Here is a 115,343-nt window from a genome sequence, read left to right on the forward strand (position 1 = left end):
ATAAAAAACGTTTGCCAACATCAACTATAAAAATAGGGCGTGAAGTGGTTGCCGCTAGTTCATCATGGTTTGCAGTTTTCGGTTTCGGGCGAAAGGACGAAGGTGTTAAAACCCTATTTTCATAGTTGTAAAACGTTGGCGCTCATTGTGAAAAGACGACACAGAAATAAATCAAGATTCTAAAAATCAAGACGCACAATGTTTACATTAGAACAAATAGAATTGGCTCATAGCAAAGTAAAATCAGGAGCTGAGTTTCCAAAATATATAGAGGAAATTAAAAAAATTGGAGTTGCTGCTTTTGAAACTTGGGTTTTTGATAGCCACACAAATTATTTTGGGTTAAACGACTTTCAAACAAAATCTAAACCCAAATATGATAATCTGACAATCGCTTCAAATAGCGACAAAGACAAATTCAGCCAGTATTTAAAAATTCACCAAAGAGGAGAAACAGACTATTTTACTTTTTGTAATCATTGTGCCGAAACCGGTATTGAAAAATGGATTGTTGACCTTGATAAAATGACTTGTATCTATTATGACAAGGCTGAAAAAGAAATATTAATTGAAAAAGTTCCTTCTCTATAAAAGCAAATAGCCGCAAAAGGATAATATCCCAAGCCCCCCGCCCGCCCAAGTCTTCCGAAGGCGCTGCACTGAGCTTGTCGAAGCTGACGATTTGTGCGGAACGAAGTACGATCATCTTCTTTTATGCAAGCATTTTTGCAGCACCCACCCTCTAGCCCGCTGGCCCGCGTTCAATGTCATTAAGTTAAGCCGTTTGAGAGATTGCTCAACTTTTAGGTACTGACAAATTAAGACCTGTGTTCTTTTCGCAAACCCTCCAAGGTCTTAAGCATCCACAGTTGGTAGCGTTCCATTAATTCCTCGCCATCGGCACCGATCATCGGTTCGCCAAAAGCGATATGGGCCTTCGTGCTCCATCTACTGAAATTGCGGAAGAAATGAGCGCCCATGTTGTCATCGCCTACCCAAGCCAGTGCCGGATTTTCATAAAAGATGGCCACCGGAATGATGGGAAACCCTTCTTCAGATGCGTTGAAGAACATGCCGGGTTTCAAGGGCAAGAGTCCATTACCGTCTCCCGTGGTACCCTCAGGAAAAATGATGACCGATCGACCTTTCCTAATACGTTCTGAAATTTCATTCTTGGTCTTTTGTCGGCTTTCCTTGCTGCTTCGGTCCACGTAAACGGTATTCACTGCACTGGCACCCCACCCAACTAAAGGCATCTTTTTCACTTCGGCCTTGGCCACAAAAACAGTGATGGCATACTTGGGGATGAGCCAAATATCGATGTACGATTGATGGTTGCTCATCATCAAACCAACATCAGGTTTGTTTCCATGAAGCACCGTTTTTACACCGAACACACGAAGCATCGCTACCGACCAGAATCGTTGTGTGCCCAAAGCCCATTGGTGGCCGCCAAAAATGGAACCCACCAAGGCCACAACTGTACACAGCAGCGTAAACAAAACGAAAACCAAGGACCGGATTGCAATAAGTATCACCCCCATGAACAGTTGTTTAATTTCGCTACAAATAACTAAACCCTTTTCGACATGAAAAACTTGGCATTGGCAGTGGTTCTGATTCTAGGACTTTTTGGAATATCGGCCAACTTGGAAAACGACACAAAGATCGGTTATGTATACATGGACCTGGTACTTAGCAAAATGCCCGAAGCAGTGGAGATGAACAAGATCCTTGAAAAATACAGCGCTGAAAAAGCGGCCAAGTTGAGCAAAAGCAGCGCAATTGTAGAAGGCAAGATTGAGGAAATGAGCAAAAAAGAGAAGGCCGGAGAATTGACAGAAGCAGGACGCATCATTGCGGAAAACGAGATTGCAAATCTCAAGATGGGTCTTGAAAAACAGACCACAATCAACGAACAGGAACTTTACGAAAAGAGAGTCCAACTCTTGACTCCCATTGCCAAAAAATTGGAAGCATCGATGGATAAAGTGGCTGCAAAATTGGGTTACAAATACGTACTCAATTCATCAGATGGAACTGGGAATTCCATCGTAATTGTAGCACCAGAGGCAGATGACCTTACCCAAGAGGTGATGGAAGACCTTGAGATCAGATTAGATTGATTACTTGAACGGATTGCTTTGCCTAAAAAGGTTTGAAATCAATTGATCTCTGTTCGAACTCTGAACATACATTTCTCCGTTGACCATTGACGAAAAATACATGCTTCGTTGTATTGAACTGGCGCAGTTAGGCGCTGGTTCGGTAGCTCCCAATCCGATGGTTGGCTGCGTCATTGTACACAACGGAAGTATCATCGGTGAAGGTTACCACCGCAAAATAGGCGAAGCACATGCCGAAGTAAATGCCATCAATGCTGTGGCTGATGCTTCGCTATTACCTCAAGCCACGCTGTATGTGAGTTTGGAGCCATGCGCACATTTTGGAAAAACACCACCTTGCGCCAATCTGATCATAGAGAAAAAGATAAAACGTGTGGTCATTGCGTGCCTCGATCCATTTGCACAGGTAAATGGCGCGGGCATCAAACGATTGATGGATGCTGGTGTTGATGTTCGACTTGGAGTTTGTGAGCGAGAAGCCCTCGAATTGAACAGACGCTTCATCACATTTCATCGAAAAAAAAGACCTTACATCATTCTTAAATGGGCAGAAACCTCAAACGGATCTGTAGATGATCTGAGAACAGATTCAAGCGAAACTCCGTTGAAGATCACCTGCGAAGCGGCCAACATATTGGTTCACAAATGGCGATCGGAAGAAGCTGCCATCATGGTTGGAGCAAAAACTATCAAACAAGACAACCCCAGTTTGACCACCCGAAAATATGCAGGTAAGAATCCAATAAGAATCGTTTTAGATTCCAAATTTGGAATTCCCGAAAACGCCCAGGTTTTGGATGGCGTGGCGGAAACACTTGTTTTCACAGAAAGCCAAACAGGATTTGAAAGCAACAACCATGAGTTCGTTACAGTAGCTGACACACGAAATCTGGAATCGGTTTTGACTGAACTTCATAATCGCAACATTCAGTCTGTAATCGTAGAAGGTGGCCCAACCTTGCATCGTTCTTTCTACGAAGCTGGTCTTTGGGACGAAATAAGAAGGTTTGTTGCTCCCATTTCAGTTTCTCAAGGAGTAAAAGCACTGCAGGTGAGCGAATTCGCAGAAGAAGAATTGGTGGTTGGCGATGACCGACTTTTGATCTACCGAAACCGATGATTCCTTTAGCACTCAGTATTCTTTCCTCTTCGGTATTGTTGGTCATATTCAAGTATTTCCAAAAGTTCGGAGTCAACACCTTTCAGGCCATCACGGTCAATTATGTCGTTGCTGCCTCGCTTGGTTATATGATGACACCCGAGCATTTTTCGATGGCTGAACTGACGCACAAACCTTGGGCACTTAGCGCTGTACTTATCGGTTCAGTCTTCATAGGCATGTTCTACATCATGGCGCTTTCATCTCAGAAAGTTGGCATTGCAGTAAGTTCGGTGGCCAATAAGATGTCGTTAGTGATACCAGTAGTTGCTGGTTTCATTCTTTACAACGAAACAATGGGCGCGCTTAAAATTACTGGGATCGTGTTGGCAGTGATTGCAGTGGTGATGGTGACCTTTACCAAAACCAAACTGGAAGTTGAATCGAAATACCTCGTTTTACCGTTCATCATATTTCTTGGTAGCGGCTTTTTGGACACTATTTTCAAATATGTACAAACAACGCAGTTGGCAACTGGGGAAATTGAGATTTTCTCCGCCTCATTGTTTTTGATGTCGGCCATTGTTGGCAGCAGCATTCTCATCGCAAAGCGAGTATTCAAAGGCTCAGTGCTGGAAACAAAAAGCATTATCGCTGGCTTTGCTTTAGGCGTGCCTAATTATTTTTCCATTCACTTTCTACTGAACGCGCTCAATCTACCCAACCTCGAAAGCACGGTCGTTTTTCCCATTAACAATACGGGTATTGTACTTCTCAGTACCTTGCTTGCCATATTGCTTTTCCACGAAAAACTATCAAAACTGAATTGGGCCGGTGTAGCGCTTGCTGTAGCTTCCATTTCGCTAATTGCCATTGTATGAGAATTCTACTTGCCTTTTTCTGTTCGGTATTAACCATAACCACATCTGCTCAAAACAGATTGAAACTGGTAATGGACACCAAACCTGTAGGCAGCGTTATCCGCATTTCCAAGTATTTGGGCGATATGGAAATTCCGCTAGACAGCGTACGCTACCGCGGAGAAGGTGAGATTGATTTCATCTATGACAACCGCTACTCCGATGGCGTTTACGTGGTGGAGATCAGCAGCCTAGAATCGTTTCAATTTGTATTGGTGGCACACGAGAACATTGTGGCGCACATTTACGAAAGCGGTTCTGGCATGGCTTTCAAACCTGATGGCTCGAAAGAGAATGATGCATTCAACATCATGATGAATCTATCTGAAGTGTATTCAAAAAGCATGGATACGCTCTCGATGGCTACCAATTACCTATCCAATTTTGCACCACGACATCAAGCACTCAGCGATTCGTTGAATGATGTGTACCACAGGATTGCGGAAGCCTACAATAACTCGCTAGGACTTCTCAGTAATCTGTTTCCCAACAGCTATGCCGCGTCGGTTTTAGCTCCGCTGGATAAGATTCCATTGCGTAGTCAAAAGCGAGAATGGGAACAGAAATTCGACAACGATGCTGCCTTCGGTCATGTACATTATTTCAACCACATCGATTTTTCGGATGAGCGCATCATCACCAATCCATTTCTGCCGAATAAGGTGCTCGATTATCTCTACAATTACACAGAACGTTCTGAAACCGGATTGCAAGCAGCTATTGATAAACTCTTGTCTTTCCCAAACCTGCATCCGAAGGTTCAGGCTTTTATGATCGATCTTCTTATCGATTTCTTCACCGATAAGGAAGCGCTGGAATATGTCGACTATTTGAACCGAAATTATCTTGGTAGCTGCGATCTGCCTTTGTCTGCTCAAACGCTTGAGAAAATTGAAAAAGCAGTGAAGTTCAAACCTGGCGATCAATTGCCTGAACTTAAAATGCCTGACCAAACAGCTCATTTGGTTCCGCTTAGCGCCATGAACAGCAAACTGAACGTGGTGGTTTTCTGGGCTTCTTGGTGTCCGCATTGCGTGCGAGAAGTTCCCAAACTGAAAGCACTTTTCGAGCAAATGAAAGGCGAACTAGGAGTTTATTCCATTTCTCTTGACACGAACAAAACCGATTGGATAAATGCTATTGATGCGCTTGGCCTTGATTGGTACAATGTAAACGACCTAAAGGGATGGGAAAGCGAAAGCCTGCAACAGTTTGGAGTTACCTCCACCCCTTCCCTATTCCTATTGGATGAACGTTTGCGTTGGATAGGAAGAGCCAGTTCGTTTGATGGACTTTACGAACTGGTCAGAACGCAGCTGGAGGAATAAGCACTGATCGACAAACCGTGTTTTCGGCATTTTTACATTTCGTTACTTTGTCCTCGTTTTGACATTAATCGCATACCATGAGATCAACAGGATTATTTTTCGCCATCATCTGCTTTGTAGGAGTTCTGAGTGGATGTCAGGAAGAGTCTGTAATTCCTGACGGAAACAACCAACCTGACGCTTTGGACGTGGCGCTTGAAGAAGCCCTCTTGAACGCTTCGAACGGTGTTGGAAGCAGCTTTTACAAACTACCTAGCACGCTCAGCGATATTCCTCAGGACCCGAAAAATCCATTGACCGCTGCCAAAGTAGAACTAGGAAAACTGCTGTACCACGAAACTGGAATGGGCGTGCATCCGAAGAAGGAAGAAGGAAGATTTACCTACAGTTGTTCAAGCTGTCATCACGCTGATGGCGGTTTTCAGGCTTGTTTACCTCAAGGAATTTCTGAAGGTGGAATTGGATTTGGACTACATGGCGAAGGCCGCTATCCAAATTCAAATTACCCGATTGCAGAGTTGGATGTTCAACCGATCAGAACTCCTTCTGCGTTGAACATAGCCTATCAGACAAATGTGCTTTGGAACGGGCAGTTTGGAGGAACACATCTGAACGAAGGAACAGAGTCTCAGTGGCACGAGGGCTCGCCAAAGATCTGGAATCATTTAGGCTTTGAAGGGACCGAAACGCAGGCAATTGCCGGCATCAAGGTTCATCGTATGGATATGACGCCATCATTGTTCCAAAACTCAAATTACAAGCAACTTTATTACGCGGCTTTTGGTGAAATTGGCGATGACACGCTGATGAGCAATGTTTACACTGGTTTGGCCATTGCCGCCTATGAGCGAACTCTTTTACCGACCGAAGCTCCGTTTCAAAAGTGGTTGAATGGAAATTCGAATGCCTTGAGTTCGAAGGAAAAAGAAGGTGCAATCCTGTTTTTCGGCAAAGCAGAATGTGCTTCTTGCCACAATGGCCCAGCTCTTTCGTCCATGGATTTCTATGCTTTAGGAATGGATGACTTAAATGGTTCAGGCACGTATTTCACCAATTTTGTAGATGAGACCATCAATTTCGGTCGTGGCGGATTTACTGGAAATGCTGCCGATTACTACAAGTTCAAAGTGCCGCAATTGTACAACCTCGTTCAATCTAAATTCTACGGCCACGGGGCATCATTCCATTCTGTTCAAGAAGTGGTTGCTTACAAGAACAAAGCCGTTCAAGAAAACCATGAAGTTCCAATGGGACAATTGGCCTCGGAATTTCATCCTCTAAACCTGTCGACCAAGGAGATTGAAGCCATTTCAGCTTTTATCGAATATGGTCTGTACGACAGAAATCTGAAGCGCTACCAACCAACCAGCATTCCATCCGGATTTTGTTTCCCGAACAACGATTATCGTTCTGCTCAGGAAATGGGTTGTCAGTAAATCGAATCTGAACCTTAGCTTAGTTCAATTAGTTTGCCGCTAACTCTTTCGGTGCATCTGCAACTCCTTCAGGAAGTTCGCCTGAAAGTGCTTGGAGAAACGTGACAATGCTATTCACTTCCTGATCGGTAAGTTTCTTGTTCAGGTTGATTTCGGCCATAATACTTACAGCTTCCGCAAGGTCTTTTACACTTCCATCATGAAAGTAAGGACTCGTTTCGTGTATGTTTCTTAAACTCGGAACCTTGAACATGTACTTGTCCGCTTCATTTTTAGTCAATGAGAACAGACCATCATCCACCGACTTACTTCCAGTGTAGGTCCAGTAATCTTTAAACTGACCGAATTTTTGGAATGAATTTCCGCCAACCATTTCACCATTATGGCACGTGATGCATCCTGCATCTACGAATGCCTTCAATCCTTCTTTCTCCGCAATGGTCAATGCTTTTGATTCACCGTTCAAAAAATGGTCGAATCGAGAAGGTGTGACCAATGTGCGTTCAAATGCTCCAATGGCATTTCTCAGATTGGTATAGGTGATCGGTGCAGATTGCCCAGGATAAGCCTCGGCAAATAGACCTTGATAGAGTTCAATTCCTTTGAGCCGGTCAATTAGAAAAGCTTCGTTCGGAATGGCCATTTCCACAGGATTCAGAATTGGCATGCCTGCTTGTTCTTCCACGTCTTTGGCACGACCATCCCAGAACTGAGTTGAATGGAAAGCTGCGTTCAGTACTGTTGGCGAATTTCTTCCGCCCAATCCGCCATCATCGCCAGGCGAAAAAGATAGATTATCAACTCCACCGGTTTTCAAATTATGGCAAGAGTTGCAGCTTATGTTTCCTTCTTTCGACAAGCGTTTATCGAAATATAAGACCTTGCCCAGCTTCACCTTTTCCGTGGTAATGGCATTATCAGGATTCTCAGCAACTGCCGCAATCGGCCTGAATATCTTCTTTGCCTTTTCAGCGATCTGCGCGTCCAAACGCATGTGTTCCGCAAAATCAACAGCGTTATTGTTCTGCGTTTGCGATTCTGCGTGGTCTGTTCCTCCGCAACCAGCAAAAAATAAAGTTGAAGCTAGACCAGCAATGATGTAATAGGTGGATGTGATTTTCATTCAATGATTTTTATCAGTTCAAATGTATAGCGCGCTCAAATCTAATCGTGTGACAGTTATCACTTGAGTGCTGCTAATTTGCACAACAATCCAAACCGAGCAATGTTTAGTTTTGGACTAAAGAGTTGATATGCGCAAGAAAGACAAGAGATTTGACCTGGAAGGTGAGATCATTACGCTGATTTTTGAAGACAACAAAAACACGGTTCACTTTGATTATCACGTGGACATTGATGATGTGGATTACAGCATTATGCTGGATCTGTACACACGAAATGCACGAAATGGAGCTGTATTTCTTTTGCATCAGACTCGCGGAACAAGTTCTGTTGACGTGCTGAGTAAAATGCTAGAGCATCTAAAGCATCAAAACCTCTCTGACGAGAAGTATTCGTACACGGTAAAATGGATTGACAGGAACGATTCTACGAAGGAAGAGCACGTTTCCTACTTTTATGAAACAAGCCAGCGCGATGTGCGGAAGAAGTTTTTCTACAATCGTAGAGAAGAAGATTTCATGATAACGATTGAGAAGAATCCGCTTTCTTGATCTGTGATCAGTAAACTTTTTCCCCGTTCTTCAAAAAACGACTCCAATCCTTATTGTAGGTGTGCACCTTTTCGGTTGTATCGTTTTTGGTATCGAGTACCACGCCATTGTGATTCTTCCAATTGAAAATGCCGCCATATAAGTTGAAAACGTGGGTGTATCCTGCTTTTTGCAGCTTTTCTCCTATCCGCTCGCTTCGGTAACCAACAGAGCAATACACGATAATGGTATCCTGCTTCGGAATTGATTTTACCGAAGCCAAATCAAAATCGTCATAACCAACCAGTTTCGCCTTCGGCAGATGGCTCACTTCAAACTCCTTGGGTTCTCGTGTATCCAAAATTTTTGCATTGGCCGATTTTTGAGCGTCTTCCATCGAAATAACTGGAACTGTGCGCTTATACAGCGTTTTCAACTCTTCATCCAACGAATCGTTTTTTTGACCGCAGGAAGTCAACGGTACCAGCATCAACAAGAAAACAATCCATCTATTCTCCATTCAAATTCCAATCATATGGTAAGTACTTGACCTTGGCCGAAGAGACAAAATCCTGTTGAGAAAACGGTCTGATGAACTCTTGAACCGTTCCGTTATTGGTAAAATCTCCGCTGAACCATTTGAAGATGGAGGAAATTCGAATCTCTTCCATTTCAATTTCATTCTTAGTGCTGTCGTTGATAAAATCAACAGCTTGCGCTTGCAACTGTTGCTCCAGTTTTTCTGCCGTAAAGGCTTCATTCCTCAATTTAGGACAGGACATTGAAGCGCAGACAATGGAAAAATGGATACGTGGTTCTTCAAATTCCTTTCTGAGAATGGAATGCTCAATTTCGTTTAGGCTCATTCTCATTCCGCCAATTTCGAAGAATTTGATGTCCCAAACAGAGTTGACAAATGGAATACCCTTTTTAATGTCTTTGATACTAGAAACAGGAAAAAGATTGATGATCAGCTTGACGGTAAAAGCATTGTAAGCATTGATCCAAAAGGCGAGTTTATCCGCTCGTGTCCATTCATCCGTAGGTGGAGTTGCTGAAAGCACATTCAGGTAATCGTTCAGTTTAAGACTGTCTTCCAAAAAGCCTTTGTAAGAAACAAAGCCTTTAGCATCTACATGCTTTTGCAATAAATCAGTCCAAGGCTGATGCACAACGCTAAATTGCTGTGCCCAACTTGGTAGCGTTGCGAGAAAGAAAAAAAGTAAACCTAGATGCTTCATACGAAGTTCAACTTCGCAACGAAGCTACTTGTTCAAAATAAGTGCAACGTGACGCTGGTCACGCAATGTTTGTATACACCGCCTGCACGTCATCGTCATCTTCTAGCCTATCAATAAGCTTTTCAATGTCAACCATCTGTTCGTCAGAAAACTCAACTGGCATGGTTGGAAAGCGCTCTAAACTTGCTTTTACCACTTCAATTCCCAATTGTTCAATGGCAGTTGCCAACTTCCCGAAAGAAGTGAAATCACCATGCAGATATATGGTGTCTCCATCATCAACGACCTCTTCCAATCCAGCATCAATCAACTCGAGCTCCAATTCCTCAATGTCCATTCCATCGGTCTTGTTGATTTCGAAAACCGCTTTGCGGTTGAACATGAATTCCAACGAACCAGTTGGAACAAGAGAACAATCGAATTTATTGAAATGCATACGAACATTTGCCACAGAACGAGTCGTGTTGTCTGTGGCACATTCTACAAATATCAACACTCCAGAAGGACCTTTACCTTCATAATTGATCTCCGTGTAGTCGCTCGCATCCTTTGCTGTTGCACGCTTAATGGCTGCGTCAATGTTGTCCTTAGGCATGTTCTGACCTTTGGCATTGGCAATGGCTGTACGCAACGAAGCGTTCATCGCGGGATCACCTCCACCTGCTTTGGCCGCCATCGTTATGGCCTTGCCTAACTTTGGAAATATCCTCGACATCTTGCCCCAACGTTTTTCCTTGGCGGCTTTACGGTATTCAAATGCTCTTCCCATTTCGGATTTTAGTCTATGCGGCAAATGTATCGTTGTCAAATTAATTCTCGCATTTCTGACATTCAAAAAATTGCCTTCGATGTGATGTTGAGTTTCAGACGTATGTCGAAAACTTAAACAGTTATTAACTTTTGTCATTCACTTATCCATTAAAAACAATTTTCCAAGATTTAAAAATCTAGTTTCGACCTACGTTTTTCACGTACTAATCAAATTACAACCAATGAAAAATAATCTCCTCTATTCAGCATTGTTTACTTGCCTGTTTGCATTTTCGGCATTTGCAGGCGATGTTAAGATCTTCAGTCATGGACCGGAAGGCAAGAACGAATTTGTCCAAGCCACTGATCGGATTCTTATTCGATTCAACGAAGGCATTTCGTTTGCAGATAAAGCAAAGATTCTATCTCAAGAAAAAGCTATAAATACGCTTTCTAAAGAGGATGTTCTTCCTGCGCCTGATGTGACGATGGCAAACGTTTCCGGTCTTAATTCAGATGAGCTGGAAGCGTTGCTTTCAAGGCTGAACAAAAACCCATTGGTTGTATACGCCAATGCGTTTCTTATTTATTCTGACGGAACATATCAAGGAATTCAAGATAGAGTGATCATTCGGCTAAAGAGCGACAAAGACTTCGTTAAGATGAACAGCTTCGCGAAGGAATTGAACCTGAATATTCTCGAACGGAACGAATTCGACCCGTTGATGTATGTTCTTCAAACCACCAAGCAATCGAAAGGAAATGCTGTGATGGTGGCCAATCGACTCCACGAAAGCAATGTTTTTGAATACGCTGAACCTGATTTTCTGCTTCTTCTAAAAAGACATAATACAAATGATGGATTGCTTGGGTATCAGTGGAGTTTGAACAACACAGGATCTTCAATTCAGTACAATGGAACTCCAGGTGCCGATATGAATGTGTTCGATGCGTGGGGAGTAACGCATGGTTCATCTAGCATTAAAGTGGCTATTGTAGACGAAGGAGTTGACCTGAATCATCCTGATCTGCAAGCGAATCTCTTGAGCGGATATGACGCTACAGGTCAAGGAAGTGGTGGTGGACCATCAGGCGATGATGCTCATGGAACGGCATGCGCTGGTATTGTAGCAGGTGTTGGAAACAATAGCATTGGTGTTGCTGGTGTTGCTTATGGTTGCAAGATCATTCCTGTACGAATTGCCTATGGACAAGGAACAAGTTGGGTGACTTCAAACACTTGGATCGGAAATGCTATCAATTGGGCTTGGCAAACTGGAGGCGCAGATATTCTTAGCAACTCCTGGGGAGGCGGTTCTTCTTCAGCTACTATCAATAATGCGATTACAGGTGCTGTGACAAACGGCCGTGGTGGTTTGGGCGCTCCTGTTCTGTTTGCTGCAGGAAACGACAATGGAGCCAACAGCTATCCTGCTACTCAAACCAACGTGATTTCGGTGATTGCTATGAGCATGTGCTATGAGCGCAAAAGCCCAACATCATGCGATGGGGAAAATTTCTGGGGTTCTAATTATGGTACTGGCGCGGACGTTTGTGCTCCAGGTGTAAAGATCACTACCTGCGATATTTCTGGTTCGGCCGGATATGTAGCAGGAGATTACACAGGAACTTTCAATGGAACCTCGTCTGCTACTCCAAATACTTCGGGCGTAATGGCGCTGATCCTTTCAGCCAATCCGAATTTGACAGCAACTCAAGCCCGTTATGCGCTTGAAAGCAGCTGCCGTAAGGTTGGTTCTTACACCTACAATTCAGGTGTTTCCGGTCAACCGAACGGAACTTGGAGCAATGACCTTGGCTACGGATTGGTTGATGCTTACTCAGCTGTACTCTCAGTTTCTCCACAAGTTTCTGATGATGCTGGAATTTCCAGTATTTCATCTCCTTCTGGAACAATTTGCGCTACTTCTGCAACACCTTCTGTTACGTTGAACAACTTCGGTTCTAATACCTTGAACTCGGTAACCATTAGCTATCAGGTTGATGCTGGATCAATTGGAACGTACAACTGGAGCGGCTCGCTATCAAGTGCTTCTTCCACCACGGTCAACCTGCCTTCGGTTACTTTCTCTGGCGGTTCGCACACCTTCAATGTTTGGACTTCGAACCCGAACGGAAACAGCGACAACGGACCATCTAATGACGATGCTTCTTCAAGCTTTTCTTCCGCCTCGAATGGCGTTACACTTTCCATCACCTTCGATAATTATCCAGAAGAAACAAGCTGGCAGATATTGAGTGGTTCTACAGTTGTTGCGGCTGGTGGCACATATGCAAGCCAAGCTGACGGATCAACTTTAGTGACCAACATCTGTTTACCAGATGGATGTTTCGACTTCGTCATCAACGATGCTTACGGAGATGGTATGTGCTGCGCTTATGGCAGCGGTTCTTACACCTTGACAGCTGACGTTGGTGGTGCTGTTCTTGCTTCAGGAGGAACGTTCACTTCTTCTCAATCAACAAATTTCTGTCTACAGTCCGCCCCATCATTGGCGGCTTTGGTTGCTTCCAGCACGAACGTTTCGTGTAATGGCGGTAGCGATGGTTCTGCCACCGCAAGTGCGTCTGGCGGTGCAACTCCATACTCCTATTCCTGGAGCAATGGATTCATTGGCTCCACAACTTCAGGGCTTGCTGCCGGGACTTATATGGTAACGGTAACAGACGGAAATAACGATCAGGCAACAACCACCGTTACCATCTCGGAGCCTGCGGTTTTGACTTATTTCTCAGATCAGACCAACGTGACCTGCAACGGTGCCAATAATGGTTCTGCCTACATTCTAGTGAATGGTGGAACTTTTCCATATACATATGACTGGAGTAACGGAGAGACACAGTTTGCTGCAGCCTTGCTATCCGCAGGAACCACAACAGTAACGGTAACGGACGCCAACGGATGTACAATTGGTAATTCATTCAACATAACAGAACCAGCCTTATTGACTGTATCTACCAGTACATCCAATGCTTCTTGCAACGGTGGTGCTGATGGAAGTGTCGGAGCTTCCGTTTCCGGTGGAACATCCCCGTATTCTTATTTATGGAGCAATGGAGCAGCAGATGCTTCCGTTTCTGGATTATCGGCTGGAAATTACAGTGTCACGGTAACCGATGCCAACGGATGCGCAGCATCTGGCTCAGCCTCAGTTGGCCAGCCTTCAGCCATTTCTTTGAGCATATCCAATTTTGATGCAAGTTGTGGTTCTGCAAATGACGGTTCAGTTGATCTGAGCGTTTCTGGTGGAAATGCACCGTATTCTTATTCTTGGAGCAATGGAGCAACTACTGAAGACCTTGGAACGGTTGCAGCAGGCAATTACAGTGTTGTTGTAACAGACGCAAGCGGATGTTCGGCCAATGCAAATGCAACGGTTGGAGAAAATTCTACGCTCTCAGCTTCTGCTTCAAGTTCATCTGTAAGCTGCAATGGTGGTTCGGATGGTTCAGCCACGGTTTCGGCTAACGGTGGAACAGCACCATACTCGTATGCTTGGAGCAATGGAGCTTCTACAAGTTCAGTTACCGGATTGGTGGCCGGAACGTACAGTGTGACGGTCACGGACGCAGCCGGATGTACCGCAAATGCGAATGCAACGGTCGGACAACCAACTGCGCTTTCGGTGAACACATCTTCAACAGACGCTACATGCGAAACAGCAGATGGTTCTGCCACGGCAAGTGTTTCTGGCGGAACGGCTCCGTACTCCTATTCTTGGAGCAATGGATCAACGTCAAGTTCAGCATCGGGCCTTGCCGTTGGTTCGTACTCGGTGACGGTAACGGATGCGAATGGCTGTGTATCCAATGCTTCAATTGATGTGACCGAAGATTGCAGCGAGTGCATCTACTCTACCATCAACTCAAACACTTTTGAAGGCGGTTTGGGAATTTGGACAGATGGCGGTACAGATTGTGTCCGAATTTCAGATGCGAATAATGCCAATAGCGGTTCGTATTCGGTTCGCTTGCGCGACAACACCTCCACTTCGGTCACCAGCACTGGCAACTTAGACCTTTCGGGATATGATGAGGTAACAGTCAGTCTATCGTTCATCACCGCTGGTTTAAGCAACGGAGAAGATTTCTGGCTACAACTTTCATCAAACGGAGGTACTACTTACACAACGGTAAAGGCCTGGGTGATGAACACCGATTTCATTAACGGTCAGCGGCAGAATGTCCAAGTTGTGCTCGCTGGGCCATTTGCAACCAACTCCAGATTGAGATTCCGAGCCGATGCATCCACTGATGCCGATCTGGTTTACATTGACGATGTTGTGATCTCTGGTTGCAAGCCTCCGTTGAACTGTAGCTATCAGGGCGTTGACAGTAACGGTTTCGATAGCAGTTTAGGCATTTGGGCAGATGGAGGAACGGATTGTGCCCGTATATCCAACGCAAGTTTTGCGAACAGTGGAACTTACTCTGTTCGGTTGCGTGACAATACCTCCACATCCTTAATGAGCACCGGCAACCTTGATCTTAGCAATTATTTGGAGCTGACCGTAAGCCTGTCATTCGTAACTGGCGGCTTCAGCAATGGTGAAGACTTCTGGTTGCAGCTTTCGAACGATGGAGGTGTTACTTACACTACCGTGAAAGCTTGGGTGATGAACACCGATTTCACCAATGGTGTTCGAAACAATCCGGTGGTGGTCATTCCAGGCCCGTTCGCTTCCAATTCACGCCTCCGATTCCGTTGCGATGCATCGACCGATGCTGATGTGGTTTACATTGACGATGTGGTCATAAGCGGATGTCAGGGTGCTTCTGCTCGATTGGCTGATCCAGAAGCAGAGCAAGAGCTGCCGGTATCAAACAGCGTTTCGGAAAATATTTCGGCCGTTTCCATTTATCCTAATCCTACTAGCGATGAATTGAACGTTCAGTATGAATTGGGTCAAAGTGCTGATATTGAATTACGAGTAATGGACATGACGGGCAAGATGGTTCGTCTGATTTCACTTAGCAACTCAGAAGGAATCAATAAGACATTCATCTCCACCTCAGACCTTCCATCTGGTATTTATTTCATGACGCTTATCGCGAATGAACAGATCGTAACAAAACGATTTGTGGTTCAACGATAACGACCAATGAACTTAAAAAAAGCCTGCCAGAGCAATCTGGCAGGCTTTTTTGTTCTTTAGCGTTCCATAAATTAGCAGCACCTAATAATTGAACCAATGAGCGAATTACAAGAAGCTGCCGAGCGCCTTAAAACTCTTACAACCCGACCTTCAAACGATGAACTTCTGAACCTGTATGGTCTTTACAAACAAGCAACCGAAGGCGACAACAAAACCTCAAAGCCCGGCATGTTCGATATGAAAGGCCAGTTTAAATGGAAAGCTTGGACCGACAAAAGCGGTATGAGCCAAGAAGTTGCAGCGGACGAATATGTAACGTTGGTCAATCGATTGCTAGAATCGAACTAGTCTTAAGCCGCTTGCGCAGCAGGAATCCTCAGGTCGTCTGGGTATTTTTCCTGTAATGCTTCAACACGAGGGTTCATAACTGCAAACCACAGCGGTGGAATAAGCGCCAACACGATCATGCCTGGGTAACCCGTTGGCATTTGTGGGGCATCATCAAAATGACGCAGAATCTGATACTTTCTGCTCGCTTTGTAGTGGTGGTCGCTATGGCGAGTCAACTCAAACAAAAGCAATCTTCCCATTGGGTGATTGCTATTCCAGCTATGTATTGGAAGCACTTTCTTAAAGCCTTTATCCGATTTATGGCGTGCTAATCCGTAATGCTCTACGTAGTTTACTACTTCCAGTAAAGAGAAGCCGATAACAGATGCAATGAATGATAGAACCATTGTTTGAATGCCGAAAACCGCTGCTACAGCTACAAGCAGTCCGATCTGGCAGAACGCAAAGAATATCATCTCATTACTCCAATGATACCAAGGAAGACCTTTGGATTTCAATCGTTCCAATTCGAGTTTCCAAGCGGAGGCATAACCAAGAAAAACCGATCGGAACCAAAAGGTGTAGAAAACCTCTCCATAACGCGAAGTTGCCGGATCTTCTTCGGTACTTACGTTCTTGTGATGTCCTCTGTTGTGCTCAATAAAAAAGTGCATGTACTGAGCTGTAAGAAGTAAGGCTTTTGCCATCCATTGTTCTGATTTCTTTTTTCGGTGTCCGAGTTCATGCGCCACATTAATTCCGAAAGCGGCACAACCAATTCCCATCGTAAACGTGAGTCCTGCAATTTCGTACAACTCCAAACCAGGCTGACTGACGGAGTACATGAAAAAAGCGAACAATCCCCATTGCGCTGGAACGATCGCATAAACAAGATAATCATATACACGGTCATTCTTTTCTACTTCCTCTTCAGCTTCAGAAAGATTCACCGTGGAACCTTTGCTCAACAGTTCAATCACCGGAATCATCACGTAGACAAAAACGGGCAGAAACCATGACCACAGCCCTTTTTCATGCAGTGCATAAAATCCAACGATCGGAATAAGAAAAATGAACAAATACTTGAGTGCTCTGAATTTTTTCATGGCAGAATGGTTTTTTGAACAGTACTAAAGTAATGACTTTTTTGAACGATGTAAACTATTATATCATTTTAGTTTACTTTTGAATGAATGGGAAGACAATCTGTAGATAAAGAACGTGTAAAAGACCCCAAGAAAAGGGACCTTTGGATCAATGAACTTCTCCCCCACTTTATTCAGCGCGGAATAAAAGAGGTTCCGATCGATGAAGTTGTTTCCATTCTCGGAAAATCGAAAGCCACGATCTATAAGCACTTCGAATCGCACCACGAAATCGTCTCGCTGGTCATTCAACGGAAACTTCAGCAACTGCAGCATTTTCAGCCCATGCTTGAAGATGAAAAACGATCATATCAAGAACGTTATGTGTTGGCCGTAGGGTATGTTTCTAAACATCTCGGAGATGTGAGCAACCTCTTTCTTTCCGATCTGAAAGAAGTTTATCCAGACCTGTGGGAGCTGATCAATGGATTCAAACAAATGGCACTTTCCATTCTCAAGAATTTCTATCAGGATGGAATCGCGGATGGAAAATTCCAAGACATCAATCCAGATCTGATGGTTCTGAGTGATGAACTTTTCTTCGATGCCTTGACAAATCCTGAATATCTTACTTCTAAAGGATTGAACCTACAAGCTGCGTTTGAGGGTTACTTCAAGATGCGGTTTTATGGCATCTTGACGCAAGCTTGAAGCGCTACCTTCGTACCACATGAGAATCGCAGTAATTGGTGGTGGCGCAGCAGGTTTTTTCTCGGCTATATCAGCTAAGGAAAATCATCCCAATTCACACATCACCATTTTTGAGAAATCTCAGAAAGTGCTTTCAAAAGTGAAAGTTTCTGGCGGTGGAAGATGCAACGTTACCAACGGAACCACTTCGATATCCGAATTAGCAAAAGGCTATCCGCGAGGCGAAAAGCAGCTCAAAAAAGCATTCTCCGTATTCAATACAAGTCATACTCGGGAATGGTTCGAATCTCGTGGAGTGGAACTCTACACGCAGGACGACAATCGTGTTTTTCCGAAATCGAATGATTCGCAAACCATAATCGATTGCCTTTTCCGCGAAACAAAACGACTTGGGATTGATGTGCAAATTGGAATTGGAATCAGCTCAATAGAATCCGTTGGTGATCAACTCGAACTGAAATTTCAAGGAGAGACGATGTCTAGAACCTTCGATAAAATAATTGTGGCAACAGGCGGTTCTCCAAACAGAAAAGGCTTCGAATGGCTGGAACAACTTGGACACAAAATTGAAGAACCCGTTCCTTCGCTCTTCACTTTCAACATGCCTTCGGAAAGCATCAAGGAATTGATGGGCGTTGTGGCCGAAAATGCCACGGTCGGGATTCAGGGAACGAAACTCAAATCGCAAGGACCATTGCTGATAACGCATTGGGGAATGAGCGGTCCGGCCATTCTGAAACTATCAGCTTTCGGTGCTCGGATACTGAGCGAAATGAACTACGATTTCAACATCCAAGTGAATTGGGCTGGAGAAGTGAACAACGAAGCTGTGATGGCTCAACTGGAAGAAATCGTTGACACAAACCCGAACAAACTGATGCAAAACGTCAAACCTTTCGGACTACCCGAACGATTGTGGTTGTTTCTGCTCGAAAGAAGTGATTTGCCTCCAACCAAAAAATGGAGTGAATTGGGTAAAAAAGGCATGAACAAATTGGTGAACACCATAACAAACGATGAATATAAGGTCAGCGGAAAAACCACATTCAAGGAGGAATTCGTGACCTGTGGTGGAATCAGCCTCGAAAGCGTGAATTTCAACACAATGGAAAGCCGAGTTTGCAAGAACCTCTACTTTGCTGGAGAAATACTGGACGTTGACGGCATTACTGGCGGATACAACTTCCAAGCAGCTTGGACGACAGGTTTCATTGCTGGAAAATTGAAATGACATGGGATTGAACATCGTTCTGATAGAACCTGAGATTCCGAACAACACGGGAAATATTGGCCGACTGAGTTTGGCCTCGGGTTCCACGCTTCATCTCGTCAAACCATTCGGTTTTGAGTTGTCGGATTCGCGTGTAAAACGTGCCGGATTGGATTATTGGCAGCACGTTGATCTGAAGATCTACGAAAACGTTGAAGAGTTCTTCTCCATCCATTCGGACAAGAAAATGGCGTTCTTCTCTAGTCATGGAACGAAGTCCGTTTGGGATATTGATTTTGAAGATGCGATGTTTTTGATCTTCGGAAAGGAATCGGTTGGATTATCTGAAGAAATCACGATTGCTCATTCTGATAAGCTTTACAAGATTCCTATTCATAGCAACCACATTCGCAGTCTGAATTTGGCCAATGCCGTAGCAATTGCCGTCTACGAGGGTTTGCGCCAATTGGGCACCAGATAGAACAACCGTTCTGTCTGATTGACAATCACATTTATTACTGAATCAGGACGCGAAACTGTCCTCCAGAAAACGTATGCATGCATAATAGTTTTCAACATTTGGTATGCATGCATACTATTTTATACATTCGCTGCTCATGGCTCAAAAACGACATCTGCGTCCTGAAGAAAGCGTGTGTTTCACTACAAAAACCACGTGGCATGCCATTTCCCGACTTTACAATACAACCGGTGCGCAGCACGATGTAAGCGCTGCTTCTGGCTTCGTTCTTCTGAACATTGACGCGGAAAAAGGAACTCCAGCAACTAAGATCGCACCTGCCTTGGGCATGGAACCTCGCAGCCTGACGCGCATGCTGAAAACCATGGAAGACAAAGGTTATCTATATCGTCAGTCCGATAGTTCGGATGGAAGGGTGATGCGGATTTTCCTGACGGAAGAGGGCAAGAAAAAACGTGAATTGGCGAAAATCGGTGTGGTTGCTTTCAACAAAGCCGTAAGAGAACTTGTTCCAGAGGAGAAGTTGAACATCTACTTTGAAGTGGCCAACACGATCAACGAGATCATCGACAAGAAATCGATCTACGATAAGGTAAACGTGAATCAATTAAAAATTGAGAATTAAAAATTAATAATGGGACGGCAAGCTCATGTCAAGTACTGGTCGCTTGTCGCTTTTCACTAATCACTATAAACAAATGAAGAGAAGTATTAAAAAGGTAGCAGTGCTTGGATCTGGCGTAATGGGCTCGCGCATTGCGTGTCATTTTGCGAATGTCGGTGTGGAAGTGCTTTTGCTGGACATTGTACCAAGAGAGCCAAATGCTGCTGAAGCGGCTAAAGGGTTGACCACTGATCATCCTGCAGTGAGAAACAGAATTGTGAACGAAGCCTTGGCTTTCGCCATCAAATCGAACCCGAATCCGCTTTACAAGAAGTCGTATGCGAACCGCATCAAGACTGGAAACTTTACCGATGACATGGCGAAAATTGCTGATTGCGATTGGACCATTGAAGTAGTTATCGAGCGTTTGGATATCAAAAAGCAAGTGTTTGAGAATGTGGAGAAATACCGCAAGCCTGGAACATTGATCACTTCTAATACATCTGGTATTCCAATTCATCAGATGTTGGAAGGTAGAAGCGAAGATTTCCAGAAGCATTTCTGCGGAACGCACTTCTTCAACCCACCACGTTACCTGAAATTGTTGGAGATCATTCCAACGGCAAAAACGGATCAAGCAGTCGTTGATTTCTTGATGGATTACGGTGACCGTTTCCTTGGAAAAACAATGGTACTTTGTAAGGATACGCCAGCGTTTATCGCCAACCGTGTTGGAGTTGCTAGCATCCAAGCATTGTTCCACTTGGTGGAAGAAATGGATCTTACAGTAACTGAAGTTGATAAGATGACAGGACCAATTTTAGGTCGCGCCAAGTCTGCCACATTCAGAACCTGTGATGTGGTTGGATTGGATACGCTTGTTCTTGTTGCTGGTGGTTTAAAAGCCAATTGCCCAGACGATGAAGCAAGAGCCACTTTCGACATGCCATCGTACATCTCTAAAATGACAGAGAATGGTTGGTTAGGTTCTAAATCAGGACAAGGTTTCTTCAAGAAAGTTGGAAGAGATATTCTTGAGTTGAACTTGAAAACAATGGAATATCAGCCAGCTGGAAAAGTTGACTTCCCAACGTTGAAAGCTGCGAAAGCAGAAGACAACTTGAAAGCTAGAATGAAAATTCTTGCTGGCGGAACCGACAAAGCAGGTGAATTCTACAGAAAAGCCTTCTACGGATTGTTCCAATATGTATCGAACAGAATTCCTGAGATCACCGAAGACCTTTACAAGATCGATGATGCTTTGGGTGCTGGTTTCGGCTGGCAGTTAGGACCATTCGCAACTTGGGACGCGCTGGGTGTTGCAGAAACTGCAAAACTTATGGAAGCAGCTGGAAAGAAACCTGCTCAGTGGGTTTACGACATGCTTGCTGCCGGTTGCAGCACCTTCTATTCTGTTAAGGATGGAAAGAAAATGTACTACGATATTCCATCCAAGTCATACAAAGTTGTTCCTGGAACGGAGGACCTGATCATATTGGATAACCTGCGCGAAACAAACGTTGTTTGGAGTAACAGCGGAGCTACCATCTTCGATATTGGTGATGGTGTTCTGAACTTGGAATTCCACACGAAGATGAACACCATCGGAAGTGAAATTCTTCAAGGAATAAACAAAGCCATTGACCTTGCCGAAGGCGATGCGAAATGGAAAGGAGTTGTGATTGCCAACAATGGCGAGAACTTCTCGGCAGGTGCCAACTTGGGAATGATCTTCATGCTTGCTGCTCAGCAGGAAGTAGAAGAATTGGATATGGCGGTGAAAGCCTTCCAAGATACGGTAATGAGAATCCGTTATTCTTCTATTCCAGTCGTTTCTGCTCCTCACGCCATGGCCTTGGGTGGTGGTTGCGAGATCTGTCTGCATTCAGATAAAGTGATTGCGGCAGCAGAAACCTACATCGGTCTGGTTGAATTCGGTGCAGGCGTTATTCCTGCCGGAGCTGGTTCTAAAGAAATGGCTTTGAGAGCTTCTGACGATTTCCAGAAAGACAACTTGGAGCTTCCAGCCTTGAGAGAGCGTTTCCTTACCGTTGGAATGGCAAAAGTGGCCACTTCAGCTGAGGAAGCTTTCGAATTGGGCATCTTCCGTAAAGGAATTGATGAAGTGTGCATTAATTCTGAAAGAAGAATTGCCCGAGCAAAACGTGCAGTGATTGAATTGCATGAGCAAGGTTATTCTCAGCCAGTGGAAAGAACAGACATCAAGGTACTGGGTCAGAAAGGCCTAGGGATTTTCTACGCAGGTGCAAGAAGCATGGAAAGCGCCAAGTACATTTCTGAACACGACAGAATAATTTCTGAAGAATTCGGTTATGTGTTGGCAGGAGGCGACCTTTCTGCAGCAACGGAAGTATCTGAACGATACCTACTTGGTTTGGAAAGAAAGGCGTTCCTCAAACTTGCCATGACCCAAAAGTCGATGGAAAGGATGCAGAGCCTGGTAACCACTGGAAGACCACTTAGAAACTGATCCTTTCCTTTGTACATAACAAGGGAAACCAATGCATAAGCTACGTGTCAACTTCATCCTCATATTCCTGCTCTTCTTTGGGCACTCTTTGGTCCTCGCACAAGATGGCGACCGACCTAAGTTTTCTCCGCGCAAGGACAAACACAGGAACGTTAGGGATGAATTTGACAGGAAGCAAGGTCTTTGGAAACTCTATTCAGCCTCTCGCCTACTCATTGCCGAGATCAATTACCAGAATGACAAGAAACACGGCATGTCTACCCGTTATTACCCACACAGTGGGGAACTTATGGAAGAAGCCGAATATTTTGATGGTAAGAAGCACGGAGTATATAAGAAGTACTACTACACAGGTGCTGCAAAAACAGAGGGCGAATACGACCTCAATAAGCGCACAGGTTACTGGGTGGATTATTACCTCAACACAGGTGAGATCCGATCAGAAGGTTCGTATGAGCGAGGCAAAAAGCATGGCGATTGGAAGTTTTACGATTCGCAAGGCGACCTCAAATACACCTATACTTATGTGAAAGGTGTGCTAAAGGCCATGAATGGAGTTCCGATAGAGGAATTGAAAAAACAAGAGAAAGAAAAGAATCAAACGATAAATATTAAGTAAAATGGATGCATACATAGTAGCAGGATTCAGGTCGGCCATAGGAAAGGCACCAAGGGGAGTTTTCAGATTCACCCGTCCTGACGATATTGCCGCAGACGTTATCAAGCATTTGGTAGCCTCTGTCCCAAGTTTGGATAAAGACACAATTGACGATGTAATGGCCGGTTGTGCCACGCCAGAAGCTGAACTTGGTCTGAACATCGGTAGAATGATCTCTTTGATGGGATTGGATACCGTGAAGGTTCCAGGAGTTACCGTGAACAGATACTGTTCATCAGGTTTGGAAACCATTGCCATGGCAGCAGCAAAGATCAATGCCGGAATGGCCGATTGCATTATTGCAGGCGGTGTGGAAAGCATGAGCCCAATGCCGTTTGGTGGTTGGACCGTTACTCCAAACTACAAAGTGGCCAAGTACCATTCAGACTGGTATTGGGGAATGGGATTGACTGCCGAAGAGGTTGCTGAGAAATACAACATCAGCCGCGAGGATCAGGATATTTTCTCTGTCCGTTCGCACGATAGAGCGTTGGCAGCTATTGCCAGCGGAAGATTCAAAGATGACATCGTTCCGATCACTGTGAACGAAGTTTATTTGGATGCCAGCGAAAAGCGTGCAGAGCGTTCGTATGTGGTTGATACAGATGAAGGCCCACGTAAAGGAACTTCGCTTCAGGCGTTGGCTGGTCTTCGCCCTGTGTTTAAAACAGGCGGATCTGTAACTGCTGGAAACTCTTCTCAAACTTCGGATGGTGCTGCCTTTGTAATGGTGGTTTCTGAGAAGAAATTGAAAGAGCTAGGTGTTCAGCCTATCGCTAGAGTTGTTTCTTATGCGGTGACTGGCTTGGAGCCACGCGAAATGGGTGCTGGTCCTATCACAGCCATTCCGGCCGCATTGAAACAAGCTGGATTGAAGCAAGATCAATTGGATATCATCGAGCTGAACGAAGCCTTCGCTTCTCAATCTCTTGCCGTGGTTCGCACGCTTGGGTTGGACGATACGAAAGTGAACGTGAACGGTGGTGCCATCGCTCTTGGCCATCCACTTGGTTGCACTGGCGGAAAACTTACTGTTCAGGTAATGAACGAATTGAAGAAAACAGGCGGTAAATACGGAATGGTGACCATGTGTGTGGGAACAGGCCAAGGCGCTGCTGGTATCTTCGAAATGATGTAAGACCTCCCCAACCCCTCCAAAGGAGGGGCTAATCCAATGAAGAGAAGTAACAGATAACGTTTAATCAAGGCACCAAAAGCCTCCCCTTCGGGGAGGTTGGAGGGGTCACTTATAATTTGAAAATGGAAACAGTAGACAAAAAGGCGCTCCAAGGTGGCGAGTGGCTGGTTAGAGAAACAGGATTTCAAGATGTTTTCACTCCAGAAGAGTGGACAGAAGAGCAATTGATGATTGCGCAGACCTGCAAAGATTTCATCGCGCAGGAAGTAGCTCCGAACTTAGATCGAATTGATTCGATGGAAGACGGACTGATGGAAGGTCTTATGGACAAAGCAGGTGAGCTTGGTCTGTTGGCCATCACCGTTCCAGAAGAATTCGGTGGTATGGGAGCTAGCTTTAACACCAGCTGTCTTGTTGCTGAAGCAACTGGTTCTGGTCATTCATTCTCGGTAGCTATTTCGGCTCACACCGGAATCGGAACATTGCCAATTCAGTATTACGGAAATGCCGATCAGCATGCCCGTTACCTGCCAGGTTTGGCCAGTGGCGAGTTGAAAGCTTCGTATGCATTGACCGAGCCTAGTGCTGGATCGGATGCCAACTCAGGAAAAACCAAAGCGGTGCTTTCTGAAGATGGAAAACACTACATCCTTAACGGACAGAAAATGTGGATCACCAATGCAGGTTTTGCAGATGTGTTCACCGTATTCGCCAAGATCGATGACGACAAGAATCTTTCGGCATTCATCGTAGATGGAGATTCGGAAGGTCTGACCCTGAACGCAGAGGAGAAAAAACTCGGCATCAAAGGTTCTTCTACCCGTCAGGTGTTCTTCAATAATGTGAAAGTTCCTGTAGAGAACCTGCTTTCTGATAGAGGAAACGGATTCAAGATCGCGGTGAACATCCTCAACATCGGTCGTATCAAGTTGGGTGCTGCTGCCATCGGTGGTGGAAAGCAAAGCATCACCCAATCTGTAAACTACGCCAACGAGCGCGAGCAATTCGGACGTCCTATTTCTAAATATGGCGCCATTCAGCACAAATTGGCGCAACAGGCCATTCTTGCATGGGTAAACGAATCTGCTACTTACCGTGCCGGACAGGACATCGAAAACTGCATCAACGATTTTATCGCTGGCGGAATGGCTCCTGAGAAAGCAAAACTCAAAGGTGTGGAGTCTTACGCTGTGGAGTGCGCCATTCTGAAAGTATTCGGTTCAGAAATGATCGATTACGTGGTGGATGAAGCGGTTCAGATCTACGGTGGAATGGGCTTCAGTGCCGAAGCACCTGTAGAGCGTGCTTACCGCGATGCCCGTATCAACCGCATCTTCGAAGGCACCAACGAGATAAACCGTATGCTTACCGTGAACATGATGCTGCAAAAAGCCATGAAAGGCGAAATGGACCTGATGGGACCAGCGCAGAAAGTGGCCGGTGAGTTGATGAGCATTCCACAGTTGGGCGATGCCGATGATTCGCTATTCGGAAAAGAAAAAGGCTATTTGAAGAACTTCAAGAAAGCAGCTTTGATGGTTGCAGGATCGGCAGTTCAGAAATTGGCCATGACCTTGGCCAAAGAGCAGGAAGTGTTGATGAACATTGCCGATATGCTTATTGCCATCTACACGGCCGAGTCTGCCCTACTTCGTGCCGAGAAAATGGTGAGTGTAAAAGGCGAAGCCGCTTGTTCTGCTCAGGTAGATATGGTAAAAGTTTACTTCAATGATGTTGCCGACAACATGGCAAAATGGGGTAAAGAAGCCATCAGTTCCTTTGCCGAAGGCGATGAGTTGAAAATGATGGTACTTGGATTGAAGCGATTCACCAAAACCGACATCTACAACACCAAAGATGCCCGCAGAAGAATTGCCAAAGTCATCATAGACGAGAACAAGTATCCTTTCTAAGGATCAGCATTCAGAAAGATCAAGCCCCGAGCAGCGAAAGCAGCTCGGGGCTTTGTTTTTCCCTTCATCATACGCCCACCAACCAAGGTTTTGCAAGCTCCCATCACATTAGGAGAGGCATATGCTGCTGTTTTACCACCTCCCAAGGTCTTCGGAAGGGCTTATGCTACGGTTTTGCACCCTCCCAAGGTCTTCGGGAGGGCTTATTCTATGGTTTTGCACCCTCCCAAGGTCTTCGGAAGGGCTTATGCTACAGTTTTACTCCTTCCCAAGGTCTTCGGAAGGGCTTATTCTATGGTTTTGCACCCTCCCAAGGTCTTCGGAAGGGCTTATGCTACAGTTTTACTCCTTCCCAAGGTCTTCGGAAGGGCTTATGCTACAGTTTTACTCCTTCCCAAGGTCTTCGGAAGGGCTTATTCTATGGTTTTACTCCCTCCAGACAGATCAGGAACCATCAAAACCCTTGTTCTGAAGGTAAAACGCCCAGCGACAATCTCGTTTGGGCTGGATTGTGCGGGGTCTGATACATCTTTTATGCGAGTGTATCCTTCCAAACAATTATCCACAACGCTCGGCATATATTTACGTTCTGTAATCATCCTAATCCAACTGATGAAAAACGTCTTCGCATTCCTTTTTGTCCTGCTTACCGTAACTGGCGCCATTGCGCAAGAAAAACCACAGGTGGTTCCCGGCAACATCATCGTTCAGGTTCCATCTGCGCGCATAGCCGATGTGATCCAATCAAATCAGTACTTCAATGGGCAAGCCACCCACTTGAAATTGAATCGATTGCTATCGGCACCAATGGCGGCCTATCTCTTAGAATTTGACCCAAGCATTCATCACCGACAGTTCCTACAGCAGCTTTGGAATCATCCATCGGTTACGCTCATTCAGCTGAACCATTACATCCAAGACCGCGCAATTACACCCAACGACCCACAGCTAAACCAGCAATGGTGGCACGTAAACAATGGTGGCGCTGGCGGCACGGCTGATGCGGACATCGATTCGGACGAGGCATGGGAAATAACCACAGGTGGCCTAACCGCCACGGGAGATACCATTGTGGTGTGTGTGGTAGATGATGGAGGCGACCTCAACCATCCCGACCTGATGGCCAACAATTGGGTCAATTACCACGAGATCCCGAACAACAACATAGATGATGATGGCAACGGATACATTGACGATTACCTAGGCTGGAATCCGGTGGATGATGACGATAACGTGGACAATGGAAGCCATGGTGTGAATGTGGCCGGAATGATAGGGGCCGTGGGCAATAACAGCACGGGTGTGGTCGGGGTGAATTGGAACGTGAAGATCATGAACACCACCTACGGCAACATTGGTGGTGTCAATAATCCGAACGAGGCCAATGTGATAGAGGCCTACTCCTACCCGCTTGCCATGCGCAGACTTTATGAGCAGACAAATGGTGCCAAAGGTGCCTTTGTGGTGGCCACCAATTCTTCTTGGGGAATAGACAATGCCGACCCCTTGGATGCACCCATCTGGTGTGCCTTTTACGACACACTTGGTGTTGCAGGAATTCTAAGTGCAGGCGCCACGGCCAACAATAATGTGAACATTGATAACGTGGGCGATCTTCCTTCGGCATGCTCTAGCGAATACATGATCTCGGTAACGGCAACCAACAACAATGATGTACGGACCTTTTCGGGCTACGGACAGACCACCGTTGACCTTGGCGCACCGGGAGAAGATGTGCGCACCACGGCTGCTGGCGGTGGCTACAGCACTACGAGCGGAACTTCCTTTGCCACACCGGCCACTGCGGGCGCCATTGCTTTGGTCTATTCTGCGCCTTGCGCTTCGTTGGCAGTCATCGCCCATTCCGATCCTGCCTTGGCTGCTCAAATGGTTCGCGATGCGATATTCAATGGCATTGACCCTATTCCGAACCTCACAACCGAATGCGTGACCGGGGGCCGATTGAACGTAAAAGGAGCCTTAGACCAGATACTCAATAACTGTTCGAGCGGAGGATGCATTCCTCCCTTTAGCATCACGGCTTCAGGCATTACGGATGTAGTAGCCACTATGGCGTGGAACAGTTTATCCGAAATCGACACCTTCAACATTAGCTACGGCATGGATGGCGGTGCTGCTTTTGCCGTTCCAAACCTAACGGCACATTCCTATGGCTTGAGCGGATTGACAGCATGTACTGATTATTGGTTCATTGCCCAATCGGTTTGCGATGGCGTTGGTAGCGATTGGTCTGACACGCTCTTCTTCCGAACCGATGGCTGCTGCGAAGCGCCATCTACCATTTCATACGGGAATCTCAGTGACATTTCGGTGGGTATTTCATGGCCGCCTGTGTTGGCAGCCGACAGTTATGTGCTGCGCTGGCGCGAAGTTGGCGTCCCAACTTGGAATGAGATTACTGGCATCACAACACTGATCTATTGGCTCACGGAGCTGGAAGCCTGCACCGAATACGAAATTCAAGTGGCAACCGTTTGCGATGGTACTGTCACCGAGTTTGGGCCATTGCTGACTATTAAGAGCACTGGTTGTGGCGCATGCACCGATCAAACATTCTGCGCTTCATCTGGCAATAACGAATTTGAATTCATTTCCAACGTAACGGTGGATGTGTTGAACAACAGTTCTGTTGGCGATGCCAGTGGATATGCTGACTTTACAGGAATGTCTGTCGACCTAAGAAGAAATGGAACCTACGATGTGTCTTTCTCACCAGGCTTCGCCAACCAATCGTATACAGAGCATTTCCGTGTTTGGATTGATCTGAATCAGAATGGTATCTTTTCCAACGCAGAATTGCTGTTCGATGATGTTCAGGGAAGCCAGAGCACCGTAACGGGAACGATCACCATTCCAATGAATGCTGACTTGGGTTCTGCCCGTATGCGCGTTTCCATGGCCTATGGCACTCAATTTTCTGGAGCATATCCGCAAACTTCCTGCGATGAAGGACAGGATGGCGAAGTGGAAGATTACTGCGTGAATATTCTGGAAGAAGACACCACTGGAATCGGAATTCAAGAAGCGAGCATATTTACCAATATGGATGTTTATCCTGTTCCGGCCACAGACATACTGAACGTTGAACTGAGAATTCCATTTTCAGGAATCATCACCTTTCAGATAATGGATGCTGCCGGAAGATCGGTGGAAAACATTAGTACCGCTTCAGAACGTACCACGCTCGACATTCATTCGTTGGCAAAAGGTGTTTACGTCCTTCGAGCAATGACCTCAACAAATGAGCTTGTGGGAATTGCCCGCATTGTGAAGGAATAGAACCTTACAGCATGCATCAAATAAGAAGGGCGATATCATCAGATATCGCCCTTTTCTTTTACCATTTTTCACTGTTGCCTAAAACAGGCCTAACTGCCCATCCGTCCAACCTGCTGAAGGTCCCTTAGGTTTTCCTTTAGGCGGTTCGGGCTCATCATCATCTTGATCGTCTTCATCTTCCTGATCATCATCTTCATCCTCCTCGTCCGATTCGTCTTGCTCATCTTCCTCGCCATCATCATCATCCGAATTTCCATCAACGTCCCACTCAACCGTTGTTGCTTCTTCGGAGTCAGCGGCCTCCTCATCTTCCTTTTCGTCATCGCCATCATCCGCTGTCGGTTCTTTCTCAGAAACGGGCGGTTCGTAGGGAATCGGATCCAATAGGTCGATGGTATTCACCGTTTCCTTGGTGAGCTGATTTCCTTTGGCCTTCAAGCCTTTGACGGCAATGAATTCCTCCACGTTGATCTCTTCAACCGTAGCTTCTTCCTCGCCCGGTTTCTTGCGGAAATTGATGCGGATCATCGGTTTCCAATCGGAAGTAACCAGTTCCAATTGATTCTCTTCTCCTTCAGGCAGCATGCTCACTCCTTTAGCTGATTTCTCAACCAAGAAACGTTTGATCATATATACCTTCTTAGCCGTATCGAGATAAACCACCGAAAGCGGTTTTTCAGGATTCCACTTTTCAATCAGGATCATGTCATCGTCAAACTGCGTGCTGATATCAAAGCCTAAAAGCTTGTAATCGCCACTTTGCATGATGGTCAGGATCTTGTCCTCTGGTGCAAACTCGCCCAGAAGTTCTCCTCTTCCATCTGCGTTCAATCGCTGAACAGTATCATCGAACCATATCTTTCTGGCACCAAGTGTAGAAAGTCCTTTTTCTTTGAATTCAATCCTGCGCAGTGGGTTTTTAGAGAAGGTATTTCCCTTTGCTGCGCGACCTTTTATGGCCAATTCAGCAAAATCGAAATCAAACTTCAGTTTCTTCAATTTCGGCTTCGGACGAACATGGACCATCACAACTTCAGCCTCGCCATTCGGGTTGGCAGTGAACCACTCCACTGTACTTCCCGGTGTTCCGCTCGTTAGGTCATAATCCTTGTCGCGCGTAACGGCCGTTACCGGAAAACGCTTCGAGAAATAATTCCCTCGCGGACCATCACGATAGACCATATTGTAGATGGTGCGCTTGTCGTTCTTACGGAAAACGGCCGCATGGATGATGTCTTTACCAACAAAAACCTTGGTATCCACCTTCACCACTTTCATATTACCGTTAGCGGTAAACACGATGATATCGTCAATGTCTGAACAGTCGGACACGAACTCATCTTTCTTCAATCCTGTTCCGATAAAACCTTCCTCGCGGTTGATGTAGAGCTTCTCGTTGGCAACCGCAACACGTGCTGCATTGATGTTCTCAAAATGGCGGATCTCCGTTTTACGTTCGCGGCCTTTGCCGTACTTGTCTTTTAGGTTCTTGTAATACCCTATAGCAAAATCGACCAAGTGTTCAAGGTCGTGCTTTACGTCTGCGATCTTGCCTTCCAAAGCCGCAATTTGATCATTGGCCTTGTCGCTATCAAACTTGGAAATACGCTTGATCCGAATCTCGGTCAATCGGACGATATCTTCCTCGGTTACTTCACGGATCAAGTGCTTGGTATGCGGTTTCAGCCCTTTATCAATGGCACTGATCACACCTTCCCACGTTTCTTCTTCTTCAATATCGCGGTAAATACGATTCTCGATGAAGATCTTTTCCAACGAAGCAAAATGCCATTGCTCGTTCAGTTCGTTTAGCTTGATCTCCAGCTCCCTTCGTAGCAGATCGAGCGTCTGTTGCGTGCATATCTGTAGAATCTCTGAAACCGACATGAACATCGGTTTCTCATTCACGATCACGCAAGCATTCGGAGAAATACTTGATTCACAATCTGTAAAACTGTAAAGCGCATCGATGGTCTTATCTGGCGAAATCCCAGCTGCTAGGTGGATAAGGATTTCCACGTCCTGAGCCGTGTTGTCCTCCACCTTTTTGATCTTGATCTTACCTTTTTCGTTCGCCTTTAGAATGCTATCGATAAGGTTGGAAGTGTTGGTTCCAAAAGGAATCTCGGTTATCACCAATGTCTTGGTGTCAATCTTCCCGATCTTGGCCCGAACACGCACTTTTCCGCCACGCTGACCATCGTTGTAATTGCTTACATCGATCATTCCGCCCGTCAGGAAATCTGGCAAAACTGTCGCTTTCTTTCCTTTCAGTATCTGAATAGAAGCATCTATCAGTTCGTTGAAATTGTGCGGGAGGATTTTGGTCGAAAGTCCAACCGCAATACCCTCTACACCTTGAGTAAGCAACAACGGAAACTTGACCGGAAGCGTGACCGGCTCCTTGTTCCTTCCATCATAACTGGTTTTCCAGTTGGTGGTTTTCGGATTGAAAACAACTTCCAATGCAAACTTAGAAAGGCGCGCTTCAATGTATCGACCTGCTGCAGCGCGGTCGCCAGTGAGCGTATTTCCCCAGTTTCCCTGTGTGTCTATCAGCAATTCTTTCTGCCCAAGACCAACAATGGCATCACCAATGGCCATGTCGCCATGCGGGTGATACTTCATGCAGTGCCCGATGATGTTCGCCACCTTATTATAACGACCATCCTCCAACTCAAACATGGAGTGCATGATACGCGTCTGAACGGGCTTCAGACCATCTTCTATATTTGGAACAGCACGTTCGAGAATAACGTAGCTGGCATAGTCCAAGAACCAATCTTGGTACATACCACTAACGGCAATGGCATTCTCTACTTCGCCTGTTCCGTCTTCTTGCTTCTCTTCGTTTTCGTTTTCTTCAGACATTTTTCAACTCGTCTCCAACCTTTTACCCTTCAATCTCTTCTTCTACCAGATCCTTTTCAATGCGTAGCCTATCAATGATGAAATCCTGTCGGTCTGGTGTGTTCTTGCCCATGTAGAATTCCAACATCTGGCTCAAATGATCTTCCTTTCTGATCTCCACAGGATCCAATCGCATGTCTGCTCCAATGAAGTTCTTGAACTCATCTGGCGAAATCTCTCCCAATCCTTTGAATCGGGTTATTTCTGGATTGCGCCCCAAATTGGCGATGGCATCTCTACGCTCATCTTCGCTATAGCAATAGCGCGTTTCTTTCTTGTTCCGCACGCGGAAAAGTGGTGTTTGCAGAATATAAACGTGGCCGTTTTTGATCAGATCGGGAAAGAACTGAAGTAGGAAAGTCAACAACAACAATCGGATGTGCATTCCATCCACATCGGCATCGGTAGCGATCACGATGCGATTGTAGCGCAAACCTTCCAAACCGTCTTCAATATTCAACGCGGCCTGTAAGAGATTGAACTCTTCATTCTCGTAAACCACTTTCCTCGTCAGTCCGTAGCTGTTAAGCGGTTTTCCACGCAAACTGAATACGGCCTGTGTGTTCGGGTCACGGCTTTTGGTGATGGAACCTGATGCAGAATCTCCCTCGGTGATGAAGATCGTTGTCTCATCAGCGCGTTCCTTATGGTCATCAAAATGCACGCGACAATCGCGCAGTTTCTTGTTATGGAGACTCGCTTTCTTGGCTCTATCCCGTGCCAATTTCTTAATGCCCGAAAGCTCTTTCCTCTCCCGCTCTGCCTGTTGAATTCGTCTCAACAGCAGATCAGCCACATCCGAATTCTTATGAAGGAAATTGTCGAGTTCGGTCTTGAGGAAATCACCCACAAATGCTTTCATTGATGGGCCATCTTCAGCTACGTTCTGAGACCCAAGCTTGGTCTTGGTCTGACTTTCAAAGACAGGCTCCATCACTTTGACCGAAATGGCCGAAATGATTCCACTTCTCACATCGCTCGCGTCAAACTCCTTTTTGAAGTGATTTCGGATAGTGGTCACGACCGCCTCACGGAATGCACCCTGATGCGTTCCGCCCATTGTCGTATGCTGTCCGTTTACGAACGAATAATATTCCTCACGAGAAGAATTTCCGTGCGTTATGGCAACTTCAATATCATCCCCTTTCAGGTGAATGATCGGGTAGCGGATATCATCATCGATCTTTGCCTCCAGCAAATCCCTCAGACCATTTTCTGAGATCATTTTCTCCCCGTTGTAGAGAATTGTCAACCCCGGATTGAGGTAACAATAGTTCCACAACATCTTCTTCACATGCTCATCTCGGAATTTATATCCCTTGAAAAGCGTTTCGTCTGGTTCGAAATAAGTGAGCGTTCCCTTACGCTGCGTGCTTGGTTCAATCGGAGCATCGTTGGTGATGATTCCCTTTTGGAATTCTGCCAACTTGGTCTGTTCATCGCGATAACATTGGATGGTGAAAACGGAAGACATGGCATTCACCGCCTTGGTACCAACTCCGTTCAGACCAACAGATTTCTTGAACGCCACAGAATCGTACTTCGCTCCTGTGTTGATCTTGCTCACACAATCCACCACTTTGGTCAATGGAATTCCCCTACCGTAATCACGAACACGCACCGAACGTTCCTTCACCGTCACTTCAATGGTGCGGCCATTTCCCATCACAAACTCATCGATGGAGTTATCAATCACCTCCTTTATCAGGATGTAAACTCCGTCATCATACTGCGTACCATCACCCAATTTTCCAATGTACATACCCGGCCTAAGCCGAATGTGTTCATGCCATTCGAGCGATCGTATCTGTTCTGCGTTATACTGGGTTTCCTGTGCCATTTCCTTCAGCCGTCCGTCCGTTCTTGAGGTCACTAAATATAACATTAGCCTGAAGCGAAGCTGAACTTAAATCACTTCGGTTTTCAACAGGGATTTGAACAGATTGAACACAACCTAAATGGCGATGATCATTTCCAAAAAACAAGCGTTTTTTTTCGACCTTAAGCAACAACTACAACGTTGACGTTTAAAGCCCAGTAGGCGCAGATTTCCTTTCTAAAAGGTAGAGGTTCGCGAAGTTCGGGTCATTCAACCGTTTTAAATCATACCGGTCTTTAAAGAACATCTCGATTGCTTTTTCTGCCTTATTCGGAAAACCAGTGAACAGATAGATGTTTTTGCCTGGCTCAATCTGCTCCACAATATTCACCAACAGCAAGTAATTGTTGTACGCCTTATTGTTCTCGCCAAGATTGGCAGGAATCTGTTGGAACAAAACTTTTTCGCCCTTTCCATTCGAACGTTGATACATGCCAAGGTGCGAAAACGTTCGGCCTTGCATTTCCACTTTCTGCTGTCTTATCTTGATCATCGCGTAGCTGTTGATGTCGTTTTTCTCTAAGTAATAGAGATAGCTCACACGATCCAATTCATCCACCAGAATGACTGCCGCGTTGGTGTCTTGCAGCGCCAAAAACTCGTTCACGGAATTGTTAGGCTGAAAATTATCAGCCAAGAAAAACGCGTGATACATATTCTGCTCACGTTTATTCCGTTCAAGATTCTTGTCGAGATGATCGTTTATCTCCAAATTCTGCCACACAGAATTTCCAAGACAGAACATGGCCAACACGGCCACAACGGTTCGTTTAACCGTTTCATTGAATTTCAATCCATCAATAAATAATGCGGTGATGGCAGCCAATAAAATCGCGAAAACGGGTGCGAGATGAACAAATGTCCGTTCAAACGGAACTTTATTGTGCATCAAGAGGAACACGAACGGAAGCACAAAAATCACCAGAAGGTAAACCAGATGCTTTCGATTGAAATCGAGCTCTTTTTTGGTTAGCCAGAAAAACAATCCGCCCAAAACAGGAAGCATCAGCAACCATCGAAAGCTGAAAAATGCCTTCATCACCGAAGGGAAAACGGTGGTTAATACAAACGCTCTATCCTGTGGAGTTACAGACACAAAACGATTGTCGAGCAATTGCTCCATAACTGGTTGATACGCCACAAAAGTTATTCCTGCGCCAACTCCTACAGCGCCCAAAATCCACAGATGAGGAAAGCTGAAAAACGAAACACCGTTTCCCTTTTTCTTCTTCCCTTTTTTATCTTCAACTGGTTTGTTCTGAGCACGAAATTGAACCAGCCAATCTATCCCAATTACTGCGCACAAACCGAACAGAAAATAGACGTTACTCGGAATGGTGTACAAGAGGAAAAATGAGGTCAATCCGATTATGACCAAATGCGGCCACTTGCGACTGTCCAAGTAGCTCCAACCGTGATAAAGGATCATGCTCACGAAAAGCATGCTCATGTTGTAGCCACGCAATTGCAGCGAGAAATTCAAGAATGGAATGGAACTCGCAAGAAAAATGACCGCTAGACTTGCGTATCGCTCACTGAAAAATCGTTTTACAGTAAGAAACGCGTAGATGCAGGTTCCAATCGCCAACAGCCCTTGCGCCAAGCGCAACTTCCAAAGGTTGTCGAGCATCTCGTAAAAATCCCGAACACCGATCAGCCTACTCACTACATTATCAAACAGGTTGAAGAAGATGTGATTGCCTGGTTCTGGATAGGAAGTTCGCGTGGTTTCGAAACTGACCAACGCGTAATCTTTCAGCGAAATAAGTTCATCCCACCACGCATCTTGATGCACGTGATGCCACATCCAAAGCAAGAGCGGAGTGATGCCTACAAAGAAAAAAACGTAGTTGAATGTGTCGGATTTCTTGCTTTCCATGAGTTCGATGAGGCGCTAAATTAATGAAGCCGAATTAGCTCTGAAATGAAATAAGCATTCCATTACCTTTGCCGCCTCAAAAAAATCGAGCTATGGCTTTACAATGTGGTATTGTTGGACTTCCGAATGTGGGCAAGTCAACGTTATTCAACTGTCTTTCTAACGCAAAGGCGCAAGCAGCAAACTTTCCGTTCTGTACTATCGAACCGAATATTGGCGTGATCACAGTTCCTGATGAGCGCTTGGAGAAACTGGAAGCGTTGGTAAAACCAGAACGTGTACAACCAACCACCATCGAGATAGTCGACATTGCTGGTCTTGTAAAAGGCGCTAGCAAAGGCGAAGGCTTGGGAAATCAGTTCCTTGGAAACATCCGTGAAACGGATGCCATCATTCACGTTTTGCGTTGTTTTAAGGACGATAACGTGGTTCATGTTGATGGTTCTGTCAATCCTATCCGCGATAAGGAAGTGATTGACATGGAACTTCAGTTCAAAGATCTGGAGACGGTTGACAAGCGTATTGTAAAAGTGAAAAAGGGAGCCGAGACGGGACAGAAAGAGGCGAAAGCGGAATACGAAGTATTAACCCTTCTGAAATCGACATTGGAGCAAGGCAAATCTGCCCGTGCTGCCGACTTGAATGAAAATCAAATTGAAATTGCCGAAGCGTTTCAACTTTTGACCTTGAAACCAGTGCTTTACGTCTGCAATGTGGATGAAGCGTCTGTTATTACAGGAAACGATTTCACGAAGCAAGTGCAAGAAGCAGTTAAGGATGAAAATGCAGAAGTCATTCTGATTTCTGCTGCTGCCGAAGCTGATATTGCTGGTTTAGACACCTACGAAGAGCGTAAAGAATTCCTGCAGGATATGGGATTGGATGAAGCTGGCGTGAACAAACTAATCCGCTCCGCCTACAAATTGCTGAAACTTCAAACGTATTTTACTGCTGGAGTAAAAGAAGTTCGCGCGTGGACCATTCACAAGGGAATGACCGCTCCGCAAGCTGCAGGTGTTATTCACTCTGATTTTGAGAAGGGATTCATTCGTGCCGAAACCATTGCCTACAACGATTTTGTAACACTTGGCTCTGAAGCAGCTGTGAAAGAAGCTGGCAAAATGAAAGTGGAAGGAAAAGAATACGTGGTGAATGACGGAGACGTGATGCACTTCCGTTTTAACGTATAGACCCCTCCTAGCCTCCCCAAAGGGGAGGAACGCGAGCTATCTTGAAGCGTAGATTTTTCCCCTTTGGGGAGATGCCGTAGGCAGAGGGGCTTCTATTTCCGAAACACTTCGTTCAAGTAATCGTGGTCGACCTTGCCATTGGCATCCGCTTTGGCGTAGCGTTCCGTTAAGCGTTTCCTCACGGCTTCCTTATTCTTTTCTCCTAAACGGAAGAGACGCAACAACACACTCGGAAGAAATCCTTTCATGAAGAACATGAACTTCGCATCAGCTGGAAGAACGATGTGAAATCGCTTTTTGCCGACTTTCTTAAGCACGTATTTCGCAACACGTTCAGGCGTTAGATCTGATGTGGCAAAGATCATCTTCGACATCTCAATTTCATCCTTATTGCCGCGGGCGTGCTGCATCACACTGGTCTTGAAAAAAGTGGGCATCACGCACGAAACTTGAATTCCGTGATGATTGAGTTCTGCATCCATTGTTTCGGATAATGCCCGAACACCAGCCTTGCTCACATTGTAAGCAGCCATTCTCGGAAGGCTCGTAAAAGCAGCCGCACTTGCAATATTGATGATGGCGCCACTTTTCTGCTTTTTGAACTGAGGGATGAAAAGTGCATTTCCGTAGATAACGCCATGCAGGTTAATGCTCAGCAGCCAATCCCAATTGTCTAATCCGTATTCTTCCACGTATCCACCATCGCCCACACCTGCATTATTGACGAGCAGGTCAATTCCGCCCACATCCGAAAGGAACATTTCGACCACTTGCTTGTAGGCGTCTTTATCCGACACATCCAAACCGTAGGTAAACGTTTTTGCGCCAAGCTGCGCGATGTGATCGCTTTGCTTTTTGAGGGAAATGGCGTTGATGTCGCTCATTCCAATGACCCAGCCATCAGCGGCCAATTCTTTGCAAAGTGCGAGACCAAGGCCAGAAGCAGCACCAGTTATGAACGCACGCTTTTGTGGAAATCGTTGTGAGAGTTGCAGCATTTGGGCAACAAGATAGTTGCCACAAACGAGAAGTTAAAGCAATTTCAATGAATCCAACGGGTGATGTAAAAACCAGCTGTGCTAACGCTTCCTGTAAGTACCGCGCCCCAAGTCATATCCACCAATGCCACTTTAAGCGGAAAACCTTTCAAAGTTGCCAAATTGGTCAGGTCGTAGGTAGCGTAACAGAAGAATCCGAACAGTGCGCCATAGAAGATCGCGTGCTTAACAGAATCATTTTCAACTGCTGGAAGAATGGAGAAAATGAAAATTCCAGCGATGTAGAGCAGATAGAAAATGAGCGCTGCTGCCCAATTCACATCTTCCTTTAGAAGGCTTCCGAGTTCGGCCCAGTAGAATTTTTTGGCCACAAACCCTATCCAAGTAATGTCAATGGCAAAGAAAACGAGGGTGGTGAGAAAATAGCTGAGCAGTAGTTTCATCTGAATTTGGTTTGCCATGTAACACAAAAACAGCAAGAGTGTTTTGAGCTGATCAGGATTGTTTTCAAACAATTACCTGGATTTGAATTCAGCATATAGCTCGCGGATTCTCTGATCTGAAATTAGGTTCGTGAAAAACGAGGATAAGAACCAATGTTTAAAGAAGAAAAACGTCCTAACACTCCTTCAAATCATCCTATATTTGCGCTCCGTTTTTGAGGGCAGAATGATCTACATAACACGAAGAGAGCGATTCAACGCAGCGCACAAACTTTACAACGAGCATTGGAGCGTAGAAAAGAATGACGAAGTTTTTGGAAAGTGCGCAAATGCCAATTGGCATGGACACAACTTTGACCTCATTGTAACGGTTAAAGGTGAAGTACATCCAGACACTGGATTTGTGATGAACCTTAAAGATCTGAGCCGTATCATCAAAGATGAAGTGATTGAAAAGGTCGATCACAAGAACCTAAACTTAGATGTCGATTTCATGAAGGGAAAATTCCCATCAACTGAAATCCTCGCCATGGAGTTTTGGAACATTTTAGCTCCTTTGATCAAGGAAGAAGGTGCAATCCTGCATTACATCAAACTGATTGAAACGGAGAACAATTACGTAGAATACTACGGAGATTGAATTCATAACATTACATGAAAGCATACGTTTTTCCGGGCCAAGGCTCGCAGTTTCCTGGCATGGGCAAGGAACTTTATGAAAGTTCTGCCGAAGCCAAATCCTACTTCGACAAAGCGGACAAGATTCTCGGTTTCAGCATCACCGAAATCATGTTCAATGGCGTTGAAGAAGACCTGAAGCAGACTAGCGTAACGCAGCCTGCCATTTTCCTTCATTCGGTGATCCGTGCTTTGACCTTACCCGATTTCCAACCAGACATGGTAGCTGGTCATTCGCTAGGCGAATTTTCGGCATTGGTGGCCAATAAAGCTTTGACGTTTGAGGACGGTTTGAAACTGGTTTCAAAACGGGCTCAAGCAATGCAAAAGGCCTGCGAAGAAAATCCTTCAACGATGGCTGCTATTTTAGGAATGGAAGATGAAAAAGTAGCTTCCATTTGTGCATCCATCAGCGAAATTGTTGTTCCAGCCAATTACAATTGCCCTGGTCAGATCGTTATTTCTGGCACAAACAAAGGTGTAGACCTCGCTTGCGAAAAACTTACCGAAGCAGGTGCGCTTAGAGCCATTAAATTGAATGTAGGCGGAGCATTTCACAGTCCATTAATGGAACCCGCAAAGCTGGAATTGGAGGAAGCAATTCGAAATACCTTGGTCAGCAAACCAATTTGCCCCATCTACCAAAACGTGACGGCTCAAGTGGTTTCCAATCCGGATATCATCAAATCGAATCTGATCTCGCAACTCACAGCACCTGTAAAATGGACTCAGACCATCAATCAAATGCTGCGCGATGGTGCCACTTCGTTTACAGAAATCGGTCCTGGACGAGTGCTTTCTGGATTGATCAAAAAAGTGAATCGTCAGATTCCAACATCCTCAGAAGGATAAATAGGTAATTTCAAGCTTCAAATTTTAGAAAATGACGGCCAAACGAATTCTATTCATCACACTTGTAGCTGTAGGTTTACTGATCACACAAACGGGTTGCGAAGACGACAGACCGCCAAAAGTGGATGGCGTTGAGGAAGTTACTTCCCCAAGCCAATTGGCCGAATGGATGGAGCAACTTAAAGCCATTCTAAGAGCAACAAATACCACTGGCGCAGAAGCGTCAAGAATTCTGGCTTACGCCAGTATTGCTTATTACGAAGGCTATGCGCTAAGTGCGGACGACATGAAATCATTGGTTGGTCAGCTGGACGGATTGGACGAATTGCCATCGCCAAGCCCAGATCTGAATTACAATTACGGAGTTATCGCGGAATCTGCAATGAATACGGTGCTGCTACACATGTTTGCTGATGCACCACAGAATATCAAACTCGTCATTTCTTCAACCTATGGTTCACACGAGCGCGATTATGCTGCCATTGGGGTAAGTGACCCGGTCATTGATCGATCACGAGCACTTGGTGCCTTGATGGGTGGTTCAATAAACACCTGGAGCGATTCTGATGGTTATTCCGATGTTGTCAACTGTACTGTTTCCGTACCAACTGGCAGCGGAAATTGGCAACCAACCCCAAGCAGTTTCAGCAACCCAGAATTGCCTTGTTGGGGAAATTTGCGTGCCTTTACATTCAACCCAGATGAATTGATAACGCTTTGCCATCCTGGATTGCCAATTGCAGTTTCTAATGATGGTGTTTATGCCGTTGACCTTGAAGAAGTAGTTCAACTCAATGAAAATCTGAATCAAGAACAGCAAGACATCGCCTTGTTTTGGAGTGATGGTCCTGGAACCTACACCGTACCTGGTCACTACGTTTCTATTCTTGGCGAATTGATCAGACAGAATCTTCTGAATGGAAAAGAAACGGTTACGGCTTTTGCACATTTGAGCATCGCCATGGCCGATACGTATATCTCTACCTATAAATTGAAATACACCTATTTCCGACCTCGTCCGTTAACTGTTGTTCAGGAAACATCAGATGCCAATTGGGAATCATTTGTTCTCAACCCTGCCACTCCTGAATATCCTTCTCTTAGATCGACCATGGCGTACGCAGCAACGCAAGTGTTCATCAATCGCTATGGCGACATTGAGTTTACTGATGACACACACAGTATCCTGAATCTTAACGAACGTATGTATTCTTCTTTTACAGCGATGGGAGAAGAAGCCGTTTACAGCCGACTGTACGCAGGTACGAACCTGAGAACAACACTTGACAATTCAGAATATCACGGAAGATGCATTGCCCAACGGGCAAACGAATTGTTCTTCAATCAATGAGCCTTGGCTCCGTAGTGTTCCGAGAACCATTTTAAGGTTACCTCCAATCCATCTTTGATGCTGAACTGAGGGTTGTATCCTAGGTACGCTTTTGCCTTAGAAATATCTGCAAGCGAATCTTGCACATCTCCTTTCCTTGGGTCACGATAGGTCGGATTCACTTCAGAACCCAGAAGTTCTTTCAGGTTAAAAAATAGTTGGTTGATGGTAGTACGTTCACCAAAGGCAATGTTGTAAACTTGACCTGTGGCTCCGGAAACCTGCGAGAACATAGAACGAATGTTGGCCTGCACGGCATTCTCAACAAAGGTGAAATCGCGGGATTGTTCGCCATCACCATTTACGAATGGAGATACTCCTTTTAGAAGCGCATCCATGAACAATGGAATCACTGCAGCATACGGTCCATCCGGTTTTTGATTTGGCCCAAAGATGTTGAAGTATCGCAAACCGACCACTTCTATTCCGTAGTTCAGCGCGTACACTCCAGCATAAACTTCATTCACAAACTTAGAAGCTGCATAAGGAGAAAGCGGATCACCAATGTGTTCTTCCACTTTTGGCAATTTCAAACTATCGCCATATACAGATGACGAACTGGCATACACGAACCTCTTGACCTTAGCGTCTTTTGCTGCGGTAAGCATATTCAGAAAACCTGTAACGTTGGCTGCGTTGGTCAATAATGGTGTTTCAAGCGACCTTGGGACAGAACCTAACGCGGCTTGATGGGTGATGTAATCCACGCCTTCACAGGCTTTTCTACATGTTTCCGAATCGGTAATATCTCCGTTTATAAACTCAAAATTCGGTTCATTCAAAAACGGTTGAATGTTTTCCAATTTTCCTTCAGAAAGGTTGTCCAGTACCCGCACCTGACCAGCACCATATTTCATCAGATATGTGACAATATTGGAGCCGATAAAACCAGCACCACCAGTTATCAGAAATGTTGAACTCCCGATATCATTGGTGTGAAATGGCTTAGAATACATTATCGCTCTTGGTATTGTTGCTTGAAATAATTCTGGTATGCGCCTGATGTGACTCGGTTCAACCATTCGGAGTTGGCCAAATACCAATCTACCGTTTTTGGCAACCCTTCTTCAAAGGTAAGACTTGGTTCCCAACCAAGCTCAGTTTTGAGTTTGGTTGAATCAATAGCATAACGAAGATCATGGCCAGCACGGTCTTTTACAAACGTGATGAGTTTCTCTGAAGTTCCGGCCTCTCTTCCCAACTTCTCATCCATGATCTTGCATAGCAAACGAATAAGATCGATGTTTGTCCATTCGTTGTTTCCGCCAATGTTGTAGGTTTCTCCCAATCCGCCTTTGTGGAAAACCACATCGATGGCAGAAGCATGATCCTCAACGAACAGCCAATCGCGAACGTTCTCACCTTTACCGTAAACTGGAATTTCTTCGTTGTTCTGAATTCGGTGAATGGCAAGCGGAATCAATTTCTCAGGGAAGTGATTCGGCCCATAATTGTTGGAACAATTGGAAATGACAACAGGCAATCCGTAGGTATGAAAATACGCGCGGACCAAATGATCTGAACTTGCTTTTGAAGCAGAATAAGGACTTCGCGGGTCATAAGCAGTATTCTCGTAAAAGAAACCTTCTTCGCCAAGCGACCCATAGACCTCATCGGTAGAAACGTGATAGAAACGCTTTCCTTCCCAATTGCCATCCCAACTTTTTCGGGCTGCATTAAGAAGGTTTACTGTTCCAATAATATTCGTTTTTACAAATGCCATTGGGCCAGAAATTGAACGGTCAACGTGAGATTCTGCCGCCAAATGAATCACGCCATCTGGCTGATACTTGGCAAAAACAGCATCCATCTGAGCTTCATCCGTGATATCTGCATGCTCGAACACGTAATTTTCCGCGTTCTCGACATCTTTCAGATTCTCAAGATTTCCAGCATAGGTCAATGCATCCAGATTCACAATTCTGTAATTCGGATAATTCCTCACAAATCTTCTGACGACATGGGAACCGATAAATCCAGCTCCTCCGGTAATGATAATTGCTTTCATGCGTTTCGTTTTCTATAGTTCTGCTCCCAATTCCATGAAGAGCGCAGGGCTTCTTCTAGACCAAGTTCGGCTTTCCAATTCAATTGCTCGTTGGCTTTTGTGGTATCTGCGAAAACGGCAGTGATATCTCCGCCTCTGCGAGGACCAACTTTGTAATTGACCGAAACACCGGTCGCTGCCTCAAAGGTTTTGATCACATCCAGAACGCTGCTTCCTTTTCCTGTTCCGATGTTGAACACTTCGTAGGCTGAATCCATTTCGCCAGCCTCAATTCGCTTCACGGCCTGAACATGCGCCTTAGCCAAGTCAACCACGTGAATATAATCTCTGATGCAGGTACCATCTTCCGTTGGATAATCATCCCCAAAAACGGTAAGAAATTCTCTAATACCAGCGGCAGTTTGCGTTACGTACGGAACCAAGTTATTTGGAATTCCGACAGGCAATTCACCAATTCTAGCTGATGAATGTGCTCCAATTGGATTGAAATATCTCAATGATATGCTTTTGAAGCCCTCCACTTTGGTCACATCTCGAATGACATCCTCGGCCATACTTTTTGTATTGCCGTAAGGCGATTCGGCTTCTTTCCGAGGCGTTTCTTCAGTTACAGGACAAACATCCGGTTGGCCATAAACTGTGCAGCTTGAAGAAAATACCAGATTCTTGATCTGATGTTTCTTCATCTCTGCCATGACATTGATCAAGCTGTAGAGATTATTCCGATAGTAGAGGAGCGGATTTTGAACCGATTCTCCGACCGCCTTTTTCGCAGCAAAATGAATTACTGACTCGGCACGACTTCCGAGTTTTTGAAAAATATCGGCTGTGGCTTTTTCATCAGCCAAATCCACTTGGTGAAATTCTGGGCGTTTGCCAGCAATTTCTTCAATCGCATCAAGCACGGTTATGTGCGAATTAGAAAGGTCATCAAGAATAGCTACATCGAAGCCATTTTGAAGAAGTTCAACAACTGTGTGTGAACCGATATATCCTGTTCCGCCTGTTACTACAACCATTTATAGACTCCAGTATTCGAGATTATTGATCTTGCCCTTGTAAACGCCTTTCACATCCACCACAATTCCGTTGTTGGACGAAAGTGCTTCGAAATAGCTTTCATCTTTATCAAGGTATTGACGATGATTAACAGCTACAACAACCGCATCGTAGTTGTTTCCAACTTTGGTAGCCAACTCAAAGCCATATTCATGTTTCAATTCTTTGGATGATGCGTGCGGATCGATAACGTCAATCCGAACACCAAATGATTCCAGCTCTTTGATCACATCAACCACCTTAGAGTTTCTAATGTCTGAGACGTTCTCTTTGAACGTTGCTCCCATGATGAGCACCTTGGCTTTGCTGATGTCCTTTCCGTTGGCGATGATCTTCTTCACGGTTTCGCGAGCTATGTAAGCGCCAACTTCATCGTTAATGGATCTTCCTGACGTAATCACTTTTGAATGATATCCGAGTTCGCGCGCCTTGTAAGTAAGGTAGTACGGATCAACTCCGATACAATGTCCACCAACCAAACCAGGGAAGAACTTGAGGAAATTCCACTTGGTTCCAGCAGCTTCCAACACATCAAATGTGTTGATTCCAACGCGGTTGAATATCATGGAAAGCTCATTCATCAACGCAATATTTACGTCTCGCTGAGTATTCTCAATGATTTTGGCAGCCTCCGCAACTTTAATAGAAGGAGCGCGGTGCACGCCAGCATCCACAACAAGTTCGTAGGTTTTTGCCACTACGTCCAACGATTCTTCATCGCAACCAGAAACCACTTTGATGATCTTGGAAAGTGTGTGTTCCTTATCGCCTGGATTGATTCGCTCTGGTGAGTAACCAACTTTAAAATCTTTGTTGAAGGTAAGGCCTGACATTTCCTCCAATACGGGAATGCAATCTTCCTCCGTACAACCTGGGTAAACGGTTGATTCGAAAACCACGTAATCGCCATCAGACAATACACTTCCAACAGTTTTGGATGCTCCTAAAACAGGACGTAAATCCGGAAGATTGTGCTCATCGATAGGTGTTGGAACGGCCACAATGTAAAACTGAACGTCCTTCAGGTCTTCCACATTTGCTGTGAAAAGAATATCGCAGCCATCAAAATCTGAAGCTTCCAACTCTTCACTCGGGTCGATGTTCTTCTTCATCAATTCTACCCTTTCGGCATTGATGTCGAATCCTACAACTTTGATCTTTCTGGCAAATTCCAATGCGATTGGAAGTCCAACGTAGCCAAGGCCAATAACCGCCAATTTGGCTTCCTTATCGACAAGTTTCTCGTAGATGTTTTTCATGTCAGTTTTTCAAAAATTTCGGGTCTCGTAAACTGTAGATCCGCTCAATAATTTCAACCACCTTCATTCCTTCCATGGCGTTGGTGGCTATCGTTTTTCTTCCTTTCAGCGTATCGATCACATTTTCAATAACGAAGTGATGATTTGCCGCTGATCCTTTATACGCTCCATAGTCGTTAGCAGGTCCTGCCTCTTCCAACTGTGGCATTTCATAGCCTTCAATATTGCAGTGCTCTACCTGATTCATGTATTGTCCTCCGATCTTCACACTTCCCTTTTCTCCAACTACAGTTAGACTGCTTTCCATATTCGAATTCCAAACGGAAGTAGAATAATTGAGACTTCCCATTCCTCCATCGGCCAGTTTGAAGTGAACCATACCCGAGTCTTCGAAATCGGTCAACTCAGCATGATTGAAATCGCGGAAATCAGCTTTAATATCCTTGATATCGCCAAATAACCAATAAAGAATATCCACAAAATGAGAGAACTGCGTGAACAGTGTTCCGCCATCCAATTGCTGATCGCCTTTCCAATTTCCAGGCTTATAATAGCGCTCATCTCGATTCCAAAAGCAATTGACCTGTACCATGTAAATGTCACCCATCAACTTCCGTTCGATCACATCCTTGATCCAGACAGAAGGTGGAGAATATCGATTCTGCATCACGCAGAATACTTGTTTGGATGCGTTCAAAGCCGAATGGATCACTTTTTCGCAATCTGCGTTGGTCAATGCCATCGGTTTTTCGCACAGGACATGTGTTCCAGCATGCAATCCTGAAAGACTATTTTGAGCATGCAGGCCATTTGGCGTGCAGACGCAAAGCACATCTGGCTTGAGCGCCAGCATTTCATTCAGATCATTGAAAAATGGAACATCGTAGGCTTCTATTCCAAGTTCGGACCGTGGCTTAATATCGCAAAGTCCGATCAATTCAGCTTCCTCATTGCGCACCACCATTTCCGCATGGCGTTTTCCAATGTGGCCGCAACCAACTACAGCAAACGTTATTTTCTTCGAATCCTTCAACCGACCTTAGTTACTGAACCTTCGTTCAATTGATATTTTTCTCCCGATTCTGGGCAAACAGCAAAACCTTCTTTATCGAACTCCAAACGATGACCGAATTCGCTCATCCAGCCAATGTGGCGGGCGGGATTTCCGACAAGAAGCGCGTAGGAAGGAACATCTTTAGTTACCACAGAACCTGCACCAATAAATGCAAAAGTGCCAATGTTGTGACCACAAACAATGGTTGCGTTGGCTCCAATTGTCGCGCCTTTGCCTACCAGTGTTTTTTCGTATTGACCACGCCTATTTACTGCGCTCCTCGGATTAGTGACGTTGGTAAAAACCATTGACGGACCTAGGAACACATCATCTTCGCAGGTAACGCCTGTGTAGATGGAAACGTTGTTCTGAACCTTCACATTATTCCCAAGTTTAACTCCGGGCGAGATGACCACGTTCTGACCTAGATTACAGTTTTCTCCAAGTTCAGAATGACTCATCACATGAGAAAAGTGCCAGATTTTGGTTCCGTCACCAATAATGCAGTCGTTATCAATAACTGCTGTCTCATGCGCAAAATATCCCATTACTTGCGGATGTAACCCTCGAACGTATTGTGCTCTTTTTTATAGAGTTCATCATCTGGAAGACTTTTGAAATAATCGTAAGTTATTTTCAAGCCTTCGGCACGATTCACTTTAGGTTCCCAATTCAAAATTGAACGTGCTTTATCAATATTAGGCTGACGTTGCATTGGGTCGTCTACTGGTAGTGGTTTATAGATCACCTTCTGATCAGTTCCTGTCAATTTAATGATCTCTTCAGCAAATTGAGAAATAGTGATCTCATCGGGATTTCCAATGTTCACAGGCTCCGCATAATCTGAAAGAAGCAATCGATAGATGCCTTCAACAAGATCATCAACGTAACAGAAACTTCTTGTTTGACTTCCGTCTCCGAATACGGTGAGGTCTTCACCTCTCAATGCCTGACCGATGAAGGCTGGAAGCACACGACCATCGTTCAGTCGCATACGGGGCCCGTAAGTATTGAAAATACGCACAATGCGCGTTTCTACTCCGTGATACCGATGATATGCCATGGTAATGGCCTCTTGAAAACGTTTTGCTTCATCGTACACTCCGCGTGGACCGATCGGATTCACATTTCCCCAATATTCTTCTGTTTGAGGGTGAACTGTTGGATCACCATAAACCTCGGAGGTAGATGCAATCAGCATTCGCGCGCCTTTGGCTTTCGCAAGGCCTAAACAATTATGCGTTCCTAGCGAACCCACTTTTAGGGTTTGAATAGGAATCTTCAGGTAATCGATGGGACTTGCAGGCGATGCAAAATGCATGATGTAATCCAATTCGCCAGGAATGTGGATGTATGTGCTTACATCATGATGATAGAATTCGAACTCCTTGAGTTTGAACAGATGCTCAATGTTCTTGAGATTACCAGTAATCAGGTTGTCCATAGCAATAACATGGCAACCTTCTTTCAGGAATCTATCGCAAAGATGCGAGCCTAGAAATCCAGCTGCACCAGTTATCAATACTCGCTTCATCCGTTTGGAATTATGGTCTTTCGACCAATACTGTTATAATAGAATCCGAGTTCTTTCATTTGCGGAAGGTCGTACAGGTTTCTGCCATCAAAAATGACCTTCTCATTCAATTTATCTGCGACCACGTCAAAATCTGGCGAACGGAAAACGGACCATTCCGTAGCGATGATGAGAGCATCGGCTTTGTCTAGCGCTGCATATTGGTCATCAGCAAATGAAATCTTATTGCCCAATCGTTCTTTGACGTTTTCCATTGCTTCTGGATCGTAGGCGGTAATTGTTGCACCTGCTTCCAAAAGTTTGTCAATTACATACAACGCAGGTGCTTCACGGATATCATCCGTATCTGGTTTGAAGGCCAATCCCCACATGGCGAAGTGCTTTCCTTTTAGATCACCTCCAAAGAAATCCTTGATCTTAGGTACGATAACCGTTTTCTGTTCTTCGTTTACACGCATTACAGATGTCAACAGAGCAAAATCATAGTTCACTTCAGAAGCTGATCTTGCCAATGCTTGCACATCTTTAGGGAAGCAGCTTCCTCCGTACCCGATTCCAGGGAAAAGGAATCGTTTTCCGATTCGAGTATCTGTTCCAATACCGATTCTCACCTTATCAACATCAGCATCCAATAATTCGCAAAGGTTTGCCACTTCGTTCATGAAAGTGATCTTGGTAGCCAAAAATGCATTTGCTGCATATTTCGTTAGCTCAGCAGATTTCTCATCCATAAAGATGATCGGATTTCCTTGGCGAACGTACGGCTTGTAAAGTTCCTCCATGATCTTCTGAGCACGGTCTGAAGAAGTTCCGACAACAACTCTGTCAGGCTTCAAGAAATCATCAACCGCAAAACCTTCTCGCAAAAATTCAGGATTGGAAACCACGTCAAATTCAACTGTAGCGTGCTTAGCAACGGCAGCGGTTACTTTATCCGCTGTTCCAACTGGCACAGTGCTTTTATCTACCAGTACTTTGTAGTTTTTCATGATCTTGCCAAGATTGTCGGCAACACCTAAGACGTACGAAAGGTCGGCCGACCCATCTTCTCCTGGAGGTGTAGGTAAGGCCAAGAATACAATCTGAGCAGGCCCTACAGCTTCCCCAAGATCAGTTGTAAATCTTAGGCGACCTTGTTTGATATTTCTTTCAAAAAGAACATCCAAATGAGGCTCATAGATCGGCACTTCACCGTTTCTCATTTTGTTCACTTTCTTTTCATCGATATCAACGCAGATAACGTGATTTCCGGTTTCAGCAAGACACGTTCCTGTTACAAGGCCAACATATCCTGTTCCTACAACTGCAATGTTCATTTATTTCTATTTACGAATTCAAGTACTTTTTCAATGATGTGAATCTGTTGTTCTCTCTCCATCTCCGTATGTATCGGAAGCGAAAGAACTCCATCGCACAACTGTTCTGTCACTGTAAAACTGCGGTCTGAATCGCTTGCGGCAAATGCCTTCTGCTTGTGCAATGGAATTGGGTAATAAATCATGGAAGGAATGTCATTTTCTTGGAGAAATTCCTTCATGGCATTTCGATCAATACCCGTTAAAACAATGGTGTATTGATGAAAAACATGTTGCGAACGCACATGGCGAACAGGCGTTTTGATGTGTTCCGAATTAGCGAAAGCCACATCATAAGCATCAGCCACAGCAGTTCTTCTTTTTATAAAATCATCAAGTTGACGCAACTTTATTCTAAGGATTGCTGCTTGAATGGCGTCCAATCTTGAGTTCACCCCAACCACATCATGTACATACAAACGACTTTGTCCGTGCGAAGCGATCATATTGGCTTTGGCCGCCAGATCATCATCGTTGGTGCAAATGGCACCTCCGTCACCGTAACATCCCAAGTTTTTGGATGGAAAGAACGATGTACAACCAAATGTTCCTATCGTTCCAGATTTGGCTACACGTCCATCAGAAAAATGATAATCAGAACCAATTGCCTGTGCATTATCCTCAATAACATGGATTCCATGTGCATTGGCAAGTTTCATCAAGCCTTCCATATCAGCACATTGGCCATACAGATGAACAGGAACGATTGCTTTTGTATTCGGACCGATTGCAGCTTCCACTTGATCAAGGTCTAATGTGAATGTATCTGCATCCACATCAACCATCACGGGCGTTAGACCTAATAATGCAATGACTTCTGCCGTGGCTACATAAGTGAACGTTGGAACGATCACTTCATCGCCCGGTTTCAGATCGAGGGCCATCATGGCTATTTGCAATGCATCCGTTCCGTTAGCGCACGGAATTACGTGCTTCACACCCAGATATGCAGCTAATTCGTTCTTAAAACCATCCACTTCGGGACCACCAATGAATCTGGTGCTTGCCATCACGTTCAGCACTGCTTGGTCAATTTCGGTCTTCAAACGCTCATATTGCGTTTGTAGGTCAACCATTGCTATCTGTTTCAATGTGGCTGTTTTGATGGCACTTCTTTTTTAGAGGCGGCAAATATAGTTATTTACGTGCCTGAATTGGGACTTGGAACCGCTTTCTGAACACAGCCAAAGCGTGTATTGAGTTAAGACTTGGCCATCGCGAGTTCTTCAATCTCTTTTGCAAAGTAATCCCACTGAAAACGTTTTTTTTCTTCAATGATATTGTGGCAAAATTCCGCTGAACGGTCTTCAGAGAAAAATTCATCAAGCGCCTGGGCAACTGAATGAACGTTCACTTCAGTCACGTAACCAACCTTCCCATTTGGAACCATTTCTGGAAGACCTCCAACGTTGGTCACCAACATTGGAACTTCAAAATGATAAGCTATTTGTGTTACTCCACTTTGCGTTGCACTTAAGTATGGCTGTGCTACTATATCTGCTGCACAGAAATAATACTTCACCTTATACTTATCTACAAAACCAGCATTTACTATGACGTTATTCGTCAGTTTATACTTGTCTATTAGACGCGTGTAAATGGCTCGGTCTTCATAAAATTCGCCAGCAATCACCAACTTGACGTTGGTCCTGTCTTTCATCTTTGATACCGCCTTTAAAAGCAGATTCAGTCCCTTGTACTTGCGGATAATGCCAAAAAAGAGAATGACACGCGCATTTTCTGGAATGCTGAGGTGTTTTCGGGCAATTGATTTCCCTACAGGTTCGCCAAAATGGTCGTAAACTGGATGGTAAAGCAACTTTCGAGGTTTGACAGCATCAAACTGCTTTAACTCTTCAATGACACTCGAAGACATGGCAACAAACGAATCGCAGTGACGCAAAAAATAGTGCGTCAAACGTTCATCTCCAATTCTATGTTCGTGTGGAATTACATTATCGAGGATTGCAAGTACAGGAATATTCAATCTCTGTTTCAGCCATTTACAAATAGTGCCAAGCGCTGGCGCCATGAAAGGCAACCAATATCGAACCACCACAAAATCTGGCTGTAGCTTGGCAATTTGCTGTGCAGTGCTCCACCAACTATACGGATTAATGGAACTTACTGTGGATCGAATTGCAACTCCCGCTGGTCCTTTCCTATCCGATGCTTCTGTTTGTGTTGTTCCTGGAAAGAGAAAATCTGGGTATTGGAGATAGAACGAGAAAATGGTGTTCTCAATTCCTTGTTTCGTGAATTCCTCGGACAACGATTCGTTGAGCTGAGCTATACCACCACGCAATGGAAATGCAGGTCCAATAATGACACATTTTCGGGTTGCGCCCAATTTCAATCGATTGTTTCGGAAATATGATAATTGTTGCGATCGTGGGATGACCGAGAGATCATTTCTGCCAAGAAGCCAGCAGTGAACAATTGTGTGCCGATGATCATGGCCAAAATGGCCAAATAGAACAATGGCTGATCGGTTACTTCTCTGACCTTGGACTGATTGGCAATGGCAATCACTTTTTCCAAAATCAGCCAGGTACTCACAGCTCCACCAAGAATAAACACAAACGTTCCGAAAACACCGAAAAAATGCATTGGCCGTGTACCGAATCGGCTCATGAATGTGATGACCAAAAGATCCAATGGACCATTGATAAATCGCTCGAGACCAAACTTGGTAACTCCGAATTTCCGTTCCTGATGCTGAACGACCTTCTCCCCTATCTTATCAAATCCGGCCCATTTGGCAATTACCGGAATGTAACGATGCATTTCGCCATAGACCTCCACGCTTTTAACCACGTCTTGTCGATAGGCCTTTAAGCCACAATTGAAATCATGAAGCATTATACCAGACATTCTCCGTGCTGCCCAATTGTACAGTTTGGTTGGAATTGTCTTTGTAAGCGGATCAAAACGCTTCTTTTTCCAACCTGAAACAAGATCGAAACCATCTTCGGTTATCATTCTAACCAGTTCAGGAATTTCCTCAGGGCTGTCCTGCAGATCGGCATCCATGGTAATGACGATATCGCCATTCGCAGCATCAAAACCTCGGTTCAAGCCAGCGGACTTACCATAGTTTCTACGAAACCGAAGTGCACGAATCTGCGGATATTTCTTTTTAAGATCAAGAATCACCTTCCAAGATCCATCCGTACTTCCATCATCGACATAAACAACTTCATAATCAAAGCTGTTCTTTTTCATCACCTCGTCTATCCAACGGGTAAGTTCGGGCAACGATTCATGCTCGTTGTAAAGCGGGATGACAATGGAAATGAGCACTCTTCTACTTAAAATTAGATTCGAACGATGTGTCTTCTTTCTTCAAAACAGCACTTGCGATAAGAGAGACGATAAAACCTTCGAGTCCAGTACCAAGAAACGCGAAGAATGCCATCAGACCTGGCTTGAATATCTTTCCGTACATCTCCATAACCGTCTCAATCTGGCTATCGTCAATCTGTGACTCATAAAGTTGATCTTCAATTTTCAGCAATAATCTTGAAATCTGATCTGGATCTATGAAACTGAGCTGAACAAACGTGTAGAACGCCACTATGACTGCCCCGAACAGCGAAATCCAAGCGCCTGTACCGAGCCCTTCGCCAAAACTGAGAAAACCGCCATTCATTTCTTTCACCTTGAATATTGCCAATGCCAGTACTCCGATAATGATCAGGTGAGAAACACTCGTCAGACCTGATTCACCTTTACCAAACAGATAAAGAATGATTGAGAATACGACTAACGAGAGTCCAAGGATGGCGCCCCAATTCATATAATGCTTCATTGCTTGACGATTTCAGATGTCCGATTGTGGCAAATATAATGGAATGGATGCTGTTGCATGTCCAGATCAACAATTGTTGGCAGGTGTATTTTAAGGTTGCCACAGAAAATAACGTTTCTACCTTTGCGCTGGGGTAAGTCCTGTGCGACCAGCTCCTACTGAATCCCCCAGGGCAGGAATGTAGCAAGGGTAGGTAGTTGTAGCGGTGCGACATAGATCGCTTACCCCTTTTTTGTGCCTTTTAGTTTCGTGAAGCTTTAGACTGAACACGAAACTGACAATTCAAGAATTTTAAAACGTGTTCATTTCTTTTCGGGCCTTGGCTTGTCTTCCCCGTGCTTGCTGACCAACTTTGCAGCAAACCTTTATATCATGAAATTCTTTATCGACACCGCAAACCTCGACCAAATTAAAGAAGCACAGGACCTTGGCGTTCTTGATGGCGTAACCACCAATCCATCTTTGATGGCCAAGGAAGGAATTCATGGTGAGGAGCGCGTAAGACAACATTACATCGATATCTGCAATATTGTGGATGGAGATGTAAGCGCTGAAGTAATTGCGACAGACTTTGCAGGTATGATAAAAGAGGGCGAGGCATTGGCAAAACTACATCCACAGATTGTGGTAAAAGTGCCGATGATCAAAGACGGAATCAAAGCCATTAAATATTTCAGCGACAAAGGAATTCGCACCAACTGCACATTGGTTTTCAGTGCCGGACAAGCATTGCTTGCTGCCAAAGCAGGTGCCACGTATGTTTCACCATTTCTTGGACGATTGGATGACAACAGCCAAGACGGAATGGAACTTATTGAGCAGATCAGGTTGATCTATGACAACTACATGTTCGATACGCAGATTCTTGCTGCTAGCATCCGACACACAATGCATATTGTAAAGTGTGCCGAAGCTGGATCAGATGTGGCAACTTGCCCATTGAGCGCCATCTTGGGTCTTCTCAATCATCCACTTACTGATATTGGTCTTGCCAAATTCTTGGCCGATTTTGCAGCAAACAAGTAATCATGTTACTCCGCATTTATCCTGAAAATCCGAATCCAAAAGCCATTCGCGAAGTGGTGGATTGTCTTCGTCAGGGCGGAGTGATCATTTACCCGACCGATACGGTTTATGGAATAGGTTGCGACATAAACAACCGGAAAGCAGTTGAGCGAATCTGCCAGATCAGGAACATAAAGCCAGATAAAGCGCAGTTTTCCTTTATCTGTTCAGACCTAAGTCACATTACAGATTTCTGTTCGCAGATCGACAATTCGACCTTCAAGCTCATGAAGCATTTGCTTCCAGGGCCGTATACTTTCATTCTCAATGCCACCAATAAGGTTCCTAAACTGTTTCAGAGCAAGAAGCGAACGGTTGGAATACGTATTCCCGACAACAGCATTCCGTTGGCCATTGTGGCCGAATTGGGAAATCCGATCATGACCGCCTCCGTTCACGATGAAAATGACCTCGTGGAATACATTACAGATCCATCATTGATCTATGAGAAGTATGCCGATCTGGTGGATATTGTGATTGATGGCGGCTATGGAGGATTTCAAGGTTCTACCGTTTTGAATTGTGCTGATGGCGAAGTGGAAGTGATTCGCGAAGGCAAAGGCCCGGTCGATGACCTGATGTAGGTCGTTCACCGATTCATCCGCAGCTTTTCTTCGTTCATGCTATTGGTTCTGTTTCCAGTCTAAAAACTGTATCTTAAACAGTCCATTGCAAGTACAATTATTATAATGATCAAGCTCATGCTTCGGATTTCAGTCATCATCTATTTCGTCACTTTTTGGACTACCACAGCGGTAGCTCAAGAAATGATGTTTGATGATCTGCATCCGACCGATGGCGCGATTTTCATCAAGTCAGTTAATGGCGTTGATGTTCCTGTTGACATTGATGGAAGCCCAATTCAAGCACATCCGGTTTTCAGGATGACAGCTGAGCAACGTTCAGGTAATACCTGGGCAAAAACAGTAAAACGAATGGAAGGTACCGACAACGGGCGGGCGTCAGATTTTGGCCCAACGTTTAACCTTACTTATGTGGATATTGTAAAAAGTACAGGATTCGGATTTGATGACCCTGTACTCGGTGCGCAACGCAGAGCTGCTTTGGAAACCGCCTTTGCCTATTATTCAGCTGTCATTGAAGATTTTGGAGAAGTTGATATGGAGATCAGAGAATCATTCTCCGGAAATCCTAATTCTAATCCTTTTGCATTCTCCGCATCCTATTATTTTGGCTCCAAAGGATTCAATTCACCGTTCACCAAATCGCATATCGTTACTGGTTCCGATCCGTATGATGCATATCCTGACGCATACCTGCAATTCAATTTTCATCCGAATTTCGATTACAATTATGATGCAGACTCGGAACCTGGAAGCCAGCAATTTGATTTCCACACCATTGTGATCCATGAAATTCTACATGTTTTAGGTTTTACGAGCTATTCCACGGCTTCGGGAGAATCTGCTGCATCGCCATTGGTTTACACCTCATTCGATGAATTCTTGAACGATTACAATAAAGATGCGCTGTTTCAGAAAACAGGTTCAGGATCGAGCACGGATGTGTCTATTCCTGAAGGTGGCACACTAACGAACAATCAGGTTTGGTTTGAGCTGGACCCAGGACAATTTGCTCCTGTTTTTGCGCCAAGTCCATTCAATCCTTCCAGTCTAGATCACTTTGACAATGGACGTTCTGAAACTGGTGGTTACGTCATGCATCCATCGCTATCGAAAGGTGTAAGTTTCAAATTGCTGCACGAGCATGAAGTTCGTGTGATGGAAAAACTCGGATACTCGGTTAATTACAGTATTGCAACTGCCATTGAAGAAGGATTTTCTGATGGAGCGCCTGTTCGTATAACATCGGGCCTCTACCCTAATCCTGCATATGCTTCTGATCCTGTGAAGATTGACATTGGCGACATCTCGACCAACGAGATTCTGGTTATCGTGTATGATATGCTCGGTAAACAGTCTTATTCCAAAGTAATACTGAACGCTGGCTCCGGACCAATCACTGCCATCGACCCATATCAGAATCTAGCTCCGGGAATGTATATCGTTATTGGCTCTACCAAAGATGAGCTCTTCAATGAGAAACTGGTGATCAGGTAATTTTCTACGTCTGCAAGGGAGAATCAATACATCCGTCTTCGGAAGCTGTATTTCCCAAATACCAGATGAAAAACGGCCCCAAAGGTGGAAATGATGTCTCTGGCCAAAACTGCGTTCTCTGTCAAAAAATCAGCCGCATGATCTCCAGCACTTCCATGCAAAAAGGTGCCTAAAATAGCCGACTGTTCAGGAGAATATCCTTGCGCCAACAATCCGAGGATCATACCAGTTAGCACATCGCCACTACCTGCAGTAGCCATTCCAGGATTGCCCGTAGAGTTGAAAAACACTTCGCCTGCAGGTGTAGTAATACAGGTATAAGCGCCTTTCAGTACCACGGTTACGCTATACTTCTTAGAGAAATCGATCTGTAATTGCATACGCTCTTCAAACGAAGACCACTTTCCAACCAATCGCTCAAATTCTTTAGGATGTGGCGTCAGTATGGTTCCTTTTGGAAGGAACGAGTACCACGTTTTGTTCTCTGCCAAGATATTGAGCCCGTCCGCATCAACCACCAAATGAGCCGATGCGTCCTGAATCAGGCGCTTTAGCACATTGGCCGTGTCTTTCTCCGTTCCGATTCCCGGCCCGATTCCGATGGCATTAAAGCCATTCAGCTTAGGTAGATCGATGAGAAAATCTGCATTCGAATCTACCGAACACATGACCTCTGCAACTGCTGTTTGCATGATGTCGAGTCCGCAGGCCGGAACGTGGGCCGTAACCAATCCAGCACCGCTTTTCAAACATGCCAAAGCAGCTAACTCTGCTGCTCCCATTTTTCCTTTGGAGCCGGCCAAGAGCAAGGCGTGCCCATAATTTCCTTTGTGCGAAAACTTCGGACGTTTCTTGACGAATTGATTCACGTACGCCAGATCTACGTACTGATACGGACTTTCAACCTTCATGGCATCAGCCATCAAGCCTATATCTGCAGTAAACAGCTCGCCAACGTAATTGCCAGTAAGTGGATTGAGAAAACTCATTTTCGGACAATGAAACGTAACTGTCCAATCGGCTTGAACCACGTTTTCCATCGCATTGCCCGTATTATCTTCTGCAAACAGCCCGCTTGGAATATCTACACTGAGAACAAATTTGGCCCGCGCATTTAAATGATGTACCGCATCTGCCAATAGACCATCCAATGGTCGCGAAAGCCCCGTTCCCATGATGGCATCTACAACCACTGTGTTCTCCTGAATTTCAGGAAAATCCTCTATATCCCGAACGTGAATAACCTCCTCCACGTCACCTTCTTCCTTCAGCCAATAGAGGTTCTGTGAGAAATTCGGGCTACCATGTTCTGTGTATTCCAACACAACCACTTTTACACGCGACCGCGAATTTTTGGCTTCCAATCGGGCCATTGCCAAACCATCGCCACCATTATTACCCTTGCCGCAAACAAATAGAATGTGGTCTTCATCTGACGCATCAGTCATAGGCATGTATTCGAGGCAGGCCTTAGCTGCTCGCTCCATTAGATCGATCGCATCAATCGGTTCGTTCTCAATGGTGAATTTATCGAGCGCGCGAATCTGCTTTGCCGTTAGAATTTTCATTTGCTGCTAAACTTCTGATGAAGGGATAAAACTTGAGGAATCATCAAATGCACTCCATCATTGTTGATGATATGATCGGCCAACTTCACTTTTCGTTCCTGTGTCCACTGATTGTTCATGCGTTTCATAACGTCTTCCTTGGTTGAGCCATCTCTTTTCATGACACGTTCAATTCGTAGGTCTTCTGGCGCAATCACTAAAACGGTGATATCCACATCTTGGTAAGCTCCACTTTCGAAAAGTATGGCCGCTTCTTTAAGCACGTATGCCGCGCTTTGATGTTCTTCCAACCATTCTTCAAAATCGAGGGCAACGGCTGGATGTACCAAGCCATTGAGAATGGATAGTTTCTCTTTGGAATTGAAAACCTGCTGCGCCAAGTATGTCCGATTAAGCATTCCATTGCTGTAAGCTGCCGCACCAAACGATTGCAGTATCTTGTTCTTCAACGACTCATTATAGGTCATCAGTTCCTTTGCCCGCGAATCGGCATAATAAACAGGAACGCCCAACTCCTGAAAGATCTTGCAGGCCGTGGTCTTCCCGCTTCCTATTCCTCCTGTTATCCCTACGATCCTCATTCTTGAACAATAAATTCCACCTGCGCTGGAGTTACGCGTACCTGCTTCACAAATTCTGGATAGCGGTCGATGTTCACCACCAGTTGGCTCAAATTCCTAACCTCATCATCCAATATGACCGATGCTTGAAACAGCGCTGGAAAAACGCTATCGTAATCAGACAGCGGAACAAGGTATTTGATGTCAACTTCGTTCGGAAACACTTTCACCGAACTTGGATCATCGGCATTTATTGTCAACGGAATGGTAACCGTGCCCTCGGTAAATTCTACCACATTCAGTTCCACGCGAGTACTCGTCCTGTCCATGTGTAAGTACGGCATGTCTTGAAATCCAATCAGCTGAACATCGGCCGTGACACTTTCATTCAAGCCGATCCAGCTTTGTGCTTGCGTTCGAACGAACGATATTGTGTCGATGGCATCTTTTGGTCCAATAAGAAGGATTGAGTCTGGAACGAGAACAGGGTGGGTGGTCATGCCGAACTGTTTGGAGAAGGAAATCTCGGCATTGAGCCTTATCGGAACCAGTTTGAGGTATTTTGGTTTCACCTTAATGAAAATCGTATCGGGCGATATTCCGAGAATCTCCATCTGCTGCCCTTTCATGCCCGCCATGCTTTCATTCTTCATATCGGTAAGCACGTAATGCCATTCTTCGCCATCTCTTTTCAAACTCGGAAGATTGGATGGATCGATACTTATTGGAATGGCCACTTGTTGCACATTGAACAAATGCCAGAGCAGATCGAACCCGAAACCGCGCACTTCGGCAGTGGCATGTGAGACAGGTTCGTTTACCACGATCAGGTCCTCAGGAAGATCATTGTAAACAATAGGCAGCTCAATCTCATCCACATATTCCCTTGAAAGAGAGGTGAGTAGCCAGAAAAGTCCGGATAACAGCAAACAGGCCACAAAGGCCACCGAACGTCTATTGAGACGTGGTTCTATGAATTGAATGAATTTGGCCGCGATGGAATTGGACATGCGGCCAAATTAGAAAAAGATCAATTGTTCTGTTGAAGACCTACCGAGTTGTCTTTAGAAACGGCTGTTTTCTCAATTTTCAACTTGATTCCTTCGCCAACTTCAATGAGAAGCGTGGTTTCTTTCACTTCAGCGATCTTGCCATGAATTCCACCGATCGTCACGATCTTATCTCCTTTCTTAAGCTCTGCACGGAAGTTCTTCTCTTCCTTGGCCTTTTTCATTTGCGGACGGATCATGAACAGGTAAAACACCACGAACATAAGTCCGAACATGAGGATGGTTGAGCCACCCTCGCCTAGTAATTCTTGCATTTGCTTCTTTTTATTCTGCCACAGGAACTTCTACCATTCCATTGATGGCTAGAACCTTTGTGTTTGGGATTGTATTGGCAACAATCGTTACCTTTTTGTTTTGCTGACCTGATTTACCATCGCTGTTGAAAACCACATCTATAACACCTTCAGCTCCTGGAGCGATTGGCGCATCTGGATATGACGGAATGGTGCAACCACAGCTTCCATTGGCAGAAGTGATGATAAGGTCGCCTTTTCCTGTGTTTTTGAACTTGAAAGAATAGGCCACTTTTTCTCCTTGAACAATTTTTCCAAAATCGTGCACTTCCTTCTCGAATGTGAAAACCGGTGCCTGTGACGGATCTACCGTAACGTCTCCTTCTTCGGCAGTTGCAGGGTTGTTCACCACTTCGGTGTCCAAGCTTCCTTCTTCAGCTGTTTTTGCTTTGTCTCCGCAAGCATAAAGAGCTGTTACCAATGCGAATACGAATGCTACTTTTTTCATTTTAGTATGATGTTTTATATAAGGTTTTCTTGAATGGGCAGGCAAATTTAATCATCCACAGAACACTATCCACCAATAAGTCCTTTTCCGATCTTCTTGATCTTTCCGTTGTCCTTCAGGTCGGTCAGAATCTTATCCAGAATACCATTGATGAACACATGGCTCTTAGGTGTGCTGTATTCTTTGGCTATCTCCAAATACTCGTTCATGGTAACCTTTGTAGGTACAGAACTGATATTGAGAAACTCGCTTACGGCCATTTTCATCAGTAGAATATCGGTTGATGCAATTCGGTCAAGATCCCAATTCACCAACTTCTCTTCCACCATATTCTGGTACTCATTGCTGTGTGTGGCGGTTTTTCTGAAAAGGTCGATGGCGAATTTTCTGTCTTCCTCCTCATCCTTATAGATGGAAGGCAACACACCGCCAAAGTCAACATCCTTTTTAAAATCGGACAGTGTGCGAAGCACCATATCGCTCACCTGTTCAAAATCGTTCATCCACAGAATGCTCTTATCTTCAAAAAGGGATAGAAGGTGCTCATTCGGCAATAGGAAATCTTCGTAAAGCTTGTAGACCAACCTGCGTTGTTCCTTGTAGGTCGGCTCATCACCATTCATGAATGCCTGATATTCTTCCGATTCTTTGAAAGCGGTGAATATTCTTCGGATGAGCTCAATTTGATCGCCCCAATAGATCTTGCGGGCAGAAATGTTCTTTTGTAGCTGCGGATTGTTCTCTAGCTGAACCAGCACACGGTTTTCAACGAAACGAAGATTCGGATTGAGGTCGCTTTCGGTAGGCATCCGCTTGGTTTTGCCCTCTTCTATCTGCCTTTCGGCAAATGAATGTACCTCTACCAGCAACGAAAGCTGATAAACATACAGGTCGTAAATGCGCAGCAGGCTCTGATTGAGCAATTTCTCGCCCACGGCCAACTCAGCATCCGAACCCTGAAAGGCAAACAATGCCTGCATTACTTTTACCCTTAAATGCCTTCTGCTCAACATAACCCAAAGAACCTTTTATCCAACCTCCTGTTATCCTTCCATTACCGCTTTGTCAAAACATTGAAGTTCGAACATTGAAGCGGTCAAACATTCCTAACTTTGGGCAAAAGTATGTTTATTTTTCACAATCTTTTCGGGGGATTTCGGAGCTGAGGAATGCGGTCGCTTGCACATTTGAATAAGTATTTCTGGCGCTACAAAACGCGGTTCTTCCTCGGGATGATCTTCGTTACCATCAGCAACGTCTATGCGGTCGTTCCTCCCAAGGTTGTGCGCATCACGTTTGATCTTCTACAGGAGATGAGCCTTATTGCCCCGCAGTTCAAGGGCTCGCCTTTTTCCAGTATTGCCGGAGAATCATTCATCGGTATCTGGTTCTTTTTTGGTGCTGTTATCGTGATCACTGCCATCCTGAAAGGGATTTTCATGTTTCTGATGCGGCAGACCATCGTGATCATGAGCCGCCTGATAGAGTACGATCTGAAAAACGAGATCTACAACCACTACCAGCAGCTTTCGCTCTCGTTCTTTAAACGCAACAATACGGGCGATCTGATGGCCCGCATTACCGAAGATGTAAGTCAGGTGCGTATGTATCTGGGGCCTGCGGTGCTTTATGCCGTCAACCTTATCGTCTTGTTTGCGCTGGTCATTTATAATATGATAAAGGTGAGCCCAACGCTTACTGCCTATGTGCTTATTCCGCTGCCTATTCTTTCGTTCACCATTTACCATGTGAGCCGAATGATCAACATCCGTAGCGTGAAAGTGCAAAAGCAGCTGAGTGCCATGAGCACATTTGTGCAGGAAGGTTTTTCGGGAATCCGTGTATTGAAGGCCTATGCCAAAGAAGAGCAATGGGCGCAGACATTCGATGCCGAAACAGAGAAATACAAAGACACATCGCTAGAACTGGTGCGCATCAATGCCCTGTTCTTTCCAACCATGCTTATCCTTATCGGACTAAGCACCATTCTAACGGTTTATGTGGGTGGAAAACAGGCAATGGCCGGAGACATCACCACAGGGAACATTGCCGAATTCATCATTTACATCAACATGCTGACTTGGCCCGTGGCCGCCATTGGCTGGATAACGAGCATTGTTCAGCGCGCTGCTGCTTCGCAAATGCGTATCAACGAATTTCTGAATACCGATCCAAAGATCACCAGCAAACTCGACACTCCTTCTGTCATTAACGGCAACATCACCTTCGACCATGTCAGATTCATTTATCCCGATAGCGGTACGCTAGCCTTGGATGATGTGAGTTTTGAAGTGAAACAGGGAGAAAGCCTTGCCATTTTGGGAAGGACCGGCAGCGGAAAATCTACCATCGCATCGCTTATTGCCCGAACCTACGACACCACAGAAGGTCAGGTATTGATGGATGGAAGACCCATCAACGAACTCAACCTTTCGTCTGTTCGTTCTAGCATCGGGTATGTTCCTCAAGATGTATTCCTGTTTTCGGATTCCATTGCCAACAACATTGCTTTTGGGGTAGATCTGGATGAACTAGGCATAGAATCCGTGCATCGCGCAGCAACACAATCAGACATTTACAGCAACATCATCGAATTTCCGCAGGGCTTCGATACACGTGTTGGCGAACGGGGTATCACCCTTTCGGGCGGGCAGAAACAGCGCATTTCCATTGCGCGCGCCATCATCCGCGATCCGCAGATCCTCATTTTTGACGATTGCCTTTCTGCCGTTGATACCGAAACCGAAGAGAAGATACTCTCGCACCTCAAAGACCTGATGCAAGGCAAAACCACGGTCATCGTCAGCCATCGCGTTTCGTCTGTAAAACATGCCGATCAGATCATTGTACTCGATAAGGGAAAGATCATCGAACGTGGCAGCCACCAACAGTTGCTACAAAAGCAAGGAGCTTATTTCTCGCTGTATCAAAAACAGCTGCTAGAAGACGATCAACGGAAGTCCGCTTAATTTATCGACCAACGGGCTATTTTAATCGACAGAAACATTTATATATTTGATCTGATCATGTAGCTATCAAATTAGAGCAGATGGACGGAAAGGACACGAACAGGCGAGAGGACATCTTCTCTAAACCCGTAAAGGCGGGAAAAAGAACTTACTTTTTTGATGTGAAGGCCACTCGCGGAGACGACTTTTACGTGACCATTACCGAAAGCAAACGTAGGATTGATGAGAACGGGAAGTTCCACTACGACAAGCACAAACTGTTCCTATACAAAGAAGATTTCGAGAAGTTTGCCGAAGGCCTGAATGAGGCCATCGCTTTTATTAAAGGCGAAAAAGGCGAAGACTACGGCACCGAAGAACACATGGATGATGCCGACCACTACGAAACCAAAGTAACGCCAAGCCTTACATCCAACACGCAAGGTTACTCTTCAGACATCAGTTTTGATGATCTGGGAGATGACGACAAATAATCAGCCATTCTATTACTGAAACCGAAAAGCCTTCCAGAAATGGGAGGCTTTTTTTTATGGCTTCCATTTAGAGTGCCATTAAAGCATGAAGGAGCCAAAACTGTGCTCCCAAGTTGCTTAGTAACTTCAGCAGGAACCTCCGCAGGCTACGAAGCGCCCTTAGCAGCGCTGGCGGCACTGTCCGCAAAACCTTCCGAGCTGTCCGCAACGTTCTCCGAAATCTCCGAAATCCTCATCGAACCGTCCGCAACGCGAACCGAGTCCTCCGCAATAAGCAACTAATCGTCCGCAATACATAAAGAGCCGTCCGCAACACGCAGCGAACCGTCCGCAATACATAAAGAGCCGTCCGCAGTAGGAAAAGCAGTGTTATTTATGCTGATGACCATCCATTTGACATTCCTGACAAATGGAAGCATTCTGCGGAGCACGCCAAGCGTATTGCTCACGCTCACAATCGATGTCAGGAGAACCTAGAAGATGCTCATTAAACAAACGCTACGCTTCAACTGTAATTTATGGGCGAAAATTGGTTTGCTACAACCACTTCTAACACCCAACTTTGGGCAAATGAGATCATGGCTCATCATACTGGCTCTGCTGCCTCTGTTTGTTCAGGGGCAGAACCTTGTGCCGAACCCATCTTTTGAGGAACACACCGAATGTCCTGATGGCCCTGGAAAAATAGCCTTTGCGTATCCATGGGAAAATGTACTGGGGAGTTGTGATTATTTCAATGAATGCGGAACAAATGGGTATAGGGCATCTGCGAACATAGTAGGGGGTGGGGGTGCAAGAACAGGACAGGCAAATGGTCATTTCCTTCTGTGGTCGATAAATAATCAGCAAACAGAAATATTAGGAATCGAGTTAATCACTGAAATGGAAGCGGGAGTGCGGTATAGAGTGGAGTTTTATTTGAGCATGACCGATAGTATTTGGTACGCCTCTAAGAACTTTGGTGCGTATTTCTCCGCAGTTCAACCTCCGAACGATATAGACAACATACAGAGCTGTCAGCCGCAGGTACGGTACGAGGGAGCCTTCATTACGAACAAAGAAGGATGGACGCGTGTGTCGGGCACCTTTGTGGCGCAGGGCGGGGAACGATTTCTGAGCATCGGCAACTTAGATAAATACGAGGATACCGAGACCCTGTTTGTTCCAGGTGGCGGGGTGTACCGTCCACAGCAACCAGTTTACTGGAGCAGCTCCGCCTACTTCATAGACGATGTGTCTGTTGTGCCGGATAGCACCACCAGCATTCAGGAGGCGGCTGTTGCAGAAAAAGGGATGGCATTTGAGCTTTGGCCCAACCCCGCAAAGGAGTTCGTACAGTTCAGGATATCAGATTCCTCCACTCGTTCCTCGGTCGGAATGACGGTGCAGGTATTGGATGCCCTTGGGCGTTCGGTGGCCGCGTTCCCCCTTCAAAAGGGGGTGTCCGCAGGACGGGGGATTTCAGGAGAAGTAGACGTAAGCACCCTGCCAACAGGCATCTATTTCCTTCAACTTACAGACGAGGAAGGAAAACACGCGGTAAGCAAGTTTGTGAAGGAATAAGTAGAAGGCCTTAAGCCAAAATATACAGATTGATGATGGCCACAATAAAGTAAGGCACCAATCCGCCAAATTGAATTATTGTCATTAGGTATAAAATTGGATCGGCAAGAAATTCAACAAACTTGTCAATCTTTCCTGCTACTTACATAGCCGCGCCATTTTTCGAGCAGCAGTTGCATGTCTTCGGGCAGGTCGGTCTCAAAGTTGAGTCGCTCTTTGGTCATTGGCTGTGTAAACCCGAGCGAACGCGCATGCAATACAGCACGCGGAGCAATCTCAAAACAATTCTGAATGAACTGGGTGTATTTGGTAAACGTGGTGCCTTTCAGCGCTCTATCTCCGCCATAGCGTTCATCATTGAACAGCGTATGTCCGGCATATTTCATATGCACCCGTATCTGATGCGTGCGACCCGTTTCCAGTTTGCATTGCACCAGCGTTACGTAGCCAAAACGCTCTAGCACCTTATAGTGTGTAACGGCATGCTTTCCTTGACTTCCATCAGGGAACACATCCATCTGTAAGCGATTTTTTACCGATCGACCGATATTTCCGGTAATGGTTCCTTCATCCTCATCAAAATCTCCCCATACCAGTGCGTTGTATAACCTATCGGTAGTACGGTCAAAAAACTGCTTTGCAAGACCCGACATCGTCAGTTCGTTCTTGGCAATCACCATTACTCCCGATGTTCCTTTATCCAAGCGATGCACCAGCCCGGGGCGAGGTTCTTCCTTCTTGCCCATATCCGGCAAATTCTTGAAATGGTGCATCAATCCGTTGACCAACGTTCCCGTATAATTGCCGTGGCCGGGATGTACCACAAGGTCGGGCTGCTTGTTTATCACCACCACATCTTCATCCTCATACAGAATATCCAAGGGGATGTTTTCGGGATGAATGGTCTTATCGCGTGGAGGATATGCCAGCACAATGGTCACCTCATCCTTGGGCTTCACCCGGTAATTCGGCTTTACAGCCACGCCATTCACATGCACGTTTCCAGCATGACCAGCAATTTGGATCTTATTGCGCGTAGCGTTGGCCACACGGTCCATCAGAAACTTATCTATGCGCAAGGGCTCTTGGCCTTTATCGGCCACAAAGCGATGATGTTCGTAAAGGTCTTCTTGTTCGTTTTCCTCTTCGTAGAGGTCCGATTCAACACTCATTCTTGTATGATTATCCGTTGCGCAAAAACGCCATCGGCAGCATCCACTCGCAGGATGTACGTACCCGTTTTAAGATGCCCAAGCTCTAATTGACGAGCATATCCTTTCTGAGAAAAAACCACCCTTCCGGATAGGTCAAACATCGAAATCTGTGCATTGGAAAATTGTCCTGACTTTGATTCTTCCAGAAAAAGCGTACCGCTTGTCGGGTTCGGATATGCCTTCACGTACAATTGTTCAGACGTTTCTTTTACACCCACCCAGTCGTCATATGGTTTTCCGAACGAAGGTCTTATCATGATGGCACCTGGAATAGAGCTTTGGCTCCAATTTGTTCCCAAGTTGTAGTAGACCTTGCTTGATACATCCGTCCGTTTATCAAACCCAACAGAGAATTTGAGATTGGTGGCGGGCTGCTGAATCCAACCTATCCAAATGTTCTCATTAACGATAAGGGTCGTATCAAGCGGATAATGGTAGAAATAATTGAACTGATCGGTATATTGTAGATTGATGGATTCGGGTGATGTCCAGATCAACTGTCCTGGCTGTTCACTTCCAACCCAAACAGCAAGTAGTACTGGTTGATTGGATAAATCGAACTGAACTGGATTAAGATATATCTGAATAGCCTGTAGTGTATCCTCTTTCTTGATATTGTACTTGACCGCTACCATTCCAATATTCTCCAACTCACCCAATCCATAGGCAGCTTCGGCCGTTCCATCATCGTATGCGTAGTAGTTGTAGAATTCCTGTTTTTCTACACGTACATTATTCTCTGGATGATCATCAGCTACTTCCAAGGTAAATCTTAGTTCATAAAATGTTGAATCCGGCTTCCATTCATCATCAGTAGGAAAACTTGTAATCAAAGTATCAAAATTGTTTAAAAGATTACTGGATGTCCCAATATTACATGATCCTGTAATCACATTATCGCAGATCCGATTGGCAAAAACAGTAGCAGTTCTAGTGAACACATCATACTTCAGCGCCCCCGTATAATCAAGCATTTGAAGAGAGAAGGTAGTGGGTATATCTGTGGTATCGTTATTCCGCAGAGCGATGAACGCTGTGTCTCCGATAAATCCGACAGAATCCATTTTATAATGCTCCCATGGCATAGAACTGAACTCCTTCAACAGTGAAAAGGTCGCGGTTCTGTTTAGGTCCAATTCAGGAAGAAAAGATGTCTGGCATAGCTGAGACACATCTTTTCTGACCGTATCAGCAGCCGTTCTTCCTCCATCCAGTTCCACATAATCGATGTGCCAATGGTCTACACTTCCAGCACGCGAAGCATAGTTTTTGAATCGGAATTGAAACCCGTTGTACAAGTATTCTTGATCAAGTATTGGCAGCATTGCCCGCTTGAACTTATAATTCTCTAGCGTGTAGCCCTGCGCATCCCAAACCTGTGTCCAAGCATCGGCCGTGTCTTTGAACTCCAGCACAAGAAGGTCTTCAGCTTCTGGAGCATTTCCAAGTCCCTGCGCTTGGTAGTAGAAACTGAGATAAACCGTATCTGCAGCAGTGGCAAGATTGAGCGGTTTTGACGTGAGACTATCTGAAAGTGTTGGCAAAGAAGTACCGAAACCATAAGCCCTGCCGCGCTCATCCAATCCATCAAACGTGGCCACTCCTTGAGAAATTGGATTAACAGCCATGTGATTGTTGATGTAAACCGTGTTGCCTATCCACCTATCAGGGTTAGGCCACAGGTCAGCATTGGTTCTCAATCGAGAGAACGGCTCCGAAAAATCATCGAAAAAAGGCAGGTCAAGCGTATCGCCCAGAGCACGTGCGTTTGTCTGCTCCGAACGCAAGTAGGCATCATAATCTTTCAATGCACGATTTCCTGTCAGATCCATAAGCATCTCTTGACCAAATCCCGCAAACCAAAGGGTGGTAAGAATGAAACTACTGATCGCCTTCTTCAAAATCATCATCATTTGGCTTTACGTTCAAAAGCAGCGAATCCAGTGGTGGAAGCGCCTTGGAGTAGAGTGCCGTATCGTACTTGATAGAGGCTGTATCTCCGGTGAAATAAAGGATAACACTACTTCCCATTGGAAGAAGTTCGCCTTCCCTGAATTCAGGAATCTGTCGGTAAACGCGGACAAGCGAAGTATCCGTAAATGGCGTATCCACCCTGAAAGTTCCCAAATTGAGCGAAAACGCATTCAAGCGTTCAACCGCTTCTTCCAACCGATAATAAAGCAGATATGGAACAGGCACACGTGTGTTGCTGAGGCCGTCTCCAAGCACCAGATCTACCACGGTATTCACAAATACGTTCTTTCCCTTTTGCACCGATCTACCACCGATCTTCTGATCTAGCACAGCATTTTTGGCAATGTCTGGTCTGTATTCCAAATTACCGAGCTGAAGACCAACGCTTTCCAACACTGCCTTTGCCTGTCTCAAACTAAGATTGTGAACATCAGGCATCACAACTTGGCGCGGCATAACCGCATTCACCGTCAGGTAAACTTTTCTGCCTCTTTTTACTCGATATCCCGGCTTCGGCTCTTGGTCGGCAACCGCTCCGCGAGGAAGATCTGAGGAATAAAGTGAATCCACCACCTCAAATTCAATGTCAGTCGTATCGGCAAAAGCAGCTATCTGCGCTACAGGAACACCGGTAAAATCAGGCACTTCAACGGTCACTCCGTGTTCGGTGTACGAATCCAACCAAAAGAAAAGGCCAACTGCTGCAAATACTGCTACCAGCACTGCTATGCCAACGTTGACCAGGAATTTTTTCGTAAAAATGAACTGGATAAAACCCATATTATCAGACAGAAGTTGCGCTTACAGCAACGGAGGCCAAAGATATAAATTATGCACCCGCAGCCGTTTAGCATTTATTGGCACACAGAATATGCGCCACTCATAATTTGAAGTACATTGGTGCCGTTACATCTCCAAATGAAAAAGACCGTTGCTATCGTTTTTGGCGGATATTCATCAGAATGGGTGATTTCTGAAATGAGCGCCAAGGTTGTTCACAAACACCTCGATTCCCTCAAGTACAATTTATATCTGGTCCGAATTGCCAAAGATGGCTGGACCGTCAATTTAGATGATGGTTCAACGGCTGTTGTTGACCGAAATGATTTTTCGTTTGTTAAGAATGGAAACAAACACACATTCGATGTGGTTTTCAACGCCATTCACGGAACGCCAGGCGAAGACGGAAAGCTTCAAGGCTATTGGGACATGCTCGGAATTCCGTACACATCGCCCGGAGTTCTAGCCTCTTCGCTCACGTTCAGTAAGAGCTATTGCAATGGTTTTCTTCGCCAATTTGATGATGTGAATATTGCCGCTTCGGTGATGGTTAGAAAAGGAGAGAATGTGGATGCAAAAGCCATCCTCGACAAGGTTGGATTGCCATGTTTCGTTAAGCCGAACAACTTGGGTTCAAGCTTCGGGATTACCAAACTGAAGGAAGCCGACAAATTCGGTGAAGCACTGTTCACAGCCTTGGAGAATGATGAAGAAGCCGTGATCGAGCAATTCATCAACGGAATTGAAGTTGCTAGCGGAGTTTACAGCCACAATGGCGAAGTGATTGCCCTTCCGCTGACCGAGATTGTTTCCAAGAATGAATACTTCGATTATCAAGCGAAGTACGAAGGCGCCAGCGAGGAAATTACACCAGCACGGATTCCAGATTCGGTTCGTGAGCTGATTCAGGAAACCACTCGTAGAATTTTCAAACGCCTGAAACTGAAAGGCATGTCGCGCATCGATTACATTGTTCAAGATGGCGTTCCATACCTGATAGAAGTGAACACGATTCCCGGACTATCCGAAGCAAGCCTGTTACCACAGCAAGTGGTTTATTCTGGAAAGAGCCTACAGGAATTCTTTGGTCTATTGGTGGAAGATGCCTTAGCGGGAAGCTAGAAAATCAACCAGTTTCTGCACTGCAAGTCCTCGGTGACTGATGTCATTCTTCTGCGCCAAGGTCATTTCTGCAAAGGATTCATTGAAACCATTCGGACGAAAGATCGGGTCGTAGCCGAAGCCTTTTTCGCCATGTTCTTCTGTCAGAATTTCGCCATCCACGCGACCTTCAAAGAAGTGTTCTTCCCCATTTAAAATAAGACTGATAACGGTTCTGAAACAGGCCGACCGGTCTTCTGCCCCTTTCATCTTCGCAAGCACTTTATCCATATTATCCTGAAAAGAACAGCCTTCGCCAGCGTATCGTGCTGAATAAACGCCAGGCTCACCGTTCAAGGCCGAAATCTCCAAACCTGTGTCGTCCGAAAAGCAGTTTTTCCCTGTTCGTTCAAACACGTAGCGCGATTTAATGCTGGCGTTCGCATCCAAGGTTTCGCCTGTTTCAGGAATGTCAACTTCTCCTAAAACATCCTTTAATAATAGTACGGTGAATTCCTTCGGCAACTTGGACCGGACCTCCTCCAACTTGTGTGCATTATTGCTTGCAAAAACGATTTCCATGCCGTGAAGGTAAAATGAGAAAAGGGGGAAATGAAAAAAGTAGCAGTCGTTTTCTCCTTTTTCCTTTTCCCGTTTTTCCTAGTCGGTCTTCGTTACTTAGCAGCATGGATTTTCTGAAGAACAATCGTTTGGCGCTGCACCTCTTTATGGGCGTGCTTCTGACGATGATCTATCCAATGCAAGAACTGTTCTCTGGCAATCAGAACATCTATTTTCTGTGGGGAATGGCCGATCTGCTGCCGAATGCTTTTACTGCCGACCCACTGCTCAATTCTCCCGATCCGTATCCACTTTTCAGTTGGCTCATCTCTATTTTTCCCGTTCAGTTTCTTGTAGTTTGGACAGGCTTTCTGTACATCCTTCTGAATGCGGTTTACTCCTTTTCGCTCTTCGGAATTGCTAATCAAGTGGCTGGAATCTATTATCAGAAAAGTCGCCTTTTTTCCTTTTTCGCTTTTTTCCTTTTTCTCCATACTTCTCCCATTTGGGGAACATACTTCAAATTGATTGCTGATGTTGACCTCCGTTGGGTCTGGGACAGCGGCATTGCCGAGCAAGGTGTGCTGCGTGGTTATTTGCAACCGAGTGTGTTCGGGGTTTTTCTGTTGCTGAGTTTCTACTTCGCTTCGCGGAGAAATTTCGCAGCAGCCATTTTATCCATCGCGCCAGCCGCTGCCATCCACGCCAACTACCTTTTTCTTGGCGGAATATTGACCCTTATTTATTTGCTTCAAGCCCGGTTTGAACGCAGATCAATCATTGCTTCAGCGCTTTTATTGCTGATGGCTCTGCCCTACTCTATCTATGTATTAAATCACTTTTTACTGCTTGATGCCGACACGAAAAACGCCATCAACCAAGCTGTGATGGCAGGATATGAAAGCAACATTCACATCAATCCAAGTAATTGGCTTAACGCGAAGTTCTTCTTGCAATTGGGCGTGTTACTAATTGGTTTGATAGCCATTTGGAACACGCGTTTCCGAACGCTGTTTCTCAGCATGTTGGGCATTGCGGTAACGCTGACAGCAATTGCTTACGCAACCGACAACACAACGTTGATCAGTCTGAATCCGTGGCGGTTTTCCATTTTACTGATTCCTGTTTCGGTAGTCGCTATTCTTTCCAAAATTGTGGAAAGCGGACTTTGGAATTTACTTCGTCCGACATCTATTGCAGTAATCGGAAGCGTCTGTGTGATGCTGGTCTATTATCGTGTTTTCGGCAACGCATCAGGTGCTTTTCACAATCAATGGTTGATGATTCATTCTGCGTTAACCGCAGGAACCGTAACGATTATCATTCTACTCGCAAAGCGCGAATGGTTCTCGAAATTGCTGGAACCTCTTCTGGTCATCGCGTTGCTGGTAGTTGGAACGACTGACATTTTCGTTGAACGATCAACCAAAGAAAACGCTGAGCAATTCCAAGCAATTACCAACCTCAAAGGCAGCGAACCGAACACAACTTACATCATTCCGCCTGATTGGACTTCCTTTAGAATGAATGCAGAAAAAGCTGTTTTTGTGGATGAAAATCTGGTTTATGGCCCAGCCTTGCCGAGTTTGATGCAGCGATTGGAAATGGCTACAATTGCTTCTGAAACCAACGACTATTCGGAGATTTTAGATTCAATTCCATTCGGTACATCCGTAAAACTGATTGCTCCAAATAATCAAGTTATCGAAGCTGCGATTTCAAACGAACACACCACAGCAAACTACACCTGTTACGTTCTGCGGTAATGCAGCCGCAATCGTACTTTTGAGCAAATGGCCGCACCGAAACCTGTTCGTTACATCCGCCCAAACCAGCCGTTTTCGGATTGGCTCAAGCAACTGATCGACAGGCGCGAAACACTGTGGTTCTTCATTTGGAAAGACCTGAAAGTGCAGTATCAGAAACCCATTTTCGGGCTGCTTTGGTCCGTTTTCCAACCACTGGTCTATTTCGGTATCATCTTATCCGTGGTGAAGTTTTCTGGCAGAACGGCAAGTGTTTCCGAAATGCCATTTTCACTCTATCTCATCAGCGGATTGTCCATTTGGAATTTCACTACCTCTAGCATTTTGGGTGCGGTGAACAGCATCCAATCCAACGCGGGCATCATAAGCAAATCATTCTTTCCAAGATTCTATCTCATCCTCTCGCCTATTCTCAAAAGCACACTCGATCTGCTCATTATGTTGTTGATCGTTTTCGCGCTTGCCTTGTATATGCAACAACCGATCACATTCAGCACTATCGGTTTTTTAATCACTTCGATCATGTTCGTTTGGACAACCACACTTGGTTGGTCGGCCATTGCGGCCAGTTTGGTGGTAAGCAACCGCCATATCCGACATGCCATTCCCGTTTTGCTGTACGCAATGATATTTGCGCTGCCTGTCTTCTATTCGATGCAGAAAATCGACAATCAAGCGCTGCAAACCATTTATCAATTCAATCCAATTGCTGGCGCGATGGATTTCTTGCGAAGCGGTTTCGGAATGGAATCGCTTTCAATAATGACGATGGCATCTTGGTCGCTTCAATCGTTGATCTGGCTCATAATCGGAATCATCGTTTTCCGTAGAACCGAAAAAACCTTAGCCGATAAGGTATGAAAGTGGTTACTGCACATGGCCTTTCGAAATCGTACTGCCTCAAAACGGAGGGCGAGCGGGAATTCCATGCGCTGAAAAACATTTCGTTTGAGGTGAACAAAGGCGAAACCATCGGCATTATCGGACAGAACGGAGCTGGGAAAAGCACCCTGCTGAAGATGCTTTCTGGCATTACACTGCCCACTTCGGGCGAAGCAAAAGTGGTCGGTTCATTCTCCAGTCTGCTGGAAGTCGGAACGGGATTTCATCCGGATCTAAGCGGCCGGGACAACATCTTTTTGAACGCTTCCATACTCGGAATCTCTCGAAAAGAAGTGCAGACCGAAATGGTGAATATCGTTGCATTTTCGGGTGTGGAAAAGTTCATCGACCAGCCGCTACGCACCTACTCCAGCGGCATGAAACTACGCTTGGCGTTTTCCATCATCGCGCATCTCAAAACCGACATTATTGCGTTGGATGAAGTATTGGCCGTGGGCGATTCGATGTTCCAAGTGAAATGTATGGAACGCATCTTCGATTTCAAACAGCAAGGCAGAACCATTCTGTTCGTTTCGCACAACTTGAGCGCAGTGAAAAAACTCTGCGAACGCACAATTGTGCTTAAAGCTGGCGAAATCGTTTTTGATGGACCGACAGAGGAAGCCGTTAGGTTTTATTTAGAATCGAATCGCGTTCAATCGAATCTTGGCGATAACCAATTCATCCGTTCGATTGACGTTTCGGCAACTGATAAAACCGGAATAATTGAACTTGAAATAGATAATATTTCTTCTGATTCGGAACTCGATCTTGGCATCAACATCAGCACACTAGATGGCTTACCGTTGTATCATTTCAGCAATCGATTCATCGGAAAAACGCTTGTTCCTAAAAACGGCAAACTCCGGCTGCAATTGACCTTCAACCAGCAGCTGAAAGCTGCCAATTACAGCGTTTCTGTACATCTCGGTCAGAACGAGCAGCAACTTTTGTGGCAAGAGAACGTTGCCACGCTGACCGTACCGCCTTACACGCCTTACGGATTCCACAATCCTGACGCGATTCAAGGGCCGATCATCACTCAATTCGACATAAACGAAGTGTGATGGAAACGCCTGTTCTATTGCTGGTCTACAATCGCCCACGGCAGACCGAAAAGGTGCTTTTGCGCTTACAGCAATGCGGAATTTCCAACATTTTCGTTTCTGCGGATGGACCGAAAAACACATGCGACAGAAAACGGATCGATGAAGTGAAATCCGTCCTAAACCGATTCGATTCCATCATCAAACACAAACGATTTTCAGAGAAGAATCTTGGTTGTAAAAACGGTGTCCTTTCAGGCATCAGTTGGTTTTTCGACCAAGTTGATGAAGGCATCATTCTGGAAGACGATTGTCTGCCAAATCCGCACTTTTTTCCGTTCATCAACCACATGCTTCACCGCTATCGCGATGAACAGAAAGTGATGATGGTTAGCGGCAACAATCCGCTTGGCAGTTGGCAAACGGAAGGGGGCCATTTCCTCTCGCGCATTGGTCCAATTTGGGGTTGGGCAACCTGGAAAAACCGCTGGCAAGGATTCAATCCTGAACTTCCGGAGTTCGATAAATTCGTTTTGAATCGTGGTTTTGAACGTGCTTTCGGTCCTACGAAATTGACTTCTTCAAGAATTGACCTGACCAGAAAATCGCTGCGTGAAGAAATCGATACCTGGGATTACCAATGGAATGCACACATCTTAATGAACCACGGATTAGCGGTTATTCCAGAACAGAACTTGGTCGAAAACATCGGTTTTAATTCCGATGGAACAAACATTCGATCGAAACCGAATTGGATCTCAAATACCATTTCGAATGAACCGATAGAAATAGACTCGCGGCCGATTGAAATTGACCGCGAATATGAAATGGAATGGGAACTGGCCAGAAAATCGAATTCCCCTGCAAGCGAATCTTCATTGTCGTTTGAAGAAAAAGGGAAAACGGAAAAACGGAAGCTTCGAGTTCTGCTCATCAATTCCACCGATGTTGGCGGTGGCGCAGAGAAAATCGCTCTTACGCTGCATCAACAGTTATTGTCTCTTGGGCATGATTCCAATCTACTGGTTCAAGTCAAGAAATCTGAACTTGATTCGATTGAAGAAATAGAAGATTGGAAATCGCAGATCAGCAGTTTTAAACCCGATGTGATTCACGTTCATAACCTGCATGGAACTTCCATTCCGTTAAATGAATTCTCAGATTTCGTTCAAGAGATTCCCGTTCTTTTCACGCTTCACGATTCCTGGCTTGCTTCAGGTAGTACCGAACACCCATTTGAACAGAATTCTTCCAAGTTGGATTTATTGGAATTGAAAGCTTGGAAGAAGGAATTCCTACAACGACATGAGGCAATTCTCAACAGCAATTTCAGATTTGCCGCACCAAGCCAATGGATGCGCGAATTATTGTTCCACGCACATGGAATTCGTCCATTTTATGTTCCTAACGCAATTGAAAATGTCCTTTCTGCGGAAGTTCAGATTCCTTCTGATCGGTTCATCTTATTCGTTGCAAATAGACCGGAAACAAATCCGTATAAGGATTTCGCAACACTGAAAAAAGCTTGGAAGAAAGCCAATGAAAAGATTGGAGTAAATGGTTGTGACTTGATTGTTCTGGGTGGAAATCAAACAACTGAAAAGATTGGAGACCACTCCATGTTCGTTCTCGAAAAGCAAACATCTGAACAGGTCAGTGCTTTCATGGAACGGTCACTTTTTATTGTTCAGGCCAGTTTACAAGACAATGCTCCGCTCACCATTTTGGAAGCTCACGCAGCCGGAAAGAAAGTGGTCGCTTCGCTGGTTGGAGGAATTCCAGAGTTGATGGATGAGGAAAATCTAGATTGGCTTTACGAAGCTGAAAACGCTGATGATCTTTGCGAAAAGCTGATTGCCGCATTGAGTTCAGAAGCAAGAGACAGAGAGATAAGAGACAAGAAAAAGTGTTCTGTAGAATCGATGGTGAACACGTATCTTGGTCATTACCTGAATTTAATGGATGCCTGATTTTTCCATCATAACGCCTGTGCTCAATCAAGCCTCAACCATCGAGAAATGCATCGAGTCGGTTGCTTCGCAGAATGTTGATGTGGAACATATCATTGTTGATGGTGGAAGCACTGACGGTACGGTTGACATCATCCGAAAACATGAAAGCAAACTGGCGTTTTGGGTGAGCGAGAAAGATTGCGGACAAAGCCACGCCATCAATAAAGGATTGGAACGTGCTACCGGAACATGGTTCAATTGGCTGAATGCAGATGATCAACTGACTGAGGATTCACTAAAAACTGTTTTAGAAACGGCAAAATCAGACTCAAAAGTGGTCATTGGCAAATGCCGACACATCAATCAGAATGACGAAAACCTTGACGAAGGTTCAGCGCGCATTTGGAATTCTTTGGAAGCAACTTTAGGCAACTATAGCATGGGTCAGCCTTCCGTTTTTTACCGAACTGAACTTGTGAAGGAATTGAACGGTTTGAACGAAAACCTCCACTTGTGTCTGGATATGGATCTGTGGTTTCGTTTTCTGCTAAAGCATGGTCAGAATCAAATTAAAACTACAGCGAAGGTTCTGTCCAAGTTTTTGGTGCACGATGATTCGAAGTCCAGTCTACAGGCAGAAAAAATGAGATCCGAGAAATACGGAATCTATCACGCTTTGCTTTCAAAGTTTGAACTTCCAACTATTCTCAAAGAGTTCTTTTCTGATTATCCGATTCCAAATTCCGTTCAGTATGCATTGACTACAGAACTGAACAAGAACGAACTTCTCTCTCATTTTGCTTGGCACTTGATGGTTGATGCCTACGGTAAAAAGCAACATGCGACATGTTCGGCCTATTTTGATGTTGTCAAAAAAGGAGCGCGGCTTTCTAGAGTAGAAAATTTGGAATGGAAAGCACGCATTGCTTCCGCAAAAATTCTGAAAGCATGAGTGACCAGCCTTTGGTGAGCGTGCTGATGCCTGCCTACAACGCAGAGAAATTCGTTGCAGAAGCGGTCAAATCCATTCTCAATCAGGATCATGAAAACTGGGAATTGCTCATTCTGGATGATGCCAGCACTGATTCAACCTTGGCAATTGCTAACTCAATCAATGACGAGCGAATCAAGGTCTTTCGAAACGATGAAAACCGTGGTTATCTGCTCTCATGTAACGAGCTATTTGAAAAAGCAAGTGGTGATTTCATCACGTTTTTAGATGCAGATGATACTTGCGCAGCAAATAGACTTTCCGTTTGCGTCCAAGAATTTATCAATCAACCAGACCTAGATTTCCTGACTACGGATCATACACGAATCAATGACTCTGGGAATCAACTTTCCGAACGTCTGGTTTCTGTCGATTATGACCGATACGCTTCCGAACCAAGCTACTATCCTACCATCTGCTGTGCAGCCATATTTCTACGTAAAGAACTGTTGCAAAAGGTCGGTGGTTATCATCCGTTCTTCAAAGAAATCGGGGGCGAAGATTACCATTGGCTATTTCAATTAAGCAGAAACGGAAAGGGTACTCACGTTAAAAGATCGTTGTATTTCTATCGCACACACAGACATCAAACACATCTTAAAAACACCAATCCGCTTAAGTATTTTGCAAAAGACATCGATCAGGAAATCCGAAGCTCCGTGCTGATGGGTGATGATGTACTTGAGAATGACGAAAAATTAGGCATAAAGTGGAATGAATTCGTTTCGAAGCATCCCTCAGAACTCTATTTGAGAAAAGCTTCCGAGGCATTGAACCTCAACCAAAACTCCGATTTCCTTCAAGCCTTAGCCAAGGCAGTATTTTCATGGCCGCCAAGTTTTAAAATTATAAAAAAAGCAAGCTATTTGGCCTATTCAAAACTTGCGCGAATCACGTAGCTCAGAATATTATCTTTGGCCGCAATCTGAATGGCACAAACAGAAGAAAATTGGTCGCTTATCATCAAACCAAAATCTAATTGGTGGGATTTGAAGCTTGGCGAGATTTGGGATTACCGAGACCTGGTTTGGATTTTTGTCAGGCGCGATATAGTTGCCGTATATAAGCAAACCGTACTTGGACCGTTGTGGTTTTTTCTTGCTCCGATATTCACTGTAATTGCATACAATTTTGTTTTCGGGTCTATTGCTGGCATGTCCACGGACGGAATTCCTCGGCCAGTTTTCTATTTGAGCGGCACCACTCTTTGGAATTATTTCTCTGTATGTTTTACAACAACTTCCAACACCTTCACTAGCAATGCTGCCATATTCGGGAAGGTTTACTTTCCTAGATTGATTGCTCCCATCTCGACTGTTCTATCAACTCTATTCAAATTTGGAGTGCAAATGCTCATGTTTCTAGCAGTGCTTGCTTATTACATGATCTATACAGACTCTGGAATACACTTTACTTCATGGGTATTGTTGTTTCCAGTCTTAGTTTTGATGATGGGTGGTCTATCGCTTGGAATTGGAATTATCTTGTCTGCAATGACCACTAAGTATCGCGACCTACAGAATTTCATTGGTTTCGGAGTAACCTTGCTAATGTATGCCAGTCCAGTTATTTATCCTGTTTCGGCAGTTCAGGGGTCTTATGCATGGCTAGTTAAGTTCAATCCAATTACACCGATTATTGAAGCTTTCAGACTCGGTTTTACTGGAACTGGAACCGTAAGTGGTTTAGAACTGATTTATAGCGGCTCGTTCATCGTGGTTATCGTTGTTATTGGAGCTATGTTGTTTCATAATGTTGAACGCACCTTTATGGATACGGTATAATGAGTAAAGTGGTCATTTCTGCAGAACATGTTTCTAAGCAGTATCGCTTAGGAATGGTTGGGGCCGGAACGCTTCGAGAAGACCTTGTAGGATGGTGGCATCAATTCCGCGGAAAAGAAGACCCTTATTCAAAAATAGCCGAAACGAATGACCGGACAAGCAGCGGTAACAGCAATTATGTTTGGGCCCTTCGAGATGTGAATTTTGATGTGCAACAAGGAGAGGTTCTTGGCATTGTAGGTAAAAATGGAGCCGGCAAAAGCACACTATTAAAAATCCTATCAAGAGTTACAGCGCCAACTGTTGGAACAATTAAAGCTAAAGGACGAATTGCAAGCCTTCTAGAGGTTGGCACTGGTTTTCACCCAGAATTAACCGGGCGGGAAAACATCTATCTTAACGGAGCAATCATGGGAATGAGAAGCGCTGAAATCACCCGTAAACTTGATGAGATTGTCGACTTTGCGGGAGTACAGCGCTACCTTGACACACCAGTAAAGCGTTATTCATCTGGAATGTATGTTCGACTGGCGTTTGCGGTAGCCGCACATTTGGAACCGGAGATTCTCATTGTAGATGAAGTGCTTGCAGTAGGAGACGCTGAATTCCAGAAAAAAGCCTTAGGAAAAATGGAATCCGTATCTAAGGGTCAAGGACGAACCGTTTTGTTTGTAAGCCACAACATGGCTAGCGTAAAGAACCTTTGCAGTCGGGCAATTCTGATGTCGAACGGCACCATTGGTTCCGTTGGGTCGGCAGAACAGGTAGTAAATGATTACTTAACTTCTCAGGTAGCCCGTCAACCTGTTCAAAAGTGGCTCAATGGATGCCCATCAGATACAGATAAGGTGCACCTTTTAGAAGCGTCTGTAAATAATCTGACCAGCGGCAAAGAACTTTTCTTTGTTGGTGACGAATTGGGAATTCGGTTCAAATTCAACCTGAATCTAGAACGAATAGAACGGATTAATTTGAGCTTAAATCTGTTTCACGTCTCTGGGCAGATAATTTTTAATTCATTATCAGAAGTTATTGACATCAAAAATGGCCTAATTGAGTCTGAAATGATCATTCCGAAGGACCTGATGAACAACGGGCTTTTTCGCGTAATGATCATTGTTGCAAAAGATAAATCAATCCCTCTTTTTCAAATGGATGAGGCCATAACATTTGAAGTGCAAGACAAGAGAGAAAGTGATGAAAAGTGGTTCGGAGATTTAAGTGGCCACTTGATAAGACCAAATCTCACATGGCGCATGAATATGTGATGCGGAAATTGTATTGGTTTGGAGTTTAAGCATTCGCAATTGCCATTACCAAAGTATAGATGATAATAACCAGAATATATCAAGGTCTTGGCAACCAACTTTTTCAATATGCCTGCGGTAAAGCATTGGCTTTGCGTAATGGAGATCAATTAAAGTTGGACACCACATTCTATGAAAATTCTGAAGTAACGCAGTTCGGATTCACTTATAAGCGCAATTTCGAAATTGCTAGGTATAGCGTGGCAATTGTCGAAGCGTCCAAACAAGAAATTGATGTATTTAAAGGTGTGGCTGTTCCAAGTATCTGGCAGCGTATTCTGTATAGATTGAACAAGAATTCCCGACCTCAAAGAATCGAAGAAGATCTTTCGAAATTCACTCCAGAAATAACCGGCCTAAAAGGCGATGTTTATCTCAATGGATATTTTACAAGCGAGGAGTTCTTTAAAGACTACGCCCACGTGATACGAAAAGAGTTCACACTCAAAAACGAGATGAGTGAAGAAAACTGCGGTTGGGCGGAAAAAATGGCCAATTGTAATTCTGTGTGTATTAGCTACCGCAGAACCAATTTTGTCAACAACCCTCTTCATGAGGTCTGTTTTATGGACTATTACTTGGATGGGCTTCGCAAAGTAGAACAGTTGTTGGGACAAAATATCACTGTTTTCATTTGGAGTGATGACAACGAATGGACAAGGGAAAACTTCCGACCTCCGTATGAATGTCATTACATGACCCACAATTTTCCCGATTTTCATGAAGACCTTCGACTTATGACTCGATGTAAGCACCACGTGATTCCAAACAGTACCTTCAGTTGGTGGGCTGCTTGGCTGGGAGAATGGGAGAATCAGATTGTAATTGCTCCTGAAAGATGGCTTAATAGTACTGAAATTGAATATGGCCATGTTATCCCTGAACGTTGGCACAAAATCAAGAATTGAGAAAAATGAATGTTCTAATAACCGGAGGCGCAGGCTTCATTGGATCTTCTATGGCCGTTGAACTTATATCGAGAGGTCATTCTGTAAGGATTTTGGATAATCTGTCACCTCAGATTCACGGCACAGACCCGAACTTTTCGCCCACTCTACTACGCGTAAAAGGAAAAGTAGATCTTCATGTTGGCGATGTTACCAACCTAGATGATTGGAAAAAAGCACTACAGGGGATTGATTGCGTAGTGCATTTGGCAGCTGAAACCGGTACAGGCCAGTCGATGTACGAAGCTCATCACTACATGAATGTGAACGTATGTGGCACTGCTCACCTACTTGACCTTCTCAGCCATGAAGGATCAAACGTAAAACGAATAGTAGTAGCTTCTTCTAGAGCAATTTATGGGGAAGGTAAATATGTCGATGGCCATGGAACTGTTCATTACCCTGTGGCCAGGCATGAAACGGACCTGAAATCAGGTGTTTTCAATCCCACTTACAATGGCGAGGAATTGGAATCAGTTCCTACTACTGAAGACACTCCATTTTCACCAACGTCAATCTATGGTATTTCCAAGCAAGTGCAGGAACAGATGATTCTGGTGGCTGCTAGAACAAAAGGAATATCAGCTTTTGCACTGAGATATCAGAACGTGTATGGCCCAGGTCAATCGCTGAAGAATCCTTACACTGGAATCATTTCCATATTCTCCAAATTACTACTAGCCAACCAGCCGATCAACATTTTCGAAGATGGACTGGAATCGCGGGATTTTGTATTCATAGATGACGTGGTAAACGCAACCTGCGCAGCTATCGAACATCCCGATGCTTCAGCAATTGAAAGTATCAATATTGGAAATGGAATTGCCACATCTGTAGCTAGGGTGGCCGATATTCTCAAAGACCTGTACCGATCTGATTCGGCATTGACAACAACTGGAAATTACCGCCTTGGTGACATTCGGCATAATACTGCTGACCTTACGAAGGCCAAACAGATTCTTGGATATGCTTCAAAAACGACTGTAGAAACTGGTCTGAAGCGGTTTTCTGAGTGGGTGAACACTCAGAAAGTGAACACTGACGACAGTTACCAGAATAGCTTGGATGAGTTGAAAGAAAAAGGATTATTGAAATAAAAGCATGCTTTTCAACTCTATCGAGTTTTTCATTTTTTTCCCGGTGGTATTCATCACCTATTATGTAATTCCCCATCGGTTCCGTTGGATTTTTCTGCTTATTGCCAGCTACTACTTCTATATGAGTTGGAAGCCAGAATACGCGATACTCATCATGGCAAGTACGGTAATCGATTATTTTACTGGGCTAGGAATTGGAAATAGCAACAGCAAGAAACTCAAACTCTCGTTATTGGCAGTAAGCCTTAGCACCAATTTAGGGCTGCTATTCACATTCAAATATTTCAATTTTTTTATCGACTCGTTGAATGCCATTTCAAGCTTATTTCCACATGGCCCAACCCTAAGCAATGCAAATCTGATACTGCCAGTGGGTATTTCATTTTACACTTTTCAAACGCTTAGCTACACCATAGACATTTACAAAGGCGGACAAGCTCCAGAGCGGAATTTTGGAAAATTCGCTCTTTTTGTTTCGTTTTTCCCACAGCTTGTTGCAGGACCAATTGAACGGTCAGTACACCTGCTTCCACAGTTCAGTAGAAAGATTGAATTCAATTACGGTCTGGCAGTTTCCGGCATGCGACTTATGCTTTGGGGGCTATTCAAAAAAATGGTGATTGCCGATCGACTTGCGCTCATCGTTAATGAGGTTTACGGAAACCACGAAAACTATATGGGTTTTCAGCTCATATTAGGAACCGTGTTCTTCGCATTCCAGATCTACTGCGATTTCTCTGGATATTCCGACATAGCCATTGGTTTGGCCCGAACACTAGGATTTGATCTCATGACCAATTTTACGCTACCATATTTCTCCAAGAACATTCGAGAATTCTGGTCACGATGGCATATTTCGCTCAGTACTTGGTTCAGAGATTACGTCTATCTTCCGCTTGGTGGAAACCGGGTAACCGAATCCAGATGGTTCTTCAATCTATTCATCACATTCCTTATCAGTGGGCTATGGCACGGTGCCAATTGGACCTTTGTCATCTGGGGAGCGCTTCATGGAACGTATCTGATAGCGGCCATTGTTCGCGATAAGATTTTAAATCACTTCAATCTAACGCAGTTAAAATTCAACTCTGACAATCTATTCGGTCGGATCGCCAACGTGGCTTTTACGTTTGCATTGGCATGTATTGGATGGGTATTTTTCAGAGCTGATAATGTATCTGATGCTTTTGACATCATTAGCAATATGGCCCATATCAGCAAAAGTCAAATTGGCTTTTTTGCGTTCGGAGAATCGTTGAAAGATGAACTTCTTGTCTCATTGATTTTTCTTCCCATAATGATCGTTGCAGAATACTTGACAAGAAAAGGAACCGTTGAGGGAATTGTAGGCAAACTGCCTTGGTACGGAAGATGGACCCTTTATCTGGTCTTCGGATTGTTTATCACGCTATTCTCCGTTTTCGGCAGTCACGAATTCATTTATTTTCAATTCTAAGACATGAAGACACTGATTATTAAGTTAGTGCTTCTAACCATATCGGTTACTTCATTCACGCAATTGGCCGTAAACCATATAAACGTATCCAGATATAAGAATTTCGACCCTGCAAGGTTCAATTATCTGAATGAAAATCTTGAAGAATACAATGTCTATTTTGTTGGTTCTAGTCGGTTTGGCAGGCAGATTCACCCCGTATTGTTTGATTCACTGAATACTGACTTAGGCTATCATTCATACAATTATTCTTTTGACGCAGCCTATGCTCCAACCACCATAAATCTTGCAGAAGAGTTGATTGATAAGATTCCTGATGATTTAAAAATGTTAATCCTAGAATTATCTCCTTTAGAATTTTCTGGCAACATGGACGCTGATCACATTGCAAGGACAATACCTTGGTACACGCTTGAAGATTTTTTATTTCTAGCTCAATCAACCCATCTACTTACGCCTAAAATCAGCGAGCAATTAAGGCTTTGGAAAAATCAAGTCTATCTATTTACGTACAACGTACTTGATATAGGTGAGTTCTGGAAGAGACTGAAACTTAGCTTGAATCATTACATTTCTGATTCGAGAGAAATTCTGTGTTCTACAGAAGTTATTTCGGACCATAAAGAAATCGTGAAGCTCCAAGCATCAACAATTGCAAATCTACCTGAGCAACTAGCGACTTATGATTTGAATTTGACCAATTCCCCTTACCTGAGAAGGGTAAATTCATTGCAAAAAAAATGCACAAATCAGCATATCGAACTAATACTTGTTGTAACTCCCAAAATGCAGCAGCCTGATATTCGTTATATCGAATCCTTAGCTAAACTTATTGATCAGGATAATGTGATCCGCGTCAATGATTCGAAGGAATACAGCCAATATTATACGATAGAATATGCTTCAGATGCAGACCACCTAAACAACAAGGCAGTTAATCTGTACACTTCCAACATCAGCAGTTCAATCAGGAATCTGACCATGAAAAACCAGATAAAGTCTATCCGTGAAATACCGTAGTTAAAAATGTATAGGCTTCTCCTTCGATTTATACTATTCTCGATTCTGCTATTAGCTACGTCACAACTCTTGATACGTCCATTTATTTATCATTCTTTTTGGGGCGACCCAGATTACATCGTCAAATTCGATCGATTTTTCAGCTCACCCAATGATTTCAACACAGTTTTCGTTGGGTCGTCAAGAACCATGAGGCATATCGACCCAATTATCTTTGACTCAATAACTGGTTTGAACAGCTTCAATTTCGGGATTGACGGAGTTGGTTGTCCATTCAATTACAAATTATGCGAAGAAATCCTTGATTCCAAAGAATCAGAACATTTGACCTTCATGTTCTTGGAGCTCTTTTCGCCACGTACAAATCTGACAGAAGAAGTGATGCATACAGATAAAGTCATTTATCGATATGATTTTGATGACTTTTATTTTACCCTTAGGTCAACTTTTCAGGACGGGAATATGACCTTCCGCCAAAAATTGAATGAAGTATCGTTGCATTCCAGAAATCTAATTGAAACGTCATTCAGATTTGGTCAGTTTCATAGAGTTTCAAATTCAATTCAGAAACACTATTACGATAGATTAGGAATATCAGGTCGAGGATTTATCAATGGCACCACGGAAGTACTACAATTGCAGGATTCATTTCTGATCAGGTCACATGATGAAATACTGGAACATCCAAAGTTACTGAACTATCAAATAAAGAACAATCGATCATCTAATTTAAATCCTAGACCTTGCATAGATTGCTTCAAATATCATTGGGAGTATGTATCAAACATTCAGCAAAAGTGCGCAACCAAAGGAATTATGTTGGTTTTGATGGTTCAACCTCTAATGAATGAACGTCACGCTGAATTCATTAGTCAATTTCTTTTAGAATCCCCCAAAACAATGGAAATCCTAAATTATGCTGACAGTGAAAGATTCCCTGACTATTACAAGCTGGAAAACGTATTTGACAAAGGCCACCTGAATTCCAGTGGCGCAACCTTATTTACGACTACTTTAGCTTTAGATGTAAATGACATCTACCAACTCACTGCCGAATGACGCAAAAGCCGATTTACGTTACCCAATCGTTTTTACCTCCTATTGAAGAATATCAAAAGAGGATAAATGACATATGGGAATCTGGACACTTAACCAACCATGGACCTAACGTTTTACAGTTAGAATTGGAGTTAAAGAAGCATTTGGGAGTGAAGCACTTGTTCTTGGTGAACAACGGGACAATTGCCTTGCAGATAGCTATAAAAGCGCTAGATCTCCAACGTGAGATCATCACAACCCCTTTTTCCTACGTAGCTACAGTTTCATCAATCGTTTGGGAAAATTGCAAACCCGTTTTTGTCGATATAAACAATCGCGATTTCTGCATTGATCCGTCTAAAATAGAAGAAGCCATTACGAAAAACACCACGGCCATTTTAGCAACTCATGTTTACGGTCACCCCTGCGATGTAATGGAACTTGAACGCATTGCAACCAAACACAAGCTGAAAGTAATTTATGATGCTGCCCATGCATTTGGCGTGAAACGTGCTGGAGTTTCAATCCTGAATCATGGCGATATTTCGACCTTGAGTTTCCATGCAACCAAAATATTTCATACCGGAGAAGGGGGTGCGATTGTAACTAATGATGACGATCTGGCCGTTCGCATTGAATATATGCGAAATTTCGGTCATGATGGGCCTGAGAAATTTCAAGGAGTTGGAGTAAACGGAAAAGTGTCAGAATTTCATGGTGCGATGGGGCTCTCGGTTCTTCCTCACATGGGAAAAATCGTCCACCACAGAAAACATGCGGTTGAACTGTACACTCAATTGCTTGGAAACGATGACCGACTTTACCTTATTAATTCGAAGAGCAATGTTCTGCACAATTTCTCTTACTTTCCAATTGTATTTGCAAATGAACAGACTCTCTTGACCGTAATGAAGGCGCTAAATGAAAACAACATATTTCCAAGGAGGTACTTCTATCCATCTCTCAATAAGTTGCCTTATGTTACTGAGCAAATAATGCCCGTTGCAGAAGACATTTCAACTCGGGTGCTTTGCCTTCCACTTTCTTCAGAAATATCTGATACCGATATTCAGCGTATTTCGAATTGCATTCTCAACCATATCACCGAATAAACAAAACCCTCAATCACGTTTCGGCTTAAATGAAATTACGCGTTTTGCTCATATCAGATATTGGTTTTCAAATAGACCATTTCAGGAAACTGTTTGCCCAACATCGTTGCTTGGAATTTGCAGAACTTACCGTTCATTGTTCACCGGGAAGTGAAAAGGAATTGAATACAGTGGTACCTGCCGTATCTGCCTTAAATATCAAAGAACACGCTAATAAAATAGCGCAAAGCTTCGATCTGATAATCTCATATCATTGTCGGCAATTGTTTCCTTCCGAAATTGTCAGAACGGTTCGATGCATCAATATCCATCCTGGGTTTAATCCGTATAATAAAGGATGGTATCCGGGTGTATTTAGCATTGCCAATGGCCTACCTGCAGGCGCCACTATTCACGAGATAGATGAGAAAATTGACAATGGGCCTATCATTGCGCAAAAACGAATAGAAATCCTTCCCGAAGACACTTCTGGAACAGTATATCCAAAAATCATTGAAGCAGAATATGAGCTATTGGAAGAATGGTTTATGCCTATGCTAACGGGTAAATACACCACGTTTTTGCCAAAAGAAAAAGGCAATCTCAATTACAAGAAAGACTTTTACGCACTGCAGGAATTGGACCTCAAAGAGAAACTTACAATGAAAGATTGTATAAACAAGCTACGCGCACTAACCCATCCTCCATTTCAAAATGCGTTTTACTTAGATAAAGAAACAGGCGATAGAATTTACATATCTGTAACGTTAAACCGAAAGTCGAGCAGTTGAGATGAACAAGATGTTATGCATATTTGGTGCTGGTGGCCAGGGAAGAGAAACACTCGTTACTATCAGAGATGTTTTCGATACGAAAAATATTAAATTGGAAACGAACGTATGCTTTTTAGTTGACGACTCATTTCATGTAGATCAACAGGTCATGGGAATTGATGTTATCAAGTTCTCCGATTTCGACCCAAATAAACATACTGTGGTGGTGGCTGTATCCAACCCTTTACATAGGGAATCAATTGTAAGCAAATTTCCTCCTGAAACTGAATTCAGCACAATCATACATCCAACGTGTGTAATTGGTATGGAAGTAATTATTGGCGAGGGAACTGTTGTTATGCCCTTTACCCAGCTTACGCACAACATCAAAATTGGAAAACATGCCCATATCAACAATAACTCAAATATTGGACACGATTCCTGTATCGGAGATTATTTCACAATTGCTTCAGGCGTAAGAATTTCAGGCCACAACAATATTGGACATCGGGTGTACTTTGGACAAAACTCCTGCACAAAACAAAAAATCAGTATCTGCGATGACGTTACGGTAGGATTGGGCGCAGGAGTTATCAGTAACATACAAGAACCAGGAACATACATTGGTCTACCAGCCTCCAAAATGAGAAAATCCTGAATTCAAACAAAAGCTTTGGAAACGCCAATTTGACGATGATTAAGACGGAAGAAAATGCAGATATCACTGTGAGTGTTGCCATTATAACCTACAACCAAGAAAATTACATTTCAGAAACAATAGAAGGCATACTTGGTCAACAAACAAACTTCAGGTTCAACATTTTTATTGGTGAGGATTGTGGATCAGATGGCACATTTGACATATGCAAGCGTTACGAGCAACAAAACGATAACATACATGTACTTGGCGGTTCAAAAAATTTAGGAGTGAGTAAAAATTTTTTACGAACCTTGGATGCTTGCAATGGGGAATTCGTAGCAATATGCGAAGGGGATGATTATTGGATCGACCGTTTCAAATTGCAAAAGCAAGTCGAGACAATGCGTTCAGATGAATCGCTATCTATGGTATTTACCAATGCGAGTAAACTGATTCGTGGCGAATATTATCCATTCTACGTGAATGATTGGCCTCCCGAACATAAGTTGGATCTTAGAGGATACCTTTCCATTAAATTCCCGATTCCTACAGCCACGGCTCTTATACGAAACGAATCTGTCAAAATATTTGTTGATTTTTTCAGAAATGTCGCCCATCGGGTTTTTCATGCAGATTATCTTCTCTGGTGTATGGTTGCGCAAAGCGGGCAGATATTGTTCCTGAATCAAGATACTGCAGTATACAGAGAACATTCAAGCAGCATTTTGCGATCTACCCCAAGTAAGATAATGCTACAGCGTGGACTTGAATTAGACCACATTCTTGCGAAACTTCTTGGAGATGAGTTTAAACTTCGTTTTCTAGGCAACAATTGGTGGAATTATCTCGAACTATCTTTCATAGAAATTGAGTCAAGAAATTGGCTTTGGTCCATCGTTTATCTGTATAAGGCAATATGGAATTCTCTTGTATACCGCACTATAAGCCCATGGAGGCTGGTTAAAGATTACCTATTCCGTGTAAAGAGACGAATAACAAATTAGACGTATCAGATAAATGAATCAACCTCCACTGGTTAGCATATGCATAATCACTTACAACCAAGTAAATTACATAAGGCAAGCTATTGAAAGTGCCTTGATGCAGGAAGGTATGCTGAACGTTGAAGTTGTTATTTCTGACGATCGATCTACCGATGGTACTGATACTATTGCACAGCAATATGCCGAAGAGCATGAGAAGATCAGTTTCATTCAGCCAGAAAAAAACCTTGGAGTGTGCGGCAATTGGGCGCATGCCATCCAAGCTTGCTCAGGAAAGTATATTGCATTGCTGGAAGGTGATGATTTCTGGACCGACCCGGTAAAATTGAAAAAACAGGTAGCGTTACTTGAAAAGGACGCAAATATGTCTGGTTGTTTCAGCAATGCAACTGTTATTGGTCCAGAAAATGTAGTATCAGATTATCCATATGTTCCGGACGAGAAGTTTAAGAATTTAAGTAGCACCATGTTTTTTGAAAAAAATCTCAATCCTGTTCCAACTTGTACACTGGTTTTCAGGCGTTCAAATTTCATAGGGTTTCCATCTGTTTACTACAAAAGTCCCTTTGCTGATTGGATCTTGCACACATTATTGATTCAACAGGGTGATTACGTCTATTTGAATGAATCGACATCTAGCTACAGGAAACACGATGCAGGAGTTTGGTCTGGACTGAAGCAAGAAAAACAAATGCTCAATAAACTGAAAGCGCTGCATATTATTAGATCCTTGATTCGAGATGAGTTTAAAAAAGAAAACCTCAGGGCCATTCAACTACAGCTTGATGCAATGCTCTATTTTTACAGAGATAATAAACTTCGAATTAAATTTCTATCCACTTGGCTGAAGTTGAAAGCGCTTTGACACGACCGGAAGGTATTTCGGTAATCATTTGTTGTTATAATAGCGAAAATAGGATAACTCCTACCCTTGAGCATCTTTTCCTTCAAAAAATTGAGTTTGAACTGAGATGGGAAATCATCGTGGTTGATAATAATTGTACTGACAACACGAATGAATTGGCCACTTCATTATTAACATCGACAAGTCATGTTCCTTTCAAAATAGTTTCTCAGCCTATTCCAGGCCTGATGAATGCGAGAGAAATGGGCATTGAATATGCAACGTTCAACTTCCTGCTTTTTGTCGATGACGACAATAGTCTGTGCAATAATTATGTAGGATCCATTTTCACAGCTTTGTCCACCAATCCTTCATATGGGATGATAGGAGGAAAAGGAATACCAGTGATTGAAGGAAAAACACCCGATTGGTTTCCTGAACTTTCCTATTGCTTTGCGGTGGGAGATCAAGGTGTTCCAGATAATCAGAATATCATAGAAACCGAACTTCTCTATGGTGCGGGTATGGCCCTACGCTATGAAGCAATAGCGAAAATTAAAAATGCAGGATTTCAAAGCATGTTGGTTGGAAGGAAAGGTGCAAGCCTTTCTTCTGGAGAAGACAACGAAATTGCATGGGCATTAAAGATGGCTGGATATAAGATCGGATACATTTCTTCATTGACATTTAATCACCATCTACCTCAAGGAAGACTCAATTGGGCTTACATGAAAAAGCTTTTCTACCATTTTGGTCAAGCAAAACCCAGATTGGACCTATATCGAGATGCAATTGAATTGAAGCCAAGGTTAAAAAACAATCGACTTCCGTATTGGATCGACAGGGCAATTTTCCTAATTAAACAAGCATTCCCTGATCTCTTTCTGGTCGTGAGGAGTCATTTCAGCGATACCGAAGGAAACATCAAGATTTTGTTTGCCTTCGGTCGGATGGGAGAAATCATGGATCTGCTCAAAATGCGTGGTGAATACCTTAGATTCAGCGCCATCGTACATGATTTCAGACAACGATTGCACGAGAATGAAAAGTAATTCTCTTTCAAATTCAGATAAGACGTTAACCGTTCTTATGCCGGTCTATAACGCAGCGCCTTTTCTAAATCAGGCTATTGACAGCATTTTATCACAAACCTTTGAGAATTTCGATTTACTTATTATCAATGACGGATCTACGGATAAATCTGTAGAAATAATTGAATCTTATTCAGACAACAGGATAAGAATAATCCACAACCGGGAAAATATGGGGCTGATAGCTTCTCTTAACCTGGGAATGGAGCAAATAAAAACGAAATACATTGCTAGAGCAGACGCTGATGATGTGTGTCTTCCCGCCCGTTTAGAGAATCAGGTTGGATATATGGATGCACACCCTAACGTAGGTATATGTGGTACGTGGTTCGAAAATTTCGACAAGAACGGTTTACAGCTAGGTGCCCGTTATGCCAATGACAACCTGCATATCAAACTCAAACACCTGTACCAAATTCACGTTTCTCACGGAACAGCTATTTTCCGTAACTCGGTGATAAAAGACAATAACCTTAAGTTCAATCCCGAATTTGCCCATGCAGAAGATTACGACTTCTTCGACCGAATGGGGCAGGTATGTGAATTGGCTAATCTTCCTAAAGTATTATACCAAGTTCGACAGCATGAACAAAGTGTTTCAAAGACCTTCTCGACAACTCAACAAGAAAACTCTGAGCGAGTAAAAGCTCGGATTTTTCAAAGAATGGGAATAACTGTAAATTCAACTGAACTTGAACTTTACAGAACACTGCAACATCAATCCTATTATGAATTGAGACAGAATGCTGAGCAACTATTATCATTATTGAATCGAATGTTTGAGGCCAACTTGGAAAGCCAATTATTTCCCGTTGAGTTCTTTAGAAAGCATCTGTTTGCAACATGGTTTAGCTATTGCAACGCCAATTCTAATCGAAGATTCCCCGCACATCAATGGCTTAAAAAAGCTGTATTTGTGAATGGCAGTAATCTGAGTTTCACACAGCTACTCAAGCTCAGAATCAAGGAGGTGATTCGCCAATGAATAACATCAAGCCTGTCTTCTCAGTCATAATCCCCACCTACAATAGATCGCATTCGGTGGTAGAAGCCGTTGAAAGCGTACTAGCTCAAACATTCGAGGATTTTGAGCTTCTAGTCATTGATGATGGCTCTACTGATAACACGCGCGAATTGATTGGGCCTTTTGCAGAAAAAGATCTTCGAATAAAATACGTTTATCAGGAAAATGCAGAACGAAGTGCTGCCAGAAACCATGGAATCCGACTTGCCAAAGGCCAGTACATTTGCTTTCTAGACAGCGATGACCTTTATCTGCCCGATCATCTGCAACAATTTCGAAAAGCAATTGAAATCAATGAATTTCCCGTGGCAATGTTGGTTTCGAATGTTGTGTATCCCACTGAAAACAGCTTTACTGAGGTGGGACAATTTGTGACCGACACGAATGACCCCATGGAGTTAGTGGTTAAAACGCCAATCTGTTCGCAGCAGATGTGCATCCATACTCAAATTCTGAAGGAAGAGCAGTTCGATACGAACATAAGGATCGGAGAGGATCAGGAACTTTGGACTCGAATTTTAAAAAAACATACGCTCATAAAATCTAATCAGGCTACGGTTGTGATTCGAGACCTTGGTGATCGCACAATCGATTTTACCAAAATAGATAGTCACATTGCCAATCTGAACCTGAAGAAATTGCTGATAAAAGCTGACACTGATAACAGAATCAGACCTGAATGGAGACGATTCATGTTAAGCGGGGCATACTATAAATTAGCAACGGTTCATCTGCATAGAGGCGAAAAAGGAGCATTCTTTTGGAATATGTTGTGCTCGTTTGTTGTTTCGCCAACTCACTACTGGAAAGACAAAGTACTTGTCGTATTTTCCGCATTGCCTCTTCTAAATAAATTCGCAAAAGGTAAATTGTGATTCAAGTAAAGAACGCGTTGATTCAATGAAAAAAGCTGCCATTTGCATACTTATTCCTTACTACGGAAAATGGCCTTCCTATTTCAAGCTTTTTGTTGAGAGTTGTAGACCTAATCCGATTGTTGATGTGTACTTGATCTCTGACTTAAAGGTGAATTTTGAACTACCGACCAATGTCAAGCTCATTAATGTGCCTTTAGCTGATTTTGTGACCCGACTGAACCAAGTTGCTGGAATTGAAAGAACAGACATCCATCCCACCAAACTAAGCGACATTAAACCGGCTTACGGCCTAATGTTCAACGAACTTACCGAAGGCTACGATTTTTGGGGATACGGAGATATAGACATGGTTTATGGCGATCTGAGCAGATACCTTAAACCCGATGTTCTTGCCAGCAACGACCTGCTCACTTTCAGAGAAGAATGGATTCATGGTCCACTCACGATTCTAAGGAATAACGACCAGACCAAGAATCTGTTCCGACTATCTACCGATCACGTTAAGGTTTTTTCTTCTGAAAGGAATTTCTGTTTTGATGAATGTGGAAGGAAGCACGGTATTTTGCGAACTGGGATTGACCCATTGGATGTGAAAGTACCTCACGCGGAACATGACGTTCACTGCATGACCCAAGTGGTAAGAGCAGAAGAATTGGCCGGCAGACTCAACGTTTACAGGAGATATTACGCCAAGGAATCACTTCCTTTTGATGAGATCATATGGTGGGAAGGTGGAAAAATCAAAGGTGCAGGATTTGCTGAATACATTTTCTACCACTTTGTTTGGGACAAAAAGCAGAAAGAGTTCGTATTTCCAAATTGGGACAAAATTCCAAGCAGGTATTTTATTACCACCACAGGTTTTTACAAACCCGGGAATAGATTTTGGAGATTGACTCACTTTAAAAGAAAAATATCGGCCGTTTTTCAGAATCTTTTCGAAAGGGCTTCATTATCCATCAAGTATCGGCTGAAATTATCTTAACACGATTTCCAAAATGAGAATCCTTCAGGTAATTCCAACTCTTGGTCGTGGTGGAGCCGAAAGACTGGTTCTGAACATATCCGAGGCGCTTGAGAAATTAGGGCACGAAGTTCTCATCGTCATTTTTAGGCCGGAAATCGGTTATCCGGAACTTGTCGGGAATCTTAACGTTCAAGTCGTTCCAAGTCGTGTCAGTTATTCGGTATTAGGAAAAGATATTCTCGAAACTGATGAATTCGACAAACTGGTTGCGAAATACAAACCAGATGTGATTCACTCTCATTTACTAGAATCTGAATTCGTGAGCAGACGCAATCCCGCGAAAGGAGTGACTTATGTAACGCACTGGCATGGTTGCCATCCACCAACAAATCCACGCTCATTTTCGGATTATTTTAAAAAAGATACTTGGTGGAACATCAATGCTATAAGACTGCTACAGCGCGGCTATGCGAAATGCGATAACCAATTCATATGTATATCGGAATTCATTGGAAACTACGTTATGCGCGCATTGCACCCAAAGAAGGATCATTTAAAGGTGATCCTAAACGGATGCGATATAAATGAATTCATTTATGAAGGATTAGAAAAAGACAACAACACATTCACTCTACTGAGTGTGGGATCATTCCATGCTTACAAGAATCATATCTTCTTGTTGAAAGTGATGAAACACCTATCTGATAATGGAGTGAACGATTTAAGACTACAATTCTTGGGCGATGGTGCGGAAAGACAGCAACTTGAAAACTTTGTGAAATCAAACGACTTAAACAATCAGGTTGAATTTTTGGGATATGTAAAAAACCCAAACAGTTACATGAATCAGGCACATGCATTGGTTCATTCTGCTATTGACGAGCCATTTGGCTTGATTCTGTTAGAAGCCATGAGCGTTGGACTTCCAATTGTGGCGTTTAATTCTGGAGGAGTTCCAGAAATCGTTGAAAACGGAAAAACCGGATTTCTTACTGACGTGAATGACATTGATGGATTTGCAAATTCTATTCTCAAATTAAAATCAGACCCTTCATTGGTTGCCCAATTCAGCAAAGCAGGAAGAGCCTCCGTTCAGAAATTCAATATGATCGATTACGTTAAGAAAATCGAAGCGCTGTATTTTGAATTAGTCAAAACCAAACCCGTTTAATAAATGTGCGGAATCACAGGAATAATGTTGAGAGGAAATGAAGTTGTTCCGAAGGAACTTCTGCAAAAAATGACCGATTCCATGTTCCATCGTGGGCCTGACGAAGACGGCATGCACATTCACGCGAATGTTGGCATAGGTATGCGAAGGCTGAGTATTATGGACGTGGCTGGTGGAAGTCAGCCGCTTTATAGCCAAGATGCAACTGTGGCGATGGTCGGTAACGGGGAAATTTACAATTATCGCCAGCTTCAAAAAGAACTTTCGGATATGCATACATTCCGAACCACAACAGACATGGAAGTCGTGGCTCCGCTGTATCAGAAATTCGGATTGGATTTTCCGAAACACATGGAAGGCATGTTCGGGCTGGCCATTTTAGACAAATCTCAGCGCAAACTTCATTTGGTGCGAGATCAGATGGGTGTAAAACCACTGTTCTACAGCATAGTTGATGATGCCATAGTTTTCTCTTCAGATATCAATTCGATCTTGTCATCTGGAAAAATATCCACGTCCATTAATGAGAATGCCGTATCGAATTATTTCAACTATCGATTTGGCGCGCTTGGAAATGAATCGTTCTTCAATGGGATCAATGCTCTTTTTCCGGGTGAAATTCTGACGATTGATACCGAAACATTTGAAATCTCCAGTTCAACTTTTCATGATTCTGTTACGTTTTCAAATGATGACCTACTTAAGTCCAGCGAAGCTGAACTGATTGATGAACTTGACAAAAGGTTACGTGCTTCTGTAAGCAAGCGACTTATGGCTGATGTGCCTCTTGGCACACTGCTTAGCTCTGGTATTGACTCAACGCTGCTTACCGCCATCGCAAACGACATCAACAGTAATAAGGTTGATGCATTTACCATCTCATATGCGGAACAAGAATATGACGAAAGTCTAGACGCCAAAGAATCAGCAGATCATCTGGGAATCAAATGGCATCCGTATTCAGTAAGCAACCAAGAATACACTTCGCTAATTGTTGAGGGAATAAGGAAAAACGAGGCTCCGATCACTCATCCGAATTCGCTTTCAGTGCATTTGATCACCAAAATTGCTCGCGAAAATGGATACAAGGTTTTATTGAGCGGAGAAGGTGCCGATGAACTTTTTGCAGGCTACGGACGCACTACCAATCTTTTTCATTTAGAACAGATCAGGAAAAAGTATCCTGATCTGCTACTGAAGTTCTTATCAAGCACGGGATTGAAGTTTGACAGACGGGAAGCAGCGATTCTAAAGGCTTTATCCAATAAGAATTCGACCAACCTTCTTTCCGAATATTTCAGCGTGGTTGATCAGGATTTCGTTGAGAAACACGCTATTCCAGAATTTATGCGAAAGCTGGGTAAGCAGTTGGATTTCAATCAGTTGTTTAACCATATTCTTCAAGCAGAACAACGGTCGTACTTGCAAGAACTGCTGCTGAGACAGGATAAAATGAGCATGTGGTCGAGTATGGAGGTTCGAGTTCCTTTTGTTGGCGACCCAAATATGGTTTCGTTTGCCAATCAGGTACCGATTGAGCTCAAATTGAAGGATGGCGTGAACAAGTATTTGCTCAGAAAAGTAGCCGAGAAATATTTACCTAAGCATATATGTTACCGTAAAAAGCGTGGTTTTGGATCCCCTATTGGAGAATGGCTCCGTCAGAATAATCAATTGAAAGACCTTGCTTATTCTCTGACATCAAGCGAATACATGGATTCTAAACAGCGTGCTTATTATGAAAAAACACTTAACGCCCACGTTAATAATAAGACCGATAATTATGAGATCATCTGGAAAATGATGAACTACCTTATTTTCCGTCAGGAATACAAATTCTGATCAGCGGAGCACTTTTTGTTCCCACTCAAGATCTGCTTGAGTAGGATGATATTCCAGCATCTCCGTATCCGATCTATCCAACCGAATGTATGGTACACAATCTTTCTGAATGATTCGGTAGTGCTGTGTATCACTATTCATTTCATCCTTAAGCACATCAGGATATTCTCCAAACAACTCCTTTTGTACCGGTCGTAACCTGAAACAATCCATTCTTGAAAAACGCCATTTCAAGGCTTTCTTATCATTCGTGCCAAATTCCTTTATGCACCAATCTTCTTGATACTGCTTAAAGTCTTCCACCTCGGCAGGTCGGTTGTTGTCTGAGTACGAATTGTATAGCTCTCGCCACTCAAAATATTGCCGTCTGTAAATCATATTCTCATCAGACTTCAAGCCTTCGCAATGGAAGTAGAAATGCCGATGATCTTTAACAATGGCGTAATAAAAAGGCACTCGAATCACATCAAACTTGCCGTATTCAACATACTTGATATCTCTACCAAAACGCAACAAAATCGGCTCACCAGGATCCATTGCTAATGCATGGCGCGTGTGATGGAAATCGCCACGCAAGTTTGTTCGTGGCAACTGAATGGTCCGTGGTCTATCATCTTTTATCAATTCACGGATCTGCGTCATGCTATTTTCACCCGAAGTGCGGCAGACCATGTCAGCATCCCAACGCAGATGCCATTTGTAGCGAGTTTGCCTCAGCCCTGCATTTCGGCAATCTCCCAATAATGCTCCAGGCATCTCAAGTACATCAACCTCAATTCGGCCTTCATTTTCTTCTTTGAAGTCCTTCATTATCTGAAGCGTTGCATCATCAGAACCATTATCCACAAGCACGACCTGATCGACAACTCTTACCAAACTCTTTAAACAGAAAGGCAGTATATACTCTTCATTTCTGGCACTGACAACAGCTGTAATACCGTCCTTAAGGATCTCGCCATTCCAGCCTCTATCCCACGACCGCTCCCATCGGTAATAACCATGATAAAGAATCACAGCCAAGACCTTTCTTACTACAGTTTTGAGTTGATTCATTTGCCTGTGAAAATCTTTAAGAGCTTTTTCAAAGCCACCTGAGCTACGGTAATATTGTTCAGCTGCGCATGATAATAAATCGGTTCAACTCTGCGCAGTGCCCAATAGTAGACCGGATATCCACCTGGAACTTTACGCACGATTCGAAACAGAAAATTCCACCACCGGTATGTCGCATTCAGTTCTGTGCGGAAGACAATTGTGTTATCCACATTTGCAATGGCTTCTACAGAGTGTGCTACGCTGCCATCTTCAAAAAATTCGAGCGCAACTATTCCACTCTTCTTACCACTATTTCGAACGTAGTAAATTCCTCCATCGCAGTGAATATCTGCAAAGCAAAAATTACCGAGACTGTAATAAACAGGCTTGCCGTTAATTACTTCGCTCACTTGAAACGTATGAGTATGACAACCGATCAACGCGTCTGCCCCAGCATCAATAATGGCTTTGGCTTGGGCTAGTTGTTCTTGATGAGGAAAATATCCATAATCAGTTTTGCCGCCCCAATGCATGAGCGCAACTACCCTGTCAACATTAGGTCTAAGGTCTTTGATGGCTGAGACAATCTTGTCGAGATCAAAAAAATTCGTGTAAACATCAGCATCCTCAGGCAAGCTGGGGTGCGTATCCGGATGGACAAAATTGACAAATCCAACCTTCCATCCGCCCACTTCCAGAATAGCAGGTTCCCCTGCCTTTTCTCGATCAACATTTGAACCAACATAGGCAATTCCCAATTCGGTCAATTTGTTAACCGTGTTTACGAATCCCTCGTTAAGATTATCATAGAAATGATTGGTGGCCAAGGTTACAAGTCCAAGGTTCAGATTTTTCAGTTCATTTAACGCCTCTAAAGATGTTCCGATTCGTGGCGTTTTCTTCATGTTCTGTGCTGCCCCAAAAGCCACCACTTCCAAATTACCGACTACAAGATCCGCGTCTTTCAAAGTCGATTTCACTTCGTTGAATGGATCTTCGGCCTGTTCAATACGTTTCTGAAAATCATCGTTGAAGGCTACATCGCCAACAAACTTGATCTGTATTGATTGCCTCCTTTTCATGTGCCTGCCCAATACTAAAGATTAATTGCGAATTTTAGCCACAACGCACGTTCATGTTACTCGGAACAGTAAAAAATTCAAGTCGATTTTTAGCGGAAAATGAAGATGGTTTCCAATCATTTCCGTTTGGAGAAATGATCCTTGTTGTGAAGGATTTCGGTCGCGGTTCGCGGGGTCTGTTTGAACAGCATGCTGACCGATTCACCTTTACATCCGAAACACCTTATTTAAGAACAGAATCAGGCTATAGAAAACTTGAAAAGGCAGAAGAGAGTCTAAGTCAGACCGTTCCGAAAGCAGAGAACAATTTTGCGGCATTTGAAGTGAGCAAAACTGTTTCGGGCTGGTCTGCATTCGCTTCTTCGGCACGCATTACACGAGCACGAATTTATTTCTTGTTCGTGGATGGTGGAATTCTGTGGTCGGATGATCTGAGAGAGCTTATTCCCTACTCCACTCGAGAAATGAACCCGATGGGCGCATTTTCTATTCTGAAATATGGAGACGTTCCTGAATACATCACGGTTGTCAAAGGCATTCATTGTATTCCGGTCGGACAAGAGTTGAAATTCGGCCCAACGGAATTTGATACATGGTTGAAGCAAGGAGAAATTCCACGTTCGGCATTTGAATTTTTCTTCAAGCTAGATTTTCCGATGGACGGTGGCGACATTCCAAAAACGGAAAAACTGTTGGATGCAGAATTTGAATTCGTGGCAAGTTTGAACCCGATCGTTCCCATTTCGGGCGGTGTTGATAGCACGCTGGCGAATTGCCTTATTGATAAGTTCATCGACAAACCATATCCAGCGTATTACATCCAATTTGGGAAAGACGACCCAGAAGTGAAATTCGCGCAAGAAGCCGCCAAGGCTTCAAAAGCAGAACTGGAAATTGCGCTCTTCACTCCAGAAGACACGATTCCTAGTTTTGAATATCAGAACGAACACGCCATTCAGCCAATTGGCGAAAGTTCCACGATTTCCACCGCGTATCATTTTAGAAACCAGAAGCACGCTGGGCATAAGATCATTGATGGAACCTTGGCCGATGGTTGCTACGGTTCTACTAATTACAATCGGAATGTGATTGGCGATATTCCCGAACGTCCGCAATGGCAACAGCGTTTGAACGAATGGATCGCTGCGCAACTCCAAAGCAGAAAACTGCCTGGTTTTGAGCGATTTCACCCTCGCGACAGCTATATCAACGATCCATATCTGCAATTCATGGATGTGTATCTCGGTCCATTCGGAAACATGTGGCTGAAAGATTCGAAGAAGCATTCAGAAAATCTCTTGCCGCTTTGGCAGTACTACTACGATTACTTGAAAGCCGAAAAATCGAATCAGGACGATTGGATGAAATACAGCGTTTTCAAAATGGTGAATTACGCTTGCAAGAACAATACGGCAAAGAGTTACGATAACTCGCAGCCTGAAAATTCAGGACTTTATCCATTTACCTGGAAATCGATATTAGAAGATCAAGGACACTATTCATGGGCGGAGAAAACCTTGGAAAACACCATTAAATACCCACTCAAAAAAATACTTGACCAGTACATGAGCAAAGATTTCATCTACCGAAAAAAGGTAGGATTAAATTCTTGTTTCGAGGATTGGATTCATCTTCCATTTCTCAAAGATCATTTTTCAAAGATCATTTCCAGACCTAACGGTGTGGCCGAATATTTCCTCGGAAGCAGAAAGAATTATCTCTTAAACCTGTATTCAAAATCGGAACCAGTACACCCGAATCTCGCCCGCTTGATCATAAACATGAGCATTTTAGATGCTTGGCTGGAACGACACAACATCTCAATAAAATAGGATGACACGCGTCCTTTATATCGGAGACCCCAATAGCGTCCATGATTTCAAATGGATAAGTTGGATGAGTTCCAAACCTGAATTTGAGACTTTTCTTATTGCTCAGGAACACGAGATGTCTCTTCTCAGCAGCAATCAACGCTCATTACTTGGCGCATCCAAAATAACACTCCTTGAACCGATTAAAAGCTATTCTCTTTGGAGGTTTTGGGAGAACCAAGCTTCGCTGAAAACAATCACTGAAGCGATAGACAAGTATAAGATACATGTGGTGCATCCGCTTTTCGCCACGCCATTTTCGCTGTGGACACGGAATCTTCCCGTGCCATCGGTCATCACTTCTCGTGGTTCGGATATTCATGTGGTGTTGGCTGGTCTGGGCAAAGGTTCGTTCCTGCATCGCATCCATGGAAAATTATTGTTGCAGCAATTCAAATCAGCCTTCGAAAATGCGGCAGCAATTACCTGCACATCGCAAGGACAGTTGAATAAAATCAATTCCGTTTTCGGCACAAACCTGAAAGGCGAGATTATCCGAACAGGTGTCAACGTGGATGAGATAAATGCGCTTCAGCCAGAAGTAAATCTGCCCAATAATCTCACCGACAAACGGATCATTTTTCTGCCACGCTACATTCGTCCGATCTATCAGACCGAATTACAGATTCGAGCGTTAGCTGCCATTCCTGAAACGTTGAAACAACAGCTTGCTATTGTGCTGATTGAAGGTAAAAAGACTGATTCTGAATACGCTGATTTCATCAAGCTAGAATTAGAAAATTGCGGCATTCAGCATCACACGTTCGAATCCTTGTCTCAGCACGAAATGTGGTCGATGTTCAAACTGAGTGCGCTTACCATCATGACTCCCAAAACAGATGGAACACCCAATTCAGCATTGGAAGCCATGGCCGCAAGATGCCCGTTGATTCTGGGTTCATTCAATTATGATGAAGACCTTTTTTCTGAAGAATTCTGTGAACGGATGAAAACAGATTCGACAGAAGAACTCGCACAGCTCATTGAAAATTCTCTTTCAAACTATCCACTCGAAAAAGTAGAATGTGCGTTTGAAAATGCTTCGAAATTCGGCAACCGTCCAATTGAAATGGAACGACTTCACCAGTTATATCTGGCGCTCGCGAAGCGCTAACACCTTCGCGCAAAAATCAGGATAGTTGATGTTGGCAGAATAGAATGTGCCCCAAATATTCTTGGCCTCCATTCGTAATTTATTGTACTCATCAGTACTCATTTGTGCTGTATGAATGATCACCTCAGCCACATCTTCGGGGCTCACTTCTTGGTCCAACAGAAATCCAGTTTTACCATTGATCACAATCTCAGAAACACCGCCCACATCGGTTGCGATGGCAGGAATTCCGAACGACATAGCCTCCATAATGCTGACAGGAATTCCATCATACCTACTCAAGCTGATAAACAGATCCACCATATGCGTGGAGTAATACTCCAAAACTTTCCAATTTGGAATCCGCCCTAAAAAATGGAATTGGACATTCTCTTTCTTACCAAGCAACTTATCGCACAATTCAACTAACGCATTCTTTTCTGGACCATCACCAAAATGTGTCCATTCAATTTCCAATCCATCAATGTGCGAAAGTGCTTTTGCAATCAGATGCACGCGTTTAATCGGAATAAGATTTGAACAACTAATGAGTTTGAAACGTCTGAAATTCCGTTCGTGCGGCTCCAGTTTATCTACGGTTCGAATTCCTAATCGGCTTTGATAGATTCTGCCTTCATTGATGATGGAACTGAAGTGGCTCAGCAGGTAATTTCTCCCGTTTTCTGAAATGGCAAAAATGGCATCTACGCCATTGAAAATAGACTTTCTGAAGGGCAGATAGTGATACTGACTGCGTTCGAAATAAAGATCCCATCCATGTAATCTACAGAAAGCAGTAATGGTCGGATTCTCGTTTTTCAAGTGCGAAATCGCCAAAGCAGCATCATCTGTCCAATAGCTGTAGAGGAAAATCTCCTCATTTTTTGCAAAGTCAACTTTCGCTAGGATCTGCGCTTGCATTTTCAATGCGCGTATCCGAGAAACCAATAAGGTCTTAATTTTTCCGAGGCTCAAAGAGCCGTGAAAATCGTCTGTAATGGTGTTGAGTTCACTTCTCACTTCTGCATCGAACACCAAACGCCAAACTGAAAACAACTTTTGTAGAAAGGTTGGATCCGATTGAAGCTCAATCAGCGATACCGTTTCAGACACTTCAAATTGCTTTGTATTGTCCACTTTACCAGTTGTGCAAATGCTGATCTTGGAAAAATGATGCTTCAAAAAGTCCAATTCCACTTCGAGAAATGGCTCGCCAAATCCGTAAGGGAAATTGCTGCACACAATAACTAGATGTCGATTCGATGCACTCACATCGCTAATTACTGCATAATTGATGTATTCGAGACGGACCAAGCAAATTGAAGTGCATTGCGTATCATTGGAATCAAGAATCTGAACACATGTGCGGCATAGCAGGCATCTATCATCCAAAAGGCGTTGATCAAGAAACGGTGAAACTGATGACCGATGCCATTTCGCACCGCGGACCAGATGCCGAAGGTTTTTTTGTGGATGGGAATTTTGGTCTCGGGCACCGGAGATTGAGCATCATCGACCTCAGCACAGCCGCCAATCAACCCATGCAATCGAGTTGCGGGCGCTATTGGATGGTGTTCAATGGCGAGGTTTACAACTACCGCGAAATTGCCAAAGACTTGGACGTTCGTCTCAAAACCACTGGCGATTCGGAGGTGATTTTAGAAGCGTTTGCAAAATGGGGACCGCAAATGGTCACCAAACTGAACGGAATGTTCACCATTGCCATTTTCGACACGACCGAAAAGAAATTGTTTCTTTTCCGCGATCGGCTTGGCATCAAACCTCTTTTCGTTTATCAAAACGATGGAGTTCTCGCATTCGCATCTGAACTGAAGGCAATTGTTGCGCTGAAAAACCAATTGAAACTGACGGTTAATCAAGCTGCCATTCCGTACTTCTTGCATCTCGGCTACATTCCGCAACCATTGTCCATTTACAATGAAGTAGAGAAATTTCCTTCGGGAAGTTGGGCTGTAGCGGATGGCAATTCTTTTCGAGTTGAAGAATACTGGAATCCTGAAACGAAGATCACATCAAATCTTATTACCGATGAGCGGGAAGCGAAACAGCGGCTTTCGAAATTGCTGCAAGATTCCGTAAGCAGAAGGTTGGTTTCGGATGTTCCTTTTGGAACTTTCCTAAGTGGTGGAATCGATTCAAGCTTGGTAACCGCGTTGGCGCAGAAAGCATCTTCCGAAAAACTGAAGACATTCTCCATTGGTTTTGATGATGTCAAGCACGATGAATCGGGTTTTGCACGAAAGGTTTCGGAGCACCTCGGAACAGAACATCACGAATATCGGTTAACCGAAAAAGATGCGTTGGAACTGATAACCGAGATCATTCCGCAGTACGATGAGCCATATGCAGATTCATCGGCCATTCCAACCATGTTGGTTTCAAAGATGGCGCGTCAAGAAGTAACCATGACACTTTCTGGCGATGGTGGTGATGAACTTTTTCATGGTTACGGCATGTATAATTGGGCGCAACGATTGGCCAATCCAGCAGTTAAAGCATACAGCTGGTCACTAAGCAAAGCGCTTTCCTTTGGTGATGACCGCTACAAGCGTATCGCCAAGGTGCTGGATCATTCGAAATCCGATCAGCTTCATTCTCATATCTTCTCGCAAGAACAATACATGTTCTCTGGTTCTGAGATTCAAAACCTTTTGGTTGATAATTCGAAGACAGATTTCTCCATTCTGGACATGAAAGTCTCGTTGGCAAGAAATCTTTCTCCAGCGGAGTTCCAAGCACTTTTCGATATCGAATTCTATTTAAAAGACGACCTGCTGACCAAAGTTGACCGTGCTTCAATGAAATACTCATTAGAAACACGAGTTCCAATTTTGGATCACACCGTGGTTGAATTCGCTTTAAACCTTGACCCGAAGCTGAAAGTAAAGGATGGTGTTGCCAAGTATCTGCTCAAACAAGTGCTTTATGACCACGTTCCGAAGGAATTGTTCGACCGACCAAAATGGGGCTTCAGCATTCCTTTAGACAAATGGTTGAAGAATGAACTATCCTATTTGGTGGATGAATACCTGAATGAAAAAGTGGTGACTGAAATCGATGTTGTGAAATGGTCTGAAGTACGCATTCTGCTCACAAAATGGAATGGCGGACAGAATCATCTCTACAACCGAATTTGGTTATTGATCTTGCTTCATCAATGGTTCACCGATATTCACCTGGCTGACCGTCAGGTTTAGGTATAAACGGTGGCCTGATTTCTTTTGACCCGCTAAAATCCTCCACCTTGAGCAGATCGGATTCAGATTCTTCTTCGTCTTCAAATCCTTTTCGATTCTGATGATAACGTATCATGTATAGGCTGGCAAGAAAGAACGGGAGTGCTGGAATCTTATAACGCACCAACGCTCCAAAATTGGCCGTTGTAAGCCCCACTGCAAACGAAAAAATAATTGCGAACGTAAATGAAAAAAGCACCATAGGCTTACCAAAGACATAACGCGCAAAAGCAAGCGGGCCAATCTTGAATAGCATATACAGTAGAAATAACATTAGAATCGTGTTTTCTAATGCAGAAATGAACATCACCGGATTGCGCACATCCAAAAATGTAGGACGAAATAGGCCAGCAAAAATTGCAACAGGTGCTTTTGTCAACATGCCTCCAATCGAGGGGTCAATCGTTCCGATGTCAAAAGAGTTGCCCTGATACGCCTCTCTTTGAAGGTCTTCTTGTGTTGCGATAGCTTTATCAACGATGGTATCAACAGAACCATAAGCACCCAAGCTTTCTGAGGCACTTGAAAATATCAAAGTTGCCCCTACAACTCCAAGCATAAGTATAATAGGCGCTGCCATGACTCTGACTATTTGATTCTGGACTTTTTGAATCCTGTTGAAAACAAGCCACAAAGACAAACCAGGAAGAAGTGCAACAAAAATGTAAGGTTTCATTGCAATCATAACATACGCTGCAAAAGCCATATAAAAAAGATTCCAAAATACTTTCCTTTTCTTAAACAACAAACCATAAACGGATGACGTCATCCAGCATAACGCAGTAAAAGTGTAGGTATCTTTCATCACACCAGACCCCCAAAACACAACTGATGGAATAAAAAGAAAGGCAATGGCCAACTCTTTTCTTAGACTAGGGTATTCTTCCAAAAACACCAAATACAATCTCCAAACACCGCCAAAAGAGAACCACGATACTAGTATGGTGCAGCCCAAAAAACTATCTACGGACAAGGTTGCAAACGGGCTACTTATTCGAGTAACTGTATACGCTTGATGATCTCGAAGATAGTAATAAGGAATATTATCCCGTAAATCAAAACAATACAACCACTTATGACTAGTGTCACCAAAAAGAATCCTTAGGTAGCAGACCGGCTCTGAAGTAATTAAAGTAGATAGTATTTTAGCATCCAGCCAATATGCTGTAGTATCTCCTCCTCCGTAATAAAACATATAGATGAAAGCAAACAACAGTCCTCCATATACCTTAGCCAATAGTCCCGGACGATAATACTTGTAGGCAGGATTTTCTTCAATATTGTTCCTCGTTCCTCGATTTGCGAAATAATGCACCAGAAATAAGTAGACCGGTACCCAAATAAAATCCCAAATTCCGATGTACTTCATCTGTTTCGAAAAATTGAATTTAGGTTCATGGCTTCAAATTTACTCAAGGTGTCGGGAGATGGGCTAATTTCGCTCAAATGAATGTGCTGTATTTGAGTTATGATGGTTTGACGGATGGTTTAGGGCGTTCTCAAGTGCTGCCGTACATTTTCGGACTTGAAAAATCAGGACATCACTTCTCTATCATCAGTTTCGAAAAAAAAGAACCATTCAAACGTGATGGAGCAAATATTCAAAGACTAGTTGACGATGCTGGCGTTCGTTGGATTCCACTGGCTTATACTTCTTCTCCGCCAATTGTTTCTACCGTATATGATGTTTACCAACTGACCAAAACGGTTGAGAAAATCTACAGCGAAAATCCGTTCGATATCATTCATTGCAGAAGCTACATTACTTCGTTGATTGGCTTAAGAATGAAGCAGAAATACGGAGTGAAATTCGTGTTTGACATGCGCGCTTTCTATGCCGATGAACGCGTTGATGGAGGACTTTGGAACTTGAAAAACCCCATCTTCAAGACGGTTTACGATTTTTTCAAACGAAAGGAAATCGCCTTTCTCAGCAATGCTGATTATTCCATCAGCCTGACAGAAAAAGGAAAAGAGATCATTCATTCGTGGAATACAATTCCTCATCAGCCAGTGCCAGTTCAGGTCATTCCATGCTGTGCCGACCTGGATCATTTTCATCCTTCGAAAATTGATGAAGCACTTCAATCTCAATTGAAATTGAAATTTGATTTGAAAAATGACGATTTCGTAATCACGTATTTAGGTTCAATTGGCACTTGGTATCTGCTAGACGAAATGCTGGATTTTTTCAAGGTTTTAAATGACAAAAGACCTACCGCCAAATTTCTTTTCATCACTACCGACAGTCCAGATTCGATTCTTCCCAAGGCTGAATCAAAAGGAATTCCAGTTGACCGAATTCTTATTTCACCCGCAAAACGAGAAGAAGTTCCAACGTTTCTGAGTTTGGCCAATGCAGCCATCTTTTTTATTCAACCTGTATTTTCAAAGTCAGGCTCTTCTCCTACCAAACATGGAGAAATGCTTGGCATGGGATTGCCAGTGATCGCAAATTCAGGAGTTGGCGATGTAGACCGAATTATTGAAGACACAAATAGCGGAATCCTCGTTCGGGAATTTACCGATGAGGCTTACGAGAAAGCCATTGAACAGATTGATGACCTCTTGAAAATTCCAGTTTCTATGCTTCAAGATGCTGCGCAGAAATATTACTCGTTGGAAGAAGGTGTGAAAAAGTACAACTTCGTTTACGAGTCCATTTCCAGTTCTAATGATGATACTTCTCGTTCTTGAGGATCGTAAAAGCCCTGTAAAGTTGCTCTGTAAAAAATAGGCGGACCATCTGATGGGTCAATGTCATTTTGGAAAGTCCAAGCTTGAAATCGGCACGTTGATAAACTTCTTCTGAAAATCCGAATGCTCCGCCTATCAGAAATACAATCCGCTTATTCCCGCCATTCAACCACTTTTGCAACTTCTCGGAAAAAGCAACTGACGAGAATTCGGTTCCTCGTTCATCCAACAGAACAAGAAAATCTTGATTGCTCAGATTTTCCAAAATCAGTTTTCCTTCTGCTGTTTTCAGTTCAGACTGTCCCAATCTCTTAAACTGTTTAGGCGTTTTCAGCACTTCAACTTCAAAAGCGCAATAATGCTTCAATCGACCAACGTAACGGTCAATTGCTCCACTCAATTCAGCATCATCGGTTTCTCCGACCAGAAAAAGACACAACTTCATGGCATTGCCTTTGGTGATGGTCAAAGTATAGATTTATTTTGTGCTGCACCAAATTGGCGTGGCGCGGTTCTTGCGAAACGGTACCTTAGCAACTATGAAGAAATTAGCATCCATACTCGTATTATTCTGTCTCTCTTTGACAATCGGCTTTGCACAAGAGGCGAGCGAAACAATCAATACGGCCATCAAAGTGGGGAATTATAAAGAACTTTCTAAGTATTTCGATACGAAAGTGGAACTGACCATCGGCCCTAAAGAAGATAGTTACAGCAAAGCTCAAGCTGAGCTAATCGTAAAGGATTTCTTTGCAAAGGATAAAGTGACCAATTATCAGGTCATTCACCGTGGTAAATCTCCAGATGGTGCGCAATATGCCATTGGTACGCTTACTACTACCAAAGGCTCATTCCGAACATACGTGCTTACGAAAGAAGTTGGCGGAAATCTCCGTATTCAACAGCTTCGGTTCGAGCCAAACGAGTAAAACCACTTTATGACGATCGTTCAAATCATTGACGAGGCGCTGAAGGAAGACATTGGCGATGGCGATCACACTGCCGATGCGTGCATTCCTGAATCTGCCAAAGGCAAAGCCAAACTTCTGGTTAAAGAAGATGGCATTATTGCTGGAGTTGAATTGGCCCAGCAGATTTTTTCTCAGTTTGATAAAGACCTGAAAGTCGAGGTCTTTCTTAATGATGGGTCGGCAATTCAGATCGGTGATGTGGTTCTAACCGTTGAAGGTTCTTCTCGGTCTATCCTGAAAACAGAACGTTTGGTGCTCAATTTCATGCAACGCATGAGCGGAATTGCCACCAAAACAGCCCATTACAACAAACTTATCGAAGGCACTTCGGCCAAATTGCTCGACACACGAAAGACAACTCCGTTGCTTCGCGAATTGGAAAAGCTAGCAGTCAAAATCGGTGGTGGCGTCAATCATCGTTTTGGATTGTACGATATGGTGATGATCAAAGACAATCACATCGACCTGGCCGGTGGAATTCCTCAAGCAATAGAACGTGTTCACGATCATTTGAAATCAATCGGAAAGAATCTTAGAGTTGAGATTGAAGTGCGCGATTTTGACGAATTGAACGAAGCCCTTTCAGTAGGTGGTTTCCATCGCATCATGTTGGATAATTTCCATCCTGATGACGAGAAAAAAGCCGTTGAATTGATTGCAGGACGATACGAAACCGAAGCTTCTGGCGGTATCAACGAAACAACCATTCGAGCGCATGCACTAACCGGAGTTGATTACATTTCGGTGGGAGCATTGACACATAATATCAAAAGTCTCGACCTTAGTCTGAAAGCGGTCTGACATGATCAGAAAACTCATTGTCAAAATCCTTCGTCTTCCGATCATTCGGAACATCATTCGTTTCTCGAAAGAGGTACGAATTCCAGGATTTGACGGTCTGCCACTTTATGACGTAACCGCGTTCTTCGTAAAAGGATTGCAGAACGGTTGGCTCGGCTTGCGCGCTTCGGCTGTTGCATTCAATTTCATTCTTGCCATTTTTCCGGCCATCATTTTCGTATTCACGCTCATCGCCTACATTCCAATTGATGGATTTCAGGAACAATTACTGAATTTGATGGAAGTTTTTCTTCCAACAAACGTTTTCGAAAGTGTGAATGAAACCTTCGAAGACATTATTACCCGACAGCGTGGCGGATTGCTTTCCGTCACGGTTATTTCTGCGCTTTATTTTTCCACCAATGGATTGCACACGCTCATTGACAGTTTCAACACCACATTTCACACAATTGAAAGTCGACCATATTTTGTTCAACGAGGTATTTCCATTCTTCTCACGCTCATTCTGACCATGTTCACATTGGTGGCGATCGCCCTTATTGTATTCGGGGAAATAGGCATGGATTTCATTCGCCAAAAAGGTTGGATTGAAGATGACCTTTTGAGTTTTGGACTCAACATTGCCCGATGGATCATCATTCTTGGGTTGATGTTCTTCGCTATTTCCGTTCTGTATTTCCTTGGCCCAGCAAAACAGACCAAATGGCGCTTTTTCTCTGCGGGATCAACATTGGCAACGGTGCTGGTACTGATCACCTCCATCGGCTTCAGCTATTTTGTAGAGAATTTTGGTCAGTACAATAAATTGTATGGTTCTATCGGAACGCTGGTAATTGTAATGCTTTGGACGTATTTCAACTCCATCGCATTATTGATCGGATTCGAACTGAATGCAAGCATTGAGGATGCTAAACTCCGCGAAATTGCACTCAACAAGCGTTCTCTTCATATTTCACTTGAAGACGAAATTGAAAAAGGCAGTCAATCATGAAGAAACTCTTACCTGTACTGATTCTGTTGATTGCCCAAACTGCTTTCGGACAGTATAATCCACTTTCTCCACCCAACACATTTCGCTCAGCGGACAATCCTTTGTATTGGAAAAATCGTGCGCCAAGCACCGATTACTGGCAGCAAGACGTGCATTACCGCATTGCGGCCAATGTGGACGAGCAGACCGACATTATCTCTGCCAAAATGGAGTTGAGTTATTGGAACAATTCGCCCGATACGCTTTATGAGGTTTTCTTCCATTTATATCAGAATGCTTTTCAGCCAAATTCTTACGCAGATAAGAACGACCAAGCGAAAGGCACGAAAAACCATTTTGGGAAGTACGAGAAGGCTGGGAAAGGAACGGAAGTCCTCTCGCTGACCATGAACGGCAAAGATGTTCAGCAAGAATTGGACAATACGATCCTGCGCATCATTCCGAACGAACCAATACTTCCCAATTCAAAAACGGAATTCAAAATTGAATTCAAAACCTACTTCGATCAAGGTTCGATGGGACGTAGGATGAAGCTTTTCTCATCAGGAGAATTCACGCATTATGATGGCGTGCATTGGTATCCGCGCATTTCGGTTTACGATAGAAAATTCGGTTGGACAACAGATCAACATCTTGGTAGTGAGTTTTATGGAGATTTCGGAACCTTTGATGTAGCGCTCACTTTTGCAAGCAATTATGTGGTTGGAGCAACGGGTTTTCTGCTCAATCGAAATACGGTTCTTCCACAGGAACTCCGCCAGAAACTGGACGTGAAGAATTTTGCTGGTAAACCTTGGGATGAAGCTGCTTCCGTCATCATTCCATACGATAGCACTGAGCACAAAACATGGATCTATCATGCAGAGAACGTGCACGATTTTGCCTTTACAGCTGACCCGAATTACCGTATTGGCGAAGCTGAATGGAATGGCGTCAAATGCTATTCACTGGCGCAAGAAGGTCATGCTTCGGGTTGGCAGAATGCTGCAGAATACACCGCCAAGACCATTCAGGTTTTCTCTGAAGGAATTGGCATGTATCAATATCACAAAATGATTGTTGCCGATGCAGAAGACGGCATGGAATATCCGATGCTTACCTTGGATGGAGGAAGTGATCCTGACTACCGCGGATTGCTTGTTCACGAAGTAGGACACAACTGGTTTTTCGGTCAAGTTGGCAACAACGAAACCTATCGCGCAGCCTTGGATGAGGGATTTACCCAATATCTGACCGCCTACGGAATGCGCAAAATTGATGGCGACACCGTTATTGAAGAACCTTCAAAAAATTGGTACAGACGAAGATTTGAGAAAGAACGACTGGTTATGGACGATGAGATCTACTATGGTTTCATGAACAGCGCCATGCAGTTTCTTGACCCGCACTTGAATACGCATTCCGATCAATTTGATGATTACAGACACGGTTACGGCCACGTTTATTACAAAACAGCCACCATGCTCTACAATCTCGAATACGTTCTGGGCGATACGCTTTTTGCTAACGCAATGAAGCATTATTTCAATGAGTGGCGCTTCTGTCATCCGTACTTTGAAGATTTTAGGAATTCCATCATCCACTACACCAAAGTAGACCTTAACTGGTTCTTTGACCAATGGTTAGAAACCGACAAGCGCATCGATTATGCGATTGCTGGTATACGCAGATCGGATGAGCCAGGGAAATTCATGGTGAAATTCAAACGGAAAGGAGACTTGCAGATGCCACTCGATTTTGAGGTGACGGATCAAAACGACAGCATCCACCGATTCCACATTCCGAACACATGGTTCAGTAAAGAAACCGATGCCACAGTGCTTCCAAAATGGACAGGTTTCAATGAATTGAATAAGACGTATGAGGTGGCTATTTCCATTCTGGAAGGAATAAAACGTGTCGACATAGACCCAACATACCGGTTGGCAGACATAAACATGCTTGATAATTCTTCTGCCTCAGCGATAGAATTCGAATTCGACCATCAATTGTACGGTCGGCCTGATTGGAAAAAATATGAGGTCTTTGCACGACCTGACTTTTGGTACAATGGTTATGATGGCATCAAATTCGGAATTCACCTCAACGGAAGCCATTTCAACCTCAATCATAAATTCAATCTGTACCTCTGGGCAAATTCCGGATTGGCACAATGGGATATTCCAAGCAATGTTAGCGTGAACGAATTCATGCCGATTTCCGTGCTTTTCGATTACAAAACCTCCTTGGCCCGTTATTGGAAAAACAGCTCAGTAGATGTTGCGGCTCGGATTCTTGATGGACTGTACAACGCGGAATTTGGCTTCGAAAAGCAGAATAAAAAGCGCACAACCACCTTCCGATTGTATTTCCGCTCTCTTTATCGACAGAGAGACCGCGATATCGCGTACTTGCTGAATCGCGATACCTGGAATGCAGACATGTGGAATAACTCGTTCAATCTAGATATCAAGCATGTTTATCGTTATGGTTCTGGAAATGGAGAGTTGAAAATCGGTCTCCGAAGCAGTTCGCTTGGCAGCGATTACGACTTTCATCAACTGAAATTGGAAGCCAAGAATACCACGCAACTTTGGCACTTGATTCTCAAAACACGCATGTTTGCGCAGCTTGGAACTGGCAGTAATTGGGCGCCCGAATCGCAATTGTATGTAGGCGGAGCCAATCCAGAGGAAATGATGTACAACAAATACATGCGCTCATCTGGAATACTGCCTTCTGATTGGGCCACATTCCGCGAAACCTCCAACCATTTACAATACGGTGGTGGATTGAATTTGCGAGGATATGTCGGCTATTTGGCACCAGAAAATGTAGGAGACGGAGTGGTGCTCGCCTACGCTGGAAACAGCGGAGCTTCCATCAATGCAGAATTGGAATTTGATGAGATTTTTGGTCTACGTCCAAATTGGACCAGAAGATGGCTGGACATCGACATGTATATTTTTGGAGATCTTGGATTCATCAACACGAACCGACCAGGAGAAAAATTGGCCTTTGCTAAGCCACGAGCTGACGCAGGGTTAGGCGCAGCACTCACCATTAAAAAATGGGGATTATTGAATAAAGTGAAACCGCTAACCATCCGATTTGATATGCCATTGTTCTTAAATCGAAGCCCAGCGTTAGATCCTGAACCTTGGGCTTTCCGATGGATGCTGGGAATCAGCAGAGCTTTTTAACTTCATTGTCTAAAATCAACTTTTATGAAAAGACCAATTTCACTTTGTCTCGTTTTCAGCTTTTTCGTCATTCAATCATTTGCTCAGGGCGTTACGCCAATCGGCAAATGGAAAACGGTAGATGACAATACCGGAAAAACCAA

At 44.0% G+C, this 115,343-nt stretch carries 99 protein-coding genes, 1 other RNA gene and 1 pseudogene (1 of these 101 running past the window's edge); 63 read left to right on the plus strand and 38 right to left on the minus strand.

All coding sequences use genetic code 11. From position 1 onward, the window contains the following. Window positions 1–198 precede the first annotated feature (198 nt). Entirely contained in the window at window positions 199–591 is a 393-nt protein-coding gene (locus tag K9J17_04015; GenBank protein ID MCF8275879.1) for a DUF1398 domain-containing protein, read from the plus strand. A gap of 227 nt (window positions 592–818) precedes the next feature. On the opposite strand, the gene K9J17_04020 is transcribed toward K9J17_04015, so the two are convergent. Beyond that, complete coding sequence (locus tag K9J17_04020) at window positions 819–1,544, minus strand: 1-acyl-sn-glycerol-3-phosphate acyltransferase (protein ID MCF8275880.1); 726 nt, start codon at window positions 1,542–1,544, stop codon at window positions 819–821. Between the two features lie 45 nt (window positions 1,545–1,589). Between K9J17_04020 and K9J17_04025 the strand changes: the two genes are divergently transcribed. From K9J17_04025 to K9J17_04045, 5 genes are all read left to right on the plus strand, one after another. Continuing rightward, window positions 1,590–2,126: an OmpH family outer membrane protein gene (locus K9J17_04025; GenBank protein ID MCF8275881.1), complete on the plus strand. Its 537-nt coding sequence runs from the start codon at window positions 1,590–1,592 to the stop codon at window positions 2,124–2,126. Window positions 2,127–2,226: 100 nt separating this feature from the next. Then, on the plus strand, window positions 2,227–3,246 hold the full coding sequence (gene ribD / locus K9J17_04030) for a bifunctional diaminohydroxyphosphoribosylaminopyrimidine deaminase/5-amino-6-(5-phosphoribosylamino)uracil reductase RibD (GenBank protein ID MCF8275882.1): 1,020 nt from the start codon (window positions 2,227–2,229) through the stop codon (window positions 3,244–3,246). Further along, complete coding sequence (locus K9J17_04035; GenBank protein ID MCF8275883.1) at window positions 3,243–4,106, plus strand: EamA/RhaT family transporter; 864 nt, start codon at window positions 3,243–3,245, stop codon at window positions 4,104–4,106. Before ribD ends, K9J17_04035 begins: the two co-directional genes overlap by 4 nt. Next, on the plus strand, window positions 4,103–5,473 hold the full coding sequence (locus tag K9J17_04040) for a TlpA family protein disulfide reductase (GenBank protein MCF8275884.1): 1,371 nt from the start codon (window positions 4,103–4,105) through the stop codon (window positions 5,471–5,473). Before K9J17_04035 ends, K9J17_04040 begins: the two co-directional genes overlap by 4 nt. A 77-nt stretch (window positions 5,474–5,550) precedes the next feature. Further along, complete coding sequence (locus tag K9J17_04045) at window positions 5,551–6,909, plus strand: cytochrome-c peroxidase (protein ID MCF8275885.1); 1,359 nt, start codon at window positions 5,551–5,553, stop codon at window positions 6,907–6,909. A gap of 28 nt (window positions 6,910–6,937) precedes the next feature. On the opposite strand, the gene K9J17_04050 is transcribed toward K9J17_04045, so the two are convergent. Next, complete coding sequence (locus K9J17_04050; GenBank protein ID MCF8275886.1) at window positions 6,938–7,903, minus strand: cytochrome-c peroxidase; 966 nt, start codon at window positions 7,901–7,903, stop codon at window positions 6,938–6,940. A gap of 259 nt (window positions 7,904–8,162) precedes the next feature. Here K9J17_04050 and K9J17_04055 point away from each other — a divergent pair, with 259 nt between their 5' ends. Then, complete coding sequence (locus K9J17_04055; GenBank protein ID MCF8275887.1) at window positions 8,163–8,582, plus strand: hypothetical protein; 420 nt, start codon at window positions 8,163–8,165, stop codon at window positions 8,580–8,582. 7 nt (window positions 8,583–8,589) lie between these two features. Here the strand turns inward: K9J17_04055 and K9J17_04060 are convergent, their stop codons facing one another. The 3 genes from K9J17_04060 to K9J17_04070 are packed head-to-tail and all read right to left on the minus strand — an operon-like array spanning window position 8,590 to window position 10,571. Next, the gene (locus K9J17_04060) at window positions 8,590–9,081 is read right to left on the minus strand and encodes a rhodanese-like domain-containing protein (GenBank protein MCF8275888.1); all 492 of its coding nucleotides are present in this window, start codon (window positions 9,079–9,081) and stop codon (window positions 8,590–8,592) included. Next, a complete protein-coding gene (locus tag K9J17_04065) occupies window positions 9,071–9,802 on the minus strand; it encodes a DUF547 domain-containing protein (GenBank protein MCF8275889.1) in 732 nt (243 codons plus the stop codon). The genes K9J17_04060 and K9J17_04065 overlap by 11 nt, the downstream gene beginning before the upstream one ends. Window positions 9,803–9,860: 58 nt before the next feature. Beyond that, window positions 9,861–10,571: a YebC/PmpR family DNA-binding transcriptional regulator gene (locus K9J17_04070; protein ID MCF8275890.1), complete on the minus strand. Its 711-nt coding sequence runs from the start codon at window positions 10,569–10,571 to the stop codon at window positions 9,861–9,863. 223 nt (window positions 10,572–10,794) lie between these two features. Between K9J17_04070 and K9J17_04075 the strand changes: the two genes are divergently transcribed. Both K9J17_04075 and K9J17_04080 read left to right on the plus strand, forming a co-directional pair. Beyond that, window positions 10,795–15,669: a S8 family serine peptidase gene (locus K9J17_04075; GenBank protein ID MCF8275891.1), complete on the plus strand. Its 4,875-nt coding sequence runs from the start codon at window positions 10,795–10,797 to the stop codon at window positions 15,667–15,669. A 96-nt stretch (window positions 15,670–15,765) separates the two neighbouring features. After that, window positions 15,766–16,017 carry an acyl-CoA-binding protein gene (locus tag K9J17_04080; GenBank protein ID MCF8275892.1) on the plus strand — a complete coding sequence of 84 codons (252 nt, stop codon included), beginning with the start codon at window positions 15,766–15,768 and terminating at the stop codon, window positions 16,015–16,017. A 2-nt stretch (window positions 16,018–16,019) separates the two neighbouring features. Here the strand turns inward: K9J17_04080 and K9J17_04085 are convergent, their stop codons facing one another. Continuing rightward, a complete protein-coding gene (locus K9J17_04085) occupies window positions 16,020–17,105 on the minus strand; it encodes an alkane 1-monooxygenase (GenBank protein ID MCF8275893.1) in 1,086 nt (361 codons plus the stop codon). Between the two features lie 87 nt (window positions 17,106–17,192). Here K9J17_04085 and K9J17_04090 point away from each other — a divergent pair, with 87 nt between their 5' ends. The 9 genes from K9J17_04090 to K9J17_04130 all read left to right on the plus strand — a co-directional run bounded on the left by K9J17_04090 (window position 17,193) and on the right by K9J17_04130 (window position 29,590). Beyond that, complete coding sequence (locus K9J17_04090) at window positions 17,193–17,795, plus strand: TetR/AcrR family transcriptional regulator (protein ID MCF8275894.1); 603 nt, start codon at window positions 17,193–17,195, stop codon at window positions 17,793–17,795. Between the two features lie 19 nt (window positions 17,796–17,814). Beyond that, a complete protein-coding gene (locus K9J17_04095) occupies window positions 17,815–19,026 on the plus strand; it encodes an NAD(P)/FAD-dependent oxidoreductase (protein ID MCF8275895.1) in 1,212 nt (403 codons plus the stop codon). A 1-nt stretch (window position 19,027) separates the two neighbouring features. Further along, the gene (locus K9J17_04100; GenBank protein MCF8275896.1) at window positions 19,028–19,486 is read left to right on the plus strand and encodes a tRNA (cytidine(34)-2'-O)-methyltransferase; all 459 of its coding nucleotides are present in this window, start codon (window positions 19,028–19,030) and stop codon (window positions 19,484–19,486) included. A 136-nt stretch (window positions 19,487–19,622) separates the two neighbouring features. After that, entirely contained in the window at window positions 19,623–20,111 is a 489-nt protein-coding gene (locus K9J17_04105; GenBank protein ID MCF8275897.1) for a MarR family transcriptional regulator, read from the plus strand. A gap of 73 nt (window positions 20,112–20,184) precedes the next feature. Beyond that, entirely contained in the window at window positions 20,185–22,581 is a 2,397-nt protein-coding gene (locus K9J17_04110) for a 3-hydroxyacyl-CoA dehydrogenase/enoyl-CoA hydratase family protein (GenBank protein MCF8275898.1), read from the plus strand. A gap of 31 nt (window positions 22,582–22,612) precedes the next feature. Continuing rightward, window positions 22,613–23,200: a hypothetical protein gene (locus K9J17_04115; GenBank protein MCF8275899.1), complete on the plus strand. Its 588-nt coding sequence runs from the start codon at window positions 22,613–22,615 to the stop codon at window positions 23,198–23,200. A gap of 1 nt (window position 23,201) precedes the next feature. Continuing rightward, window positions 23,202–24,377, plus strand: a complete 1,176-nt coding sequence (locus tag K9J17_04120; GenBank protein MCF8275900.1) for an acetyl-CoA C-acyltransferase — start codon at window positions 23,202–23,204, stop codon at window positions 24,375–24,377. A gap of 122 nt (window positions 24,378–24,499) precedes the next feature. Then, window positions 24,500–26,290, plus strand: coding sequence for an acyl-CoA dehydrogenase family protein (locus K9J17_04125; GenBank protein ID MCF8275901.1), 1,791 nt, complete (start codon window positions 24,500–24,502; stop codon window positions 26,288–26,290). A gap of 612 nt (window positions 26,291–26,902) precedes the next feature. Then, entirely contained in the window at window positions 26,903–29,590 is a 2,688-nt protein-coding gene (locus K9J17_04130; GenBank protein MCF8275902.1) for a S8 family serine peptidase, read from the plus strand. A gap of 78 nt (window positions 29,591–29,668) precedes the next feature. Here the strand turns inward: K9J17_04130 and K9J17_04135 are convergent, their stop codons facing one another. The 3 genes from K9J17_04135 to K9J17_04145 all read right to left on the minus strand — a co-directional run bounded on the left by K9J17_04135 (window position 29,669) and on the right by K9J17_04145 (window position 36,258). Beyond that, the gene (locus tag K9J17_04135; GenBank protein ID MCF8275903.1) at window positions 29,669–32,461 is read right to left on the minus strand and encodes a DNA gyrase/topoisomerase IV subunit A; all 2,793 of its coding nucleotides are present in this window, start codon (window positions 32,459–32,461) and stop codon (window positions 29,669–29,671) included. A 22-nt stretch (window positions 32,462–32,483) separates the two neighbouring features. Next, complete coding sequence (locus tag K9J17_04140) at window positions 32,484–34,340, minus strand: type IIA DNA topoisomerase subunit B (protein ID MCF8275904.1); 1,857 nt, start codon at window positions 34,338–34,340, stop codon at window positions 32,484–32,486. 187 nt (window positions 34,341–34,527) lie between these two features. Further along, window positions 34,528–36,258, minus strand: coding sequence for a glycosyltransferase family 39 protein (locus tag K9J17_04145; GenBank protein MCF8275905.1), 1,731 nt, complete (start codon window positions 36,256–36,258; stop codon window positions 34,528–34,530). Between the two features lie 92 nt (window positions 36,259–36,350). Here K9J17_04145 and ychF point away from each other — a divergent pair, with 92 nt between their 5' ends. Then, window positions 36,351–37,448 carry a redox-regulated ATPase YchF gene (gene ychF, locus K9J17_04150; protein ID MCF8275906.1) on the plus strand — a complete coding sequence of 366 codons (1,098 nt, stop codon included), beginning with the start codon at window positions 36,351–36,353 and terminating at the stop codon, window positions 37,446–37,448. A 92-nt stretch (window positions 37,449–37,540) separates the two neighbouring features. On the opposite strand, the gene K9J17_04155 is transcribed toward ychF, so the two are convergent. After that, window positions 37,541–38,446: an SDR family NAD(P)-dependent oxidoreductase gene (locus K9J17_04155; protein ID MCF8275907.1), complete on the minus strand. Its 906-nt coding sequence runs from the start codon at window positions 38,444–38,446 to the stop codon at window positions 37,541–37,543. 44 nt (window positions 38,447–38,490) lie between these two features. Beyond that, entirely contained in the window at window positions 38,491–38,889 is a 399-nt protein-coding gene (locus K9J17_04160; protein ID MCF8275908.1) for a DUF2177 family protein, read from the minus strand. Between the two features lie 226 nt (window positions 38,890–39,115). Here K9J17_04160 and K9J17_04165 point away from each other — a divergent pair, with 226 nt between their 5' ends. The 3 genes from K9J17_04165 to K9J17_04175 are packed head-to-tail and all read left to right on the plus strand — an operon-like array spanning window position 39,116 to window position 41,770. After that, window positions 39,116–39,529: a 6-carboxytetrahydropterin synthase gene (locus K9J17_04165; GenBank protein MCF8275909.1), complete on the plus strand. Its 414-nt coding sequence runs from the start codon at window positions 39,116–39,118 to the stop codon at window positions 39,527–39,529. A 14-nt stretch (window positions 39,530–39,543) separates the two neighbouring features. Further along, the gene (fabD, locus tag K9J17_04170; GenBank protein MCF8275910.1) at window positions 39,544–40,419 is read left to right on the plus strand and encodes an ACP S-malonyltransferase; all 876 of its coding nucleotides are present in this window, start codon (window positions 39,544–39,546) and stop codon (window positions 40,417–40,419) included. Window positions 40,420–40,450: 31 nt separating this feature from the next. Beyond that, a complete protein-coding gene (locus K9J17_04175) occupies window positions 40,451–41,770 on the plus strand; it encodes a hypothetical protein (GenBank protein MCF8275911.1) in 1,320 nt (439 codons plus the stop codon). Here the strand turns inward: K9J17_04175 and K9J17_04180 are convergent. From K9J17_04180 to K9J17_04235, 12 genes and pseudogenes are all read right to left on the minus strand, one after another. Continuing rightward, on the minus strand, window positions 41,764–42,765 hold the full coding sequence (locus K9J17_04180) for an SDR family oxidoreductase (protein ID MCF8275912.1): 1,002 nt from the start codon (window positions 42,763–42,765) through the stop codon (window positions 41,764–41,766). The two genes, K9J17_04175 and K9J17_04180, sit on opposite strands and share 7 nt — an antisense overlap. Next, entirely contained in the window at window positions 42,765–43,817 is a 1,053-nt protein-coding gene (gene rfbB / locus K9J17_04185; GenBank protein MCF8275913.1) for a dTDP-glucose 4,6-dehydratase, read from the minus strand. The genes K9J17_04180 and rfbB overlap by 1 nt, the downstream gene beginning before the upstream one ends. Beyond that, window positions 43,814–44,836, minus strand: coding sequence for a UDP-glucose 4-epimerase GalE (gene galE / locus K9J17_04190; protein ID MCF8275914.1), 1,023 nt, complete (start codon window positions 44,834–44,836; stop codon window positions 43,814–43,816). Before galE ends, rfbB begins: the two co-directional genes overlap by 4 nt. Further along, entirely contained in the window at window positions 44,837–46,135 is a 1,299-nt protein-coding gene (locus K9J17_04195; protein MCF8275915.1) for a nucleotide sugar dehydrogenase, read from the minus strand. A gap of 1 nt (window position 46,136) precedes the next feature. After that, window positions 46,137–47,159: pseudogene (locus K9J17_04200) on the minus strand (Gfo/Idh/MocA family oxidoreductase). Between the two features lie 5 nt (window positions 47,160–47,164). Beyond that, window positions 47,165–47,737, minus strand: a complete 573-nt coding sequence (locus K9J17_04205) for an acetyltransferase (GenBank protein ID MCF8275916.1) — start codon at window positions 47,735–47,737, stop codon at window positions 47,165–47,167. After that, window positions 47,737–48,723 (minus strand): SDR family oxidoreductase, encoded by a 987-nt coding sequence (locus K9J17_04210; protein MCF8275917.1) that lies wholly within the window; start codon window positions 48,721–48,723, stop codon window positions 47,737–47,739. Before K9J17_04210 ends, K9J17_04205 begins: the two co-directional genes overlap by 1 nt. Then, on the minus strand, window positions 48,720–50,039 hold the full coding sequence (locus K9J17_04215) for a UDP-glucose/GDP-mannose dehydrogenase family protein (GenBank protein MCF8275918.1): 1,320 nt from the start codon (window positions 50,037–50,039) through the stop codon (window positions 48,720–48,722). The genes K9J17_04210 and K9J17_04215 overlap by 4 nt, the downstream gene beginning before the upstream one ends. After that, window positions 50,036–51,169, minus strand: a complete 1,134-nt coding sequence (locus K9J17_04220) for a DegT/DnrJ/EryC1/StrS family aminotransferase (protein ID MCF8275919.1) — start codon at window positions 51,167–51,169, stop codon at window positions 50,036–50,038. Before K9J17_04220 ends, K9J17_04215 begins: the two co-directional genes overlap by 4 nt. Before the next feature lie 110 nt (window positions 51,170–51,279). After that, window positions 51,280–52,428, minus strand: a complete 1,149-nt coding sequence (locus tag K9J17_04225; GenBank protein MCF8275920.1) for a glycosyltransferase — start codon at window positions 52,426–52,428, stop codon at window positions 51,280–51,282. A 2-nt stretch (window positions 52,429–52,430) separates the two neighbouring features. After that, window positions 52,431–53,381, minus strand: coding sequence for a glycosyltransferase family 2 protein (locus K9J17_04230; protein ID MCF8275921.1), 951 nt, complete (start codon window positions 53,379–53,381; stop codon window positions 52,431–52,433). Window positions 53,382–53,385: 4 nt separating this feature from the next. Next, window positions 53,386–53,889, minus strand: coding sequence for a DUF4199 domain-containing protein (locus K9J17_04235; protein ID MCF8275922.1), 504 nt, complete (start codon window positions 53,887–53,889; stop codon window positions 53,386–53,388). A 131-nt stretch (window positions 53,890–54,020) separates the two neighbouring features. Here K9J17_04235 and ffs point away from each other — a divergent pair. The 4 genes from ffs (at window position 54,021) to K9J17_04255 (ending at window position 57,035) form a co-directional block, all read left to right on the plus strand. After that, an RNA gene (gene ffs / locus K9J17_04240) (signal recognition particle sRNA small type) lies at window positions 54,021–54,119 on the plus strand. A gap of 142 nt (window positions 54,120–54,261) precedes the next feature. After that, window positions 54,262–54,915 (plus strand): fructose-6-phosphate aldolase, encoded by a 654-nt coding sequence (fsa, locus tag K9J17_04245; protein ID MCF8275923.1) that lies wholly within the window; start codon window positions 54,262–54,264, stop codon window positions 54,913–54,915. Between the two features lie 2 nt (window positions 54,916–54,917). Further along, window positions 54,918–55,538: a threonylcarbamoyl-AMP synthase gene (locus K9J17_04250; protein MCF8275924.1), complete on the plus strand. Its 621-nt coding sequence runs from the start codon at window positions 54,918–54,920 to the stop codon at window positions 55,536–55,538. Between the two features lie 105 nt (window positions 55,539–55,643). After that, window positions 55,644–57,035: a T9SS type A sorting domain-containing protein gene (locus K9J17_04255; protein ID MCF8275925.1), complete on the plus strand. Its 1,392-nt coding sequence runs from the start codon at window positions 55,644–55,646 to the stop codon at window positions 57,033–57,035. Window positions 57,036–57,058: 23 nt separating this feature from the next. On the opposite strand, the gene K9J17_04260 is transcribed toward K9J17_04255, so the two are convergent. The 6 genes from K9J17_04260 to nusB all read right to left on the minus strand — a co-directional run bounded on the left by K9J17_04260 (window position 57,059) and on the right by nusB (window position 61,954). Continuing rightward, entirely contained in the window at window positions 57,059–58,603 is a 1,545-nt protein-coding gene (locus K9J17_04260; protein MCF8275926.1) for an NAD(P)H-hydrate dehydratase, read from the minus strand. After that, window positions 58,600–59,184 carry a dephospho-CoA kinase gene (gene coaE / locus K9J17_04265; protein ID MCF8275927.1) on the minus strand — a complete coding sequence of 195 codons (585 nt, stop codon included), beginning with the start codon at window positions 59,182–59,184 and terminating at the stop codon, window positions 58,600–58,602. The genes K9J17_04260 and coaE overlap by 4 nt, the downstream gene beginning before the upstream one ends. Beyond that, window positions 59,181–60,173 carry a hypothetical protein gene (locus tag K9J17_04270; protein MCF8275928.1) on the minus strand — a complete coding sequence of 331 codons (993 nt, stop codon included), beginning with the start codon at window positions 60,171–60,173 and terminating at the stop codon, window positions 59,181–59,183. Before K9J17_04270 ends, coaE begins: the two co-directional genes overlap by 4 nt. 20 nt (window positions 60,174–60,193) lie before the next feature. After that, window positions 60,194–60,487, minus strand: coding sequence for a preprotein translocase subunit YajC (gene yajC / locus K9J17_04275; protein MCF8275929.1), 294 nt, complete (start codon window positions 60,485–60,487; stop codon window positions 60,194–60,196). A gap of 10 nt (window positions 60,488–60,497) precedes the next feature. Next, window positions 60,498–60,974 (minus strand): DUF1573 domain-containing protein, encoded by a 477-nt coding sequence (locus tag K9J17_04280; protein MCF8275930.1) that lies wholly within the window; start codon window positions 60,972–60,974, stop codon window positions 60,498–60,500. Window positions 60,975–61,039: 65 nt separating this feature from the next. Next, entirely contained in the window at window positions 61,040–61,954 is a 915-nt protein-coding gene (gene nusB / locus K9J17_04285; GenBank protein MCF8275931.1) for a transcription antitermination factor NusB, read from the minus strand. Between the two features lie 189 nt (window positions 61,955–62,143). Here nusB and K9J17_04290 point away from each other — a divergent pair, with 189 nt between their 5' ends. From K9J17_04290 to K9J17_04300, 3 genes are all read left to right on the plus strand, one after another. Continuing rightward, window positions 62,144–63,943 (plus strand): ABC transporter ATP-binding protein/permease, encoded by a 1,800-nt coding sequence (locus K9J17_04290; protein ID MCF8275932.1) that lies wholly within the window; start codon window positions 62,144–62,146, stop codon window positions 63,941–63,943. A gap of 80 nt (window positions 63,944–64,023) precedes the next feature. Then, a complete protein-coding gene (locus K9J17_04295) occupies window positions 64,024–64,416 on the plus strand; it encodes a PUR family DNA/RNA-binding protein (protein MCF8275933.1) in 393 nt (130 codons plus the stop codon). 570 nt (window positions 64,417–64,986) lie between these two features. Next, window positions 64,987–65,979 (plus strand): T9SS type A sorting domain-containing protein, encoded by a 993-nt coding sequence (locus tag K9J17_04300; protein MCF8275934.1) that lies wholly within the window; start codon window positions 64,987–64,989, stop codon window positions 65,977–65,979. A 125-nt stretch (window positions 65,980–66,104) separates the two neighbouring features. Here K9J17_04300 and K9J17_04305 read toward each other — a convergent pair whose 3' ends face one another. The 3 genes from K9J17_04305 to K9J17_04315 are packed head-to-tail and all read right to left on the minus strand — an operon-like array spanning window position 66,105 to window position 69,947. After that, window positions 66,105–67,151 (minus strand): RluA family pseudouridine synthase, encoded by a 1,047-nt coding sequence (locus tag K9J17_04305; protein MCF8275935.1) that lies wholly within the window; start codon window positions 67,149–67,151, stop codon window positions 66,105–66,107. Then, a complete protein-coding gene (locus tag K9J17_04310) occupies window positions 67,148–69,106 on the minus strand; it encodes a T9SS type A sorting domain-containing protein (GenBank protein ID MCF8275936.1) in 1,959 nt (652 codons plus the stop codon). Before K9J17_04310 ends, K9J17_04305 begins: the two co-directional genes overlap by 4 nt. After that, complete coding sequence (locus K9J17_04315) at window positions 69,075–69,947, minus strand: PASTA domain-containing protein (GenBank protein MCF8275937.1); 873 nt, start codon at window positions 69,945–69,947, stop codon at window positions 69,075–69,077. Before K9J17_04315 ends, K9J17_04310 begins: the two co-directional genes overlap by 32 nt. 138 nt (window positions 69,948–70,085) lie before the next feature. On the opposite strand from K9J17_04315, the gene K9J17_04320 reads away from it, so the two are divergent. Further along, entirely contained in the window at window positions 70,086–71,069 is a 984-nt protein-coding gene (locus K9J17_04320) for a D-alanine--D-alanine ligase (GenBank protein MCF8275938.1), read from the plus strand. Here K9J17_04320 and rdgB read toward each other — a convergent pair. Next, entirely contained in the window at window positions 71,055–71,630 is a 576-nt protein-coding gene (gene rdgB, locus K9J17_04325) for an RdgB/HAM1 family non-canonical purine NTP pyrophosphatase (protein MCF8275939.1), read from the minus strand. The two genes, K9J17_04320 and rdgB, sit on opposite strands and share 15 nt — an antisense overlap. A 104-nt stretch (window positions 71,631–71,734) precedes the next feature. On the opposite strand from rdgB, the gene K9J17_04330 reads away from it, so the two are divergent. From K9J17_04330 to asnB (K9J17_04445), 24 genes are all read left to right on the plus strand, one after another. After that, a complete protein-coding gene (locus K9J17_04330; GenBank protein MCF8275940.1) occupies window positions 71,735–73,375 on the plus strand; it encodes a hypothetical protein in 1,641 nt (546 codons plus the stop codon). A 27-nt stretch (window positions 73,376–73,402) separates the two neighbouring features. Continuing rightward, window positions 73,403–74,236 carry an ABC transporter permease gene (locus tag K9J17_04335; GenBank protein ID MCF8275941.1) on the plus strand — a complete coding sequence of 278 codons (834 nt, stop codon included), beginning with the start codon at window positions 73,403–73,405 and terminating at the stop codon, window positions 74,234–74,236. Beyond that, window positions 74,233–75,324, plus strand: a complete 1,092-nt coding sequence (locus K9J17_04340) for an ATP-binding cassette domain-containing protein (GenBank protein MCF8275942.1) — start codon at window positions 74,233–74,235, stop codon at window positions 75,322–75,324. The genes K9J17_04335 and K9J17_04340 overlap by 4 nt, the downstream gene beginning before the upstream one ends. Then, window positions 75,324–77,273, plus strand: coding sequence for a glycosyltransferase (locus K9J17_04345; protein ID MCF8275943.1), 1,950 nt, complete (start codon window positions 75,324–75,326; stop codon window positions 77,271–77,273). The genes K9J17_04340 and K9J17_04345 overlap by 1 nt, the downstream gene beginning before the upstream one ends. Then, on the plus strand, window positions 77,266–78,207 hold the full coding sequence (locus K9J17_04350) for a glycosyltransferase (protein ID MCF8275944.1): 942 nt from the start codon (window positions 77,266–77,268) through the stop codon (window positions 78,205–78,207). The genes K9J17_04345 and K9J17_04350 overlap by 8 nt, the downstream gene beginning before the upstream one ends. Then, on the plus strand, window positions 78,204–79,145 hold the full coding sequence (locus K9J17_04355) for a glycosyltransferase (GenBank protein ID MCF8275945.1): 942 nt from the start codon (window positions 78,204–78,206) through the stop codon (window positions 79,143–79,145). The genes K9J17_04350 and K9J17_04355 overlap by 4 nt, the downstream gene beginning before the upstream one ends. Window positions 79,146–79,175: 30 nt before the next feature. Beyond that, a complete protein-coding gene (locus K9J17_04360) occupies window positions 79,176–80,030 on the plus strand; it encodes an ABC transporter permease (GenBank protein ID MCF8275946.1) in 855 nt (284 codons plus the stop codon). Continuing rightward, window positions 80,030–81,298 (plus strand): ABC transporter ATP-binding protein, encoded by a 1,269-nt coding sequence (locus K9J17_04365; GenBank protein ID MCF8275947.1) that lies wholly within the window; start codon window positions 80,030–80,032, stop codon window positions 81,296–81,298. The genes K9J17_04360 and K9J17_04365 overlap by 1 nt, the downstream gene beginning before the upstream one ends. A 59-nt stretch (window positions 81,299–81,357) precedes the next feature. Continuing rightward, complete coding sequence (locus K9J17_04370; protein ID MCF8275948.1) at window positions 81,358–82,245, plus strand: alpha-1,2-fucosyltransferase; 888 nt, start codon at window positions 81,358–81,360, stop codon at window positions 82,243–82,245. A 5-nt stretch (window positions 82,246–82,250) separates the two neighbouring features. Then, window positions 82,251–83,381: an NAD-dependent epimerase/dehydratase family protein gene (locus K9J17_04375; protein MCF8275949.1), complete on the plus strand. Its 1,131-nt coding sequence runs from the start codon at window positions 82,251–82,253 to the stop codon at window positions 83,379–83,381. Between the two features lie 4 nt (window positions 83,382–83,385). After that, on the plus strand, window positions 83,386–84,837 hold the full coding sequence (locus K9J17_04380) for an MBOAT family protein (protein ID MCF8275950.1): 1,452 nt from the start codon (window positions 83,386–83,388) through the stop codon (window positions 84,835–84,837). Window positions 84,838–84,840: 3 nt separating this feature from the next. Continuing rightward, on the plus strand, window positions 84,841–85,857 hold the full coding sequence (locus tag K9J17_04385) for a hypothetical protein (GenBank protein MCF8275951.1): 1,017 nt from the start codon (window positions 84,841–84,843) through the stop codon (window positions 85,855–85,857). 333 nt (window positions 85,858–86,190) lie between these two features. Further along, complete coding sequence (locus K9J17_04390; protein MCF8275952.1) at window positions 86,191–86,916, plus strand: hypothetical protein; 726 nt, start codon at window positions 86,191–86,193, stop codon at window positions 86,914–86,916. Further along, on the plus strand, window positions 86,913–88,007 hold the full coding sequence (locus K9J17_04395; protein MCF8275953.1) for a DegT/DnrJ/EryC1/StrS family aminotransferase: 1,095 nt from the start codon (window positions 86,913–86,915) through the stop codon (window positions 88,005–88,007). The genes K9J17_04390 and K9J17_04395 overlap by 4 nt, the downstream gene beginning before the upstream one ends. Window positions 88,008–88,036: 29 nt before the next feature. Beyond that, complete coding sequence (locus tag K9J17_04400) at window positions 88,037–88,777, plus strand: dTDP-4-amino-4,6-dideoxyglucose formyltransferase (protein ID MCF8275954.1); 741 nt, start codon at window positions 88,037–88,039, stop codon at window positions 88,775–88,777. Between the two features lies 1 nt (window position 88,778). Continuing rightward, the gene (locus K9J17_04405; protein ID MCF8275955.1) at window positions 88,779–89,417 is read left to right on the plus strand and encodes a hypothetical protein; all 639 of its coding nucleotides are present in this window, start codon (window positions 88,779–88,781) and stop codon (window positions 89,415–89,417) included. Between the two features lie 35 nt (window positions 89,418–89,452). Further along, a complete protein-coding gene (locus K9J17_04410; GenBank protein ID MCF8275956.1) occupies window positions 89,453–90,403 on the plus strand; it encodes a glycosyltransferase in 951 nt (316 codons plus the stop codon). Window positions 90,404–90,416: 13 nt separating this feature from the next. Next, window positions 90,417–91,268, plus strand: coding sequence for a glycosyltransferase (locus tag K9J17_04415; protein MCF8275957.1), 852 nt, complete (start codon window positions 90,417–90,419; stop codon window positions 91,266–91,268). Then, entirely contained in the window at window positions 91,244–92,299 is a 1,056-nt protein-coding gene (locus K9J17_04420) for a glycosyltransferase (protein ID MCF8275958.1), read from the plus strand. The genes K9J17_04415 and K9J17_04420 overlap by 25 nt, the downstream gene beginning before the upstream one ends. Next, window positions 92,289–93,323 carry a glycosyltransferase gene (locus K9J17_04425; GenBank protein MCF8275959.1) on the plus strand — a complete coding sequence of 345 codons (1,035 nt, stop codon included), beginning with the start codon at window positions 92,289–92,291 and terminating at the stop codon, window positions 93,321–93,323. Before K9J17_04420 ends, K9J17_04425 begins: the two co-directional genes overlap by 11 nt. Beyond that, complete coding sequence (locus K9J17_04430) at window positions 93,320–94,237, plus strand: glycosyltransferase (protein MCF8275960.1); 918 nt, start codon at window positions 93,320–93,322, stop codon at window positions 94,235–94,237. The genes K9J17_04425 and K9J17_04430 overlap by 4 nt, the downstream gene beginning before the upstream one ends. 25 nt (window positions 94,238–94,262) lie before the next feature. Then, complete coding sequence (locus tag K9J17_04435) at window positions 94,263–95,225, plus strand: hypothetical protein (GenBank protein MCF8275961.1); 963 nt, start codon at window positions 94,263–94,265, stop codon at window positions 95,223–95,225. Between the two features lie 13 nt (window positions 95,226–95,238). Beyond that, window positions 95,239–96,378, plus strand: coding sequence for a glycosyltransferase (locus tag K9J17_04440; protein ID MCF8275962.1), 1,140 nt, complete (start codon window positions 95,239–95,241; stop codon window positions 96,376–96,378). Window positions 96,379–96,381: 3 nt separating this feature from the next. Next, the gene (asnB, locus tag K9J17_04445; protein MCF8275963.1) at window positions 96,382–98,220 is read left to right on the plus strand and encodes an asparagine synthase (glutamine-hydrolyzing); all 1,839 of its coding nucleotides are present in this window, start codon (window positions 96,382–96,384) and stop codon (window positions 98,218–98,220) included. Here asnB (K9J17_04445) and K9J17_04450 read toward each other — a convergent pair whose 3' ends face one another. Together K9J17_04450 and K9J17_04455 are read right to left on the minus strand one after the other, a co-directional pair. Further along, window positions 98,221–99,273, minus strand: coding sequence for a glycosyltransferase family 2 protein (locus tag K9J17_04450; GenBank protein MCF8275964.1), 1,053 nt, complete (start codon window positions 99,271–99,273; stop codon window positions 98,221–98,223). It abuts the gene before it with no gap. Continuing rightward, on the minus strand, window positions 99,270–100,337 hold the full coding sequence (locus K9J17_04455; GenBank protein MCF8275965.1) for a CapA family protein: 1,068 nt from the start codon (window positions 100,335–100,337) through the stop codon (window positions 99,270–99,272). Before K9J17_04455 ends, K9J17_04450 begins: the two co-directional genes overlap by 4 nt. Window positions 100,338–100,390: 53 nt before the next feature. On the opposite strand from K9J17_04455, the gene K9J17_04460 reads away from it, so the two are divergent. Together K9J17_04460 and K9J17_04465 are read left to right on the plus strand one after the other, a co-directional pair. Continuing rightward, entirely contained in the window at window positions 100,391–102,169 is a 1,779-nt protein-coding gene (locus K9J17_04460) for a hypothetical protein (protein MCF8275966.1), read from the plus strand. A gap of 1 nt (window position 102,170) precedes the next feature. Continuing rightward, window positions 102,171–103,322, plus strand: coding sequence for a glycosyltransferase (locus K9J17_04465; GenBank protein ID MCF8275967.1), 1,152 nt, complete (start codon window positions 102,171–102,173; stop codon window positions 103,320–103,322). On the opposite strand, the gene K9J17_04470 is transcribed toward K9J17_04465, so the two are convergent. Next, window positions 103,296–104,615, minus strand: a complete 1,320-nt coding sequence (locus K9J17_04470; protein ID MCF8275968.1) for a glycosyltransferase — start codon at window positions 104,613–104,615, stop codon at window positions 103,296–103,298. The genes K9J17_04465 and K9J17_04470 overlap by 27 nt on opposite strands. Before the next feature lie 47 nt (window positions 104,616–104,662). Between K9J17_04470 and asnB (K9J17_04475) the strand changes: the two genes are divergently transcribed. Next, complete coding sequence (gene asnB, locus K9J17_04475) at window positions 104,663–106,519, plus strand: asparagine synthase (glutamine-hydrolyzing) (protein ID MCF8275969.1); 1,857 nt, start codon at window positions 104,663–104,665, stop codon at window positions 106,517–106,519. On the opposite strand, the gene K9J17_04480 is transcribed toward asnB (K9J17_04475), so the two are convergent. Next, a complete protein-coding gene (locus K9J17_04480; GenBank protein MCF8275970.1) occupies window positions 106,485–107,927 on the minus strand; it encodes a hypothetical protein in 1,443 nt (480 codons plus the stop codon). The two genes, asnB (K9J17_04475) and K9J17_04480, sit on opposite strands and share 35 nt — an antisense overlap. Before the next feature lie 77 nt (window positions 107,928–108,004). On the opposite strand from K9J17_04480, the gene K9J17_04485 reads away from it, so the two are divergent. Further along, entirely contained in the window at window positions 108,005–109,255 is a 1,251-nt protein-coding gene (locus tag K9J17_04485; protein MCF8275971.1) for a glycosyltransferase, read from the plus strand. Here the strand turns inward: K9J17_04485 and rlmH are convergent. Then, entirely contained in the window at window positions 109,230–109,700 is a 471-nt protein-coding gene (gene rlmH, locus K9J17_04490) for a 23S rRNA (pseudouridine(1915)-N(3))-methyltransferase RlmH (protein MCF8275972.1), read from the minus strand. The genes K9J17_04485 and rlmH overlap by 26 nt on opposite strands. A gap of 94 nt (window positions 109,701–109,794) precedes the next feature. Between rlmH and K9J17_04495 the strand changes: the two genes are divergently transcribed. The 5 genes in view from K9J17_04495 to K9J17_04515 are tightly spaced (at most 24 nt apart) and all read left to right on the plus strand, a layout consistent with a single transcriptional unit that may run on beyond the window. After that, window positions 109,795–110,184, plus strand: a complete 390-nt coding sequence (locus K9J17_04495; protein ID MCF8275973.1) for a DUF4783 domain-containing protein — start codon at window positions 109,795–109,797, stop codon at window positions 110,182–110,184. Between the two features lie 9 nt (window positions 110,185–110,193). Next, window positions 110,194–111,027, plus strand: a complete 834-nt coding sequence (nadC, locus tag K9J17_04500; protein MCF8275974.1) for a carboxylating nicotinate-nucleotide diphosphorylase — start codon at window positions 110,194–110,196, stop codon at window positions 111,025–111,027. A gap of 1 nt (window position 111,028) precedes the next feature. Then, window positions 111,029–112,018 carry a YihY/virulence factor BrkB family protein gene (locus tag K9J17_04505; protein ID MCF8275975.1) on the plus strand — a complete coding sequence of 330 codons (990 nt, stop codon included), beginning with the start codon at window positions 111,029–111,031 and terminating at the stop codon, window positions 112,016–112,018. Next, window positions 112,015–115,200, plus strand: coding sequence for a M1 family metallopeptidase (locus tag K9J17_04510; protein ID MCF8275976.1), 3,186 nt, complete (start codon window positions 112,015–112,017; stop codon window positions 115,198–115,200). The genes K9J17_04505 and K9J17_04510 overlap by 4 nt, the downstream gene beginning before the upstream one ends. Window positions 115,201–115,224: 24 nt before the next feature. Next, window positions 115,225–115,343, plus strand: partial view of a DUF2147 domain-containing protein gene (locus tag K9J17_04515; protein ID MCF8275977.1) — the start only. 313 nt of this gene lie beyond the right edge of the window; the window shows 119 of its 432 coding nt (coding positions 1–119); the start codon lies at window positions 115,225–115,227; its stop codon lies beyond the right edge, outside the window.

The sequence above is a fragment of the Flavobacteriales bacterium genome, from assembly GCA_021739695.1.
Classification (GTDB): domain Bacteria; phylum Bacteroidota; class Bacteroidia; order UBA10329; family UBA10329; genus UBA10329.

Coding starts and splice junctions, on each gene's coding strand:
- K9J17_04120 (MCF8275900.1), top strand. CDS start 23,202: ATGGATGCATACATAGTAGCAGGATTCAGGTCGGCCATAGGAAAGGCA.
- K9J17_04310 (MCF8275936.1), bottom strand. CDS start 69,106: ATGATGATGATTTTGAAGAAGGCGATCAGTAGTTTCATTCTTACCACC.
- asnB (MCF8275963.1), top strand. CDS start 96,382: ATGTGCGGAATCACAGGAATAATGTTGAGAGGAAATGAAGTTGTTCCG.
- K9J17_04280 (MCF8275930.1), bottom strand. CDS start 60,974: ATGAAAAAAGTAGCATTCGTATTCGCATTGGTAACAGCTCTTTATGCT.
- K9J17_04180 (MCF8275912.1), bottom strand. CDS start 42,765: ATGTATTCTAAGCCATTTCACACCAATGATATCGGGAGTTCAACATTT.
- K9J17_04090 (MCF8275894.1), top strand. CDS start 17,193: ATGGGAAGACAATCTGTAGATAAAGAACGTGTAAAAGACCCCAAGAAA.
- K9J17_04465 (MCF8275967.1), top strand. CDS start 102,171: ATGACACGCGTCCTTTATATCGGAGACCCCAATAGCGTCCATGATTTC.
- K9J17_04295 (MCF8275933.1), top strand. CDS start 64,024: ATGGACGGAAAGGACACGAACAGGCGAGAGGACATCTTCTCTAAACCC.
- K9J17_04370 (MCF8275948.1), top strand. CDS start 81,358: ATGATAATAACCAGAATATATCAAGGTCTTGGCAACCAACTTTTTCAA.
- K9J17_04260 (MCF8275926.1), bottom strand. CDS start 58,603: ATGAAAATTCTAACGGCAAAGCAGATTCGCGCGCTCGATAAATTCACC.
- K9J17_04035 (MCF8275883.1), top strand. CDS start 3,243: ATGATTCCTTTAGCACTCAGTATTCTTTCCTCTTCGGTATTGTTGGTC.
- yajC (MCF8275929.1), bottom strand. CDS start 60,487: ATGCAAGAATTACTAGGCGAGGGTGGCTCAACCATCCTCATGTTCGGA.
- K9J17_04025 (MCF8275881.1), top strand. CDS start 1,590: ATGAAAAACTTGGCATTGGCAGTGGTTCTGATTCTAGGACTTTTTGGA.
- K9J17_04340 (MCF8275942.1), top strand. CDS start 74,233: ATGAAAGTGGTTACTGCACATGGCCTTTCGAAATCGTACTGCCTCAAA.
- K9J17_04305 (MCF8275935.1), bottom strand. CDS start 67,151: ATGAGTGTTGAATCGGACCTCTACGAAGAGGAAAACGAACAAGAAGAC.
- K9J17_04115 (MCF8275899.1), top strand. CDS start 22,613: ATGCATAAGCTACGTGTCAACTTCATCCTCATATTCCTGCTCTTCTTT.
- fabD (MCF8275910.1), top strand. CDS start 39,544: ATGAAAGCATACGTTTTTCCGGGCCAAGGCTCGCAGTTTCCTGGCATG.
- K9J17_04250 (MCF8275924.1), top strand. CDS start 54,918: ATGTTACTCCGCATTTATCCTGAAAATCCGAATCCAAAAGCCATTCGC.
- K9J17_04210 (MCF8275917.1), bottom strand. CDS start 48,723: ATGAAGCGAGTATTGATAACTGGTGCAGCTGGATTTCTAGGCTCGCAT.
- coaE (MCF8275927.1), bottom strand. CDS start 59,184: ATGAGGATCGTAGGGATAACAGGAGGAATAGGAAGCGGGAAGACCACG.
- K9J17_04160 (MCF8275908.1), bottom strand. CDS start 38,889: ATGAAACTACTGCTCAGCTATTTTCTCACCACCCTCGTTTTCTTTGCC.
- K9J17_04450 (MCF8275964.1), bottom strand. CDS start 99,273: ATGAATCAACTCAAAACTGTAGTAAGAAAGGTCTTGGCTGTGATTCTT.
- K9J17_04215 (MCF8275918.1), bottom strand. CDS start 50,039: ATGAACATTGCAGTTGTAGGAACAGGATATGTTGGCCTTGTAACAGGA.
- K9J17_04480 (MCF8275970.1), bottom strand. CDS start 107,927: ATGAAGTACATCGGAATTTGGGATTTTATTTGGGTACCGGTCTACTTA.
- K9J17_04395 (MCF8275953.1), top strand. CDS start 86,913: ATGACGCAAAAGCCGATTTACGTTACCCAATCGTTTTTACCTCCTATT.
- rdgB (MCF8275939.1), bottom strand. CDS start 71,630: ATGGAAATCGTTTTTGCAAGCAATAATGCACACAAGTTGGAGGAGGTC.
- nusB (MCF8275931.1), bottom strand. CDS start 61,954: ATGCAGGCATTGTTTGCCTTTCAGGGTTCGGATGCTGAGTTGGCCGTG.
- K9J17_04015 (MCF8275879.1), top strand. CDS start 199: ATGTTTACATTAGAACAAATAGAATTGGCTCATAGCAAAGTAAAATCA.
- K9J17_04255 (MCF8275925.1), top strand. CDS start 55,644: ATGATCAAGCTCATGCTTCGGATTTCAGTCATCATCTATTTCGTCACT.
- K9J17_04300 (MCF8275934.1), top strand. CDS start 64,987: ATGAGATCATGGCTCATCATACTGGCTCTGCTGCCTCTGTTTGTTCAG.
- K9J17_04345 (MCF8275943.1), top strand. CDS start 75,324: ATGGAAACGCCTGTTCTATTGCTGGTCTACAATCGCCCACGGCAGACC.
- K9J17_04070 (MCF8275890.1), bottom strand. CDS start 10,571: ATGGGAAGAGCATTTGAATACCGTAAAGCCGCCAAGGAAAAACGTTGG.
- K9J17_04435 (MCF8275961.1), top strand. CDS start 94,263: ATGAAAAAAGCTGCCATTTGCATACTTATTCCTTACTACGGAAAATGG.
- K9J17_04375 (MCF8275949.1), top strand. CDS start 82,251: ATGAATGTTCTAATAACCGGAGGCGCAGGCTTCATTGGATCTTCTATG.
- K9J17_04365 (MCF8275947.1), top strand. CDS start 80,030: ATGAGTAAAGTGGTCATTTCTGCAGAACATGTTTCTAAGCAGTATCGC.
- K9J17_04400 (MCF8275954.1), top strand. CDS start 88,037: ATGAAATTACGCGTTTTGCTCATATCAGATATTGGTTTTCAAATAGAC.
- K9J17_04385 (MCF8275951.1), top strand. CDS start 84,841: ATGAAGACACTGATTATTAAGTTAGTGCTTCTAACCATATCGGTTACT.
- K9J17_04510 (MCF8275976.1), top strand. CDS start 112,015: ATGAAGAAACTCTTACCTGTACTGATTCTGTTGATTGCCCAAACTGCT.
- galE (MCF8275914.1), bottom strand. CDS start 44,836: ATGGTTGTAGTAACAGGCGGAACAGGATATATCGGTTCACACACAGTT.
- fsa (MCF8275923.1), top strand. CDS start 54,262: ATGAAATTCTTTATCGACACCGCAAACCTCGACCAAATTAAAGAAGCA.
- K9J17_04110 (MCF8275898.1), top strand. CDS start 20,185: ATGAAGAGAAGTATTAAAAAGGTAGCAGTGCTTGGATCTGGCGTAATG.
- K9J17_04335 (MCF8275941.1), top strand. CDS start 73,403: ATGGCCGCACCGAAACCTGTTCGTTACATCCGCCCAAACCAGCCGTTT.
- K9J17_04075 (MCF8275891.1), top strand. CDS start 10,795: ATGAAAAATAATCTCCTCTATTCAGCATTGTTTACTTGCCTGTTTGCA.
- K9J17_04290 (MCF8275932.1), top strand. CDS start 62,144: ATGCGGTCGCTTGCACATTTGAATAAGTATTTCTGGCGCTACAAAACG.
- K9J17_04165 (MCF8275909.1), top strand. CDS start 39,116: ATGATCTACATAACACGAAGAGAGCGATTCAACGCAGCGCACAAACTT.
- K9J17_04425 (MCF8275959.1), top strand. CDS start 92,289: ATGAAAAGTAATTCTCTTTCAAATTCAGATAAGACGTTAACCGTTCTT.
- K9J17_04140 (MCF8275904.1), bottom strand. CDS start 34,340: ATGGCACAGGAAACCCAGTATAACGCAGAACAGATACGATCGCTCGAA.
- K9J17_04235 (MCF8275922.1), bottom strand. CDS start 53,889: ATGAAGCATTATATGAATTGGGGCGCCATCCTTGGACTCTCGTTAGTC.
- rlmH (MCF8275972.1), bottom strand. CDS start 109,700: ATGAAGTTGTGTCTTTTTCTGGTCGGAGAAACCGATGATGCTGAATTG.
- K9J17_04430 (MCF8275960.1), top strand. CDS start 93,320: ATGAATAACATCAAGCCTGTCTTCTCAGTCATAATCCCCACCTACAAT.
- K9J17_04485 (MCF8275971.1), top strand. CDS start 108,005: ATGAATGTGCTGTATTTGAGTTATGATGGTTTGACGGATGGTTTAGGG.
- K9J17_04040 (MCF8275884.1), top strand. CDS start 4,103: ATGAGAATTCTACTTGCCTTTTTCTGTTCGGTATTAACCATAACCACA.
- K9J17_04390 (MCF8275952.1), top strand. CDS start 86,191: ATGTTCTTGGAGCTCTTTTCGCCACGTACAAATCTGACAGAAGAAGTG.
- K9J17_04505 (MCF8275975.1), top strand. CDS start 111,029: ATGATCAGAAAACTCATTGTCAAAATCCTTCGTCTTCCGATCATTCGG.
- K9J17_04050 (MCF8275886.1), bottom strand. CDS start 7,903: ATGCGTTTGGACGCGCAGATCGCTGAAAAGGCAAAGAAGATATTCAGG.
- K9J17_04350 (MCF8275944.1), top strand. CDS start 77,266: ATGCCTGATTTTTCCATCATAACGCCTGTGCTCAATCAAGCCTCAACC.
- K9J17_04080 (MCF8275892.1), top strand. CDS start 15,766: ATGAGCGAATTACAAGAAGCTGCCGAGCGCCTTAAAACTCTTACAACC.
- ychF (MCF8275906.1), top strand. CDS start 36,351: ATGGCTTTACAATGTGGTATTGTTGGACTTCCGAATGTGGGCAAGTCA.
- K9J17_04125 (MCF8275901.1), top strand. CDS start 24,500: ATGGAAACAGTAGACAAAAAGGCGCTCCAAGGTGGCGAGTGGCTGGTT.
- ribD (MCF8275882.1), top strand. CDS start 2,227: ATGCTTCGTTGTATTGAACTGGCGCAGTTAGGCGCTGGTTCGGTAGCT.
- K9J17_04055 (MCF8275887.1), top strand. CDS start 8,163: ATGCGCAAGAAAGACAAGAGATTTGACCTGGAAGGTGAGATCATTACG.
- K9J17_04060 (MCF8275888.1), bottom strand. CDS start 9,081: ATGGAGAATAGATGGATTGTTTTCTTGTTGATGCTGGTACCGTTGACT.
- K9J17_04175 (MCF8275911.1), top strand. CDS start 40,451: ATGACGGCCAAACGAATTCTATTCATCACACTTGTAGCTGTAGGTTTA.
- asnB (MCF8275969.1), top strand. CDS start 104,663: ATGTGCGGCATAGCAGGCATCTATCATCCAAAAGGCGTTGATCAAGAA.
- K9J17_04495 (MCF8275973.1), top strand. CDS start 109,795: ATGAAGAAATTAGCATCCATACTCGTATTATTCTGTCTCTCTTTGACA.
- rfbB (MCF8275913.1), bottom strand. CDS start 43,817: ATGAAAGCAATTATCATTACCGGAGGAGCTGGATTTATCGGTTCCCAT.
- K9J17_04380 (MCF8275950.1), top strand. CDS start 83,386: ATGCTTTTCAACTCTATCGAGTTTTTCATTTTTTTCCCGGTGGTATTC.
- K9J17_04440 (MCF8275962.1), top strand. CDS start 95,239: ATGAGAATCCTTCAGGTAATTCCAACTCTTGGTCGTGGTGGAGCCGAA.
- K9J17_04100 (MCF8275896.1), top strand. CDS start 19,028: ATGGGATTGAACATCGTTCTGATAGAACCTGAGATTCCGAACAACACG.
- K9J17_04145 (MCF8275905.1), bottom strand. CDS start 36,258: ATGGAAAGCAAGAAATCCGACACATTCAACTACGTTTTTTTCTTTGTA.
- K9J17_04355 (MCF8275945.1), top strand. CDS start 78,204: ATGAGTGACCAGCCTTTGGTGAGCGTGCTGATGCCTGCCTACAACGCA.
- K9J17_04455 (MCF8275965.1), bottom strand. CDS start 100,337: ATGAAAAGGAGGCAATCAATACAGATCAAGTTTGTTGGCGATGTAGCC.
- K9J17_04195 (MCF8275915.1), bottom strand. CDS start 46,135: ATGAAAAACATCTACGAGAAACTTGTCGATAAGGAAGCCAAATTGGCG.
- K9J17_04415 (MCF8275957.1), top strand. CDS start 90,417: ATGAATCAACCTCCACTGGTTAGCATATGCATAATCACTTACAACCAA.
- K9J17_04205 (MCF8275916.1), bottom strand. CDS start 47,737: ATGGGATATTTTGCGCATGAGACAGCAGTTATTGATAACGACTGCATT.
- nadC (MCF8275974.1), top strand. CDS start 110,194: ATGACGATCGTTCAAATCATTGACGAGGCGCTGAAGGAAGACATTGGC.
- K9J17_04270 (MCF8275928.1), bottom strand. CDS start 60,173: ATGTCCAATTCCATCGCGGCCAAATTCATTCAATTCATAGAACCACGT.
- K9J17_04085 (MCF8275893.1), bottom strand. CDS start 17,105: ATGAAAAAATTCAGAGCACTCAAGTATTTGTTCATTTTTCTTATTCCG.
- K9J17_04020 (MCF8275880.1), bottom strand. CDS start 1,544: ATGGGGGTGATACTTATTGCAATCCGGTCCTTGGTTTTCGTTTTGTTT.
- K9J17_04155 (MCF8275907.1), bottom strand. CDS start 38,446: ATGCTGCAACTCTCACAACGATTTCCACAAAAGCGTGCGTTCATAACT.
- K9J17_04410 (MCF8275956.1), top strand. CDS start 89,453: ATGATTAAGACGGAAGAAAATGCAGATATCACTGTGAGTGTTGCCATT.
- K9J17_04405 (MCF8275955.1), top strand. CDS start 88,779: ATGAACAAGATGTTATGCATATTTGGTGCTGGTGGCCAGGGAAGAGAA.
- K9J17_04130 (MCF8275902.1), top strand. CDS start 26,903: ATGAAAAACGTCTTCGCATTCCTTTTTGTCCTGCTTACCGTAACTGGC.
- K9J17_04135 (MCF8275903.1), bottom strand. CDS start 32,461: ATGTCTGAAGAAAACGAAAACGAAGAGAAGCAAGAAGACGGAACAGGC.
- K9J17_04320 (MCF8275938.1), top strand. CDS start 70,086: ATGAAAAAGACCGTTGCTATCGTTTTTGGCGGATATTCATCAGAATGG.
- K9J17_04065 (MCF8275889.1), bottom strand. CDS start 9,802: ATGAAGCATCTAGGTTTACTTTTTTTCTTTCTCGCAACGCTACCAAGT.
- K9J17_04105 (MCF8275897.1), top strand. CDS start 19,623: ATGGCTCAAAAACGACATCTGCGTCCTGAAGAAAGCGTGTGTTTCACT.
- K9J17_04330 (MCF8275940.1), top strand. CDS start 71,735: ATGGATTTTCTGAAGAACAATCGTTTGGCGCTGCACCTCTTTATGGGC.
- K9J17_04045 (MCF8275885.1), top strand. CDS start 5,551: ATGAGATCAACAGGATTATTTTTCGCCATCATCTGCTTTGTAGGAGTT.
- K9J17_04315 (MCF8275937.1), bottom strand. CDS start 69,947: ATGGGTTTTATCCAGTTCATTTTTACGAAAAAATTCCTGGTCAACGTT.
- K9J17_04460 (MCF8275966.1), top strand. CDS start 100,391: ATGTTACTCGGAACAGTAAAAAATTCAAGTCGATTTTTAGCGGAAAAT.
- K9J17_04095 (MCF8275895.1), top strand. CDS start 17,815: ATGAGAATCGCAGTAATTGGTGGTGGCGCAGCAGGTTTTTTCTCGGCT.
- K9J17_04360 (MCF8275946.1), top strand. CDS start 79,176: ATGGCACAAACAGAAGAAAATTGGTCGCTTATCATCAAACCAAAATCT.